At 55.5% G+C, this 115,343-nt stretch carries 81 protein-coding genes and 1 tRNA gene (1 of these 82 running past the window's edge); 42 read left to right on the top strand and 40 right to left on the bottom strand.

Annotated features, from left to right (window positions below; genetic code table 11):
• The 3 genes in view from fruA to fruB are tightly spaced (at most 17 nt apart) and all read right to left on the bottom strand, a layout consistent with a single transcriptional unit that may run on beyond the window.
• A protein-coding gene (gene fruA, locus JWF83_RS18845; RefSeq protein ID WP_413651942.1) for a PTS fructose transporter subunit IIBC crosses the window boundary here: on the bottom strand, positions 1–682 show its start. The gene continues 1,016 nt to the left of window position 1, outside the view; the window shows 682 of its 1,698 coding nt (coding positions 1–682); it begins with the start codon at positions 680–682; the stop codon falls past the left edge of the window.
• Positions 683–699: 17 nt separating this feature from the next.
• Positions 700–1,638, bottom strand: coding sequence for a 1-phosphofructokinase (gene fruK / locus JWF83_RS18840; protein ID WP_413651941.1), 939 nt, complete (start codon positions 1,636–1,638; stop codon positions 700–702).
• A complete protein-coding gene (gene fruB / locus JWF83_RS18835; RefSeq protein ID WP_413651940.1) occupies positions 1,635–2,768 on the bottom strand; it encodes a fused PTS fructose transporter subunit IIA/HPr protein in 1,134 nt (377 codons plus the stop codon). Before fruB ends, fruK begins: the two co-directional genes overlap by 4 nt.
• Before the next feature lie 384 nt (positions 2,769–3,152).
• Here fruB and JWF83_RS18830 point away from each other — a divergent pair, with 384 nt between their 5' ends.
• Positions 3,153–4,331: a sugar efflux transporter gene (locus JWF83_RS18830; RefSeq protein ID WP_413651939.1), complete on the top strand. Its 1,179-nt coding sequence runs from the start codon at positions 3,153–3,155 to the stop codon at positions 4,329–4,331.
• 6 nt (positions 4,332–4,337) lie between these two features.
• Here JWF83_RS18830 and JWF83_RS18825 read toward each other — a convergent pair whose 3' ends face one another.
• A complete protein-coding gene (locus JWF83_RS18825; protein ID WP_413651938.1) occupies positions 4,338–4,592 on the bottom strand; it encodes a YkgJ family cysteine cluster protein in 255 nt (84 codons plus the stop codon).
• A 213-nt stretch (positions 4,593–4,805) separates the two neighbouring features.
• Here JWF83_RS18825 and yeiP point away from each other — a divergent pair, with 213 nt between their 5' ends.
• Positions 4,806–5,378: an elongation factor P-like protein YeiP gene (yeiP, locus tag JWF83_RS18820; RefSeq protein ID WP_413651937.1), complete on the top strand. Its 573-nt coding sequence runs from the start codon at positions 4,806–4,808 to the stop codon at positions 5,376–5,378.
• A gap of 91 nt (positions 5,379–5,469) precedes the next feature.
• Here the strand turns inward: yeiP and JWF83_RS18815 are convergent, their stop codons facing one another.
• Entirely contained in the window at positions 5,470–5,790 is a 321-nt protein-coding gene (locus JWF83_RS18815) for a hypothetical protein (RefSeq protein WP_413651936.1), read from the bottom strand.
• Positions 5,791–5,918: 128 nt separating this feature from the next.
• Between JWF83_RS18815 and JWF83_RS18810 the strand changes: the two genes are divergently transcribed.
• The 8 genes from JWF83_RS18810 to yejF all read left to right on the top strand — a co-directional run bounded on the left by JWF83_RS18810 (position 5,919) and on the right by yejF (position 16,226).
• On the top strand, positions 5,919–6,902 hold the full coding sequence (locus JWF83_RS18810) for a CobW family GTP-binding protein (protein ID WP_413651935.1): 984 nt from the start codon (positions 5,919–5,921) through the stop codon (positions 6,900–6,902).
• 35 nt (positions 6,903–6,937) lie between these two features.
• Complete coding sequence (locus tag JWF83_RS18805; RefSeq protein ID WP_413651934.1) at positions 6,938–7,639, top strand: phosphatase PAP2 family protein; 702 nt, start codon at positions 6,938–6,940, stop codon at positions 7,637–7,639.
• A 512-nt stretch (positions 7,640–8,151) separates the two neighbouring features.
• On the top strand, positions 8,152–8,724 hold the full coding sequence (gene mepS, locus JWF83_RS18800) for a bifunctional murein DD-endopeptidase/murein LD-carboxypeptidase (RefSeq protein ID WP_413651933.1): 573 nt from the start codon (positions 8,152–8,154) through the stop codon (positions 8,722–8,724).
• 265 nt (positions 8,725–8,989) lie between these two features.
• Positions 8,990–10,561, top strand: coding sequence for a cyclic di-GMP phosphodiesterase (locus tag JWF83_RS18795; RefSeq protein WP_413651932.1), 1,572 nt, complete (start codon positions 8,990–8,992; stop codon positions 10,559–10,561).
• 127 nt (positions 10,562–10,688) lie between these two features.
• Positions 10,689–12,503, top strand: a complete 1,815-nt coding sequence (locus JWF83_RS18790; RefSeq protein ID WP_413651931.1) for an extracellular solute-binding protein — start codon at positions 10,689–10,691, stop codon at positions 12,501–12,503.
• 9 nt (positions 12,504–12,512) lie between these two features.
• On the top strand, positions 12,513–13,607 hold the full coding sequence (locus tag JWF83_RS18785; protein ID WP_413651930.1) for a microcin C ABC transporter permease YejB: 1,095 nt from the start codon (positions 12,513–12,515) through the stop codon (positions 13,605–13,607).
• Positions 13,604–14,629, top strand: coding sequence for a microcin C ABC transporter permease (locus JWF83_RS18780; RefSeq protein WP_413651929.1), 1,026 nt, complete (start codon positions 13,604–13,606; stop codon positions 14,627–14,629). Before JWF83_RS18785 ends, JWF83_RS18780 begins: the two co-directional genes overlap by 4 nt.
• Before the next feature lies 1 nt (position 14,630).
• Positions 14,631–16,226, top strand: a complete 1,596-nt coding sequence (gene yejF, locus JWF83_RS18775; RefSeq protein ID WP_413651928.1) for a microcin C ABC transporter ATP-binding protein YejF — start codon at positions 14,631–14,633, stop codon at positions 16,224–16,226.
• A 7-nt stretch (positions 16,227–16,233) separates the two neighbouring features.
• Here yejF and JWF83_RS18770 read toward each other — a convergent pair whose 3' ends face one another.
• The 3 genes from JWF83_RS18770 to rsuA form a co-directional block, all read right to left on the bottom strand.
• Positions 16,234–16,578 carry a YejG family protein gene (locus tag JWF83_RS18770; protein ID WP_413651927.1) on the bottom strand — a complete coding sequence of 115 codons (345 nt, stop codon included), beginning with the start codon at positions 16,576–16,578 and terminating at the stop codon, positions 16,234–16,236.
• A 344-nt stretch (positions 16,579–16,922) separates the two neighbouring features.
• Positions 16,923–18,116 (bottom strand): Bcr/CflA family multidrug efflux MFS transporter, encoded by a 1,194-nt coding sequence (locus JWF83_RS18765; RefSeq protein WP_413651926.1) that lies wholly within the window; start codon positions 18,114–18,116, stop codon positions 16,923–16,925.
• An 86-nt stretch (positions 18,117–18,202) separates the two neighbouring features.
• Positions 18,203–18,907 (bottom strand): 16S rRNA pseudouridine(516) synthase RsuA, encoded by a 705-nt coding sequence (rsuA, locus tag JWF83_RS18760; protein ID WP_413651925.1) that lies wholly within the window; start codon positions 18,905–18,907, stop codon positions 18,203–18,205.
• 200 nt (positions 18,908–19,107) lie between these two features.
• Between rsuA and JWF83_RS18755 the strand changes: the two genes are divergently transcribed.
• The gene (locus tag JWF83_RS18755) at positions 19,108–20,862 is read left to right on the top strand and encodes a DEAD/DEAH box helicase (protein ID WP_413651924.1); all 1,755 of its coding nucleotides are present in this window, start codon (positions 19,108–19,110) and stop codon (positions 20,860–20,862) included.
• Between the two features lie 130 nt (positions 20,863–20,992).
• Positions 20,993–21,277, top strand: a complete 285-nt coding sequence (gene rplY / locus JWF83_RS18750; RefSeq protein ID WP_413651923.1) for a 50S ribosomal protein L25 — start codon at positions 20,993–20,995, stop codon at positions 21,275–21,277.
• Between the two features lie 66 nt (positions 21,278–21,343).
• Here the strand turns inward: rplY and yejK are convergent, their stop codons facing one another.
• Positions 21,344–22,348 (bottom strand): nucleoid-associated protein YejK, encoded by a 1,005-nt coding sequence (yejK, locus tag JWF83_RS18745; protein WP_413651922.1) that lies wholly within the window; start codon positions 22,346–22,348, stop codon positions 21,344–21,346.
• A 159-nt stretch (positions 22,349–22,507) separates the two neighbouring features.
• On the opposite strand from yejK, the gene JWF83_RS18740 reads away from it, so the two are divergent.
• The 11 genes from JWF83_RS18740 to JWF83_RS18690 all read left to right on the top strand — a co-directional run bounded on the left by JWF83_RS18740 (position 22,508) and on the right by JWF83_RS18690 (position 33,331).
• A complete protein-coding gene (locus JWF83_RS18740; RefSeq protein WP_413651921.1) occupies positions 22,508–22,735 on the top strand; it encodes a YejL family protein in 228 nt (75 codons plus the stop codon).
• A gap of 21 nt (positions 22,736–22,756) precedes the next feature.
• Positions 22,757–24,511 carry an LPS biosynthesis-modulating metalloenzyme YejM gene (gene yejM / locus JWF83_RS18735; RefSeq protein ID WP_413651920.1) on the top strand — a complete coding sequence of 585 codons (1,755 nt, stop codon included), beginning with the start codon at positions 22,757–22,759 and terminating at the stop codon, positions 24,509–24,511.
• A gap of 72 nt (positions 24,512–24,583) precedes the next feature.
• A tRNA-Pro gene (locus JWF83_RS18730) sits at positions 24,584–24,660 on the top strand.
• Between the two features lie 808 nt (positions 24,661–25,468).
• Positions 25,469–26,899, top strand: a complete 1,431-nt coding sequence (locus JWF83_RS18725; protein WP_413651919.1) for an amidase — start codon at positions 25,469–25,471, stop codon at positions 26,897–26,899.
• 45 nt (positions 26,900–26,944) lie between these two features.
• A complete protein-coding gene (locus JWF83_RS18720; protein ID WP_413651918.1) occupies positions 26,945–27,727 on the top strand; it encodes a DeoR/GlpR family DNA-binding transcription regulator in 783 nt (260 codons plus the stop codon).
• Positions 27,681–28,985: a M20 family metallo-hydrolase gene (locus JWF83_RS18715; RefSeq protein ID WP_413651917.1), complete on the top strand. Its 1,305-nt coding sequence runs from the start codon at positions 27,681–27,683 to the stop codon at positions 28,983–28,985. The genes JWF83_RS18720 and JWF83_RS18715 overlap by 47 nt, the downstream gene beginning before the upstream one ends.
• A complete protein-coding gene (locus JWF83_RS18710; RefSeq protein ID WP_413651916.1) occupies positions 28,979–29,914 on the top strand; it encodes a phosphotransferase in 936 nt (311 codons plus the stop codon). The genes JWF83_RS18715 and JWF83_RS18710 overlap by 7 nt, the downstream gene beginning before the upstream one ends.
• A complete protein-coding gene (locus tag JWF83_RS18705; RefSeq protein WP_413651915.1) occupies positions 29,911–30,849 on the top strand; it encodes a phosphotransferase in 939 nt (312 codons plus the stop codon). Before JWF83_RS18710 ends, JWF83_RS18705 begins: the two co-directional genes overlap by 4 nt.
• A 171-nt stretch (positions 30,850–31,020) precedes the next feature.
• On the top strand, positions 31,021–31,290 hold the full coding sequence (locus tag JWF83_RS18700) for a hypothetical protein (RefSeq protein WP_413651914.1): 270 nt from the start codon (positions 31,021–31,023) through the stop codon (positions 31,288–31,290).
• Entirely contained in the window at positions 31,287–32,813 is a 1,527-nt protein-coding gene (locus JWF83_RS18695; protein WP_413651913.1) for a sodium:solute symporter family protein, read from the top strand. Before JWF83_RS18700 ends, JWF83_RS18695 begins: the two co-directional genes overlap by 4 nt.
• Before the next feature lie 182 nt (positions 32,814–32,995).
• Entirely contained in the window at positions 32,996–33,331 is a 336-nt protein-coding gene (locus tag JWF83_RS18690) for a hypothetical protein (protein ID WP_413651912.1), read from the top strand.
• A gap of 101 nt (positions 33,332–33,432) precedes the next feature.
• Here the strand turns inward: JWF83_RS18690 and JWF83_RS18685 are convergent, their stop codons facing one another.
• The 5 genes from JWF83_RS18685 to JWF83_RS18665 form a co-directional block, all read right to left on the bottom strand.
• Positions 33,433–34,269 (bottom strand): urea carboxylase-associated family protein, encoded by an 837-nt coding sequence (locus JWF83_RS18685; protein ID WP_413651911.1) that lies wholly within the window; start codon positions 34,267–34,269, stop codon positions 33,433–33,435.
• Complete coding sequence (locus tag JWF83_RS18680) at positions 34,269–34,991, bottom strand: GntR family transcriptional regulator (RefSeq protein WP_413651910.1); 723 nt, start codon at positions 34,989–34,991, stop codon at positions 34,269–34,271. The genes JWF83_RS18685 and JWF83_RS18680 overlap by 1 nt, the downstream gene beginning before the upstream one ends.
• A 9-nt stretch (positions 34,992–35,000) precedes the next feature.
• Positions 35,001–36,509, bottom strand: a complete 1,509-nt coding sequence (locus tag JWF83_RS18675; protein WP_413652138.1) for an amino acid ABC transporter permease/ATP-binding protein — start codon at positions 36,507–36,509, stop codon at positions 35,001–35,003.
• A 21-nt stretch (positions 36,510–36,530) separates the two neighbouring features.
• Entirely contained in the window at positions 36,531–37,346 is an 816-nt protein-coding gene (locus JWF83_RS18670) for a transporter substrate-binding domain-containing protein (RefSeq protein WP_413651909.1), read from the bottom strand.
• A gap of 204 nt (positions 37,347–37,550) precedes the next feature.
• Positions 37,551–38,021, bottom strand: a complete 471-nt coding sequence (locus JWF83_RS18665) for an Lrp/AsnC family transcriptional regulator (protein WP_413651908.1) — start codon at positions 38,019–38,021, stop codon at positions 37,551–37,553.
• A gap of 131 nt (positions 38,022–38,152) precedes the next feature.
• On the opposite strand from JWF83_RS18665, the gene JWF83_RS18660 reads away from it, so the two are divergent.
• Complete coding sequence (locus JWF83_RS18660; protein WP_413651907.1) at positions 38,153–38,566, top strand: DUF2000 domain-containing protein; 414 nt, start codon at positions 38,153–38,155, stop codon at positions 38,564–38,566.
• Positions 38,567–38,726: 160 nt separating this feature from the next.
• Positions 38,727–38,933 (top strand): hypothetical protein, encoded by a 207-nt coding sequence (locus JWF83_RS18655; RefSeq protein WP_413651906.1) that lies wholly within the window; start codon positions 38,727–38,729, stop codon positions 38,931–38,933.
• Positions 38,934–39,002: 69 nt separating this feature from the next.
• On the opposite strand, the gene JWF83_RS18650 is transcribed toward JWF83_RS18655, so the two are convergent.
• Entirely contained in the window at positions 39,003–40,901 is a 1,899-nt protein-coding gene (locus JWF83_RS18650) for a hypothetical protein (RefSeq protein WP_413651905.1), read from the bottom strand.
• A 463-nt stretch (positions 40,902–41,364) separates the two neighbouring features.
• Here JWF83_RS18650 and JWF83_RS18645 point away from each other — a divergent pair, with 463 nt between their 5' ends.
• Complete coding sequence (locus tag JWF83_RS18645) at positions 41,365–42,045, top strand: 4'-phosphopantetheinyl transferase family protein (RefSeq protein ID WP_413651904.1); 681 nt, start codon at positions 41,365–41,367, stop codon at positions 42,043–42,045.
• Positions 42,046–42,072: 27 nt separating this feature from the next.
• Here JWF83_RS18645 and JWF83_RS18640 read toward each other — a convergent pair whose 3' ends face one another.
• The gene (locus JWF83_RS18640; RefSeq protein WP_413651903.1) at positions 42,073–42,237 is read right to left on the bottom strand and encodes a hypothetical protein; all 165 of its coding nucleotides are present in this window, start codon (positions 42,235–42,237) and stop codon (positions 42,073–42,075) included.
• Positions 42,238–42,440: 203 nt separating this feature from the next.
• Here JWF83_RS18640 and JWF83_RS18635 point away from each other — a divergent pair, with 203 nt between their 5' ends.
• From JWF83_RS18635 to JWF83_RS18615, 5 genes are all read left to right on the top strand, one after another.
• The gene (locus tag JWF83_RS18635; protein ID WP_413651902.1) at positions 42,441–43,439 is read left to right on the top strand and encodes an LLM class flavin-dependent oxidoreductase; all 999 of its coding nucleotides are present in this window, start codon (positions 42,441–42,443) and stop codon (positions 43,437–43,439) included.
• 330 nt (positions 43,440–43,769) lie between these two features.
• Positions 43,770–44,711 (top strand): ABC transporter substrate-binding protein, encoded by a 942-nt coding sequence (locus JWF83_RS18630; protein ID WP_413651901.1) that lies wholly within the window; start codon positions 43,770–43,772, stop codon positions 44,709–44,711.
• A gap of 10 nt (positions 44,712–44,721) precedes the next feature.
• A complete protein-coding gene (locus JWF83_RS18625; protein ID WP_413651900.1) occupies positions 44,722–45,234 on the top strand; it encodes a GNAT family N-acetyltransferase in 513 nt (170 codons plus the stop codon).
• Positions 45,235–45,244: 10 nt separating this feature from the next.
• On the top strand, positions 45,245–46,171 hold the full coding sequence (locus JWF83_RS18620) for an amino acid ABC transporter permease (RefSeq protein ID WP_413651899.1): 927 nt from the start codon (positions 45,245–45,247) through the stop codon (positions 46,169–46,171).
• Positions 46,155–46,949 carry an amino acid ABC transporter ATP-binding protein gene (locus JWF83_RS18615; RefSeq protein WP_413651898.1) on the top strand — a complete coding sequence of 265 codons (795 nt, stop codon included), beginning with the start codon at positions 46,155–46,157 and terminating at the stop codon, positions 46,947–46,949. The genes JWF83_RS18620 and JWF83_RS18615 overlap by 17 nt, the downstream gene beginning before the upstream one ends.
• A gap of 19 nt (positions 46,950–46,968) precedes the next feature.
• Here JWF83_RS18615 and JWF83_RS18610 read toward each other — a convergent pair whose 3' ends face one another.
• A complete protein-coding gene (locus tag JWF83_RS18610) occupies positions 46,969–47,475 on the bottom strand; it encodes a phenolic acid decarboxylase (RefSeq protein ID WP_413651897.1) in 507 nt (168 codons plus the stop codon).
• A gap of 99 nt (positions 47,476–47,574) precedes the next feature.
• On the opposite strand from JWF83_RS18610, the gene JWF83_RS18605 reads away from it, so the two are divergent.
• On the top strand, positions 47,575–48,456 hold the full coding sequence (locus tag JWF83_RS18605) for a LysR family transcriptional regulator (RefSeq protein WP_413651896.1): 882 nt from the start codon (positions 47,575–47,577) through the stop codon (positions 48,454–48,456).
• A gap of 190 nt (positions 48,457–48,646) precedes the next feature.
• On the opposite strand, the gene JWF83_RS18600 is transcribed toward JWF83_RS18605, so the two are convergent.
• From JWF83_RS18600 to apbE, 4 genes are all read right to left on the bottom strand, one after another.
• Positions 48,647–49,456 (bottom strand): hypothetical protein, encoded by an 810-nt coding sequence (locus tag JWF83_RS18600; protein ID WP_413651895.1) that lies wholly within the window; start codon positions 49,454–49,456, stop codon positions 48,647–48,649.
• 60 nt (positions 49,457–49,516) lie between these two features.
• Positions 49,517–51,169 (bottom strand): multidrug ABC transporter permease/ATP-binding protein, encoded by a 1,653-nt coding sequence (locus JWF83_RS18595; protein WP_413651894.1) that lies wholly within the window; start codon positions 51,167–51,169, stop codon positions 49,517–49,519.
• Positions 51,170–51,325: 156 nt separating this feature from the next.
• Entirely contained in the window at positions 51,326–51,967 is a 642-nt protein-coding gene (alkB, locus tag JWF83_RS18590; protein ID WP_413651893.1) for a DNA oxidative demethylase AlkB, read from the bottom strand.
• Positions 51,968–52,004: 37 nt separating this feature from the next.
• Positions 52,005–53,042 carry an FAD:protein FMN transferase ApbE gene (gene apbE, locus JWF83_RS18585; RefSeq protein ID WP_413651892.1) on the bottom strand — a complete coding sequence of 346 codons (1,038 nt, stop codon included), beginning with the start codon at positions 53,040–53,042 and terminating at the stop codon, positions 52,005–52,007.
• 494 nt (positions 53,043–53,536) lie between these two features.
• Here apbE and JWF83_RS18580 point away from each other — a divergent pair, with 494 nt between their 5' ends.
• Positions 53,537–53,734, top strand: coding sequence for a hypothetical protein (locus tag JWF83_RS18580; RefSeq protein WP_413651891.1), 198 nt, complete (start codon positions 53,537–53,539; stop codon positions 53,732–53,734).
• Between the two features lie 211 nt (positions 53,735–53,945).
• Here JWF83_RS18580 and ompC read toward each other — a convergent pair whose 3' ends face one another.
• The 5 genes from ompC to JWF83_RS18555 form a co-directional block, all read right to left on the bottom strand.
• Entirely contained in the window at positions 53,946–55,049 is a 1,104-nt protein-coding gene (gene ompC / locus JWF83_RS18575; protein ID WP_413651890.1) for a porin OmpC, read from the bottom strand.
• Between the two features lie 596 nt (positions 55,050–55,645).
• Positions 55,646–56,815, bottom strand: a complete 1,170-nt coding sequence (locus JWF83_RS18570; protein ID WP_413651889.1) for an HlyD family efflux transporter periplasmic adaptor subunit — start codon at positions 56,813–56,815, stop codon at positions 55,646–55,648.
• Positions 56,812–58,962: a type I secretion system permease/ATPase gene (locus tag JWF83_RS18565; protein WP_413651888.1), complete on the bottom strand. Its 2,151-nt coding sequence runs from the start codon at positions 58,960–58,962 to the stop codon at positions 56,812–56,814. Before JWF83_RS18565 ends, JWF83_RS18570 begins: the two co-directional genes overlap by 4 nt.
• 36 nt (positions 58,963–58,998) lie before the next feature.
• Complete coding sequence (locus JWF83_RS18560) at positions 58,999–60,351, bottom strand: TolC family outer membrane protein (RefSeq protein ID WP_413651887.1); 1,353 nt, start codon at positions 60,349–60,351, stop codon at positions 58,999–59,001.
• A gap of 153 nt (positions 60,352–60,504) precedes the next feature.
• Positions 60,505–76,209 carry an Ig-like domain-containing protein gene (locus JWF83_RS18555; protein ID WP_413651886.1) on the bottom strand — a complete coding sequence of 5,235 codons (15,705 nt, stop codon included), beginning with the start codon at positions 76,207–76,209 and terminating at the stop codon, positions 60,505–60,507.
• 744 nt (positions 76,210–76,953) lie between these two features.
• On the opposite strand from JWF83_RS18555, the gene JWF83_RS18550 reads away from it, so the two are divergent.
• The 3 genes from JWF83_RS18550 to rcsB are packed head-to-tail and all read left to right on the top strand — an operon-like array spanning position 76,954 to position 81,445.
• Positions 76,954–78,108 carry an MFS transporter gene (locus tag JWF83_RS18550; RefSeq protein WP_413651885.1) on the top strand — a complete coding sequence of 385 codons (1,155 nt, stop codon included), beginning with the start codon at positions 76,954–76,956 and terminating at the stop codon, positions 78,106–78,108.
• A 21-nt stretch (positions 78,109–78,129) separates the two neighbouring features.
• On the top strand, positions 78,130–80,793 hold the full coding sequence (gene rcsD / locus JWF83_RS18545; RefSeq protein ID WP_413652137.1) for a phosphotransferase RcsD: 2,664 nt from the start codon (positions 78,130–78,132) through the stop codon (positions 80,791–80,793).
• Between the two features lies 1 nt (position 80,794).
• Positions 80,795–81,445, top strand: coding sequence for a response regulator transcription factor RcsB (gene rcsB / locus JWF83_RS18540; protein WP_052897352.1), 651 nt, complete (start codon positions 80,795–80,797; stop codon positions 81,443–81,445).
• 85 nt (positions 81,446–81,530) lie between these two features.
• On the opposite strand, the gene rcsC is transcribed toward rcsB, so the two are convergent.
• Both rcsC and JWF83_RS18530 read right to left on the bottom strand, forming a co-directional pair.
• Positions 81,531–84,380, bottom strand: coding sequence for a two-component system sensor histidine kinase RcsC (gene rcsC, locus JWF83_RS18535; RefSeq protein ID WP_413651884.1), 2,850 nt, complete (start codon positions 84,378–84,380; stop codon positions 81,531–81,533).
• A 116-nt stretch (positions 84,381–84,496) separates the two neighbouring features.
• The gene (locus JWF83_RS18530) at positions 84,497–85,588 is read right to left on the bottom strand and encodes a helix-turn-helix domain-containing protein (RefSeq protein ID WP_413651883.1); all 1,092 of its coding nucleotides are present in this window, start codon (positions 85,586–85,588) and stop codon (positions 84,497–84,499) included.
• Here JWF83_RS18530 and JWF83_RS18525 point away from each other — a divergent pair.
• Positions 85,563–86,564 (top strand): alpha/beta hydrolase family protein, encoded by a 1,002-nt coding sequence (locus tag JWF83_RS18525; protein WP_413651882.1) that lies wholly within the window; start codon positions 85,563–85,565, stop codon positions 86,562–86,564. The genes JWF83_RS18530 and JWF83_RS18525 overlap by 26 nt on opposite strands.
• A 57-nt stretch (positions 86,565–86,621) precedes the next feature.
• Here JWF83_RS18525 and gyrA read toward each other — a convergent pair whose 3' ends face one another.
• Entirely contained in the window at positions 86,622–89,258 is a 2,637-nt protein-coding gene (gene gyrA, locus JWF83_RS18520; protein WP_413651881.1) for a DNA topoisomerase (ATP-hydrolyzing) subunit A, read from the bottom strand.
• 220 nt (positions 89,259–89,478) lie between these two features.
• Between gyrA and ubiG the strand changes: the two genes are divergently transcribed.
• Positions 89,479–90,204 carry a bifunctional 2-polyprenyl-6-hydroxyphenol methylase/3-demethylubiquinol 3-O-methyltransferase UbiG gene (ubiG, locus tag JWF83_RS18515; RefSeq protein WP_413651880.1) on the top strand — a complete coding sequence of 242 codons (726 nt, stop codon included), beginning with the start codon at positions 89,479–89,481 and terminating at the stop codon, positions 90,202–90,204.
• Positions 90,205–90,296: 92 nt separating this feature from the next.
• On the opposite strand, the gene JWF83_RS18510 is transcribed toward ubiG, so the two are convergent.
• Positions 90,297–90,614, bottom strand: a complete 318-nt coding sequence (locus JWF83_RS18510) for a hypothetical protein (RefSeq protein ID WP_413651879.1) — start codon at positions 90,612–90,614, stop codon at positions 90,297–90,299.
• Between the two features lie 114 nt (positions 90,615–90,728).
• Here JWF83_RS18510 and nrdA point away from each other — a divergent pair, with 114 nt between their 5' ends.
• The 3 genes from nrdA to yfaE all read left to right on the top strand — a co-directional run bounded on the left by nrdA (position 90,729) and on the right by yfaE (position 94,487).
• The gene (gene nrdA / locus JWF83_RS18505) at positions 90,729–93,014 is read left to right on the top strand and encodes a class 1a ribonucleoside-diphosphate reductase subunit alpha (protein ID WP_413651878.1); all 2,286 of its coding nucleotides are present in this window, start codon (positions 90,729–90,731) and stop codon (positions 93,012–93,014) included.
• Between the two features lie 78 nt (positions 93,015–93,092).
• The gene (nrdB, locus tag JWF83_RS18500) at positions 93,093–94,223 is read left to right on the top strand and encodes a class Ia ribonucleoside-diphosphate reductase subunit beta (RefSeq protein ID WP_413651877.1); all 1,131 of its coding nucleotides are present in this window, start codon (positions 93,093–93,095) and stop codon (positions 94,221–94,223) included.
• Positions 94,224–94,226: 3 nt separating this feature from the next.
• A complete protein-coding gene (gene yfaE, locus JWF83_RS18495; RefSeq protein ID WP_413651876.1) occupies positions 94,227–94,487 on the top strand; it encodes a class I ribonucleotide reductase maintenance protein YfaE in 261 nt (86 codons plus the stop codon).
• 37 nt (positions 94,488–94,524) lie between these two features.
• Here yfaE and JWF83_RS18490 read toward each other — a convergent pair whose 3' ends face one another.
• From JWF83_RS18490 to JWF83_RS18455, 8 genes are all read right to left on the bottom strand, one after another.
• Complete coding sequence (locus tag JWF83_RS18490; RefSeq protein ID WP_413651875.1) at positions 94,525–95,721, bottom strand: nicotinamide mononucleotide deamidase-related protein YfaY; 1,197 nt, start codon at positions 95,719–95,721, stop codon at positions 94,525–94,527.
• A gap of 80 nt (positions 95,722–95,801) precedes the next feature.
• Entirely contained in the window at positions 95,802–97,286 is a 1,485-nt protein-coding gene (locus JWF83_RS18485) for an FGGY family carbohydrate kinase (protein WP_413651874.1), read from the bottom strand.
• 2 nt (positions 97,287–97,288) lie between these two features.
• Entirely contained in the window at positions 97,289–98,233 is a 945-nt protein-coding gene (locus JWF83_RS18480) for a transketolase family protein (RefSeq protein WP_413651873.1), read from the bottom strand.
• Complete coding sequence (locus tag JWF83_RS18475) at positions 98,226–99,056, bottom strand: transketolase (protein WP_413651872.1); 831 nt, start codon at positions 99,054–99,056, stop codon at positions 98,226–98,228. Before JWF83_RS18475 ends, JWF83_RS18480 begins: the two co-directional genes overlap by 8 nt.
• 80 nt (positions 99,057–99,136) lie before the next feature.
• Positions 99,137–100,243, bottom strand: coding sequence for an ABC transporter permease (locus tag JWF83_RS18470; protein WP_413651871.1), 1,107 nt, complete (start codon positions 100,241–100,243; stop codon positions 99,137–99,139).
• A 2-nt stretch (positions 100,244–100,245) separates the two neighbouring features.
• Positions 100,246–101,781, bottom strand: a complete 1,536-nt coding sequence (locus JWF83_RS18465) for a sugar ABC transporter ATP-binding protein (protein ID WP_413651870.1) — start codon at positions 101,779–101,781, stop codon at positions 100,246–100,248.
• Positions 101,778–102,389 carry a DUF2291 family protein gene (locus JWF83_RS18460; RefSeq protein WP_413651869.1) on the bottom strand — a complete coding sequence of 204 codons (612 nt, stop codon included), beginning with the start codon at positions 102,387–102,389 and terminating at the stop codon, positions 101,778–101,780. The genes JWF83_RS18465 and JWF83_RS18460 overlap by 4 nt, the downstream gene beginning before the upstream one ends.
• A 16-nt stretch (positions 102,390–102,405) precedes the next feature.
• Entirely contained in the window at positions 102,406–103,347 is a 942-nt protein-coding gene (locus tag JWF83_RS18455; RefSeq protein WP_413651868.1) for a D-ribose ABC transporter substrate-binding protein, read from the bottom strand.
• 222 nt (positions 103,348–103,569) lie between these two features.
• Between JWF83_RS18455 and JWF83_RS18450 the strand changes: the two genes are divergently transcribed.
• The gene (locus JWF83_RS18450) at positions 103,570–104,514 is read left to right on the top strand and encodes a sugar-binding transcriptional regulator (protein ID WP_413651867.1); all 945 of its coding nucleotides are present in this window, start codon (positions 103,570–103,572) and stop codon (positions 104,512–104,514) included.
• Positions 104,515–104,569: 55 nt separating this feature from the next.
• Here the strand turns inward: JWF83_RS18450 and JWF83_RS18445 are convergent, their stop codons facing one another.
• Both JWF83_RS18445 and JWF83_RS18440 read right to left on the bottom strand, forming a co-directional pair.
• Entirely contained in the window at positions 104,570–109,795 is a 5,226-nt protein-coding gene (locus JWF83_RS18445) for a hypothetical protein (protein ID WP_413651866.1), read from the bottom strand.
• 157 nt (positions 109,796–109,952) lie between these two features.
• Positions 109,953–115,163 (bottom strand): hypothetical protein, encoded by a 5,211-nt coding sequence (locus tag JWF83_RS18440; protein ID WP_413651865.1) that lies wholly within the window; start codon positions 115,161–115,163, stop codon positions 109,953–109,955.
• Positions 115,164–115,343: the final 180 nt, after the last annotated feature.

Below are 115,343 nucleotides of genomic sequence, written 5' to 3'. Positions count from 1 at the left end.
CGCCTGCGCTCTCTTGTTTCTGCTCACCCTGTGAAGCCTGTTGTCCGCCCTGCGGTTGATAAACTTTGGCTTCAGCAACAGCTTTATCCAGTTCCTGCGCCGTTTTCTTCAGCGCCAGACCGGTTGAGGTACGATACATCGGCTTACCGGCAAACTTCGCCAGGTCCACTTCAATATCCGCCGCCACAATCACCAGATCCGCAGCTGCCACTTCTTCAGCAGTAATCGCATTACCGGCGCCCACAGAGCCACGCGTTTCAACTTTTACCCACCAGCCACGTTTGGTCGCTTCGGTCTGGATAGCTTCCGCGGCCATAAAGGTGTGCGCCACACCAGTAGGACAGGCGGTGATCGCCACCACGCGTTTTGGTCCATTGCTCACCGCGGCCGGCGCTGCGGCAACGGCTGCCGGCGCCTGGTACGGTTTAGCCTGTGACTGTGCGTTGGCCAGGAAAGCTTCCGGCTGACGCAGTGCCTGTTCGATATCACCCAGATAAACCGCTTTGCCATTCAGCGCGCCGTCTGCGGGTATTGATTTACCTGCCACCGCCACCAGATCTGCTTCTGCCGGATTTTCCGTCAGGGTCAGACCGGCTTTAGCTGCAGCTGCCGTGATTAAATTTTTTGCCAGATAGCTGGTTGCCAGGCCCAGCGAGGTATCGATTATCAGCAGCGTTTTCATTTTGCCTTCTCCTGCTGTTAGTTAAAGGGTTTGAGGTCGACGCGCGCCATCATTGCGGCCAACTGGGTACGATCGGTAACACCAACATTACTCTGACTTACTGCCATTGCCGCTACTGCGGTCGCCAGGCGGAGCGTATGCTCACTTGACTCACGCATTAGCAGGCCATAAATCAGGCCACCTACCATAGAATCGCCGGCACCAACGGTACTGACCACTTCACAGGCGGGTGGTTTAGCAATCCATTCACCGGAAGCATTCACCCACAGCGCACCTTCCGCGCCGAGTGAGATAACCACATGCGCAATACCTTGCTCACGTAACGCATGGGCAGCTTCAATGACATCCTGCAGCGTCGGCAACTTACGGCCGGCCCAGATTTCCAGTTCACGACGGTTCGGCTTCACCAGCCATGGCGCCGCTTTCAGGCCCGCCACCAGCGCTTCGCGGCTGCTGTCGAAAATAATACATGGGCAATGGGTACGCAGCGCGGTCATCCATTCGGTAAAGGCTTCCGGTTCAACACCCGCCGGTAAGCTACCGCTAACGCAAACCATATCGAACTGGCCGAGCCAGCTTAACGAATCGGCACTGAAGCGTTCCCAGTCCTGGGCGCTGACATCAAAACCCGAAAAGTTCAGGTCGGTGACATCGCCGCCTTTCTCGGTCAATTTCACATTGATACGGGTACGACCCGGTACCACCTGGAAACGGTTAGCAATGCCTAACTCGCTGAACAGATGCTGGAAGCCATCCTGATTATCTTTGCCGAGAAAGCCGCCCACGGTGACGTCAATACCTAAATCTTTCAGCACTTTCGCAACGTTAATCCCTTTACCTGCAGCATGCAGGCCGGTGGTTTTCACCAGGTTAACTTCGCCACGCTCAACTTCTTCGCAATACCCTACTAAATCATAGGCCGGATTCAGGGTAATTGTTGCGACGCGTCTGCTCATGCTGCCCCCTCGCCCAGACCCGCAGCGATAGCTTCTTCAATCGCGTGCAGCGCCTGCTGAGCATCATCACCACTGGCGGTAAAGCGCAGGCGATGGCCTTTTTTCACCCCTAACGCCACCACTTTCATCAGGCTGCGTCCGTTCGCCGGTTTTCCGCTGCCATCAAGGTTGGTGACAGTGATATCGCTGTTGTACTGCTTAATCACGCTGACCAGCGCCGTGCCCGGACGGGCATGCAAACCATGCTCGTTGCGGACAGTAAACTCAGCGGTCAGCACATTAGCCTGCTCGTCGACTTCGCTGGTTAACAGCGCCAGCACCCCGGTAGCATCCGCATTCAGCAGACGTTCAGCCTTCTGGCTAATCAGTAGATCGCTTAAATAGTTCAGTACCTTCAGCGGCTGATCGTCAGTAACCGCGACCGTGATCAGCATCGCGGCTTTTTCACCGGCGACGTCAAAGGCGTTCGCGACCCGGCTTACCGCCACGGCGCTGCACAGATTGCCGACAGTGCTGTCGTTCAGCCAGATGCCCTGCCCGAGGTTCAGGGGCTGGCCGGAGATCACACTGCTGACAAAGCTGGCATCAACCGCGCCGGCCTGTTGCAGACGTCCGGCATTCAGCGCCTGCAGCGTCATCAGATCGCCTGCCGCGACATCGAGGGCAATTAAGCTATTATCAAATTTAAATTCTGCATCCAGCTTTTCACCCATCAGAATGCTGCGTAATACTTCGGCAGAGGTGGTGGATTTCAGCTGTTCGGCCACGCTGTCGTCGCTGAGGACGTGAGTCAGCTGACGCAACAGGGCCAGATGCTCATCGGAGCGGGCAGCAATACCAATGGCAACATAAGCCGTCTGGTCTTCACCCCAGGCGATCCCCTGCGGGAACTGGAACACCTGAACACCGGTCTCCAGCACCAGGTCGCGGGTGTCGGTGGTGCCATGCGGGATGGCGATACCGTTACCGAGATAGGTAGAGGTCTGGGTTTCACGCACCAGCATGCCGTCAACATAGGCAGCGCTGACGTTACCCGCAGCGGTAAGCGCGGCAGCAACCTGACGAATGGCGTCTTCTTTATTAGTGGCGCTGGCGCCAGTATGGATGGCTTTTAGATCTAGCTGGAACATAGGTCTCCTCCCCGGCCGAAATTGAATCGTTTCAGCTATAATGAGAAAAAAAGCGTCATCTCCTGACTGATAACCTGATGAGACAACGCTGAAACGTTTCAATTAGTTTGGTACACGGAGGCAGCTGCTGGCAAGATTTACCGTAAACGGCGTAGCAGATTTTTGACGCCACGCACATTTTGCCACCGTTTTTCAGAAAAATGCTGAAGCCGGTATCGCTGGATGCCGCAGACACGTCATGCTGTCAGCTGACGTCAGCTCCGCTGCCGTGGTGCAGGAAATGCGAAATATCACTGAAGGCGTTTTTATTATTTGAAACAGCTTTTTAAAAATAGCGCAGCGGCGTAGAATTTGCCGTCCATTTCTGCCGGTTAATCCTCGCTTATGCAAACATCTGGTGCTACCCTCCGCCGCCTGCCCGACCTGCGTTCAGCGGCCTTTCTGCTGGTCGCTTTTTTCTCCGGCATCGCCGGGGCGTTACAGACCCCCACTCTCAGCCTGTTTTTATCCACGGAAGTGCATGCGCGCCCGTTTATGGTGGGGCTGTTTTTTACCGGCAGTGCGGTAATTGGTATCGTAGTAAGCCAGTTGCTGGCGACACGCTCCGATCGTCAGGGCGATCGCAAGGCGCTAATCTTTCAGTGCTGCCTGCTGGGGGCGCTGGGCTGCATTTTGTTTGCCTGGAATCGTAACTACTTTATCTTATTACTGGTCGGCGTCCTGCTCTCCAGCTTTGGTTCGACAGCCAACCCGCAAATGTTTGCTCTGGCGCGCGAACATGCCGACAAAACCGGGCGTGAAGCGGTAATGTTCAGCACCATTATGCGTACTCAGGTTTCGCTGGCATGGGTGATTGGCCCGCCGGTCGCCTTCGCTCTGGCGCTGGGTTTTGGCTTTCAGGTGATGTACGCCTGTGCGGCGATCGCTTTTGTTTGTTGCGCCATTATTGTGCGCTATCTGCTGCCATCGATGCACAAAACGGCGGTGCAAACCAGCGTCACCCTGCAGGCGCCGCGGCGCAACCGGCGCGATACGCTGTTACTGTTTATCGGCTGTACTCTGATGTGGGCCTGCAACAATATCTATCTGATTAATATGCCGCTGTATGTGGTGCAGGAGCTGCATCTGCCGGAGAGACTGGCGGGGCAACTAATGGGGCTGGCGGCCGGACTGGAAATTCCGGTAATGCTGATTGCCGGCTACTACGCCAGACGCTTCAGCAAGCGTACGCTGATGCGCTGCGCCGCAGCCTGCGGGCTGCTGTTCTACGCCGGTTTACTGCTGATTGACAGCGCCATCCCGCTGTTGCTGTTGCAGGGGCTGAACGCCATTTTTATCGGCATTCTTGCCGGTATCGGGATGCTCTATTTTCAGGATTTGATGCCGGGTCAGGCGGGCGCGGCCACTACCCTGTTCAGCAATTCGACTCGCGTTGGCTGGATCCTTGCCGGGTCGCTGGCTGGGGTGGTGGCGGAATTGTGGAGTTATCATGCGGTATTTTACTGCGCGCTGCTGCTGAACCTCGGTACGCTCTACTGCATGTGGCGGGTTAAAAACGCCTGACGCGCTTCAGGGGGCGGTATCCGCCTCCAGTTTTATCAGCCAGCTGAGCGCCTGCTGACGGTTGCTGCCGCACATTTCAGCGTCAGGTTGTAACCCCGCACAGACTTTTGGCCGCAGCGGCGAGGCGAAAATTTTGCAGCGCTGCCGCTCATCCAGCTGTACGCACGGCGTATTCGCCGGTTTACCCTGCGGCATACCGGGGATCGGGGATGAGATGGAAGGCGCCGTACAACAGGCACCGCAATCAGGACGACATTGCATCAGTACACTCACAGCGCGATAAACCGCGACAATAGCAGCCGTCAGATCTGAAAGCTATAGCCGCGATGGTTTCGGCCAGATGCCCCGCGTGACCGGTTACCTTTCGTGGCGGCAGACAAATTTCACTTTCTGAGACGTGCAGATCTTGCCTGAATGCGTCGCCGCGAGTAACTTGTCGCGATTCATTCAGCACAGGCTTATTGAGAACCTACTATGGCAAGAGCAAACGAGATTAAGCGCGGCACCGCCGTTAGCTACAACGGCAAATTACTGCTGGTTAAAGATATTGATATTCAGAGCCCCAGCGCCCGTGGCGCCTCAACTTTGTATAAGATGCGTTTTACCGATATCCGTACCGGTATGAAGGTTGAAGAACGTTTTAAAGGTGACGATATTATCGACACCATCTCCCTGAGCCGTCGTCAGGTCACCTTCTCTTATATCGATGGTGATGAGTATGTGTTTATGGATGACGAAGATTACACCCCCTACAACTTCAAGCAGGAACAGATTGCCGAAGAGCTGCTGTTTATTCCTGAAGGCGGTATGCCAGGTATCCAGGTGTTAACTATGGATGGCCAGATTCTGGCGCTGGAACTGCCGCAAACGGTAGATATGGAAATTGTTGAAACCACGCCAGGCATCAAAGGCGGTTCCGCCAGTGCGCGTACCAAGCCAGCCACCATGGCCACCGGGTTGGTGATTCAGGTACCGGAATATCTGAGTAATGGCGATAAAATCCGCATTCATATTGCTGAGCGCCGTTATATGGGCCGCAGCGAATAACGGCTTGTGGCGCTTTCGGCGATGACATCGTGCATCGCCGCTATTGTTATGTTATAACAACCCACAAACTAACCAGCAACATACTGGTTTGTCAGAAATAACTGATATTGAGTAGCGCCAGCGATTTACTGCGATCGATCCAGCTGAAACGGGTAGTCCCCTGATTCAGTGGAAGTTTTTGCGGCCGTGCGATATTCAGCTGAGTGGTTTTGCTGGTAAAGCGACCGTTCTGAAAACAGGACATTTTCAGCTGATACTTGGCGTCAGGGCTGATGTTGCAACCGCCGTCGACAATAGTGCCAGAGAAATGTATCTCGCCTGAGCGGGCAGATGCTGCACCACCCCCGGCCATTGCGCTGCTCGTCCATGAGGCAAAAAGCATTATCAGTACCGCTGATTTAATGCTGTTCATAGTAACCTCACTCACTGACCAACTATAGGTTTAAAGGTAGCTGGTTTCTTATCCTGATGAGTTAAATCGGCGCGAACGGGCCCGAACTTTAATTTAATGATGTCAATACCCCGATTAAGGAGAACCTGGTGACTAAGGTCAATCTGATTACTGGCTTTCTGGGCAGCGGAAAAACCACCACGTTGCTCCACCTGCTGGCACAGAAACCACAGCATGAAAACTGGGCAATACTGGTCAACGAATTTGGCGAGATCGGGATTGACGGCGCGCTGCTGAAAGATCGCGGGGCGGTACTGAAAGAGATCCCCGGCGGCTGCATGTGTTGCGTCAACGGGCTGCCGATGCAGGTTGGCCTGAATATGCTGTTAAAGCAGACTAAACCGGATCGATTGCTGATTGAGCCCACCGGCCTCGGTCATCCGAAGCAAATTATCGCGATGTTAACCGATGCGGTGTATCAACCCTGGCTGACGCTGAATGCCACCTTATCGCTGCTGGATCCGCGCCAGCTTAGCGACAGTAAAATCACCGCCAATGAAAACTTCCGCGATCAGCTGGCAGCGGCGGATATTATTGTCGCCAATAAGCAGGATCGCTGGCAACAGAGCGACCGTCTGGCGCTGGCCAGCTGGTTACAGCAGCACCTTGCCGATCGCCAGTGTGTCCAGGCTGAGTTTGGCAATATCGATCCGGCGTTACTGGATACCCCACGTCTTAATCTGCGTCCGCTGCCGGATGCCCGCCATCATGCGCACAGCAGCGCTGCGTCCGGTCTGGCCGCCCTGCGCCTCGACAGCAACGCCCGCTGGCGCCGCGCGCTTAATCATGGTCAGGGTTACTATGCCTGCGGCTGGATCTTCGATGCGGACACGGTATTTGACACCATCGGGCTGCTGGAATGGGCAAGGCTGGCCCCGGTGACCCGGGTAAAAGGCGTATTGCGCATTGCCGAGGGGCTGCTGAGTATCAACCGCCAGGGCCAGGATCTGCAGATCGAAACCCGCAACGCCGCGCCGCCGGATAGCCGGATCGAATTGATTAATGAGCAGGATGTGGCATGGAATACCTTACAGAGCCACTTGTTGAAGCTTCGTTTAGAAAACCTGGCATAGGCTACACCGTTATTTTTAAACTGATTGATTTTATTATGAATGCTAAACGCTTACTGGCAATTCTTGCCCTGAACATCGCAGGTATCGCTCTGTTTTTATCCTGGTACCTGCCTGCCAACCACGGTTTCTGGTTTCCGATCGATAAGTCGATCTTCTTCTGGTTTAATCATCATATGGCCAGCAACAAAATGCTGATGTGGCTGATTGCCATCACCAACTTCCGCGGTTTTGACATGGTCTCCTTGCTGACGATGGGGTTGCTGTACCTCAAATTCTGGCTGCACGAAACCCCGCCGGGCCGCCGCCGGCTGATCACTATTGGCGTCACCATGCTGATTAGCGCGGTGGTGCTGAACCAGCTGGGGCATTTGCTGCCGGTAAAACATGTCAGCCCCAGTCTGTTTTTTGACCATGCATACCGCGTGAGTGAACTAAGCGGGATTCCGGCGAAAGATGCCTCACGCGACAGCTTTCCCGGGGATCACGGGATGATGCTGATCATCTTCGCCTGCTTTATGTTGCGCTATTTTGGCAAAGGCGCTTTTCTCAGCGCCGTGCTGATTGTTGTGGTGTTCAGTCTGCCGCGGGTGATGGCGGGGGCGCACTGGTTTAGCGATATCGCGGTGGGCTCGCTGTCGGTGGTGCTGGTTGGGCTGAGCTGGTGGCTAATGACGCCAGCCAGTGATTATTTAGTACGCTGGCTCAACCGGACATTACCCGGAAAATATAAGCCCTAAACCCTATTCCGCGCCGAAAGCCAAATTGTATTAATTCTAAGCGGCACAAGGCGCGGAAAGATTGATAATTAGCACGCTAATTTGTTGCCGGTAAAAAGAAATTATTATGGCAACGGAACGGGAAAATGCCTTTTCCAGCCGCTTATCTGGCGGGAAATTCTTATTTCGACGGCAATCCGTTGAAATAGCCGCAGGAATTTAGCTTAATCCGGCGATTACTGACTGCTAATTGCTGATAATTTGAACTGAATGTTACTTAATTGTTTCTCATCAAAAAAACCTATACGAAAGTCGTTAAAACCCCTCGCCACGGGGCTTTTAATCGGGTAACCTCAGGTCAGATTAGGCAAAAGAAGTGTTTTTTTTTCCTTTTTTACAAATAAAATGTGCTCGTTAACACATTTTAGTGATTAAGGAATTGTCTTACTCGGTTGCTCTAATTAATCTCATTTTCGTTTCGCAACTTAACTAACGACCTCTGTCGTTAAGGACTTCAAGGGATAACAAACATAATGGTCAAGTCTCAACCTATCCTGAGATATATTTTGCGGGTCATCCCCGCGGTCGCACTCGCGACACTGCTTTCGGCATGTACGACCAGCAACGGTCACAACGCACAAACTGAGACTCATGCAGTTAAAGGCCAGAACGGTTTTTTACTTCAAGCGTCTCAGGATGAATTCGAACAGATGGTTCAGAACGTGGATATCAAATCACGTATTATGGACCAATATGCTGACTGGAAAGGCGTTCGTTATCGTCTTGGTGGCACCAACAAAGGGGGCATTGACTGCTCAGGTTTTGTTCAGGTGACCTTCCGCGAACAGTTTGGCCTGGATCTGCCACGCTCCACCTCAGAGCAGCAGGACAGTGGTAAAAGTATTCAGCGTAGTAAATTGCGCCCCGGTGATCTCGTGCTGTTTCACGCCGGTTCGACAGGACGACACGTTGGCATCTACCTTGGTAATGACAGCTTCGTTCATGCATCGACCAGCAGCGGCGTTATGATCTCCAGTATGAATGATTCCTACTGGAAAAACCGATACCGCGAGGCACGACGTGTTCTGACCCGAACGCATAGCTGATTTACCCCTGAAGTCCGCGAAATGAGAATGACAGAAGCGCTGCCCCGGCAGCGTTTTTTTTATGTCCGAAACTGACCTGATTAAGCGCTAATCAGATGCAGAGATTCAGAATAATCTGTCTACTGCCAATGCAAAATAGTTTTGCTAATCATAATAATATCGAGACAGAACCCCCGGCATCGTTATATTCTCCTGTACTTATTCCCGGAAAATGGCAGTGCGTAATTCCAACCCAAAAACAGGCTAAAGCGGGAGATAAAACGCGATGCCACTATCGAGTCTGGTTAAACATCCGCTGACAAATGCGCGACGGGTCGCGTGGCTCAGTGCCGTTGTTGGTTTGATCTTTTTTTTGCTTTTTACTGCCATCACCATCAGTATCACCTGGAAAAAACGTGCAGAGGACAATGACCGGCTGGTCGACTATACCCGGGACTATATTGTCAACGCGTTAAACTCACTGGGAAAGACCCTCACCCCGTTGCTGGTGCTGACAACGCGCCCCTGCATCCATATTAATAACGAACTCACCTCCCGGGCAGCATTCACCACCGGTATTCGTGCGATTCTGTTAGTCCGCGATGGTATTGCCTACTGCTCTTCCGCCACCGGCGCATTCAACTTACCGGTAAGCCATTTTTTACCGCAGACCGATCTGACGAAAGAGCGCGACCTGTCGATTGTAGCCGGCACGCCGATGATGCCAAAGCAACCGGCAATGGTGATGTGGATGAAACAACCTGACAGCCGACAAAGCGGCGTGCTGACGACGCTGAATATGGATATGACCCCTTATTTGCTAATGGCATCGCGACAACAGGATATTTCCGGGATGGCGCTGGCCGTCGGCGATAATGCGGTCACCAGCTGGAATCATGATGTTATTCGTATCAGCCAGCTTCCCGCCACCCCCCTGCGTATCCTGAATATTGCCGGTTATCCCATCACCTTTTATCTGTTTGGCCCTGAACTGCCGCAACGCGACGTGAATATTATTTTGCTGACCGGCCTGTTGCTGGCAGTGCTGGTGACCAGCAGTTGTTTCCTGTTACTGACGCTGCGTCTGCGCCCGGGAAAAGAGATTATGCTGGGGATTAAGCGCAATGAGTTTCATGTTGAATATCAGCCGCTGATCGAAGCCTCGACCGGCAATGTTTACGGACTGGAAGCGCTGCTGCGCTGGACGCATCCGACTGAAGGACGGATTCCGCCGGATGCATTTATCAGTTATGCCGAGGGCCAGAATTTAATTATCCCTCTGACCTGCCACCTGTTTGAACTGGTGGCGCGCGATGCGCATAAGATGCGTCAGGTGGTGCCGGCGGGTATTCAGATGGGGATCAATCTGTCACCCAACCATCTCTCATCAGACTCCTTTCGTCAGGATGTGAATACCTGGATTAAAGCGATGCCGGAAGGACATTTTAATTATGTGTTCGAAATTACCGAGCGCACCATGGTGTCGGAACGGCATGCGATTGAGGTGTTCGACTGGTTTCATCATCAGGGATTTAAGATCGCCATTGATGATTTTGGTACCGGACACAGTGCGCTGATCTATCTTGAAAAATTCAAGTTCGACTACCTTAAAATCGATCGCGGATTTGTGCAGAGCATCGGCATGGAAACGGTAACATCACCGGTGCTTGATGCCGTACTGAATCTGGCGAAGAAACTCAATCTCAGTACCGTTGCCGAAGGTGTGGAAACCGAAGAGCAGGCTACATGGCTGCTCAACCGGGGCGTCACCCATATGCAGGGCTTTTTATTTGCCCGGCCAATGACCGTTGCACAACTGATTACATATTTTCAAACGCGCCAGACCGCTTTATCCTGAGGGTAGCGGAATGTTTCCTGCCCGGGCGACAGTTATGCCGCCCGGGCAGGCTGACGACGAATCGGCTAATACTGTTACGCTGAATAACATCTTTTTTGTTTTTTTAATGCGGGAGCCAACCCTAACGATGCTATTGCGCCTGGTTACACTCATGCTGCTCAGTGCTGTCGGCTTAACGGCCCAGGCAGAAAACATCAATGAAAGCTACGCATTCTCAAAACTGGGCGAACCGAAATACGCCACCAATTTTACCCATTACGATTACGTCAATCCTGCCGCCCCCAAAGGGGGGAAAATAACCTATGCGGTGATTGGTACTTACGACAACTTTAACCGCTATGCCTCCCGGGGTTATCCCGGTATCGGCACCGAAGGCGTATATGACTCGCTGTTTACCACTTCCGACGATGAAATTGGCAGTTACTATCCGCTGATCGCCGAATCAGCGCGCTATCCTGCTGACTTTCGCTGGGCGGAAGTCAGAATTAATCCTCACGCCCGCTTTCAGGACGGCTCACCGATTACCGCCGCCGATGTCGCCTTTACCTTCAATAAATTTATGACTGAAGGGGTACCGCAATTTCGCGTCGCCTATAAAGGCGCCAGCGTGAAGGCAATAGCGCCGCTGACCGTACGTATTGAACTGCCGGCGCCGGATAAGGACCAGATCCTCGGCATATTTTCCCTGCCGGTACTGTCAGAGAAATTCTGGCAGAGCCGCAAGTTTAATGAGCCGCTGGGCTATCCTCCGCTTGGCAGCAGTGTTTACCGCATCAGCGCCTATAAAGTTGGCCAGTACATCACCTATACGCGGGTAAAAGACTACTGGGCGGCTAATTTGCCGGTGAACCGCGGGCGGCACAATTTTGATACCCTACGCTACGACTATTATCTCGACGATAATGTCGCCTTTGAGGCGTTTAAAGCCGGTGCCTTTGATTTCCGCGCCGAAGGCTCAGCCAAAAAATGGGCTACGCAGTATCGCGGCAAGAATTTCGCTAATCACCAGATTATTAAAGAGGCCAGAGCAAACACTGTCGCCACCAATACCTCGTGGCTGGCGTTTAATACTGAGAAAGCGATTTTTGCCGATCGGCGGGTACGCGAAGCGATTGGGCTGGCATTTGATTTTCAGTGGATGAATAAGACACTGTTCTACAATGCGTGGAAGCGCACTTCCAGTTACTTCCAGAATACTGAATATGCCGCCAGCGGTTATCCGGATGCAAAACAGCTGGAAATCCTGGCGCCATTTAAAGGCCAGCTGCCGGATGAAGTATTTACCTCTGACTATCAGCCGCCGCAATCCGACGGCAGCGGCTATGACCGCCAGCACCTGCTGAAGGCGCTGGACCTGCTGAAACAGGCAGGCTGGGAGCTCAAAAATAAGCAGTTGGTGAATGTCGCCAGCGGTAAGCCGTTTAGCTTTGAACTGCTGCTGAACAGCAGTAGCAGCAGTAGCATCCAGTGGGTGCTGCCATTCCAGCATAATCTGCAACGGCTGGGGATTAATATCGATATCCGCCAGGTGGACAGCTCGCAATACCTGCGCCGCCTGCGTAAGGGGGATTACGATATGATCCCGACCAACTACTACGCACAGGCATCGCCGGATCCCTCGTTGCGCATTATCTGGGCATCGCAATATATTGAATCCAGCTGGAATACCCCACGGGTCAAAAATCCGGTGGTTGACAGTCTGGTTGAAAAAATTTTCCAGCATCAGGGCGATAAAGACGCGTTGTTGCCCCTTGGTCGCGCCCTCGACCGGGTGTTGCTATGGAACTACTACATGATTCCAATGTGGTATAGCGCGGAAGATCGTTATGCTTACTGGAATAAATTCTCCATGCCGGGGATCGCACCAACCTATTCCCTTGGCACTGACACCTGGTGGTACGATGTTAATAAAGCCGCACAGTTGCCGGCCCAACGTCGCTAAGGAGTAGATTTGGGCGCTTACCTTATTCGTCGACTTTTGCTGGTGATCCCTACCCTGTGGGCGATCATTACGATTAACTTTTTTATTGTGCAGATTGCACCGGGTGGCCCGGTCGATCAGGCGATTGCCAATATCCAGTTTGAGCGCAACAGCGGGATACCCGGTACCGAAGGCGGGACCGCCAGCAGTCGCGGTTCATTAAACAACACCAATCCCGGCGACAGCCAGTATCGCGGTGCGCGCGGGCTTGATCCTGAAGTGATTGCTGAAATCACCAAACGCTATGGTTTTGATAAGCCGCTGCATGAACGCTATTTCAAAATGTTGTGGGATTACGCCCGCTTTGATTTTGGCGACAGTCTGTTCCGCAGCGCCTCGGTGCTGCAACTGATTAAAGAGAGTCTGCCGGTATCGATCACCCTCGGCCTGTGGAGTACGCTGATTATCTATCTGGTATCGATTCCGCTGGGGATCAGAAAAGCGGTGCATAACGGCAGTGCTTTTGATGTCTGGAGCAGCGCCATTATCATTGTCGGCTATGCCATTCCTTCGTTCCTGTTCGGGGTCGCGCTGATCGTACTGTTTGCCGGCGGCAGTTATCTCGACTGGTTTCCGCTGCGCGGGCTGACGTCGCCGCAGTTTGACAGTATGCCGTGGTACGGCAAAGTGACGGACTACCTCTGGCATATCACCCTGCCGGTGCTGGCGACGGTGATTGGCGGTTTTGCCACCCTGACGATGCTGACGAAAAACTCCTTTATGGATGAGATCCGTAAACAATATGTCGTCACTGCGCGCGCCAAGGGGCTGGATGAGAAAAAAATCCTCTATCGCCATGTGTTCCGTAACGCCATGTTGCTGGTTATCGCCGGGTTTCCGGCCACCTTTATCAGTATGTTTTTCACCGGCTCGCTGCTGATTGAAGTGATGTTCTCACTTAATGGCCTCGGTCTGCTGGGCTATGAAACCACCATTCAGCGTGACTATCCGGTGATGTTTGGCACCCTGTATATTTTCACGCTGATTGGCCTGCTGCTGAATATTCTCAGTGATATCACCTATACGCTGGTTGACCCACGCATTGATTTTGAGGGACGCCAATGAGCCGCTTAAGCCCGATTAATCAGGCTCGCTGGGGCCGTTTCCGTCACAATCGTCGCGGTTACTGGTCGCTGTGGATCTTTGCCGTGCTGTTTGTACTCTGTCTGTTTGCTGAGCTGCTGGCCAATGATAAACCGCTGCTGGTGCATTATCAGGATCGCTGGTATGCGCCGGTGCTGTTTGATTATACCGAAGCCGATTTCGGTGGCCCGCTGGCCACCAGCGCCGATTATCAGGATCCCTGGCTCAGGCAGCGCCTGGATAATACCGGCTGGGCTGTCTGGGCGCCGATTCGCTTTGGCGACAGCACCATTAACTTTGCCAGCGATGCGCCCTTCCCTTCACCGCCCTCCGGCAAAAACTGGTTGGGTACCGATGCCAATGGTGGCGATGTGCTGGCGCGCATCCTCTACGGCACGCGTATCTCTCTGTTGTTTGGCCTGATGCTGACCATCGTCTCCAGCCTGATTGGCGTTGGGGTTGGCGCCGCGCAGGGCTATTTCGGCGGTAAGGTCGATCTGATTGGTCAGCGCTTTATCGAAATCTGGTCCGGAATGCCGACGCTATTTCTGATTATTCTGCTCTCCAGCGTCGTACAGCCGGATTTCTGGTGGCTGCTGGCAATCACCGTATTATTTGGCTGGATGAGTCTGGTGGGGGTGGTGCGCGCCGAGTTTCTGCGCGCGCGTAATTATGACTACATTCGTGCCGCGCAGGCGATGGGCGTCAGCGACAGCCGCATTATGCTGCGCCATATGTTGCCCAATGCCATGGTCGCCACCCTGACCTTTTTGCCTTTTATACTGTGTGGTTCGATCACCACCCTGACATCGCTGGATTTCCTCGGCTTTGGCCTGCCGCTCGGTTCGCCTTCATTAGGTGAGCTGCTGTTACAGGGCAAAAATAACCTGCAGGCCCCGTGGCTGGGGCTGGCCGGCTTCTTCTCGCTGGCGATTTTACTGTCGCTGCTGATTTTTATTGGCGAAGCCGTGCGTGACGCCTTCGATCCGAGCAAGGTGCATTGATATGAGTACGCCACTTCTAACCATCAACGATCTCAGTATCGCCTTTCGCCAGGGCGCAGTGCAGCAGCAGGTGGTTAACCGGTTGTCACTGTCGCTGGAGGCCGGAGAAACGCTGGCGCTGGTCGGTGAATCCGGCTCGGGGAAAAGCGTTACCGCGCTGTCAATCATGCGCTTATTGCCGGCCCCACCCGCCATTTACACCGGCGGCGAAATTTATTTTTCCGGACAGAATATCCTGCAGGCCGATGAACGCACCTTGCGCAGCCTGCGCGGCAACCGCATGGCGATGATTTTTCAGGAGCCAATGGTGTCGCTGAATCCGCTGCACAGTATCGAAAAGCAGCTGTACGAAGTGCTGTCATTGCATCGCGGCATGCGGCGTGAAGCGGCACGCGGTGAAATGCTTAACTGCCTTGATCGGGTCGGTATTCGCCAGGCCAAAAGCCGCCTGAATGATTTTCCTCATCAGTTATCCGGTGGTGAACGTCAGCGCGTGATGATCGCCATGGCCTTGCTGACCCAGCCAGAGCTGCTGATTGCCGATGAGCCGACCACCGCCCTTGACGTGACGGTACAGGCGCAGATTCTCACGCTGCTGAAAGAGCTGAAGCAAGAGCTGAATATGGCGCTGCTGTTTATTACCCATAACCTGCGGATCGTACGGCAGCTGGCCGATCAGGTCACGGTGATGCAAAACGGCGCGGTCGTGGAGCACAGTACCACCCGGCAACTGTTCAGCGCCCCACAGCATGCCTGGACGCGCAAACTGCTGGACGCCGAGCCGGAAGGTCACCCTGCGCCAGCGGACAGCGCTAAGCCCCCGCTGCTGCGCGTGGATAAGCTGCAGGTCTCTTTTCCCATTAAGCGTGGCTTGTTGCGGCGGGTAGTCGATCATCATCATGCATTAAAAGCGCTCAGCTTTGAGCTGCGACCGGGCGAAAGCCTCGGGCTGGTCGGTGAGTCAGGATCGGGTAAAAGCACCACCGGGCTGGCGCTACTGCGTCTGATCCAGTCGCAGGGGGAGATCTGGTTTGATGACCAGCCCATTCACAGCTGGAACCGCAAGCAGATGCTGGCCGTGCGTCCACGCATCCAGGTGGTGTTTCAGGATCCTAACTCGTCACTGAACCCGCGGCTTAACATCACGCAGATTATTGCCGAAGGATTACAGGTGCATCGTCCGCAGTTAACGGAGCAGCAGCGTGATCAGCAGGTGATAGTGGCGATGCAGGAAGTTGGACTCGATCCGGCGACCCGCCATCGCTATCCGGCTGAGTTTTCTGGCGGTCAGCGTCAGCGTATTGCGATTGCGCGCGCGCTAATCCTGCAGCCGCAGCTGATTATTCTGGATGAACCGACCTCTTCGCTCGATCGCTCGGTACAAAAACAGATCCTGACATTGCTGAAAAACCTTCAGCAGCAGCACCGGCTGGCCTATGTATTTATCAGCCACGATCTGCAGGTGGTACGCGCTTTATGTCATCAGGTAGTGGTACTGCGCCAGGGAGAGGTGGTGGAACAGGGTGACTGCGAACAGATTTTCGCCGCGCCACAACAGGAATATACCCGCCAGTTGCTATCGCTGGCCATGGCCTGAGCGGGATTCAGAAAGGATTGCTGGCGGAGAAGGTTTCCGCAATGGCGACGCCCTGATTTTTCAGACGACAGTTGGTGGCGCTCTCGTCATTGCGATGCACAAACAGGCAAGGCTCGCCTTGCCACTCCACCACCGCACATTCAACCTGAATGTCGTTCAGAGCGGATTTCAGCACCTGCATAATATCCCACGCCGACTCGCCATCATGGCTTAATAACTTAAGGCCAATCAGATCGTTATCATTGGTTAAACCACTGATCTCCAGTGGCTCGACGGTGCTGCCGGTCAGTCCGGCAGACCAGCGATAACTTTGCGGCAGGCGATGTACGACCGAAAGCTGTAATGTGTTCAAATCAAATCCCCAGAGCGGTAAGCAAAAACACGACTATTTTCTGGCTGCAGATAAACCGCGACCGGTTATTGCTGGTCAGGTACTGCCATAAGCGTCAATGCAAGCCGTCGCGTTTTTAAACATTTCATATTTACGACGTTGTTTTTGAGCGCCAGCTCTCATTTTATCGTTATATGTACCGCGTTCATAAAGTGATCACAACCATTTTTGCTGCGAGATTGTTATTTTTTATGCGCCAAATTTCACAATAAAGCAACAATAGTTGCATAAATTAGGGGATTAAAGCAGGAATACGGCGGTTGCGGGGCAGCATCGCAGGCGGCATTAATACCGCCCGCGAACCATTATGCGGGTTTACGTGGACGACTGGCATACAGATAAAACAGCAGCGACACCGTGGCGCAGAGCGCAATGGCCCAGACCATCGGCCAGGCGCTGGTAAAGGTGGCATTCGACAGTAGCATCCCCACCAGCGCGCCAACGCCAAAACGCAGGGTGCCAGCCAGTGACGACGCGGTACCGGCCATATGCGGAAACTCATCAAGGATCACCGCCATCGCGTTGGATGACACCATCGATACGCAGCCGATAAACATCGCCACGCCAAACACCAGCGGCAGAAAACCGAGGTTCAGCGCACTTACCACCAGCAACCAGATGCCCATGGCAAACTGGATCAGCAGGCCGCAACGGAACATCGCCAGCGGACCAAAACGGCGTACCGAACGGCTGTTAATCAGCGTAATCACAAACAGGAACACTACGTTCAGCCCAAAGTAGTAGCCGAAATGCTGCGGTGAAATATGGTTGATTTCAATATAAACAAAAGGCCCGGCATTCAGAAACGAGAACAGACCGGCAAAAGAGAAGCCGCTGGCCAGCATATAGCTGAATGCCCGCTTATGACGCAACAACGAGAGAAAGTTAACCAGCATGGTGCGTAAATGAAACTTCTGGCGCTTTTCCGGCGGCAGCGTCTCTTTGATTTGCGTCACTACCAGCACGGTAGTGACCACGGCGGCAGCGGAAATCACCCAGAAAATCGCGTGCCAGCTCCAGAAGATCAGCAGCCAGCCGCCGACCAGCGGCGCCAGCAACGGCGCGATGGTGGTCACCAGCATCACAAATGACATCATGCGCGAAAACTCCTCTTTTGAGTAGCTGTCGCGCATCAGGGCGCTGATCACCACACTGCCCGCCGCCGCTGACAGGCCATGCAGCAGGCGCATATTAATCAATTGCTCAATGGTCTGCGACAGGGCGCAGGCGGCGGCGGCAATCGCAAACACCAGGGTGCCGAAGGTGATCACCGGCTTACGGCCAAAGCTATCCGCCATCGGCCCGTAGAACAGCTGGCCGAGGGCAAAACCCATAATGTAGATATTCAGCGTCATCTGCACGCTACCCGCCGGTACGCCAAACTCTTTGGCGATTTGCGGCAGCGCCGGCAGATACATATCAATTGATAACGGCATTAACATGGCCAGCAGGCCGAGAATAACCACTAATCCCAGTGAAGAGTTCTTATCCTTCCGCACCCATTACTCCTCGTCATGCATCGTTATTATCGGCTTCAATCCTGGATTTCCAGGCTATCAGGCAAAAGTATCGTTTATCACGCCGGTTAACGCGGTATGACCACGCTGGCGATCTCTTCTGCGCGCAGCGCACGATATTCACCCGGCGCCAGCGCTGGATCGAGGGTTATCTCGCCGATACGCTCGCGATGTAACGCCACCACATGATTCCCCACCGCAGCAAACATACGTTTTACCTGATGGTAACGCCCTTCACCGATCGTCAGACGCACCTGGTACTCGCTGATAACATCCAGGGTCGCGGGTTTGGTCAGCGTTTTCTCATTATGCAGCTGAACACCGTCAGCAAACTGCTGTACGGTGCTGTCTGCCAGCGGCGATTCGAGCGTCACCAGATAGGTTTTCTCACAGTGATGGCGCGGCGAGGTAATACGATGCGACCACTGACCATCATCAGTCATCAGCACCAGGCCGGTGGTATCAATATCCAGCCGCCCGGCGGCATGCAGTTTGTAAGCGGTTGGCTCTTCGAGGAAAAACAGCACCGTAGGATGGTCGGGATCGTCCGTCGAGCAGACATAGCCTTCTGGCTTATTCAGCATAAAATAACGCGGCCCGAGCTGCTGCTGCAGTGGATTACCGTCATATTCGACCTGGTGCTCAGGTTCCAGTTTAAACGACGTGTCACGCACGATTTCGCCATCAATGGTGACGCGTTTAGCACGAATTTCGCGTGTAGCGATTGCCCGGCTGATTTCCAGTTGCTGAGATAAAAATTTATCGAGTCGCATTAAATCTGCTTTGCCTGTTTTCTTGAAATGAAATCCGACGCCATCTTCCGACTGACGTTTGGAAAGCGCCTGCGTGGCGCCCTGAAAGGGTGTCAGAGACCAGTATAGCGAGAGTTAAGCGCGGCTAACAGAGGCGATCGCGCCGTTCAGCGGCTTTCATGGCATAATGCGACTCTGTTTCCGCAATCGTTGTCTTGTTCATGTCGTTTACTCTTCGTCCTTATCAGCAGGAAGCGGTGGATGCCACGCTCAGCTACTTCCGCCGCTCTCAGCAACCGGCAGTGATCGTGCTGCCCACCGGCGCGGGCAAAAGCCTGGTGATTGCCGAACTGGCAAGAGTCGCGCGCGGGCGGGTAATGGTGCTGGCGCATGTGAAAGAACTGGTGGCGCAGAATCACAGCAAGTATCAGGCCTGGGGGCTGGACGCCGATATTTTTGCCGCCGGATTGCAGCGTAAAGAGAGTCACAGCAAAGTGGTTTTTGGCAGCGTGCAATCCGTGGCGCGCAATCTGGCGCAATTCGACAGCGCGTTTTCACTGCTGATCGTCGATGAATGCCATCGCATCAGCGACGACGATGACAGCCAGTACCGCCAAATCCTTCATCATCTGCGCCAGCATAATCCGCAGTTGCGTTTGCTCGGGCTAACCGCAACGCCATACCGGCTGGGTAAAGGCTGGATCTATCAATACCACTATCATGGCATGGTGCGCGGTGATGAGAAGGCGCTGTTTCGCGACTGTATTTATGAGTTGCCGCTGCGTTATATGATTAAGCATGGCTTTCTGGTGCCGCCGGAACGTCTGGATATGCCGGTGGTGCAATACGATTTCAGCCGCCTGAGCGCGCAAGACAATGGCCTGTTTAGCGAAGCCGATCTTAACCGCGAACTGAAACAGCAGCAGCGGGTCACCCCGCTGATTATTCAGCAGATCGTTGAGTTTGCCGTCGACCGTAAAGGTGTGATGATCTTCGCCGCGACCGTGGAACATGCAAAAGAGATCCTCGGCTTATTGCCAGACGGCAAAGCATTAATCAGTGCTGACACGCCGGCAGCCCAGCGCGATGCCGCCATCCGCGCGTTTAAACAGCAACAGCTGCGCTATATGGTCAACGTGGCGGTACTGACTACCGGTTTTGATGCTCCCCATGTCGACCTGATTGCCATTTTACGCCCTACCGAATCGGTCAGCCTGTACCAGCAAATTGTCGGTCGCGGTTTACGCCTGTGCGCAGGAAAAAGCGACTGTCTGATCCTCGACTATGCCGGCAATCCACATGATCTTTACACCCCGGAAGTCGGCGCGCCAAAAGGCAAAAGCGATAACCAGCCGGTGCAGGTATTCTGCCCCGCCTGCGGCTTTGCCAACACCTTCTGGGGCAAGGCCACTGCCGACGGCACCATTATTGAACACTTTGGCCGTCGTTGTCAGGGCGTGCTGGAAGATGACGACGGCGAACGCCAGCAGTGCGACTACCGTTTTCGCTTTAAAAACTGCCCACACTGTAATGCGGAAAACGATATCGCCGCGCGCCGCTGCAATCAGTGCGACGCCGTACTGGTCGATCCTGACGATATGCTGAAAGCGGCGCTGAAACTGAAAGATGCGCTGGTATTGCGCTGCGGCGGCATGGCGTTAAGCCACGGCAGCGATGAGAAAGGCGAATGGCTGAAAGCCAGTTATTTTGATGAAGATGGCACCAGCGTCAGCGAGCGCTTCCGTTTAAAAAGCCCGGCGCAGCGTAAAGCCTTTGAGCAGCTGTTTATGCGCCCGCATCAGCGTGCCCCTGGTGTGCCGCTGGGCTGGCAAACCGCCGCCGATGTGGTGGCGCTGCAACCCTTGTTACGCCACCCCGACTTTGTGGTTGCCCGCCAGCAGCGCCATTTCTGGCAGGTACGCGAAAAGATATTCGATTATCAGGGACGCTTCCGCCGCGCCAATCAGATGAATTAACGCGGGTATTATTTGCTGATATCGCGAAACATCGCTATAATGCCGCCCGCTTTTGTGAAAGCAGAAGCTGAACAATTCAACCTGCTACTGGGTCGCCTGTTGCAGGAACATTTATTGAAGAGAAACAACAATGTTCACTATCAATGCAGAAGTACGTAAAGAGCAGGGTAAGGGTGCGAGCCGCCGCCTGCGCACAGCTAACAAATTCCCGGCAATCATTTATGGTGGCGCGGAAGCAGCTGTAGCTATCGAACTGGATCACGACTCCGTAATGAATACCCAGACTAAACCGGGTTTCTACGACGAAGTTCTGACCCTGGTTGTTGATGGCAAAGAAGTTAAGGTTAAAGTTCAGGCTGTACAGCGTCACCCGTTCAAGCCAAAACTGCACCACATCGACTTCGTTCGTGCTTAATCGCTGAACCTGTTGAAGAAAGAACGCCGCATTAGCGGCGTTTTTTTTTGCCGGCAATAACCGGACTCAGTTACCGCCAGTACGGCGTTGTAGCTGATCGCGCAGATTCGGCGGCGTACCTTTAATGGTTAGCGTATCGGTGGCCGGATCCCAGAAAATTCGCTCGCCCAGCAGCATGGCGTCAAAATTCAGGGTTAAACCACCGCCGCTGCCGGCAAATTTGGTCAACTGACGCAAGGTACTGCGGTCTGCCGGAAAGCTCTCTTCCAGCTCATAGCCCTGCTCCTGGGTAAAAGCCTGAAAACTTTTCTCCCCCAGCGGCGGCAATTCATTAGAAAGATCTTCCAGCGCAATCTCCTCACCGGCCTGCAGTTGCTCGTTACAGTAGCTGTAAACCTGCTGACGATAGTTCTGGCGCTCGCCTTTATCCAGTTCGGACTCCGCACAGTAGTCATCTACCGCCTGCAACAACCCACGGTTCTGCGCCTTGGTATCCAGACCAACGCTGGCGCCAAGGAAATCCATAAAGAAATCGGCAACTTTCCGCCCTACCCGCCCGCGCAAAAACGTCAGATAGCGCGTGGACTCCGGGTTAGTTTCCCACTCGGTCAGATCAATACGTGCGACAATATCAGCATGGTTAATATCGAGATAATGGGTGCTGCTGATATCCAGCTCCTCATTAACACGCATACTGTTCTGGCTGTTTAACACCGCAATCAGCAAATATTCCACCGCCAGATAACGGTAGTGACCGAACAGCACCACCCCGCCTTCAGCAAACGGATATTTGGCCAGTTCATCACGCAAACGTCCGGTCGCTGCACGGCTAAACGCGAGGAAATCATCCTCTCCCTTGCGGCAGTTGCGCAGTGCATCGGCCAGCTCGCTCTCTTCGTTGAACAGGCCGTAGGCTTTGCTTTTGGCGCTATAGACGCGGTGTAACTCTTCCATCATCGCCTCAACCGTGGCGTTAACGGGCAGCAGCGAGGCACGTAAAACCAGCTCCAGCGTCTGTTCATCGCGTTTAATTAGCTGGTGAAGGGCAATCTGGTCGATATCCAGACTCATGGTAAACTCTCCTTAATAACTCAGGCGCGTATTCAATCACTGCGCGCCGCCACGATCAACCAGGGGATTGCATTAACGTGCTGCTTACGATAAAAGTGCGGAAAAAATCGCGCTGATACGGTAAGATACCGCCCTTTAATACCTGAATAATTCGACTTTATGCCACAATCATCCCGTTATAGTGACGAACGCGTGGAGAAGCTCCTCGCCGAACTGGTCCAGGTTCTGGAAAAAAACCAGACGCCAACCGATCTTTCCCTGATGGTACTGGGAAATATGGTGACCAATTTAATTAACACCAGCGTGGCACCCGCCCAGCGCCGCGTGCTGGCACGTTCCTTCGCTGATGCACTGCAGGCTTCGGTTCGCGAAGATAAAGCCCATTAATGTGATGATCCAGACCCCATTATGGTAACCAACCGGCAGCGCTACCGTGAAAAAGTCTCCCAGATGATTAGCTGGGGGCACTGGTTCGCTCTGTTTAATATCATTTTTGCCTTTATCTTAGGTAGCCGCTTTCTGCTGTTGGCGGACTGGCCCTCATCGCTGCCAGGCCGTATCTACGCCTTTACCAGCTGGATTGGTCATTTCAGCTTTGTGGTGTTTGCCGCCTATCTGCTGATTATCTTCCCGCTGACCTTTATTGTGATGTCGCAACGGCTGATGCGGTTCCTTTCCGCCATTGTCGCCACCACCGGCATGACGCTGCTGCTGGTTGACGGTGCGGTGTTTAGCCGCTTCCACCTGCACCTGAATCCGGTGGTGTGGGAGCTGGTGGTCAACCCCGATCAAAGTGAAATGGCGCGCGACTGGCAACTGATGTTTATCAGCCTGCCGCTGATTTTCCTGGTCGAGATGCTGTTTGCCACCTGGAGCTGGCAGAAACTGCGCAGCCTTAATCGCCGCAGTTTCGGCAAGCCGCTGGCCGCGCTATTTATTACCGCCTTCTTTACCAGCCACCTGATGTATATCTGGGCTGATGCCAACTTTTATCGTCCGATAACCATGCAGCGCGCCAACCTGCCGCTCTCCTATCCTATGACGGCACGCCGTTTTCTGGAGAAGTACGGTCTGCTTGATGCGCAGGCCTATCAGCGTCGACTGGTGCAGCAAGGGAATCCGGAAGCACTGTCGGTGGCCTATCCGCTCAGCGATATTAGCTTCCGCGACGGCGGCACGCGCAATAATCTGCTGGTGATTACCGTCGATGGTCTGAATCAGGCGACCATGGCGAAGGCGCTGCCAAATCTTAATCAGTTTGCCCAGCAAAACGTGCGCTTCAACCAGCATTTCAGCGCCGGTAGCTCTGATGACGCCGGGTTGTTCGGGCTGTTTTACGGTATTTCGCCAAGCTATATGGATGGGGTGTTGTCATCACGTATTCCGTCCGCACTGATCAATGCGCTGAGCCATCAGGGCTACCAGTTTGGTCTGTTCGCCTCGGATGGTTTTACTTCTCCGTTGTATCGTCAGGCGCTGCTGTCAGACTTTTCCCTGCCCTCTTCTGAAAGCCAGCCGAACACGCAAACCACGGCGCAGTGGCAGAGCTGGCTGGAGGGGCAGAAGCCGAATGGCGCGCCATGGTTCTCTTATATCTCCTACACCGGTCTGAGCGATCTGGCGGACAGTAGTCAGGATATCAACCGGCGTTATCTGCGCGGTGCCGCCCGTGTCGACCAGCAGATTCAACAGGTGCTGGAGCGCTTAAAAGAGAAAGATCTGCTAAAAAATACCGTGGTAGTGATTACCGCCCAACGCGGGGTGCCACTGGATAGCAGTAATGAGAGCAACGGTAATCGCGCTCTGCTCCAGGTGCCGTTGGTGGTGCACTGGCCGAATACACCGGCACAGCAGGTGAACAAACTCACCGACCATCAGGATGTGATGACCACCCTGATGCGCCGACTGCTGCATGTCAGTACGGCGCCAGGGGAATACTCGCAGGGTGAAGATCTGTTTGCTGCTCAGCGCCGCCATAACTGGGTAGCCGGTACGGAAGACCGCCATCTGGTGATCACCACGCCGCAAACCACGCTGATCCTCGATAATAACGGCGGCTACCGGGCATTTGATCAGGATGGTAAACCGCTGAAAGACCATAAACCACAGCTGTCGCTGTTACTTCAGGTGCTGACAGAAGAGAAAAGATTTATTGCTAACTGATTATTTATAAAGCAATTAGCTCATCAGTCGCTTGCAATCAAAAACGGAAAAGGTACTATTATTGTACTGTGTCGGCACGTAGCGCAGCCTGGTAGCGCACTGTCATGGGGTGTCAGGGGTCGGAGGTTCAAATCCTCTCGTGCCGACCAAATTATTGCCAGAAAAAACCGTATACTCCCGGAGTTTGCGGTTTTTTTTTGCCTGCGAAGCACGGTTCCCGATGGGGTTGAGGCCAGGGTAACCCCGGTTTATGGCAGATGATATTGTCAGCCAGATGGCGCGCTGTCCGTAGCCGTTACTCACAGCGCTGAACAGCAGACTGAGGTCTGCCTGCGGGAAATTGCGTTGCGCAGCAGAACCCTTGGTGGCGGTTAAAAAATCCTGATCTACAATAATGACCGGATTAACCATAACGGGATGATAGCTATGAGCAAAATCGTTGTTTCCGTGAACATAATGGCAATCAGCGCGCTGATCCTTTTAATGAACTTTAAGTTTGGCTGGTGGTAATCCTCAGCGTTTCAATCGCCTAATCTGCAACCAGCCCCCGAGATATCCCGCAGGCTCATAAGCGAATGGCCCGCAGGATATCTCCGGCACTCAACCCCCCGGCTGTTGCCAGGTGATAATATCGCCGACTCATTTTCATCCAGACAATTTTATTATCACCGAGGCAGGCAATAGCTTATCGCCGACCATTTTCCCTGTTGCCACCCATTCTATTCCTGTGAACGGTTTATAAGATAAGCTCCCCCTGCCGGCGACCAAACCCAGCATGGAACACCATGTTGCGGCAAAAACCCGCGATTTTTCCCGCAGTACGCACATAACCAATTCTTATTACGCCCCGACAAAATACCACATAAACAACATTAACCACATAAATCGGTCTTGCGAAAAACCGGCGCAATCGTCACTATCAAAACCATGTAATCAGGATTAACAGCAGGTAACCTCATGCAACCATGCGATCAAAAACCGGAACATATGCCGGATTTACTGACGGCAGCACGAGAAATCCGTCAGGGGGAGCGCAGCAGTTTTGCCCTGGTCAGCGAATGCCTGCAACGCATAAAAACCCACAACCCCACATTAAATGCATTTGGTGATCTGTATGAAGAAGCCGCGCTGGGTGATGCTGAAGCCTGCGATCGAGAGGCCGCGGCCGGCAAGTTACGCGGACCACTGCATGGTGTCCCCTTCGGCATTAAAGATCTGTTTTCCACTGCCGGACTACGAACTACCAAAGGTTCGCTTACGGCACTGGATAATCTGCCCGACAGCGACGCTCCAATTATTGCGCGGCTGAAAGCAGCGGGGGCGATCATTATCGGTAAGACTGCGACCACCGAGTTCGGCTGGACTGGCTCAAGTTACTCACGGCTGTTTGGCCACGGGCGTAACCCCTGGAATACTGAACTAACCAGCGGCGGTTCCAGCTCAGGATCAGCGATCAGCGTGGCAGCCCGACTGGTACCTGCGGCACTGGGCTCCGATGGTGGCGGGTCGGTGCGTATTCCCGGATCCTTCTGCGGCATCTTTGCGCTGAAAGGATCGCTTGGCCGTATTCCCACCTGGCCCTGGTCGGCCACTGAGATGCTCAGTCATGCCGGGCCGATGACGCGTACGGTGCGCGATAGCGCCCTGCTTTTTGATATTCTTTCCGGTCCGGATGCGCGCGATCATCAGGCGCTACCGGAGAAAGGCGAAGCCTGGCTGGCTGGCTGCGACCGCCCACTGCCGCCGCTGCGCGTCTGCTATAGCCCGACCCTGTTTAATACCCCGGTCGATCCACTGATTAGCTCGCGGGTGGAGCAGGCGGTAGAGCAGATGGCGCATATGCTGCCCGTTACGCTAATCACCCGAGTCCAGCCCTGGACGAGTCCATTTGCCGCCTTTGACACATTGTGGACCGGCGGACGCGGAGTGGCTTATGGCGAAGCGCTGCGCGATCGTCTGGACCAACTCGATCCCGGCTTTGCCGCACTGATAGAGAAATCACAGCAGATTAACCTGGCTGGTTATCTGCATGCACAGAAGCAGCGGGCGTTTTTTGCCAGCCAGGTACATGCGCTGTTCGATGAAGTGGACCTGCTGATTACCCCCACCCTGCCGGTATTGCCATTTGCCGCAGACCGTCATACTCCGCCAGATCAGCCAGTGGGCGACAGCGGCGTGGAATGGGCGCGCTGGACCCCTTTCACCTGGCCTTTCAACCTGAGCGGCAATCCGGCCGCCACAGTACCCTGCGGCTTCACGCCAGCAGGTTTGCCGGTCGGGCTGCAGGTTATCGGACGGCGTTATGCTGATGGCGAGGTATTACAGTTTTGTGCTGCGCTGGAAGCGTTGATGCCCTGGGATCAGCATCAGCCACCGCAGGAACGGTGAGCAAAGGTATACTGCGGTTTTCTTCTCAGGAACAGAAGGGTAGCCATGATCAATCAGCCGCGACTGGATGAAATTAAACGAGTATTAAGCAGCGAAAAGCGCATTCGGGTCACCGAGCTGGCGCTGCGCTTTGTGGTATCGGAAGAAACCATTCGCCGCGATTTGAAATATCTCGAAGAGCGGGGGGTACTAAGAAGGGTGCACGGCGGCGCCATCCTGCCGGTACCAAGTGAAGAGCAACCGCTGCAAATACGCAGCCGCATTAAACCACGCGCCAAAGTGCGGATGGGGCAGCTGGCGAGTGATCTGGTGGAAGAGGGAATGGCGTTGTTTCTCGATACCGGCACCTCCACCATGGCGTTGGCGCATCAACTTACGCGCTTTTCGCGGTTAAAGGTGGTGACTAATTCGCTGGATATCGCCGCGCTGCTTACCCAGCAGAGTGAGAATGCGGTCACCCTTACACCGGGTCGCGTACGGCGCAATGATAACGCTCTGACAGGTCCACATACGCTGGCGTTTGCCCGCGAATTCCATTACGACATTGCCTTTATGGGCATCGGTGCGGTGGATCTGGAAAATGGATTTATGGATTACGAAGAACCGGAAGCTTTACTGCGTCGGGTGCTAAGTGCGCACTGCCGTCACAGTGTAATTCTGGCAGATGAGGGCAAATTTGGTCTGCGCACCTACGTTAACACCCTGCCATTTAGCGCAGTGGATACGCTGGTGACCAACGCTCCGCCACCGACAGGTTTTGTAGCAAGTCTGGAGAAAGCACATGTCAATATCCTCCATCCCGGCAGCGCCGCGGATGATGCAACATGACTATGAGGCCTTTGATGCGCTGTTTGCGCTGATCAGCGCTATTGGCGTCACCCCAACTGGCGGGTTGCACCGTCTGGCGGCCAGTGCTGACGATGGCGCCGTACGTGACGCCTTTTGCCACTGGCTGGGCAGTGAGGGATTTCAGGTTCAAATTGATGAGATCGGCAATGTTTTTGGCCTATTGGAGTTATCTCCCGGCGCACCGTGGCTGCTGTGCGGATCGCACCTTGACAGCCAGCCAGACGGCGGCCGCTTCGACGGCGCCTATGGTGTTACCGCTGCAGCAGTGACCCTGGCCAGTCTGGCGCGTCAGCTACGGCAACAACCGGCAGCGGCGCGCCGCAATCTGGCGGTAGTTAACTGGACAAATGAGGAAGGCGCACGCTTTCAGCCCAGCCTGATTGGCAGCGCGGTATTCACTGGCGCCCTCCCCCTCGCTACAGCGCTTGCCTGCCGCGATGCGCAGGGCATCACGCTGGGCGAGGCGCTGGCAACTATCGGTTATCGCGGTACAGCGCTGCCATCTCTGCCACTGGCGGCTTATGTGGAACTACATATCGAACAAGGCCCCCATCTGGAGCAGCAGCAACAACAAATTGGCGTGGTCACCGAGACCTGGGCCGCGCTGAAGTGGCAGGTGACATTTCGCGGTGAACAGAATCATACCGGTCCGTCACTGATGAGCAGCCGCCGCGATGCACTCCTCGCCGCGGCAAAAACCATTGTTGCGGTGCGCGCAGAGGCCGATACACAGGGAGAGGTACTGCATACCTCCGTCGGCCGCCTCGAAACGCAGCCTAACTCGCCGAATGTGGTTACCCGCGAGGCCACGTTATTTATCGAGTTTCGCTCCGCCGATGAAGCATTGCTGAAAACCACCGGCGAGCGATTTGCCCGCTTGTTACAGACCATTGCGCAGGATACCGCCACCGATGTCAGTCTGGTGTCATCGCAGTTTCGTCCGCGCCAGCAGCTGCATGCCGGACTGGTACAGCGCGCGCTGGCACAGGCCGGGCATCTGGAGCTGGCGGCGATGCCAATGCGCACAGTCGCTGGCCACGACGCCATCAGCCTGAGCTATCACTGCCCCAGTTGTCTGTTATTTGTGCCAAGTCACCAGGGACTTTCACATAATGAGCGCGAGTTTACCGCGCCGGATGATTTACACCGTGGGCTGGACCTGCTGCTGGCGTTGCTGGCCGATCTCAGCTTGCATCCTGTGGGCGAATTATCCCTGGCGGAGGCAAAAAAATGTTGAACCGCTTACAGCAGGCTCTGCTGGGCTGGGACCCGCTCACCTGCTGGACTATTCAGTCAGGTACCGCCGGCGTCGCCTCGCCGCATCGCCTGGCGACAGAGTGGGCAGGATTTGTATTAACCGCAGGAACGCAACGTCTGTACGCCAAGGTACTGTTTGACGATCAGCGTCCACTAATTGATGTCGCACGTAGCGCCGATATCAGTCGCCAGGTCGGCGAACTGGGAATCGCTCCACGGCTAAAATATGCCGATACGCTGCACGGAGTACTGATCTTTGAAGCACTGGATAACAGCTGGCACTGGGCCAGGCTTGATCAACTGGCCTCCCCGGCCCATTTTCAGGCGTTGACGCGAATACTCGACAGGCTGCATCAGTCCGGCCTGCCGCTACCGCCACAAACCCGCCAGACAGATATGCTACAGCTGCGTCAGCGCTGTGCCCTGGATGGCGTGGCGCTGCCCGCTGAACTGACGTGGCTGGGTGAATGTGTCGACCTGGCCTGGCGCAGTCTGAACGCCAGCCCGGTGCAGCCGGTGATGATTCATGGCGACAACATCGCCAGTAACTGGATGGTGAATGATCATGGCGAATGGTGTTTGCTTGACTTCGATTATGCCGCCCGGGGTGATGCCTGGTATGACATCGCCACCCTGCTGAACGAGCAACTCCTTTTTGATCATCAGTGGCGTGAAGCCATAAGCGCCTGGCGCGGTCACTGCAGCGAGGCGGATTATGCACGTTGCCGTCTTTACGCGTTAGCAGATGACTACTACTGGACATTGTGGGGGTTCTGGAACGGTCACTGCAACAGCCGTGGCCTGGAGTTTGCCAAAGTGGGACAGTGGACGCTGCTGCGCTGTCGTCAGAGCGCCCGCGATCCGCGTCTTGAACGTTGGTTAACCCTTGTGGGGGGAAATGCGGCATGAAGAAGCGAAGCGGAGAAGCAAGCAACTGGCAGGAGCAGCGTCTGGAACAGGCGATTGCCGCAGTTGCTGCGTGGCAGGCGCGCGACATTAGTTATCGGCCGGTAAGCGGCGGAATTTCTAATGCCAACTGGCGCGTAGACGTTGCCGGGGCACCCTGCGCCTACTTTGTGAAGATCCCCGGTGAAGGCACTGAGCGATTTATCAACCGTGACACCGCTCATGAAGCCAGCCTGAAAGCGGCACAAACTGGCTATGGCGCCCCGGTGGTCAGCTATCTGCGCGAACTGGGCGTGGAGATTTTTGAGTTTATGGAGGGGTGGCGCAGTTCATCCAACCAGGATTTCCAGCAGCGCACCGTACGTCACCGTGCGCTGCAGGCGCTGAAAAGCTTTAACGACCAACCTCGTCTGACAGAGACTAAAACCGTTTTCGATATGCTGGATGAACATATTGACCAGGTGCGCGCGCTAAAGGCCGCCTTTTCCGGCGATGCGATTTGGCTACACAGGCAGTGTCAACGCGCACGCGAAGCGCTCTATGCCGCCGGAATCGATTATGTCCCCTGCATGAACGATACGCTGGCCGGTAATTTTATGCTGAACGGCAACAACGATATCCGGCTGGTCGACTTTGAATATGCCTCCAATAACGATCGTTGCTATGAGCTCGCATTATGGTTTGGTGAAATGTTTTTTACACCGGAAATAGAACGAGAATTACTGGAGGATTATTTTGGCCGGGTGGATACAGCCTGTTTTGCCCGGGTGCAGATTCACAAGTTTCTGGCGGATATGAAATGGTCAACCTGGGCGATTATTCAGCATCAGGTAGCTGATATTGATTTTGATTTTTCGAAGTATGGCGCCTGGAAAACCATGCGTGCCCGTAGCGTACTGAATCATCCCGACTGGGAAAATTGGTTACGCGCCCTGTAATTACCGGCAAGAGCAATATAACTTTCTATTTAAAAAGGTTTTTTCGGTATCCACATATTGACTGAGGAGTCATCGTTGTATGCTGTTTATAGCCGTACACCAGAGGAGAGATGCTGTTAATCAGCAGGTAAAGGAGTGCGAACGCAATAATTTCCATGTCAGGAGGTGGTTATGAGTTCCATAATTATGGCGCAACATTTGCGCGCACGTATCAGTTTAAAAAACAAAATCTTTGCCGTGTATATGCTGGCGCTATTACTGCTGGCGCTCTGTCCCCCCTTATATTTAAGTGTTAGCGGCAGTACAACGGTGCTGATGGGAATACCGTTACCTATCCTCTACTGGCTGGCGATCGCCTTATTTCTTGGCATCGGCCTTTGGGTCATGTATCTCGCTGAATGTGCATTCGGGGAAATACCCGAGGATGAGGAACTGTCATGAATATCACCGCTGCTGAACCGCACTATTTTATTACCTTTGGTATGATCGGCTTATTTCTGGCGATCATGATCGGGGTGCTCTACGCCACCAATCGTAAAAGCACTTCGTTCTCCGATTACGCAGTCGGAGGCCGATCCTATGGCCCCTGGTATATCGCCATGAGCTATACCAATTCATGGTGGCCTGGCGCAACCTTCACCGCCTTTTTCGCCCTGTCGGTCAGTGGTGTGATCGGCTTCTATGGCGCCGTGTATTCTACTCTCGGCGTAACGGCGATGTATCTGATGGCGCGACGTGCCTGGACATGGGGGCAGCGCTTTAATCTAACCACTCAGCCTGATCTGCTCGGTATGCGTTATAACAGCCAGGCGGTAAAACGTGTGGCTTCGATTATTGGCATTATCTGCGTATTCCCCTGGGTAGTCATGGGCATCCAGGCGCTGGCGCTATTGGTAGAGTTTGCCAGCTTCGGCCGCTGGAGCGTTACCACCTGCCTGGTGGCGGGCGTACTGCTGATTCTGCTACGTCAGTACTGGACCGTCAGTATGGGGATGCGCGGTCTGATCATGACGGATATGTATCAGGGGTTGATCGCTTACGGTCTGGGTGCAGTGATGTGCGTGATCCTGCTATTTACCGGTGAACACGGCTACAGTCAGCTCTCCAGTTTGCCACCTGAGATGCTAAAGGTACCGGGGTCAGAAGGCAGTCATTATGGTGACTGGTATATGTTTAGTTTGATTTTCACTGGTGTCGTCGGTTCCATGTGCTGGCCGATGAGTTTCCAGCGAATCTACACCGCCAGCGGCATCAAAGCAGTAAAAAAAGGCACGCTGCTGACCATCCTGCTGGTCGGGGGCTTTTACGCCATCCTGATGCTGTTCGCTACCGCCGTTAGCCAGGATGCTAACGTACAGGCTAATCCGCAGAATGGCTTTTTCACTGCGCTGTTTGATCATGGCGGTCCCTGGATGCTGGCGCTGGCGCTGGTGATTGTGCTGGCGGCAAGTATCGGTCATGTGGATGGCTGCGTGCAGGTGTGTGGCACCCAGTTTGCTAATGACCTGGCAACCTGGAACAAGCCGCGTAGCGATCGTCAACTGACGGTACTGGCTAAATCAGGCATGGTGGTGTTTATTGTCGCCGCAGCACTGCTTGCTTACCTGACGTTTAACTATTCACGTTTGCAACTGCTGGCGCAGATCTCCTATCAGGGGATTATCCAGCTGGCGGTACCTTTGTTCTTCGGCATCTTTAGCCGCTTCGGCAATAAGCAAGGCGCACTGGCGGGTATGCTGACCGGGATTGTGATTGCTATTGTGCTGACGGTATTCTTCCCGGACGATATTCCGCAACTGGGATCGCTTACCAGCGGTATTGTCGGCCTGGCAGGTAACCTGCTGGTATTTGTTGCCTGTGGCGTGCTGATCCACGTTGATGCGGCAGAGAAGACCAGAGTGGAGGAACTGTTTGCGCTGGCTGACAGACCACCGCAGACCGTCAGAAAACCGCTCATCAACTGAATCAATCTGCCTGCGAAACCGAAAACCAGCTATTACAGCTGGTTTTTCTCACTCTGTTTTGCAACTGGCTGCCACCTCACCATTTTATTTTGCGTGGTACCTTCCGCAGACGTAATTTGTTGCTTTTTTAACCGCCTTAATTCGCATAAAATCCGGCGGACAACCACAAGGAGCACTTTGCGATGATGGATACAGATAATGCGGTGGTTAACTTAATGCTTAACCAGCAGGTATCTCAACCAGATGGGCGCCCCGCCATCGCTGACAGATACTGCCGATATGGCAAGAGTCACAAAGGAGGTGAAAACATGCTGCAAAGAGTAAAAGAGCTGGAAGGGCGAATGCTAACTCTAATAACCGATGTCGCGATCCTGAAAGATAAAGTTGCGACCCGGGAAGATATGCAGTCAAACAAAGCGGACCTGCACAAACAGCTTAATGCACAAACCTGGAAGATCATCGGATCTCTGGCTGGCGCGATGCTGGTCGCGGTGTTATCAAAATATCTCTTCAGCTAAACCCGCTACGCGCCATCTGCTGAAATAGCGCAATAACCGCACTGCTGAAATTCGCTTCAACAGCAGTGCGGTCGGCTTTTATCCCACAGCCGCCAGCATCATTACCAGCTAACCGGTTTTAGTTGCATACCATGGTTGCCACGGTAATCCGGGGAAACCGGTGGTTTCCAGTTAGCTAACAACTGCGCCTGCGGCTGGTAAATTTCCACGCCCAACGGACGGCATACTTTCAGGGTATCTTCCGCTTCGTCTCCCCACATCGGCAACGACAGGTCGCCTCCCGGGCAGGTCGACAGCGCGCACAGCAGATCGATTTCGGCGAAAAACTCCAGATAGTCGCCCTTTTTCGCCGGACAGGCTTTCATAAAATACTGGTCATTATCATTCAGGCCGGTGCACTGAAAGACGTTCATCACATCGTGAACGTCAAATTCAGTCAGGCCATACGGCTGCACCGCGCGCACCAGATTTGAGTGGCAATGAAAATCGAAGTCTTCCCCGGTCAGCAGCTTGTTGACATAAGGATCGCAGCGCGTACCCAGCAGGTCGTGCACGCGACCGCCATCGCTGTCGACACCGTAATCCGCTAAGGAGTCGGCGGTGATGGTGGCAATCGGGCGGATAAACGGCAAATTGGACCACAGGCGATCGAAAGTGGAGAGGTGCGCACGCTGTAACTGTCGGGTACGGGCGACCCACATTCTTTCGCGCGGATCGTGGCGGTTCCAGATATTTAAATCCCCCACCTGCGGTCCCTGCGGGGTGGTAATCCGGAACAGATGGCCAGCCGGGACTTCCCAGGCGAAGCCGGTGCGGATCGGGATCAGATGTGAGGCGGTAAGTTCACGCGGTCCTTGCGCCAGTGCCTGATAGAACTGGCGATCAACATCTAACGCCGAGCCGGAGGTGCTCTGGTAAGCCGCAGGATAATTCGACATCAGTAAGATTCTCCATGTGAAAAGGGATAGCTAAAAGTAGCCGTTAGCTGGCGTTCAGAGTGGTCGAGGTAGTCAGTCAACGCACCGCATGCCGCTACGCTTTGTTGCTGGCACAGCAACGTCCAGATCTGGCGATCGCGGGCAATCCACGGCAGCTGAAAGTCGCGCTCACCGGCGCCGCTGGCAAACAGCAGACGTAGCTGCGCCAGCAATACACTAAAAAAATCGTTAAAACGGGCACAACCCAGCATCTGCACAATCGCCTGGTGAAAACGCAGGCTATGGGTACCGACGCTGCGCCACTGCCCTTCAGCCGCCGCCTGGCTGGCCTTATCCAGGTGCTGCTGCATACGCGCCAGATGGAAATCGCTGATCGGGCTGTTTACCGTCAACGCCAGGACTTCCAGATGGCGACGCGCCTTGAAAATATCGCGTACATCGCGTTTATCGAGCTGACGCACAAATACCCCGCGATTCTGGTGATAATTCACCAGCCCTTCGCCATGTAAAAAACGCAGGGCTTCACGCAGGGTATTGCGCGAACTGTCGCAGAGCGCCGCCAGTTCGATCTCTGCCAGGGCCTGACCGGCGACCAGATTGCCGCTGATAATATTCTCCCGCAGCAGGATTGAGATGCGCTCAAAGGCGGGTAAACCGGCTAAATCCAGGTGCTCGGGTATCTCAATACTTAAGCTGCGTGCTTCGCCCGCTGAACCTTTCATGCTTCTCCCTCAGGCCATTGCCATATCATCAATAAAGCGGAAAATCCGGTGATCGCGCATCTGGCGGATCTCCGCCGGCGGCGCATCAATTTCAATACGTCCCTGCTCCATAAACACCACCCGATCGGAGATGGCAAAAGCAAACTTCATCTCATGGGTAACGATCAGCATAGTGATCCCCTCCTGCGCCAGCTTCTCTATCACCGTCAGCACTTCGCTGACCCGCTCAGGATCCAGGGCGGAGGTGGGCTCATCAAACAGCACCACCGCCGGTTTCATCACCAGCGTGCGCGCAATCGCCACGCGTTGCTGCTGGCCGCCGGATAACTGATGCGGATATTTGGTGGCATGTTCCAGCATGCCGACTTTATCCAGCATCGCGAGGCTGCGTTGCCGCAGATCCTCATGACGATCAAGATTATGCAGACGTGGCGCCAGCAGCAGATTTTCCAGTACTGTTTTGTGCGGGAACAAATTAAAGCCCTGAAACACCATGCCCAGGCGGGTAATCTGCGCCCGATAAGGCAACGCATTCTCACGCTGCCCGGCGTGAATAAACGGCTGCCCCAGTAGCTCAACGCTACCCTGGTCAAGGCTTTCCAGGCCATTAATGGTGCGGATTAAGGTGGTTTTCCCCGAACCGGAAGGGCCAATAATTGAGATAACCTCACCCGGTTTTACGCTAAGACTAATATCATGCAGCACCGTTTTGCCGTTAAACGCCTTGCTGATACCGGCTAATTGCAGAATCGGTTTGGCTGACGGGCTGTGACTGTGGCGTACCTGCACTGGCGCCGGCGGCAATCCAGCCCGCGCCTGCACCGCATCAAAGGCGGCCGGCGTTCTGTTTTGTACATCCCAGCGTCGCTCCAGCCAGCCGAATAAGCGCTCAAAGAGAGTGACAATCAGTACATAGTAGCAAGCCACCGCCAGTAGCGTTTCCAGCACCTTAAAGTTGTCGGTATACAGTCGTTCCCCCACCATCAGGATCTCGGATAAGGAGATCACCGAGACCAGAGAGGTCATCTTTACAATGGTAATAAACTCATTGACCAGCGTGGGCAGAGAAATACGCAGAGCCTGCGGAATAATGATACTGAGACGAATTTGCGTGCTGCTTAACCCCAGCGCGCGTCCGGCTTCAAACTGTCCCTGCTGAACCGACAGCAATCCGCCACGGTGGATTTCTGCAATATACGCGGTTTCACTGACGATCAGCGCCAGCAGTCCGGCAGCAAACGGGTCGGAAAGCAGCGCGCTGGTGGCCGGAATCATCTGTGGCAGGTTAAAAATAAAGATCAGCAGTACCAGCAGAGGCAAACTGCGGAACAGCCAGATATAGCAGGCGGCAATATTACGCAGTAGCGCATTGCGCGACTGTTTGGCAATCGCCACCCCTAAGCCGAGTATGATTCCCGCTAACCAGGTCAGTACGCTCAGTTGCACCACCAGCCAGCTGGCCCGCCAGAAGTCAGCATAGCGAAATAAACTTATCAGGTAAGGCCAGTCAAATTGCATCATTCCTCCCGGGGCTGCGGATTACAGTGTGCCTGCCAGCGCTTTTGCCGTTTCATCCGCGTCAGGCATCTGCAGGTTATATTTCTGCAATAACGCGTGATAACTGCCGTCACTGACCTTCTGCGCAAATGAGGCTTTCAGCTCACTCAGCAGTTGCGGATTACTCTTGTTTACCGCCAGTCCAACCACTACCGGATAGATCATCTGTGTCGAAGAGATCTTCAGACGTTGCCCGGTTTTCTCAACCGTCGCCTTTGCCACCGCCGCATCTTCATACTGGGTATCCACCGCCGCAGACAGCAGTGCCTGAGTGGCTTCAGGAGACGTCGGGAATTCGCGAACGGCAATGGCGCCGAGACCTTTTGGCTGGCAGTAGTCCGTCGAGACTTTATTCAGGCGCGCAATCCAGGCGCCGCCTTTGATTGACGCCACCCGCTTACCACAAAGATCTTCCGGTTTTTGCGGGGCAAAGGCTGAACTGGCGCTGACCAGCAATGAGCCGCCGGTTTTCATATACGGCAGGAAATCCACCTGGGTCGCCCGTTCCGGCGTGACATAGAGCGTTGAGGCGATGACATCGAACTTATTGGTTTTCACCCCAAGGATCAGGCTGGCAAAACGCGTGTCTTTTACCACCGGTTTCAGCTTCAGTGGCGCACTGATTAACGCCATAAACTCGGCATCAAAGCCCGCAGCTTTATCCTGTATTAAGAAGTTATAAGGCGGATAAGTCAGGTCAGAGCCAATGGTCAGGCTGCCGGGAACAAGGGTGGCAGCCTGTGCCACGCTGAAAAACACAGGTGCAACAAAACATGCAATGCGTAACATCGTTTTCATGGTGGAGCCCTCTGGTGTTGTTTGTTGAACAATCATAAAGCAGTAATCATGCCAATATTTTAAACAGTGAATTAACGGGCGATAAGCCAGTGACGGATAACGATGAACCGGGGATAACTGAACCAGAATGGGGCATAAAAACCGCCCGATGCACCAATAAAGGGAGCTTGCGACGCCAGACAAGTTGCCCGACGCCGGGGGAGACTAACGCAGCATCTCAACCGGTAATCCGGCCGGAGGTTTTATTTCGCGCAGGACAAAGGTGGTTTCCATCTCTTTAATACCGGGCAGGCGCCGGATCACCGTCATGGCGAAATCGGAATAGTGGTCAAGGTCGCGCTCGACTACCTGCAAGAGAAAATCAGAGCTGCCGGCGGTGGCGTAACAGGCAATCACCTGTGGCAACTGCCGCACATCGCTTTCAAAGCGCATCGCCTGCCGGGCATCATGGCTGTCAATCTTAATGCGAATAAACGCCAGAATGCCAAAACCCAGCTTCTGCCGGTCGAGGGTTGCCTGATAGCCCTGAATTACCCCCTGCTGTTCAAATTGCCTGACGCGTCGCCAGCAAGGCGATGCCGCCATACCAGACTTATCGGCCAGCTGCTGGTTGGTAATCCGGCCATCGTCCTGCAATGCAGATAACAGAGTGATCTCTTTATTGTCCAGCGCCATGGTAAATCCTTCCGGTTAACAGGTTAATAGCGGATATTATTACCTGATAAAGCTAATTAAACGCAGAGAAAGAAAAAATATACCGGCCGGAAGCGATAAAATAAGCTTTTCCTGTCTGCCGGAGTATTAAATTGAACGATTATCGCGTAGCTATTGTGGTGAACCCTGATCTGTCTGCTGGTTATAGCGCCAATACTGTCGCCACCCTTTCTGCCGGGCTGGGGGCACGTTTTCCGCTGCTGCTGGGGGGCAAACTAAACGATGCGGCGGGGCTGGAAATTGACGTCAGTTCAAAACTGCCGATTGCCGTCCTGCAAGCCAGTAGCGAAACCCTGCAGCAGCTACTGGCAAAATCGGCGGGCTCCAGCGGCATGCAGTCGGTGGTGGTATTTCCGGCTTTTGCGCGCCAGATGCACGATTTCAATGGCTATGCGCAGCAATTTAGCCAGCGCCAGCTGGCGCAGGAACCCCTTGACGGCATCGCACTGTGCGGCCCGGCGCAATGGGTGAAATCGCTGACCGGCGCCCTGAAACTGCTGCGTTAATCCGTGCAACCCGCCAGCGCCACAATCGCCGTGATGCGCTGGCGCGGCGCTCAGTAGCAAATCATGCTGGCGATTATCCTAATTCACCCGGTTGAAATAAAAATGTCATATATATTTCTTATTCTATTGGCTCAAAATTGCCAACACGGAACCATCAACCATGGTTGTTATGAAAGCAAAAAACGCCAGAGACGCCGAAGAGTTATTACATTCAGGGGTTAAAAAAGTCGAACTGGCTTATGATATCGGTAGCGACGACTTCTTTCGCCTCGTCAGCCGCTGGTGTGAAAAAGGGGCCAAAATCAGCAAAGGAAATGATCATTTTATTGTGTCGCTAAAAGGCTTCGCAATTCCGCCGAATGACTAAATGCAAGGTGCCCCTTTTTTCCCGGACATGCCATCTACGATACAGCCTGATCCGGGAAATCCCATATGGTTAAATATCATAGTACGCACCAGCACGTGTCAGATTTACCGTTCCCATGAAGTTACTGATAGTTAACTGTATTTCAGCACCTGATGCGCCAGCAGGAACCCAATAACCAGTCTGAGTTATCGCGATACTCCTATCGTTCCCCTTATCGAAATTTGGTACCTTGCTGTCAGCAAAAACATTGTTGAAATTATATTGTTTACTTTGGCTACCAATGCCGCTCAGTTGCACTCCCTGATAATCGAAAAAGAAAAATTCTAGCGTACAGGTTATTGGACCAGTTGCCTGCAATGCCTGGAGTGCGGCAAAAGCACCGAGTATTTCCCCCGGACGCACTGGCAATTTTTCTTTAGATCGCAAGACATAATAGGCACCACTACTTGCTGTTGAGGTTAATTCAACAGCATGAGTATTAGTGCTGTCAGGTATCGATACTGCAACAACCTTGGCTGTAATCGCATTAACACTCATACGAGCCCACCATAGAGAAGGTATTTCGTTCGTGAAATTAACCCCAAGATCATCATAAGAGAAATTATAATCATGATTAATTTTTGTCACGATATGTGGAAATGGGTCTTTAACATAATCAGATACCCTAAGTCCGCCTTTCGATCCAATCGTTCTCATCATAAGATCATCATTATAAGGTCTGACTTCATGCCTTATCTCAAAATCCTGTATATTTACAACAATCCCAGCAGCTAAGTTAAATAGCGGACGCGAAGGAGAATTGGCAACATCTCGACGCTGACAGCGCGGTAGAAAAATTGAGCACGATATATAAACCGAAGTATTCCCTCCTGCTATTGAGTCATATGGTGAATTTATAAAATACCCCTCCCATTCTTCAAAGTGGCAAGAGAGAAAGTCAAGTTTTAAATAACCATGCCTGTTCCCCATTTTGATTACATCGCCAAAAGAAAAATCGAAAGAACAATTAAAAAAATTAAGATCGAAACCCGGAGCATCAATATATACACTGGCCTCATCAGCAGGCACATTAGTACCAGAATGAATACCTGACCCCGAAAAAACACAATTATCGAATGAAATACGCTCTCCAGAATCAATTGTTTTGGGGGGGCAAATACGAATATTTATACGATTACCTTCAAAACGACAATCCCGAAAATTGGTTAAATAAGTATTTATGCCACGAAAATTAAATGCACAACCAAAGCCTGTTACCGTTACACCATCTATGCGTGCATTACGACATGGTGAATGTCCCTCTTCGTTGTTACCGAAATCAATAGCGAAATCGGTACTGCTGCTTAATTTATCTTTCCCTGGTCCCTGGATAAATATTGGCCCATCTAAAAAAGACGTCTGATTGGCAAACATCTTGCCAATATCGTCATCAAATTTTGTGCCATTTTTTACCCTAAACCCCATATTCCCCTCTCCTGTTTTGCAATGGCTAAAATCAAGCCACACCGGCCCGAGGGCATTTAATTTAATATACGGAGTTGCATTAATCTGCTTGTTTAAAATAATTCTTTTCCCTGCTGGCATGATTATCTGTGGTAGCCCGCTAGCTGATTTATTATCAATTGCAATTTTTTCAACTAAGTCGATAGTTTTTTGCAAAGCACCTGAACTGTCACTTTTCTCACTAATCCCTGACCAATATAAATTAATTTGTCCATGCACTTCACGTTTCCAGCGACTACCTCCACTGGATACAATCACAGTAATACCATTATCATCTGTACTTTTATCATGACTATCATAATAAAAATCACCACCACCATCAATAAACCCTACACCATACTGTATCACGCTCACTTTTTGACCAGAAAACATGCCATCAAGTTTCCTTAATGAATTTACATCAGTGCAAGTCAAAGTTGCTGCCATTAATTCCAATAGTTTTTTTTCATCTTCTGACGCTGCCATATGCTCCTCCAGTCTCTGACCATTGACTCATATATTCATCACCACAATAACACTTGGCTATTTAAATATAGGAAGCATTGCAAGACCATCCAAAAGAAAATACAAACATCCATAATTATAAGAATCTCATTTTGATATAATAAAAAAAACACCATTGGCTAATAAAAAATTGTTGATAAAAAACAATTTACCTTAAAACGTAATTTAGAAAAAAATAAATAAAATTTATAATGGCCATGTTTTTAAGATTTTATTGTAGATACATCTGCTAAAAAATCATCATTTATGGTATTTTACTCTAATAACCATATAATCCGCTTTCGCTACCGCAGATATTTTCCATATCGCATTGAAGTTATTCAAAATTACTGCTGTAATTTATCTACCATTTTCTAACTTTCACCAAGTTATGTTAAATCAACGACGAGATCTATCATCTCCCCCGACGCCGTTTATTTGCTCGTTGCAAGAGATCAGCCTTCAAGGCTTCCCTTGGCTGCATCTGACCGAAATTCGTTTTGATCTGCACCATTTTGACGATACGCTGTTCGCCCTCTGCGATATCGATCCCCCCACGCATCTCAATAAAGCGGTAAAAAAACGGCGGGCGGAATACCTTGCCAGTCGTTATGCCGCACGTCGTGCGCTGGCAACTTTTGGTATTAAAGATTTCCTGCTGCAGAATGATCAGCAGCGTGCGCCAGTCTGGCCGGCGGGGATTTGCGGCTCGCTGTCTCACACCGCTGAGCGAGCGGTGATTATTACCGCCGCGGCACGACCGCAGCGCTGGATCGGGGTTGATGCCGAACGCGTTATCCCGACGGAAAGCGCAGGTGAATTGTGTGACATCATCGCTTCCGCCAGTGAGCAGCAGGTATTAAAGCAGTGTGGGTTATCGCTGGCGCAGGCGCTAACACTGACTTTCTCGTTAAAAGAGAGTCTGTATAAAGCGTTGTTTCCCTTGTTACGGCAATTTATGGATTTGCACAGTGCGGAGATTGTGGCGCTGGATGGACGAACTGGTCGCGCGCAGCTCAGGCTAACCCGCGACTTTAATCAGCAACTGCAGGCCGGACGCCTGTTTAACGGTTATTTCCAACAACAGCAGGATGAGATCACCACATGGGTTATTGATGATCTCTGACCTGCCGTCGCCTGAAACACACCACAACTAACGTGGTTCAATATCCTTACGCTGCGAAGGCAGTCCGTGAATATCGACGCCATACAGTTCTACCATCGGCATCATTGCTTCAATAATGCGACAACTATCCAGTGTTGCCATTCCAGAGGGTACATGGAACATACGGGTAAAATGCAGCCATAAACCTTTCATTGTTACTCTCCCGGGCAAGTGAAGGTTCATTAAAACCTGCCCGCCGGCCGCCGACAAATGCCAATTTGTGCCAACGAAATTCGTCAGCAGGCAATAGCACTAATCCCGTTAAATCACTTCATAAAGCAAAATTTGTTGTTTTACATGAAATGTCAGCGACTCCAATAATTGCCGACACTCATGCTAATTAAGGAATCCTTATTATGGCCTATCGACTGAGCCTGCTGGACAAAAGCCCGGTTGCTGATGGCGAGTCGCCGTCGCAGGCGTTAGCTGGTACGCTGGAACTGGCCAGGCGCGCCGAACAGTGGGGGTTTCATCGTTTCTGGCTGGCGGAACACCACAATACGCCAGCGCTGGCCAGCCCGGCGCCGGAAGTACTGATTGCCTGGATTCTGGCACATACCCACCAGCTGCGCGTTGGCTCCGGCGGGGTAATGCTGCAACATTACAGTCCCTATAAAGTGGCGGAGACCTTTAATCTGCTGGCTTCGCTGGCCCCCGGTCGCGTTGATCTTGGCGTCGGTAAAGCGCCAGGAGGCCTGCCGTTATCCACCCGCGCATTGCAGCAGGGGCTGCATCAGTCAGAGAAAGGGGATTTTGCCGCCCAGCTGGCTCAGCTCGACCACTGGCTGCGCCCCGATGACGCTGCGCCACAACAGGATCGCTTGCAGGCCACGCCGCTGCCCTCACACCCGGCGCAACGTTTTCTGCTCGGCGCCAGCGAAAGCAGCGCGCGCCTGGCGGCGAGTCTCGGCTGGCAGTTTGTGTTTGCCACCCATCTGAATGGCGATATTGATGAACAAACCCGCGCGCTAAATGCCTGGCATCAGGAGAGTGGCGGTCAGCGCGCGATACTGGCAGTGCAGGTGATCACCACCGCCTCTGCGGCTGAAGCTGAACGACTGGCCAGCGATCGGCAGTATTATCGCGTGCATACGCCAGGCGGCCAGAGCGTCACCGTCGCCAGCCTTGAGCAGGCTGAAACCTGGATTCGCCAGTCCGGCGAAGAAAATTGCCGGATTGAACCGCGTAGCGTCTCATTAATTAAAGGCACTGCCGAACAGGTACATGGCCAGCTTGATGCTTTACAGCGGCGATTTAATATCGGGGAATTTATTATTGATACACCTGTCAGCGACGGTAATAGTCGGTTAACCTCTCTGGAATTACTGGCCACTCATCAGTTAGTCAGCGCATAAAAAACACCTCCCCCATTTAAAAACTATCGCCGGCAGTAATTCCGGCGATAGCCATTATTAAAATAATCATAAATAACAATAAGTTAAAATTAAACTCCTTTAGCCATTGCTTTTGATGATTACGGCAGTGAATTGCCAGATTTGTTGTTTTACTAAATCGACAGGCTCGGGAATAGTAATATTTACCGGCCAATAACATCGGGTAAACAATATGGCAACGCAACGACAGCTATTTCACGGCATCGCGAATCCCCGGGAACCCTCCGGCGTGCCAGCCCGGTTCTGGCAACACCTGCCAATCAATTTTCTGCACAATAAGAGCCTGATATCATGAAGATAAAGCCATTTATTACCCTCGCACTGCTTTCCGGATTACTGTTCAGTGGCCTGAGTCAGGCGGAAGAGGTCAGCCTCAACGGCCAGGGCGTTAGTGTGGAAGCCAATAAAGTCCCGGTTAATGTGGAGAAAAACCCACAGGCCATCGCCAGCATCCCGCCCGGCCATCACTTTGCGGTAGCGGGGAAATTTACCGTGGCCATCGCCGGGCTGAACTCACCGCCGCTGACGCTATTCTCTGATGACAATAAAACCCTGCTCGGCAGTGAAGCGGATATCGCCCGGCTGGTCGCTGACAGCCTCGGCCTTGAGCTGAATATCGTGGCGACCTCGTGGGAGGACTGGCCGCTGGGCGTGGCATCAGGCAAATATGATGCGGCCATCACCAATGTCACGGTAACCAAAGAGCGTAAAGAGAAATTCGATTTTGCCACCTACCGCAAAGATTCACTGGGCTTTTATGTCAAATCCACCAGCAACATTCGCGCGATAAATAAAGCGGAAGATATTGCCGGATTACGGATTATTGTCGGCTCCGGCACCAACCAGGAAGCGATATTGCTGGCCTGGGACCAGGCCAATCAGGCCAAAGGGCTGAAAGCCTTTACGCCGATTTATAGCAAAGATGATGCGGCGCAAACCCTGGCGTTGCAGTCAGGACGCGCTGACGCTTACTTTGGTCCGAACGTGATTGGCGCATGGAAAGCGGCGCTGACCGGCAAAACCAGGCTGGTCGGCAGCGTCGACGGCGGCTGGCCCAAAGCGGCGCATATCGCCGTCACGCTGAAAAAAGGCAACGGACTGGTACAGCCGGTAAATATCGCGCTGAATGGCGTGATTAAAAATGGCGCCTACGACAAAGTGCTGAACCGCTGGGGCGAAGGCGTTGAGCGACTTGGGCAGTCAGAAATCAATCCGCCAGGACTTGGCGACTAAGGAGAAAACCATGACGCAGACACAATTTCGTGAACTGTCACCGGATGCAGAGGAACTGCAACCTATTCTTAGCGGATTATTTGACGAATATGCCGCCCGTTACGGGGACTTTTTCTCGCGGCAGAAAGAAGAGGAACTGACCGAATGGTACCTGCCGCCGCAGGGGCTGTTTATTGTGCTGGAGCGCGATGGCGAAATTATCGCGATGGGGGCCTATAAAGCTTTCGATGCGCAAACCGCTGAGCTGAAGCGCATCTGGACGCGCCGGGATCAGCGTCGGCAGGGGCTGGCGCTGGTGATCCTGCAGGAGCTGGAGCGCCGTGCGCTACGCGCCGGTTACCAGCAGGTTTATCTGACCACCGGTTTTCGCCAGCCGGAGGCCGTACGCCTCTACCTGGCCCATGGCTATCAGCCACAGTTTGATATCTATCGCGATCCGGAAAGCTACGCCCTGCCACCTTTTGATGGTCGTCTGCGTTTTACCAAACCGTTAAGCATTACGGCCACTGCTGACGCCAGTTAAGGAGCCGCCAATGAAATCAACCTCAATATTGCGCGTCGTGCCCGCCCGCTACCCGTTGCGGCGGCTGGGCGCGCTGCTGGCCCTGTTTATTCTCGCCGCGGTGATCCAGTCCGTAGCACTGAATCCACGCTGGGAATGGGCGGTATTTGCGCGCTGGTTGTTTGATCCGGTGATCCTGCACGGGCTGGCGCAAACCCTGCTCCTGACGCTGCTCGGCACTCTGTTTAGCATTATTCTCGGCGCCGTACTGGCGCTGGCGCGCCTCTCCCCCTCCTGGCTGCTCTGCGGCCTCGCCTGGAGTTATATCTGGCTGTTTCGTTCACTGCCGCTGATTGTGGTGCTGATCATTCTGTATAACTTCGCTTATCTGTACGACACCCTGTCGCTGGGTATCCCGTTTACGCCGCTGGTATTTGCCAGTTATCAGACCATTGATGTGCTGGGGCAGTTTCCTACGGCGGTGATTGGCCTGACGCTGGTGCAGTCGGCATACACCGCGGAAATAATTCGTGGCGGCATTCTCGGGGTCGACGAAGGGCAGTTTGAAGCCGCGATGGCGCTCGGTTTACCGGCGCACCGCCGCACCCTGCGCATTATTTTACCCCAGGCGCTGCGCGCCATTATTCCTGGCGGTTTTAATGAGGTCATCAGCCTGGCGAAAGGCACGGCGATGGTTTATGTGCTGGCGATGCCGGAGCTGTTTTACACCATTCAGATGGTTTATAACCGCACGCAACAGGTGATCCCGCTGCTGATGGTGGGGGCGGTATGGTACCTGATTGTCACCACGGTCCTGTCGGTTATCCAGCACTACGTTGAACGCTGGCTGGCACGCAGCGCCACCCGTAGTCCGCATCCGCCATTCTGGCGTCAAATCCGTCAACGTTTGCTACGGCACAGCCTGTCGCAGGGAGTCAGCCATGTCAGAAGCCATTGATTACGCAACAACCGCCGTTCGTGGCCAGATTAGCATTACCCAGGTCAGCAAAAGTTTTGGCCGCCATAAAGCGCTGGATCAGGTGTCGCTGGAGCTGGAGCCAGGCTCGGTTACGGTGATCCTCGGCCCCTCGGGGTCGGGAAAATCGACGCTGCTGCGCGCCATTAATCATCTTGAGCGGGTGGATGAAGGTTTTATTCAGATCGACGGCGATTATATTGGCTACCAGCGCAAAGGCGACCGCCTGCATGAGCTGAAAGAGAACGCCATTTTGCGCCAGCGTATTGAGGTCGGCTATGTGTTTCAAAACTTCAATCTGTTCCCCCATCTGACGGTACTGGAGAATATTATCGAAGCGCCGATTGCGCATAAAAAACAGCGCCGGGCGCAGGCGATCGCGCTGGCATATCAGCTGCTGGAGACCGTTGGCCTGCGTGATAAAGCCGATGCCTGGCCGCGTCAACTCTCCGGCGGCCAGCAGCAGCGCATTGCTATCGCCCGGGCACTGGCGCTCAATCCACGGGTGATGCTGTTTGATGAACCCACTTCCGCGCTGGATCCGGAACTGGTTGGCGAAGTGCTGGATGTGATTAAACAGCTGGCGCGATCCGGCACCACCATGGTGGTAGTGACCCATGAGATTGGCTTTGCCCGGGAAGTAGCCGACCGGGTGGTGTTTATGGTCGATGGTAAAATAGTGGAACAGGGACAGGCGCAGCAGGTATTAACTCAGCCGCAGCATCCGCGCACCCGGCGTTTCCTCGCCAGCGTACTCTGAACCGCGGCCGCCCGCTTTATTACAACAGATTAGCCGGGAAATTCGCCGGTAACTCGCTGGCGGCGCAGTTAATCACGGCATCATCATTTTCACCACAATCACGCACCAGGGTAATGGTGGCGAACTCATCGATCACTTCGGTCGGGTAAGTCGGACCGGCGCTACGATATGCCGCCATCTCCTGCAGATGGTCATTCTGGAAACAGACGGTTTTTTCCGGGTGGTTGATCACCCAGCGCGGGAAGAAAATAGTGCCGTGGAAAATCTTATCTTCCAGGTTAACAATCAGGCTGACATCGGTGCCGGTAGGCTCAGTCCAGGAAATTTTATACACCTGGCTGGCCACGCGGACGATATAAACCTGCTGGTCTTTTACCCAACGGTTACCGACGATGCCGCTGTGAATACGGTAATCCAGCGTGCTGGCATTCTTCACATAGATCTCATAATTCCAGCCATTATCATAGGTATACACCAGGTGTTTACCGGTAAACCCGCTCAAATCATTTTTATCAAACTGACTCATGACTGTTTTCTCCTGTTTCGATAACGTCAGCTTAACGCTTTATTTATTCGATAAATAACGCTACTTTTAGCGCTAACTTATCTAAAAATTCGATAATTTATGTTACCTAAAAGTACGCTGGAGCAGTGGGCGCTGCTGCAACAGGTGGTGGATCTCGGCAGTTTTGCGCTGGCCGCGCAGGCGGTCCATCGTAGCCAGTCTTCCGTTAGCTACAATATTGCGCTGTTGCAGGAGCGGCTGGGGATCCCTCTGCTGCGCCCCGAGGGGCGGCGTGCAGTACTGACTCCGGCCGGAGAGTTGCTGCTGGCGCAGGTGCGCCCGTTACTCCATGACTTTTATCAGATTGAGCAACGCGCCGGCGGCCTGAAAGCCGGGCAGCGTGCACGCATTGATCTGGTGGTGGACAGTATTTTCCCCCGGCCACGCCTGTTCGATATTTTGCGGCGCTTCCAGTTGCAGCATCCATTAACCCAGGTGCATCTTACCGAGGTGCTGAACAGCGAGAGCCCGGCCAGAGTGGCCGAACGTCCGGCCGACCTGCTGGTACTGACGCGTAATCAGGATGCACAGGGTCACGGCCAGTGGCTGATGAATATTGATTTCGTCGCGGTGGCGCATCCACAGCATGCCCTGCACGCTCAGCCGGCGCCGTTAAGCAGCGCCCAGCTGACCGGTTATCCGCTGATTAAAATTACCGATCGCCAGCAGCAGGATCAGCAGACAGAGCCGGCGCTGGCGGAGAGCTGGAGCTTTACCACCGTTGAAGCGGCGATAGAAGCGGTGGTGCATCAGGTGGGCTACGGCTGGCTACCGGAAGAGAGGATTGCCTCGTTGCTGGCGCAGGGTGAATTAAAAATATTGCCCTTGCGTCATGGCGCCAGACGGGCAACCGCGCTGCATCTGATTATCCGCCAGCATAACCTGCCGTGGGATAGCGAGATTGCCACCCTGTTCGATCTGTTTAACCAGCCGGCCCGCTGATAGCCGGTGACAGACAATAAAAAAGCCGGCTTATCAAGGTGATAAGCCGGCAGTAACCATTTGGCAAGACGACGGGAAAGTTAACGAGACGCAGGCGCTGCCGCCCGGGTCTGACTACAGCTTAATCGCCTGCTATACCATTGACTAATAACAATATCATCAGAATATATGCGTTAAACGCATCAGTCATTCACGAAGGGCGCAGCATAATGCGTAATAGCGCTGCCGACTGCGCAGCAGGCAGCGCCATTACGCGCTGGTAGAGGTCGCTGACAATGCGGCACACCTGCTGATGGTCAACATCACTGCGCTGCGGCGGGGTGAGCATTTTCAGGTCATCACCATACTTTCTGGCCAGTTGCAGCGCGATATGCTGCATCTGCGCGCTGGCCTGCTGCAAATCCTGTTCACTATTCGTCTGCGGCTGTTGATACGATGCCGCAACCAGCCGATTGTCGGTTTCAAGGCGCTGCATCAGCACGGAGGCGGAATTATATTTTGTCGCATCAATTGCGCCAGCGCTGTGAGGAAACAGAAACTGAAAGCACAGTTTTCCGCCTTTGTCCTGCAACTCGTTAAGCTGCAACAGCGTCACCGCCATATACTGATTGATCTGTGCATCCGGCGCAAAAGGCAGACGTTTGCCGATCGCTTCGGCGATCTCTGGCTGCACCAGCTCCAGCGCCTGGTACTTACTCATCCCTTGCGCCATCGCAGCCAGCACCGCGTTTTCCAGCCGCTGGCGCGTTGCCGGATCTTTTTCCTTCAGGGTAACCATTACCGGCAGCCGATCGAGACTCGCGCCGATCTGCTGCTGCAGGGTGAGCGGGCCGGCGCTGAGGTAATCACTGTGCGCCACCTGGTTCCCCACCAGTTGCAACGCGATAAACATACTTATCGCCAGCCATTTATCGATCTTTTTACTTTTATGCAGCCAGTAAAGCAGTGCGGCTGAAAGGGCAGCAGTCAATATTAACAACATCATCTGTTGTATATTCATCACGCATCCTCAGCTGAGAAAAAAGCGACAAAGCGGACGGTTATTGACGCACGCGGCCTGCTAACCGGCAGTATCGGTGCGTTTTACCGCATCCAGCGTCGCCTGCTCACGCTCCTGCCCGCTCAGTTCACTAAGCTGGCCGTCGCGCATCTCCAGCAGGCGATCGGCATGAATAAAGTAGTGATCATCATGGCTGATGGCAAAAACTGTTTTGCCCATCCCCTGCAACCACGGCAGCAATTCACGGTAGAAAATACGCCGGAAATGGGGATCCTGATCGGCCGCCCACTCATCCAGCAGCAGAATATCACGCTGCTCAGCGGTAGCCAGCAACAGCGCCAGGCGCTTGCTCTGCCCTTTCGACAACTGCAGATTCAGGACCTTATTGCCTTCCAGCTGCAGTTTATCCTGCATTTTCAGCCGTACCAGCCACTGTTGTACCAGCGCCGGATCGGCTGGCAGCCCTTCGCGCCCGATCAGGCGATCAAACAGATGGACATCGGTAAACACCGCGGAAAACAGTTTGCGGAACTCGTCGAGACGGTCGGCGCCAATCTCTTCGCCATCGAGCAGCAGCGCACCGGAAACCGGCTGATATAATCCGGTCAGCAACATCGCCAGCGTTGATTTACCACTGCCATTGCCACCGATCAGAAACACCAGTTCGCCGCGTTTCAGCGTCAGATTGATCGGCCCCACGGCAAAGCCGCTGTCGCCATAATGGAACACCACATCGCGTAATTCCAGCGTTTGCCAGTTTTTTGACGCGGGCAGCGCGCTGAACGCTTCATGATACTCAGCCAGCTGGAAGGTCTTCAGTTTATTAAACGCCACCTGCGCACTCAGCAGCGTCGGTAATGCCCCCACCGCCTGTAACAGCGGCGTTCGCAGAAACAGCAAAGTCAGTGAATAGGTCGCGGCTACCGCAGTGTTTGCCCAGCCAAGGCTGTTGGCCATAAAGAAAGCCAGCCCGATGGCGCCGAGCATCATAATATTCGACCAGTTCACCGCGCTGAGATGGAAAGTATCGGCACGCACAATATGGTGACGGTAGGTTTTCGCATCTTCCTGATAGACCTGATAATAGATCTGTTGCGCGCGCTCGCGATTCAGCGCCAGTTCTTTACGACCGTCGATCACCGTCTGGTAATCTTTATACAGACGATCTTCGGTTTCCCGCAGCGTTGCCAGATGACGGTAAACACGTGATACCAGCAGCCAGCCGCCAGTCACCGTCACCGCCACCCAAACGGTGGTAACCAGCATCATTTTCGGTGACAGCCACGCCAGATAAGCGGCGCAGCCAACCGTAATGATAATCCCCTGGATCAGTTCAGGCAGGCGAACAAACGCCAGGGTGATATTGCGCACATCACTGGTTAAACCGGCCAGTAACTGGGCATTACCAATCTGTTCAATCCGTTCAACGCGGGTATCCAGAATGCGTTTGATAAATTCGCCACGCAGACGATAGATAAAGTGGTGCCCCAGTTGCGTCAGCGCCAGCTGAGCGCCGAAGGTGACCGCCATTAACAGCAGCAGTAAAGCTAAAAACTGCGGCAATACCAGCAGCGACGAGTTAACGGTAACAATTAACTCGCGGTTAATAAAAGCAATCAGCCCAATTCCCAGCACGGCGCTGAGCAGGCTAAGTACCATCACCATAATAAAGGGCCAGCGGTACTGCTTATAAACAACGTAAAGCAACTCCATAACAACTTCCCGATCAATAAAAGCTGTCTGCAGTTTAATGAGAAGCGAATCGATAGCAATAATAATTCTCATTCCTGAGACTATTGCACCGACCAATCATGGGCCGGGCGGGATGACTGCCGCGCCGGGATAGCGTTTCAGGATGCGATACGGCGATTAATGCGCACGGCGAAAAGTAATGTTGTAGCGATAAGCTCCGGCCAGCGGATGCACACCCGCTTTTAATGGCAGGATGCCATGAAAGCGCAGGCGCGACGGACCACCCCACACCACCACATCACCATGTTCCAGCAGTACGCGCTGCGTGGCATCGCCGCGCTCAAACCCACCGAACTGGAATACTGCCGGTAAGCCCAGCGATACCGAGACAATCGGCTGTCGCAGATCTTTTTCATCTTTATCCTGATGTAGCGTCAGCTTAGCGCCGGGTTCATAGCGGTTAATCAGACAGGCGTCAGGATGAAAATTAGCAAAGCCAGCGCTGGCGGCGGCGGCAGTCGCCAGCTGGCGAAAACGCGCCGGCATCGGCGGCCAGGGTTGTCCGCTGGCCGGATCGCCGGCGGTATATTGATAGCCGCGCGCATCCGTCGACCAGCCCAGGTCGCCACAGTTGGTCATGGCGACAGACATACGGTGCCCGCCGGGGGTAATACGGTGATGAAAGGGATTCTGCGCCGCCACCGCCAGGACTAATGCCAGCAGCTCAGCCCCTTCGTCACGCACCAGCCGGCGCAAAATAACCGCCCCCTCGGCCAGCGGCTCGGACCAGGGCGCATCATCGGCAAATAAATCCAGCATTGTCCCCTCCTGTAGCGGTCAGATGGTGACCGGTGACTTATTGTTTCTGCAGAAATGCCGCAAACTGCGGCGACATCCAGCTGGTAAAATCATCATTCTGTTTGGTGATCAGATACACCGCCAGTTTCTCCCGGATCGCCAGCTGTTTCGCTTTCTCCGTGCCCAGCACCATTAGCCCGGTATCCCAGCCATCCGCTTCCAGCGCGGTGGTGGCGATCACCGTCGCCGATACCAGCTTATGCTCAATTGGCCGCCCGCTTGCCGGGTCAATTACATGGGAGATGCGTTTACCATCCAGTTCATAATAGTTGCGATAGCTGCCCGAGGTACTGATGCCATGGCCCTGTAAATCAACCACCGCCTGTACCGCACTCTCTTTATCGGTAGGTTTCTGGATGGCAACACGCCAGGCTTTGCCTTCCGCATTTTTACCGCGCGTCAGCACCGCGCCGCCGACCGAGACCAGATAGTTATTGATTCCTTCCTTTTCCATCAGACGGGCCAGATGGTCGGTAGCGAAGCCCTCCCCCATAGTAGAGAGATCGACATACAGTCCGGGCAGGTCTTTTTGCAGCCACTGCCCCTCCCCGCTCTGGATCACTTTCAGGTGCTGTAAACCGGTCAGCGCGCGCGCAGCGTCAATCTCGGCCTGCGATGGCGTACGGATGGGCTGCTTATCCGGCCCAAAACCCCACAGATTGACCAGTGGCCCCACGGTGATATCCATCGCCCCTGCGGTCCGTCTGCCAATACGCAGCGCCACACTGACGATCTGCGCCATATTTTCACTAATCGGCTGCGGCTCAGCGCCACGATACTGATTGAAGCCGGACAGCACGGAATCTTTCTTCCACGTCGACAGCTGATGATCGTCCTCATCAAGCTGCTGCTGAATGAATTGTTGTAGCGCCACGACCCGTGAACTATCGACGCCGGCCAGGCTGACGCGCCAGTATGTCCCCATGGTTTTCCCTTCCAGCACCAGCGGAGAATCCGTCAGCGCCTGAGGTTTATCGCAAGCTGAAACAGTTAAACATGCCAATAAAAATGAAAATCGCAGCACATAACCCTTCATACAGTTTCCCTTTTGTTTCTCTTTGTTAACATAAATTTCAGCAACTTAAGTATTTGTAAAGTGGCAGCAACCGCCTTGACCCCTGGGCTGTGCCTGACCAGAATAGTGCCCAGGACAACGATCTCACTGCCAGTTATCTGTGCATAACGACAAGCTACAAAGGAGACTTATATGCAAAATATCGTGCTCCTCGTGATCCTCGCAGGCCTGGTGATTTACTCCGGCTACAAACACCATAAAGAGACCCGCGCTAAAGTGCTTACCCGCCAGCGCAATCGCTAGTCTCCAGCCAGTCCCCGGCTTCCCGGGGCTTTTTATCTCACTGCTAAAGCACCATCGCGGAACAGCCTGCACCAAATCGATGCCAGCAATCTTAACCCGCTGCTTTCAATCCCTTTGTACCCTGCCGTTCATCAACCTGGCACAACTTCTGCTTAATGTTTTTTGTCTTGTAGACAACTGCGCGCAGCAGATTAACCAGCCGGGAGCAGACCATGAGCGAAGATAAAAAAGCGGTAACCAGTCATCTACTGCATCGCCAGCTGATGAAGTACTCCGCCCTTACCCTCGGTGGACTGGCGTTCGAAGGTATGACCGGCAGTCAGCTGGCCGCACCGCCGACGAACGCGGACGGTTTAACATCATCGGCTACAACCCTGCCAGTGAAAAAATGGCGCTGGATGAATTTTTAGTACCAGTGAATAGTCCGGTACAAAGTATCGTCGATTTGCAGGAAAAGAAAATTGCCGGTGTTCCTGGAATGCAAAACACCATAATCATTTGGCGCTGGCGGTTAGTGTAAAGTCAATAACCCGAGTCGCGGAGGGTGAGGGGAAAGGGAAAAGGGAAAAGGCGTGATGCGGGCAGAAAAAAACGGGGGCGCCATGGCGCCCCCGTTGGCTGTCAGAACTGGTAAACCAGACCCAGTGCGACGGTATCATCAGTATTGATACCGGTATCCTGGGTAAATTGGTTGTCATCCAGCAAGTTGATCTGGTAATCAACATAGGTAGACAGGTTTTTGTTGAAGTAGTAGGTGGTGCCGACGTCGATATATTTTTTCAGGTTCTGTTTGCCATAATTTTCAACATCGGTGCCGCGTGAAGTCACGTAAGCCAGTGACGGACGCAGACCAAAGTCAAACTGGTACTGAGCAACCAGTTCCCAGTTATCCGCTTTATCAGCATAGCCGTAAGCGGTACCGCTGCTGCTGCCGAAACGGGTGGCGTTTAATGAGCGGGTGTACATCGCCGCCAGATAGACGTTGTTGGCGTCATATTTCAAAGCACCGGTGTAAGCCGTGGCTTTATCACCGTCACCCAGCACTGCCGCGCTGTTCTGGTCGTTAGTACGGTCAGAAGAGAAGGTTGCCGCACCGGCGCTAAAGCCGCCACCGATATCATAAGTGGTCGCCAGACCCCAGCCATCGCCATTCTGCCCCAGCACATCACGGCCATTTGGCGATTCAGTCGAGTTGCCGTTTTTGCCCTGGTACTGCACGGCAAAGTTCAGGCCATCCACCAGACCGAAGAAGTTGGTATTACGGTAGGTGGCCATGCCATTACCGCGCTGGAACAGAAAGTTGTCAGAGCCATAGGTATCGCCGCCGAACTCTGGCAGTACGTCAGTCCATGAACTGACATCGTAAATCACGCCGTAGTTACGACCATAGTCGAAAGAACCGGCATCGCCGAATTTCACACCGGCAAAACCGACACGGGTAAAGCTGTTGGCCGTCCCTTCAGACTCAGCGGTGTTCAGAGCGGCCTGGTATTCCCACTGACCATAACCGGTCACCTGGTCATTTACCTGAGTTTCGCCTTTGAAACCAAAGCGCACATAGGACTGATCACCGTCGTTACTGTTGTTATCAGAAAAGTAGTGTAAGCCATCGACTTTACCGAAGAGATCTAATTTGTTGCCGTCTTTATTATAGATCTCTGCTGCACCCGCTGAACCGGCGATCAGCATCGCTGGGACCATCAGGGAAAGAACTCGAAGTTTCATTTTATTACCCTCTAGTTATGTGCCTTATTTACCACTGCGTGCTGAACGTTTTTAAAATTCAGCCGGCAATTCATTGTCAATTTGAGGGAAGTAATATGCTATAAAGAAAATGCTACTAAATTTCCGAAACTGTTTCAAAGTGAAAGATACATATTTCTAAATGTTAATATAGCGGAACTTTCACACAGCACTCATAGCTAAAAAATATAGCACTTAATGACATAAATAAATTTAACTTTTATATTTCATATAGTTACACAGGTTTACTCTTTTGAGCACTGAATGATAAAACCAATCACTCATCAGGTTATAGAATGTATCCGCTATCATCATTTTTATTTGATCATTACCTTCATTCACCCCGAATGAGATGTTTTACCGTTATTTCCCGCCGAACATTTTTGTTCGGCTTTTTTTTGTCTTTTTTTACCAATTGTCATTAAGAGTAAACTTCATTTCCGCTTTAAAATTAACCGAGCTTTCCATGAGCACTATTTGCTTATTTTAGCACATTATGTTCAGTTATAAGCGGCGGATATTTGCGCTTATTTAGCCGCTAAAATAATCATAAACCTAAATTTCACTGGTCGTATTTTCTACCGTTCGCGCAGAGATTCTTTAATTTTATTCAGTGGCTTAATCAGATAATCCAACACCGATTTCTGACCGGTTTTAATTTCAACACTGGCCACCATGCCGGGCATAATCGGGAATGTCCGGCCCGCACGGTTGGTCAGTTCCGCTTTTTGCGTCCGGACATAGACCCGATAGTAATATTGATCGCGCTTCACCTCATCCTGCAGCGTGTCCGGCGAGACGCTTTCCACCTCGCCTTCCAGGTTGCCATAGATCGACGAGTCATAGGCGGTAACCTTTACCGTGGCAGCCAGGCCCGGACGGATGTAGGCGATATCGCGCGGGTTAATACGCGTCTCAATTAACAGCTGATCCTCCAGCGGCACGATTTCCATCAGCTTGTCGCCCGGCTGTAACACGCCGCCAACGGTGGTTACCTGAATATCCTTCACGATGCCGCGCACCGGCGAATAGAGAATGGCGTGCTTCAGCTGATCCTGCTTACCGGCCAGCACCTGCAACTGCGCATCGAGATCGGCGTTATTCTTTACCTGTTCTTCGCGTGCACGCACCGCATAGTCATTGGTCGCCTCATCGATTTTACCGCGTAGCTCGGCAACCTGGCGCTGCAAACGAATCACCTCTACCTGTCCGGCCGCCCCTTTTGCCACCAGCGGCTGGGTCATGCGCAACTCATCCTGCACCAGCGTCATCGACCGTTGCAGGTTGCTGACGGTTTCCGTCAGATTACGCCGCCGTGACTGATACAGCTGGGTTTCACGCGCCACCAGTTCCGGCTCCTGCCAGGTTTCGGCGCTGAACTGGAGCGGCGCGCCGGTGAGTTCCGAGCGCAGCCGTTCCGCCGACGCGCGCAGGGTGCGCGCTTTGGACTGCGCTTCGCCAAAGTTCGACTGAAAACGCGTCGGGTCCAGACGGGCGAGAATCTGACCTTTGCCGACGATATCTCCTTCATGCACATTCAGCTGCTCGACAATCCCGCCATCGAGGCTTTCAATCACCTGCGCATGCGTGGAAGGGGTGACCTTACCGCTGCCGACCGTCACCTCATCCAGAATGGCGAAATGCGCCCAGAGCAGAAACAGCGCCAGTGCAGCGCCAGAGGTCCAGATAATCGCCGAGGTGCGTTTTTCATTACGCTTTAAATCGCGATCGATCAGAATCAGGCTCATGCCGCATCCCCCGCTCTGGCCGCCGTCGCTTTCGCCGGTATCACCGCCGGCAGAATCTCATCGCGCGCGCCATCGGCAATAATCCGGCCGTTATCCATCACCACAATACGCTCCACCAGCTTCAGCAGCGCCGGACGGTGCGTCACCAGCACCAGCGTGCGCCCGGAGAGCCAGCCATGCATCTGCTGCAGGACATGCTCTTCCAGCTGCTCATCCATGGAGGCGGTCGGCTCATCCATCAGTACCACCTGCGGCTGACGCAGGATCATCCGGCTGAGCATCACCATCTGCCGCTGGCCGCCAGACAACCCGCGCCCGCCCTCATTAATAATCCGATCGAGACTGGCGGCGTCCTGCTGCACCAGGCTCAATGCGCCGCTGACGCGCAGCGCCTGCAGCATCTCCTGCTCGCTGGCATGGGGATTGCCCAGCATCAGGTTCTGCCGCAGGGTGCCAAAGAACAGGCGCGAGTCCTGGGATAACCAGCCCAGCTGGCGGCGTAAATCCACCGGATCGATACGGCTGATATCCACGCCATCCACCACCACTTTGCCCTGGCTGGCGCTGGCCTGCCCGGCCAGCAGCTTTAGCAGGGTCGACTTGCCAGCGCCGACTTTACCGAGGATGGCGATACGCTCGCCGGGTTTAATCTGCAGCTTCGCCACGCTAAGGACATTTTTCGCCTTCTCTTCATCATAGCTATACTGCACATTGCGCAGGTCGTAGTGTCCGGTCAGCGTCGGGCAGTGCGCTATTTCGCCCTCTTCCGGCTGGTCAAGTGGCCGTTTTAACAGTTCATCCAGACCGTTCATCGCACTTTTCGCATGCTGCCAGCGCGAAAACACCATCGTCAGCTGCATCAGGGGCGCGATAGTGCGTGATGACAACAGACTGCTGGCTACCAGCGTGCCGGTCGTAATCTCGCCGCCCAGTACCAGATAGGTGCCGAACACCAGCATCCCGGCGTAGGTCAGCTGTTGCACCGTCGATGCCCAGCCGGTCAGGCGCGCGCCCCACAAACGCTGTTTCATCCCAATCGTCGCGCTCACCTCATGGGTTTGCTCCCACTGGCGCTGGAAATAGGGTTCTGCCTGTAGCGCTTTGATATCTTCGATACCTTCAATGGTTTCCACCAGCACCGCATTACGCAGCGCCCCTTCCCGCATTCCCTCTTTTGCCAGCTTCGCCATCGGGATTTGCAGCAACAGACCCGGAATAACAATCAGCGGAATCGCCAGCAGCGGAATAATCACCAGCGGGCCGCCAATAAACGCCATAATAAACAGGAACAGGATGACAAACGGCATATCGGCCGCCGCCCCGACGGTGGTGGAAGTGAGCAGCTCGCGCACCTGGTCGATTTCACGCAACTGCGAGATAAAGGAGCCGGTGGATTTCGGCCGCGCCTCGTTGCGAATATTCATCGCGCGCGCAAACAGCATTGATGACAGCTGCAGATCGATACGCTTGCCCATCACATCCGACACCTGGGTACGCATCAGACGGATCAGGTATTCGATCGCCGCCGCCAGCAGCACGCCGACAAACAACACCCACAGCGTCGATTCTGACTGTGCCGGGATCACCCGGTCATAGATCTGCATCGAAAACAGGATCCCGGCCAGCGCCAGCACATTACCTACGATCGACGCCAGCGAGATCTCAGCGATGCGGCGCCCCATGCCGCGAAAATTGTGCCAGAACCAGTGCTTTTTATACGGCTGCACAAACTCGTCAATCCGCGCGTCGCGCCCGCGTGCCGCAACACCAATAATCGCTACCTGATCCTGACTTTGCGCCAGCAGCAGCGCCAGCTCGGTTTCGCGCACCACATCGCCGCCGTCACTGATCCAGTAACGCACATTGCTTTGGGCATCAATGGCTTCGACCACCGCCACGCTGCCGTTCTCCAGCATCAGCACCAGCGGCGTCACCTCCTGTCGCCAGCGAATGCTATCGCGCGCCATCATGGTGAGATGCAGCCCGAGCAGTCCGGCCAGACGTTCCAGCTGCTGGCTGCTGCTGAGATGCTCAAACCAGCGCATCTGCTGGCGAAGTGTGTGGCCTTCGGCCGGTTTGCCGAAGCGTGCCGCGACACGCAGCATGGCATTAATCCAGTTTTCCGTGCTTGCGGTTTGTGTCGTCATGATTACGGCCTTTTATTGGTGGTAGCGGAGTGACCCTTACAGCGCAGGCAGGCTTTGCCCGCGGCTGGCTTCACGATCGATCCCCATCATATCGAGCAGGTTGTCCACCGCAGCGGCATAGCGCACGGTGGCATCCCAGCCGTCATACAGCGCCACCATACGCATGCTGTCGGCCTGGAACACGTCCTGCTCCACACTGAGAAGGTCGTTCAGGCTGCGCTTATTCAGTTGGTATTCATCGGCATACACCGAGCGGGTATGGTCGGCGCTGGCCAGTTGTTCTTCCCCCGCCTGCTGGCGCTGCCGGGCGCCAATCATGTCGGCCCAGGCGGTGGCGGCGCGCTGATTGATGTCCAGTTTGGACTGTTCAATCGCCGCCACCGCCGCTTCACGTTCGCCCTGCGCCGAACGCGTGCGCGCATTGACCAGGCCGCCCTGGTAAAGCGGCGCCTCAACCCGTAATTGCAGCTGATCGTCCCAGTAAGCGCGGTCGTCGTTTTTATAGCGGCTGCGGCCAGCTTCTACTTTGATCGTCGGCCAGTGGCTGGATTGCGCCTGACGCACACGTTCGCTGGCCGCTTCCTGTTTGGCCTGCGCGCTGCGTACCGCGGCACTTTTTTCGTAGGTAATGTTGTCCGGCATCACCTGCTGTTGCAGCAGGCTCTGCGGCAGCTCCGGCAGATTATCCGCCATCACCCCGGTCAGCACCCGCAGCTGCGCCTGCGCTGAACGGTGTTGCGCGCGATACTGTTCCAGCGTGGCGTGCATTCCGGCAATGCGGGTTTGCGCCTGCAACACATCAGACTGTGAACTGAGTCCGGCATCGGCGCGCATCTGCGCAATATCGCGCACATGTTCCAGCGAAGCGATATTGCGGCGTGAGGCGAGGGTCAATGCCTGATAGCGTTTCACCTGCAGATAGGCCTGCAGGGTGTCCTGCCCGACGCTGGTCATGGTGTCGTACAGACCAAAGCGATAAGCATCAGATAACGCATGCTGTTCATCAATGGCGCCGCCGGTACGGCCAAAGTCATATAACAACTGGCTTAAGGTCAGGCCGCCGGCGGCATTATTACTCAGGCTGCCGGCGCCGTCTGGCTGGCTGGCGCGGCCGCCACTGGCCTGTAACGAAATTTGCGGATACCAGCCGCTTTTCGCCGCATCCAGGTCGGCCTCGCCAACATGGATCTGCGCGGCAGCCGCGGCGATTTTCGGATTACGCGCAAAAGCGCGCAAAATCGCTTCGCGTAACGTCAGTGTGGCCATTTGCTGCTCGCTGGGCGCCGCCCGCCAGTTAAATTCTGCTGCGGGTTCTGCCGCCGCCACGGCATCAAGTGCCGGCACACTGCAAACAGCGCCCAGACACCAGCTCACCAACAGTTTATTCATGATTAACACCACAGTTTTAGCGCCGGTCGCCCGCGACTCTCAGCGTAATAGCCAGCAGGGCGACAGGCGCAGGGGATAACGCAACTATCGTCAGGAGCGGAACCATAAATGGCTCCGCTCCGGCGGTGCGGCACGGAGCAGATGTTTAATTGATCAAACCACATGCACCTGCAGATTATGTTGCACCAACACATCCCCGAGACTGTTATCGCTGGTCAGCGATGAATTATGGTAAATATCAAACACCTGTCCATCTACCGTGCGCTGCCCCACGCTGGCCCAGACGCCACCGTCGCTGTTGCTTAATGTCACCTGGCTACCATCCGCCCCTTTGATCAGCAGATCGTCATTCGGCGTATCCGTCAGTTTCAGCGCTTCATGCAGATCCAGCCTGATGCTGTTGGTACCCGATTTGCCGAGATCCAGCACTTCAATGTGCCCGACTTTCAGCCCCAGCGCGGTGAGATCGAGCGCCATATGTTCGCCGCCCAGCACCAGGGTATCGCTACCCTGGCCGCCCTCGATATATTCAAAATTGAGGTTGTTGACCGTTATCATGTCATCACCACTGCCGCCGGCGACGACCGGCCCTTCCTGCGTCGAGCCATCCGCCCGGGTGATCACTACTCCGCCGATGGTGTAACTGTGGTTTTCCGCCAGCATCGCGGTGCTTTCGCTGGCGGCCTCAGCTGGAGTGCTGTTTGGCATGCTGGCGGCGTGGGTAAGGTTGTCCGCCGCGGCGCTATGCGCCGGCTCAGCGGCGGCGGCGGTCGCGGTTTCACTACTGCTCTGTTTGCCGCCCTGCTGATGGCTGGCCGTCACTGTCGCCGCGGTGCTGGCATCATGCGCAGTGACATCATCGCTGGTCAGCGAGAACTGCGCGCCAGAGCTGGTTGCCAGCGGCAGCAACGAGCCGAGTAATAGCGTGGTGGTGGTAGATGCCGGATTGCCGGCCACATCCAGCGCGCTGACCGTGACGATCGAACTGGTGGTCAGCGCAGCCAGCAGACCACCGGCGAATTTCACGCTATAGCGTCCCAGCGCATCGGTGGTGGCCTGCATGGTCGAACCGTTCAGGGTGACATTCAGACGCGTACCCTGCGCCAGATTGAGCGTGCCGCCGGAGACCGTCAGCCCGTTAATCAGCGCGCCCAGCACACTGAGTATCGGGTCAACCCCAATCAGCGGCAGAGCATGGGTTTTGGCGGTAAAGCTGTTGCCGGCGACCGTGGTATTACCCACCGGATCGGTCAGCGTGACCATAATAATGTGGCTACCGTCAGAAATAGCGCGCAGCGTTGAAGCCGGGACATTTACGCTCCAGCTGCCATTCGCCGTGACGACGGTGGTATATACCGTACCGGCCACATCGACCGAGATGCGGCTGCCTGCCGCATTGGTTGAAGTCCCGCTGATAGCTTCAGTGGTAGAGGCTTCCGCCAGATTAAGATAGCCGTCGCCGCCAAAAATCGTGCCGATCGCCACCGCCGGTAAGTTATGGGTGATCACTGTCGCGCTGGCGCTGGCGCTGCCGCTATTGCCCGCGGCGTTGGTGACGCTGGCAGTCACGGTTTGCGTGCCGTCCGCCAGCGCCAGCAGGCTGGCGGAGGGTACCGACACACTCCAGCTGCCATTCGCCGCCACCGTCGCGCTCAGGGTCAGCGTGCCGATGTTAACCGTCACCGTGGAACCTTCAGCATTGGTTGCGCTGCCGGTAATGGTCTGCGCACTCTGTGCGTCGGTGGCATTCAGTAAGCCATCATCAAAGACGGTACTGACACTCACCGTCGGCCGCGTATTGGTAATGACGCTGACGGAGCCACTGTTAACGGCCACATTACCGTACACATCGGTGGCCGATGCGCTGACCGGCAGGGTGCCGTTCGCCAGCAGAGCAAGATCGGCTTTTGACACGCTGACGGACCAGCCGCCGCCGTTCACCACCAGCGCGCTGTAGCTTTTACCGCCAAGGGTCACGCTCACCGTTGACCCGGTCGCCAGGTAAGTACTGCTACCGCTAATGGTTTGCGTTGCATTCAGGTCGGCGGCGCTCAGCACGCCATCACCAAATACCGTATTCAGCGTCAGGGTCGGTGGATTGTTGATCCCCACCTGCACGCCAGTCGTGACGCTGGTGCTATTACCCAGGGTATCAGTTACCGCCACCCCCACCGTCAGATTACCGTTCAGTAAAGTACTCAGCAGAGCAGGCAATAGCTGCACGCTAAACTGGCCATTACTGTCCACCACTGCCGCCAGCGTTTGCCCGGCCAGCGTCACCTGCACCGTGGATCCGGCGGCCGCGTTAGCCACCGTACCGGAAATGGTTTGGGTCACCAGCGACTCAACAAAACTTAGCGCGCCATCACCAAACAGCGGATTGAGGGTAATCGCCGGCAGATTATGAATGCCCACCAGCGCACCGGCAGTGGCGCTGCCGGTATTGCCTGCGCTGTCGGTTACCGCCACCCCAACCGTCAGATTGCCATCGACTAATCCCTGCAGGATGGCTGGCGACAGGGCCAGACTAAAGCTGTTACCGCTGGTGGTGGTGACAAACTGTTGTCCGCCAATGGTCACTACCACCCGCGAACCGGACTCCGCTCCGCTAACCGTACCGCTAATGGTCTGGGTTAGCAGCGCATCCGCCGCATTCAGCAGGCCATCGCCAAACAGCGTCGCCAGGCTTACCGTCGGCCTGATAACGTCCACCACCAGCCCCTGGGAAGCAGAGGCGGTATTTCCCGCCGCGTCGGTGACGCTGGCGGAGACGGTTAAATTGCCGCTGACCAGCGTACTAAGAATATCGGGCGCGACGGTGGCGCTGAACGCGCCATTTTCGCCTACCGTCGCCGTCACGCTACTGTTGCCAATGCGCAGGGTAATGATGCTGCCCGCCGCCAGATTGTTCGCCACGCCGCTGATCACTTGCCCGCTGGCGAGATCGGCAATATTCAGAATGCCGTCGCCAAAGATCGGACTCAGCGTGATCGTCGGCTGCGCGGTAAAGATACCGATATTTGCCGAACCGGAAGCGCTGTTACCGGCCGGATCCACCACGTTTACCCCCAGCGCCAGGGTACCGGCTTGCAACGCGGCAAGATCAGGCGGTGGAATTTTGACGCTCCACTCACCCAGCGCATTGAGGGTGGTCTGGTAAGATTTGCTGCCGAGCGTGACGGTGACCAGCGAGCCGTTCGCCGCGTTAATCACCCCATTTACCGTCTGCTCAACGCTGGCCTCGGCAATATTCAGCAGATTATCGCCGCCAAACAGACCGGTCAGATTGCTAATTGACGGCAGATTATCGACAATCGCGGTAAAGGTTTTCTCAACAATACTGGTGTTGCCGGCGGCATCGGTCAGGGTCAGCGTTAGCGCGATATTGCCGTCGTTAAACAGATCCAGCAGCGACGGCGGGACAATGATCGCCCATTTACCATCCTGCCCCACGGCAGCCGTGAGTTGCGTACCGCCAATGGTGACCGATACTGTCGCGCCCACGCCAGCGGAGGTGGTTATCCCGCTGATGGTCTGCGCCACCGCACTGTCGGCGGCATTCAGGAAGCCATCGCCAAACAGCGTATCCACCACCAGATTCAGCGCGCTGTTAACCACTTTATTGACGGTCAGGGTGGCCTCAGTCTGATTACCGGCCGCATCGCTGACCCGAACGCCAAATACCAGCGGCCCTTCAGCCAGGCTGGCCAGTACCTGAGGCGTCAGCGCAATGTCAAAGCTGCCATTGGCATTAACTATCGCCGTCGCAATCGGCGCGCCATCACCGAGATAGAGACCAATCGTCTGCCCTTCGGCACCTGATGCGTTGCCGGTTAACAGCTGGGTGGTGGTAATATCCAGCGCATTGAGAATATTGTCGCCGAGCAACGCATTCACCTGTAACAGCGGCGCGCGGGTATCAATATCAATCGTCTGACTGGCCAACGTGCTGTTGCCCGCCGCATCGCTCAGGGTAGCGGAAATGGTCTGCGGCCCCTGATCCAGCGCCTGCAGATCCGCCGCAGGCACTGAGGTTGACCAGCTGCCGCCAGCCTGGACTACGGCGCTGTAGGTTTTGCCGTTCAGTGAGACATTCACCGTACGTCCGGCTTCGCCAGCAGATGCCGTGCCGCTGATAATCTGGCTGCTGGTCGCTTCGGCGCCATTCAGCACATTATCACCGGCGAAGTTGCCAATGGTCAGCGTCGGCGGCACACGATCGACCAGCACCGTGGTACTGCCGGATGCCGTGCCGTCCGCGCCGCTGGCGGTGACCACCACGCTGGCATTGCCCTCCGTAAAGCGGTTATTGGGCACCGTAATGCTCCAGTCGCCATCATCAGTCGACACCAGCGTGCTACCGACAGCAACACCGTTAATGGTTACGCTGACACTGCCGCCGGCGGCGCCGATATTGCCGTAGCTACCGCTTAACGTCACATTACCGCTGCCGTCAGCCAGATTAATAATATTGTCGCCGCCGACCGGCGTCAGGGTCACCAGCGGTGCCGGCGGCGGCGTCAGGTCGACGCTGACCGTCAGGCTATTGCTGCCGGCGTTACCGGCAGCATCAGTTACCGTGGCGCTAATCGTGCCGCTGCTACTGCCCAGTTGCTGCATGGCGTCTGGGGTCACGTTTACCGTCCAGTTGCCATTCGCCTGCACTATACCGCTCAGCGTCGCATTACCGATGGTCACGGTCACTATCGCGCCGGTACTGGCGCCGCTGCTGCTGCCGCTCAGGGTTTGGGTGGTTAAACTTTCCAGATAAGTCAGCGCGTTATCGCCGGTAAACGGCGCAATGGTCAGGGTTGGCAGCTGGGTATCGACGACAAAACTGCCAGTCGTGGCCCCGGGATTACCGGCACTGTCGGTCGCCTGTACCGCTATGCTGGTCGTACCTTGCGCCAGCGCGGACAAGACGCCGCTGCCGAGGTTTAATGTCCAGTTGCCGTCACTGTCGACCGTGGCGCCGTTATAAGAGATCCCGGCAATGGTAACCACCACTTGCTGACCGCTGCCGCTGACGCCGGTTTTACCGCTTAATATCCCACCCGCCTGGGCTTCCGCGGCATTGACGAAACCATCGGCAAACGGCAGATCAAGCGTCGGTTGCGGCGCGGTCAGTAGCGCCGTAAAGTTCAGGCTTTCGCTATTGGTATTACCGGCGCTGTCGATTACCGTCACATTGATACTGTGGCTGCCGTTAGTTAAGCCGCTTAGCGCCCCGGCTGGAATATTCACCGTCCAGTTGCCATTGAGATCGACGTTGCCGTTGTAGCTAAGGCCATCGATATCAATTTGCAGCCGCACCCCCTGATTCAGCCCCGCCACGCCGGTCGTACCGGTCAGGGTAACCGCCGCGCCGGCTTCGGCGATATTCAGTACGCCATCGGTAAATGGCGGGTTAATCAGCGGATCCGGCAGCGTCTGGGCGCTGGTAACATTCAGCGTCGCCTGATCGCTGTTGCCTGCCGCATCGCGGGCGTTCACCGTAATGCTATGGCCGCCATCCGCCAGCGTTGCCAGCTGCGCTGGCGTCAGGTTCAGCGACCAGTTGCCATTGGCATCCACCGTCGCCGCCAGCGCATTGCCATTGTTGAAACCGGAGATCAGCACGCTGACGCTTTGCCCGTCACCCGTCACGCCGGTTTTACCGCTAATTAACTGGTCGACAGCGGCTTCGCTAATATTCAGCGCGCCATCGCCAAACGGCAGATTAATCGTCACATCCGGCAGGGCATTGACCGCCACCAGCAACGAACCACTGGTGCTGCCGACATTCCCCACGGCGTCAGTGACTGACACGCCGATCGGCAAGTTACCGTCCTGCAGGCTTTGCAGCAGCTCACTGGCAAGCGGTAATCGCCAGATGCCGGTGCCGGTATCGACCTCAGCCTGATAAACAGTGCCATTCAGGGTGACGCTGACGGTTTGTGCTCCGCTAATGCCGGTGACGCCATTCAGCGATCCGCCCTGCGCCGCTTCGGCCGCATTAAGCAAACCGTCAACAAACGGTGTCGCCAGCGTCGGCTGTGGCAGGCCGCTAATAATCGCGTTGAAATCCAGCGTGGCGTTAGCGCTGTTACCCGCGCGATCGGTCACCGTGACATCAATGGTATGAGTACCGTTGCCCAGCTGCGCCAGTTGGGTCGGCGTCAGCGTGGCGCTCCAGTTGCCATTTTGATCGACGCCAGCGCTAAAGGTGGCGCCATCAATTTTCAGCGCCACGCTCTGGCCGCTGCCGGTAATACCGCTGCTGCCGCCGATCGGCTGATTGACGCCCGCCTCGGCGGCATTCAGCGCGCCATCGCTAAATGGCGGCAGAATGCTGGCGTCTGGCAGGCTATGGATCAGCACCTCGACGTTGCTGGTGACGACCGCCGGGTTACCGGCGCTATCGACCGCGCTGACTTCAACCGGCAACTGGCCGTCAGCCAGAGCCGTCAGATCCCCCGCCGCTATCCTGACGCTCCAGCTGTTGTTGCCATCTACCGTACCGTTAAAACTCAGTGCGCCAATGGTGACCACCACTACGGTGCCTGGCGCCAGGTTGCTGGCGGTACCGCTAATAATCTGCTCTGCCCCCGCCTCTGCGGCATTTAACCGGCCATCGATAAACGACGTGCTAATGGTCAGCAAGGGCAGCGCATTAATCAGCACCTCAACATCGACCACCTCCGTGCTGCTATTACCGGCACGGTCAGTCACCGAAACCGCCACTTGCGTCGGACCATCATTCAGCAGCAGCAGATCCGCTGCCGGAACCGTCAGACGCCAGTCGCCATTCGCCTCGGCGGTGGCGCTGTACTGTTGATTATTCAGCGTGATGGTAACGGTTAATCCCGCTTCGGTTTTGCCGCTGACCAGCAAACCGCTCAGCGCTTCCGCCAGGTTGAGAATGCCGTCAGGGCCGGCGTCCAGCGTCACATTCAGCAGCGGCTGCTGCGTATCAACCGTAAAGTTATGGCTGGCGCTGGCCGGGTTACCGGCCAGATCGGCGGCACTGGCATTGACGGTATTACTGCCCTGATTCAGCGCCTGTACATCCGCCGCGGGGACGGTGGTGCTCCAGTTACCTTCGGCATCCACCGTGGCGTTGTAGCTTTTACCATTTAATGTCACCAGCACGCTGGCGCCCGCCGCTACGCGCTGGCTGGTACCGCTGATGATCAGATTACTGCTATTTTCCTGCGCATTGATGATGTCATCGCCGCTGACCGGATTGAAGTTCAGGGTTGGTTGATCCGCCGGCGCCGCAATGACCGTCAGGTTTTGCGTCGTGCTCGCCGGGTTGCCCGCGCTATCGGTTGCGGTCACGCTAAGGGTTTGCGCCCCATCGGCCAGCGCGCCCACATCGGCGGCAGGAACGGTTAGCGTCCAGCTACCATCCGCGGCCACCGTCGCGGTATAACTTTTACCGTTCAGCGCCAGCGTTACCGTACGCCCCGCTTCCAGATAGCTACTGCCGCCGCCGATCGTCAGCGGCTGAGCAGCCTCCTGCTGATTAATATAATTATCGCCGGACACCACATTAATACTGAGGGTCGGCAGCGTTGCCGCGTCGGCATCGATGGTAATGGTCTGTTCACTGATAGTGGTATTACCGGCCTTATCACTCAGCTCGGCGCTGACCTGATAGTCACCGTCGGCCAGTCCCTGCAGCGCATCCGCTGGCAGGTTAACGCTCCAGCTGCCATCACTTTGTACCAGGGTTTGATAAGTGATGCCGTTAAATGTCACGCTTACCGGCTGCCCCGCCTCGCTCAGCGAGGCGCTGCCAGCGATCGCCACCCCCTGCTGGTACTCTGCGGCATTGATCATGTTATCCCCGGCAATGGCGGCAATCGCCAGCGTCGGCGGCGTGAAGTCAACGCTGGCGGTCAACTCAGCCATGCCCTGATTAGCGGAAGCGTCGGTCACGGTGACCACCACCGGCAAATTGCCACTGCTCAGATTCTGCAGCGTTTCCGGCGGCAGCAGCAGTGACCAGTTGCCATTCACATCCACCTGCGCGTTGTAATCGCTACCGCCGAGCGTCACCACCACCGTTTGTCCGGCGCCGCCAGTGCCAGTAGTGCCGGTCAGCGTCTGCGCACCCCCGGCTTCATCGCGATTCAGATAGCCATCGCCAAAGGGGGTGTTAATGGTGGGCACCAGCGCGCTGTTTTCGACGATCAGTGTGCTGCTGCTGGTCGACGGGTTACCCGCCGCATCACTGACCGTCGCGATCAGGGGGTAGCTGCCATTATTGATCCCGGCAAGGGCGCCGGCAGGCAGATCCAGCGACCAGTCACCGTTGCTGGCGACGCTGGCGTTATAGGTTTGACCGTTAAGCGTCACGGTAACAATCTGCCCGGGCTGTGCCGAGGTGGAGCCTGAAACCGTGATAACGCCTGCTGATTCCAGCGCATTGACCCGGCCATCACCGGCAATCGTATCGATAACTAAGGCTGGCGGCGTGCGATCAACGCTAAATGGCACACTGATCTGATCGCGGTTACCGGCGGCATCGGTTACCGTCACCGTCACGCTGCCATTGCCTTCGGCCAGCCCCTGCAACACCGTCGGCGGCAGATCCAGCGTCCAGTTACCGTCGCTATCGACCAGGCCGCGATAGTCAGTACCGCCGATATTGACGCTGACCGCTTGTCCGTCGCCCGCCACGCCGGTACTGCCCTGCAACCGCTGTCCGCTGTCCGCCTCCGCCGCATTCAGAATACTGTCGCCAAACGGCGGCAATATCCTGGCATCCGGCAGCGTATTGACCAGTACATTCAGGGTGGCGCTGCTGCTGAGCGCATTGCCTGCCGCATCGGTAGCCGTAACGCTGACCGTCGCCGGGCCGTCGGCCAGACCCGCCAGTACTGCCGGAGAGACCGCCACACTCCAGACGCCATTTGCCCCGACCTCAGCGCTAAAGGTCTGGTTATTAAACACGATGGTTACCGTGCCGCCTGGCGGCACGTTTTGCGAAGTGCCGCTGATCAGCAGATCCTGGCTGGCTTCGCTGGCATTAAGATAGCCATCGCCGCTAAGCGGATCCAGCGCCAGCCCGGATGCGGCGTTATTCACATTAAATGGCAGGCTGTTGCTGACGCTGTTGCCAGCGACATCACTGACCGCCGCGCTAAAGCTGGCGCTGCCGTTAGCCAGTGCCTGTAAGGCGGATGACGGAATCAACAGGCTCCACGCTCCGCTGGGCTGAACCCCGGCGCTATAGATTTGCCCGTTTAGCGTCACGGTGACTGTCTGACCCGCTTCAACGTTGCGGGTCACCCCGGAGAGGATCTGCGCCGTTTGCTGCTCGGCGCCATCGACCACATTGTTAGCGGCAAAAGGATTAAAACTGATGGCCGGCAGCGTTGCCGCATCGGCTTTCAGGGCGAAAGGCGCCGTTTGCTGGCTGCTGTTGCCGGCGCCATCGCTGGCGGTTACCGTCAGGCTGTAGTTGCCGTCGGCCAGATCGGCCAGCGCCGCCGCCGGGATATTCAGCGACCAGCTACCGTTCGCGCCAGCGCTGGTGGCGTAGTCGTTACCATTAAAGCTGACGACAATTTCCGCCCCACTCTCCGCATTGCCACTCACCGCCAGCGGCTGGCCTTTTTCTGTCGCATTGACCACCCCATCACCGGCGAGGATATCCACCGCCAGATCTGGCGCCAGCGTATCCACCAGCACACTGCCGCTCCCCAGCGCGCGGTTACCTGCCACATCGCCGACGGTGACAGTAAATGTCGCGTTCCCCTGTGGCAGGGATTGCAAGATTTCTGCCGGAATGGTCACGCTCCAGCTGCCATCGGCCGCCACGCTACCAGAGTAAGTATTGCCGCCCAAACTGACGCTCACCGTCTGGCCATCGCCAGTAATGCCGGTGTTGCCGCTTAGGATACCGCTGTTGTTGATCTCAATGGCATTCAGCGTACCGTCGCCAAACGGCGGATCAATCGTGACCGTCGGCAGCCTGTCCGCCAGCACATTCAGCGTAGTGCTGCTGCTCAGCGGATTACCGGCGCTGTCATTAACCGTTGCGCTAATCGTTAACGGCCCATCCGCCACCGCACTCAGCGCACCGGCCGGCAGCGTTGCCGTCCAGCTGCCGTCGGCACTAACCGTGGCGCTATAGCTGGCGCCATTCACCGTCACCGCCACTATGCTGCCCGGATTGACGTTAGTGCTTTGGCCGCTGATACTCAGCGCCTGTCCCTGCTCAGCGGCATTCAGGTAACCATCGCCACTCACCGGCGCCATCGCCAGACTACTGCCGCTGGTGTTAATGGTGTAGCTGTCGTTAACCGTAACGCTGTTACCGGCGGCATTGCTGACGCTAACCGCCAGCGTCTGGCTGCCATCATTTAATCCGGCCAGCGCGCCGGCCGGGATAATCACACTCCAGGCGCCGCTCGCCTGCACCAGACCGGTATAATTGACGCCATTCAGCGTCACCGTCACCCGTTGCCCGGCTTCCGCACTACTGGTTCCGGTCAGCGTCTGGTCCAGCAGCAGTTCAGCGCCATCGACAATGCCGTTACCGGCAAAGGTAGCTATCGCCACCGTCAGGGTCGGCGCGGTCGTGTCCAGGGTCAGGCTGCTCTGGAGTGTGGTCACGTTGCCCGCCGCATCGCGCGCGGTGACGCTAAGCGGATTCGCCCCTTCGGTTAACGCCGCCAGATCGACCGCTGGCACCTCCAGCGACCACTGACCATTGACGCCGACTGTCGCCTGGTAGGTTTTCCCGTTCAGGCTGACGGTCACCAGGTCAGCGGATTCGCCGCTGCCGTTTAATATCAGCGCCTGCCCCTGCTCGGTACGGCTGAGAATGCCATCACCGGAAGGCGGATCCAGCGTCAGGGCCGGGGCGGCGATCGCTACCGGCAGACTAACCTGTTGCGTGGTGCTGTTCCCTGCCGCATCACTTACCGTAACGCTGACCGCATAATTACCGTCGCGGAGGGCCGCCAGCTCGTCAGCCGGGATACTGACCGTCCACTGGCCGTCCGGCCCGACGCTGGTGGTGTAGCTGTTGCCATTCAGCGTCAGGTTAACGCGGTCACCGGCAGTACCACTGCCGCTAATAGCCAGAGGCTGCTGCTGCTCGCTGGCGTTCAGCGTGCCATCACCGGCAATCACGCCGATGGTAAAAGCGGGCGCGGCGGTATCCAGCGTTACCGGCGTGAGCTGCGTGGCACGGTTGCCGCTGGCATCGGTGGCGGTTACGCTGATATCGTATTTACCGTCGCTCAGCGCCTGCAAGGCGCTGGCCGGGATGCTGACGCTCCAGTCGCCGTTTGCCGCCACCGTCGCCGGCCAGCCGACGCCGTCGAGGGTCACCACCAGCGCGCAGCCAGGCTCTGCGCTACCGCTGACCGTCAGAGGTAACCCCTGTTCACTGGCATTGATTACCCCATCGCCGGCGATCGGGTTAATCACCATTTGCGGTGGCGTGCTGTCCACCAACACCGGCGTGGTGATACTGCTGTTGTTGCCGGCGGCATCGCTGACGCTAACCACCAGCGCATTGCCGCCATCCGGCAGGTTTTGCAGCGCAGCGGCGGGAATATTCACCGTCCAGTTACCCGCGCTATCCACCTGCGCCGGATAGTCGCTGCCGGCGATACTGACCGTCACCTTCTGACCGGCGCCAGTGATACCGGTGCTACCGCTCAGCGTCTGTTGCTGACTGGCTTCGTCGCCATTAAGTACGCCGTCGCCAAACGGCGTAGCCAGCGTCGGCTGCGGCAGATTATTGATCAGCACATTCAGCGTATTTTCGCTGGTTAGCGGGTTGCCATTGAGATCGCTGGCGGTTGCCGTCACCGTAAGCGGACCATCAGCCAGCGCCTGCAATGCGGAAGACGGCACCGTGGTGCTCCATTTGCCGCTGGCATCAACTATCGCGCTGTACTGATTGCCATTAAAATTAATCGTGACGGTGCTGCCCGCCGCCACATTGTTAGTACTACCGCTAATGCTAAGCGCGGATGCCGCCTCAGCGGCGTTCAGGTAATCATCACCGCTGATAATGCCAATCGCCAGCGCGCTGAAGCGGTTATCCACGGTAAAGCTGTCACTGGTGGTCGCCGGGTTGCCGGCAACATCGGCGACGCTGATCGCCAGGTTCTGCGTGCCGTTCGGCAGACCGGCAAATGCGCTGGCCGGCAGGATGACACTCCAGCCGCCGCCGACCTGTACCACCCCGTTATACTCCAGCCCGTTAAGCGTGACGGTAACGATTTGTCCGGCCTGCACATTGCCGGTGCTACCGCGCAGAATCTGGCTCTCGCCCTGTTCAGCGCCATCCAGTACGCCGTCGCCGCTCAGCGGTTCAACGGTAATCGTCGGCTGATTCGCCGGATCGGCCAGCACGGTTAACGGACGGGTTAGCGTATTGCTGTTGCCCGCGGCGTCCACTACCGTCACGCTGACGGTATAAGGCCCATCCGCCAGCCCGCTCAGCACCGCGGCGGGGATTTGCACCGACCACTGTCCGTTACTGTCCACCAGCGCCGGGTAGCCGACGTTGTTCAGGGTTACCGTCAGGCTGTCGCCCGCGTCACCGCTGCCGCCGATCGTTAGCGTTTCATCGCGCTCGGCGTTATTCAGATAGCCATCACCGGCAACCGGCAACAGGGTTAACGTCGGCGTCGCGGTCGCAAAGTTCAGGTTACTGTCGCTACTGCTGCTGTTACCGCTGGCATTGGTGGCGCTAACGGTTAGCGGGTAGCTGCCATCCTCAATGGCGCCGAGCGCGGAAGCCGGAATAGTCAGGCTCCATTCGCCGTTGCCGGCGACGACGGTGCTGTACGTTTCCCCAGCCAGGGTGACGATAATTTTGTCGCCGGCCGTCGCGCTGCCGCTGACCAGCAGCGGTTGTTGTTGTTCGCTGCCATTAACCGTACCGTCGACGGCGATCGGATTAATACTGAGTGGCGGCGCGGCGGTATCCACCAGCAGGGTGCTGCTCTGGCTGCTGATATTGCCTGCCGCATCACGGGCATCAACCGTTAGCGGATAATTGCCATCCGCCAGCGCGGCTGGCGGAACCGTCACCGCCCACAGGCCGTTCTGACCGACCACCACCTGATAGGCGATCTCATTCAGGGTGACGGTAATCGCATCGCCTGGCGTTCCGCTGCCGCTGATAATTAACGGTTGGCGCTGTTCGCTGGCATTCAGCACCCCATCGCCGGCAACGCTATTTAGCGTGACCAGCGGCGGGGTGGTATCGATCAGTAGCGGACTTTGCTGCACGGCGGTATTGCCTGCGGCATCGCTTACCGTCACCGCCACGGTGTAGCTGCTGCCGCTGTTTAGCGCCGCCAGGTCGCTGACCGGTACATTCACTGACCAGTCGCCATTCGCATCGACCGTGGCGTTATAGTTTTTGCCATTCAGCGTCACACTGACGCTGTCACCCGGTGTCCCGCTGCCGTTCAGCGCCAGCGGTTGCCCCTGCTCGGTGCGATTAAGCATGCCATCCCCGGCCGGGGTGGCGAGGCTAAACTCCGGAGTACCGGTGCTGAGCACGAGGTTACTGGTCTGTGTTGCGCGATTGCCGGCGCTGTCGCTGGCGGTTACCGCGATTGGATAGTTGCCGTCATCCAGACCCTGCAATACCGCCGGCGGGATAGTCACTGCCCAGTAGCCATTGTTATCGACCGCCGCCGGATAATCGACGCCGTTTAGCGTCACCGTCACCGTGCCGCCGCCTTCGGCATGGCCTTCGATTAACAGCGGCTGGTTCTGTTCGCTGGCGTTAATTCGCCCATCACCGGAAATCGGTTCAATATCGAGCGGCGGCGGCAGGGTATCGACCGTTACCGTGGTGGCGGAACTGTTGCTGTTACCGGCGGCGTCACTGACGGTCACCCCGACCGTCTGCGGGCCTTGCGGCAGCGCCTGCAACGCCGCTGACGGGATCACAATGCTCCAGCTGCCGTCGCCAGCCACGGCGGCCGGGTAATCAATACCGCCAATGGTCACGGTGACCGTCTGCCCGCCGCCGGTCACGCCGGTGTTGCCACTCAGGGTCTGGTCGCTACTGGCCTCATCGCCATTGAGCGTGCCGTCGCCGCCAAATGGCGCATCGATAGTGGCCTGCGGCGGGTTATTGATCAGTACATTCAGCTGACCGCTGTTGGTTACCGCGGCGCCGCTGCTGTCCGTGACACTGGCGCTAACGGTAAGCGGCCCGTCCGCCAGCCCGCTCAGCGCACTGGCAGGAATAGTGGCGCTCCAGCGGCCATCGGCCGCCACGCTGGCGCTATAGTCAGTGCCGTTAAAACTCACGGTAACGCTGCTGCCTGCCGTCACGCCGGTGGTGGTGCCGCTAATGGTTAATGCCGATCCGGCTTCGCCGATGCTGAGATAACCGTCGTCGCTGATCGGCGCCAGCGCGATGCTCCCCGCGCTATCCGGCTGCACCGTCAGTGAACCGCTGACGCTGACGCTGTCGCCTGCCGCATTGCTGACGCTGGCGTTAATGGTGGCGGTTCCGGTCGCCAGCGCCTGTAGCGCCGCTGCGGGTACCGCTACGCTCCAGCTACCATCCGCCTGCACCAGCGCGCTGTAACTGACGCCACCCAGCGTAATGGTTACGCTTCTGCCTGGCTCAATATTGGCGCTGCCGCCACTCAGCCGCTGATCGATTTGCTTCTCAGCGCCATCGAGTACGTTGTCGCCGACAAACGGGTCGAGGGTGATGGCGGGCACTTCCGCTGCCGGGCCGTTAACCGTAATCTGCCGGGTGTCGCTGGCCACCACCCCCGCCGCATCGCTCACCGTGGCGGCAATCGTGCTGCTGCCGCTGGCCAGCGCCTGCAGCGCCGCCGGTGGTACCAGCACACTCCAACTGCCATCGGCCGCCACGCTGGCGCTGTAAGTCACGCCGCCGAGGGTAATGGTCACGCTGCGCCCCGCTTCAACGTTACTGGTAGTGCCGGAAATGGTCTGGCTGCTCTCCTTTTCGGCGGCATCGAGAATATTGTCAGCGGCGAAGGTGCCAATGGTAATCGTCGGCAGATCGTTTAGCGGCGCGCTAACGGTGAAATCGTGGCTGGCGCTGGCGCTATTGCCGGCACTGTTGCTGACCGTCGCCGTGATAGTCGCCGTGCCGTTAGCCAGCGCCAGTAGCGCAGATGACGGCACGCTGACGCTCCAGCTGCCGTCGGCAGCCACCGTGGCGCTCCAGCTCTGCCCGTTAAGGGTCACCGTGACAATCTGCCCCTGCTCTACCTGACTGGTGTTGCCGGAAATGATCTGGCTGCTCTGCTGCTCCGCACTATCCAGTACGTCATCACCGGCAAACGTGTTGATCGTGATGCCGGGCTGGGCTGGGGGAGTGGTGGCACCGCCCCCGCCCCCGCCCCCGCCACCACCGCCGCCGGCAATCGCGCCGATCGCCAGCCCCGCCAGCCCCAGCGCCCCGATACCGGCAGCGGTGATGATGCCATCCGGAATCTGGTTATCAGCCAGCAACAGCGGATCAATACTCCCCAACGACTCGTACTGCGGCGTGATCGCCATCGCGGTCGTCGCATCAGTGGCTTCGGTGGTCAGCGGGAACAGTGCGTGTTCTGGCGGGTTAACGCCATCATCGAATACCAGTTCACTGTGCATGCCATTTGCGTCGTCAAAAAAGAATTGCTGGTAGCGCACCACGCTGCCATCGCGCATATGCAGGATCAGATCGTTACCCTGACGCTCAAACTCGGTCACCATCGCCCGGGTGCCATTGATCTTCACCACGCTGGGCTCGGTAAGCATCACCGTATCGGCCGAGCCGGCAGTGGCCTGAGAGATAAGCGTTCCGTTATCGCGTGAGATAATATCGACGCGGCCTTCATTGAGCTGTGCCATCTATGTAACCCCTTACACACCAGTTGGGTAAAATGCCACGCGAAAAACTACAGAAATTCTGCAGAATAACGATGGTGACTAAATGAGAAAATTTCGCTTACGCGAAGGTTTATCAGCCTGGTGTTTATCAGCAAACAAAAAATACAACAGTCACAAATCCGGCTTATAGCCGGCGATCGGCGGTTAATTATTCTCTTTTACACCCTCCAGATATAAGCAATAAAGCGGCAGGTGGTCGTGATTAATACTTATCATATCGATTAATTAAATTAATCATATTGTTTAGAAAAAATGATATGGTAGCGCCAGTTGTTTCTGAATAAAAACGCCATCGCCGCACTAATAATTTGCTTTAATCAAGGTGAAAATCGGCTTACTGAGGTCAGTTACGCTGCAAAACAAGCGTGAAAACCGCTTAAAAGGAGTGAGTTATCCGGGTAAGCATTGAGGTATCCTGCCACTCATCGCTGACGCGCAGCGGCGCTGGCGGTGAAGGACGTGCGCCAGCAGGCGGCAGACATCGAAACGCGCGGCAGCGGAAACTCACCAGGATACATCTGGAAAGCGGCTTCGATGATAATTTTTCAGTTAACATCGCTGTTTTTATCGGTTATTAACTCACTGACGTTAAAAGCTTGTAGTAACCGGTCAGTTTAGCGCCGACCTGGTTCCAGCTTTACATTCAAAGCGGCGGGGAACTGTGGTAAAAGGATCAGCTAAATTGCGCGGGAAGAAAGCATATAAATGAATACAGTGGATGCGCTACAACCTGGGGAACACACGACGGCCACGCAACTCGCCACGCGCGTGATATTTTTTATTGCCGGGTTGGGCATGTCCGCCTGGGCGCCGCTGGTCCCGTATGCCAAAAACCGTATCGGCCTGAGTGATGCTTCCCTCGGCGCGCTGCTGCTGTCGCTGGGGGTCGGTTCGCTGGTTGCCATGCCGCTGACCGGCAAACTGGCGGCTAAGTATGGCTGTAAGGCGCTGATTATCACCGCCAGCCTGGGGATTATGCTGATGCTGCCTCTGCTGGCCACCCTGTCGACCCCGGTCAGCCTGGCGCTCTGTCTGATGCTGTTCGGCGCAGCGATCGGCGTAGTGGATGTGGCGATGAATATCCAGGCGGTTGAGGTGGAAAAAGCCGCCGGGCGCGCCATGATGTCCGGTTTTCATGGCTTCTTCAGTATCGGCGGTATCGCCGGCGCCGGACTGGTCAGCGCGCTGCTGTGGCTCGGCTTAATCCCGCTGCAGGCAGTGCTGGTCATAGCGGCAGTGATTATTATGCTGCTGCTGTGCAGCCAGAAACACCTGCTCAGCCAGCGTCTGCACCAGCCTGATACCCCACTGCTAGTGCTGCCGCGCGGCTGGGTACTGTTTCTCGGCATCCTGTGCTTTATTCTGTTTCTCAGCGAAGGCGCGATCCTCGACTGGAGCGCGCTGTTCCTGACCAACAACCGCGGCCTGCCCACCTCGCAGGCCGGTCTGGGCTATGCGGTGTTCTCCGTCGCCATGACCATTGGCCGGCTGACCGGCGATCGCACCGTCAGCCGCTTTGGCAGCACCACCATCCTGTTCTGCGGCAGTTTATGCGCCGCCGCCGGGATTTTTCTGGCGGTGAGCGTAAACGATGTCACGGTGACGTTACTGGCTTTCTTACTGGTCGGTCTCGGCGCGTCAAATACCGTGCCGATCCTGTTCACTGCCGCCGGAAAACAAGATGCCATGCCGGTCAACCTGGCAATTTCGGCCATGACAACCATTGGATATGCAGGTATTCTGGCAGGTCCGGCACTGGTCGGGTTTGTTTCCCAGTGGTTTAGCCTGACGACGGCCTTTACGGCCATCGCGCTACTGCTTTTGGCTGTTGCTGCCAGCGCCCGGCTGGTTACACGATAATTTTGGGTGTCACGTTACGCTATGGTGCCATATAAGTTTCCCCTCACCTCTGGCAATGTCACACGCTTCTTTGTGATGTTTATTTTGGTGTTACTGCTGGCGTTAGGATTTATGATCCATAACGCGGTTAATTCGTGGCTGACAGAAAAACGCTACGCGATGTCCGATATCACCCACGCGATGCAAAAACGGATCGACACCTATCGTTTCGCCACCTGGCAAATCTATGAAAACCTTGCGGCCAGCGCTACCGGCACGCCGCCAAACAGTTTGCAGGAAACGCGTTTACGCCAGGATGTCTACTATCTGGAAAAAAACCGGCGGAAAACCGAAGCGTTGATTTTCGGCTCCCATGACAGCAGCACGCTGGATATGACGCTGCGCATGTCTAACTATCTCGATACCCTGTGGGGGGCGGAAAACAGCACCTGGTCGATGTATTTTCTGAATGGTCAGGACAACAGTCTGATCCTGATCTCTACCCTGCCGTTAAAAGATATGGCGACGCGCTATAAAGAGAGCGCCATCAATAGCATTGTTGATGCGCGCCGCTCGGAGATGCTGCAGCAGGCCAATGCCCTTGATGAGCGCGAAAGCTTCTCGCCGCTGCGGCGTTTTACCTGGCAGAACGATCACTACTTTACCGTGCGCACCACCTTCAATCAGCCGGGTCATCTGGCAACGGTGGTGGCATTTGATTTGCCGATCAATGATCTGATCCCACGCAATATGCCGCTGGAGAACTTCCAGCTGAAGCAGGACAACACCGCCACCAGTGAAGGCACGCCTAATAGCGAAGAGGAAGCGCAGAACACCAGCATCTCACTGGTCAATCCTAACGTGGAGATTGCCTCCTCACTGACCAGCACTCCGCTGCAATTGGTGTATCGCGTACCGCTTACCAGCCTGGTGTTCGATACCTTGCGCAATCTGATGTGGCCACTGCTGGCTAATCTGCTGCTGCTGATTATGTCACTGGCCGGGCTGTTTCTGCTGCGTCATCAGTCTTTGCGCCCCAGTGAGAATCAGAGCGCGGAACTTGATGCGCTGCGGGTATTAAACGAAGAGATTGTCGCCAGTCTGCCGGTCGGCCTGCTGGTGTATGACTTTGCCAGCAACCGCACCATTATCAGCAACAAGATTGCCGAACATCTGCTGCCGCATCTGAACCTGCAAAAAATCATCAATATGTCTGATCAACATCAGGGTGTGTTGCAGGCCACGGTCAATAATGAAGTGTATGAAATCCGCCATGCGCGCAGCGTGGTCTCCCCGCATACTCAGCTGTTTATGATGCGTGACCAGGATCGCGAGTTGCTGGTGAATAAGAAACTGCAAAAAGCGCAGCAGGTACTGGATAAGAATCACCAGATGCGGCAACAGCTGTTGCAGAATCTGGGCCATGCACTTGATCGACCGCTGGGTAATGTGGTGACGCATTTACAGCAGCTCAGCGCCAGCAGTGATGATGAAGCGCGCCAGGACGTACTGGAGGAAACTCAGGCGCTGCACCGGCTGGTGGATGATATTGTGCTGCTGAACCGGCTGGAAACCCACGACTGGACGCCGGATTCCGCCTCCTTCAACCTGCAATTGCTGCTGGATGAGGTGGCGTTAGAGATGTTGCCGCTGACGCGGCGCAAAGGGCTGACGCTGCTGGTGCGCAACCGCCTGGACAGCGACGAAATGCGCTTTGGCGATCAGCGCGCCATTCGTAAGGTGCTGTCGACCCTGTTGCACTATTCGCTGACCACCACCAATTGGGGCAAAATCACGCTGGATGTCGATTCTCCGGCAGAGCGCCCGGATCGGCTGACTATCCATATCGTCGATACCGGCGCGGGTTTAACCGTCGATGAACTGGGTAATACCGACTTCCCGTTCCTTGGTGAAACCTCGCGGGATCGCTTTGGTCAGGCTTCCGGCCTCGCCTTCTTCCTCTGTAAGCAGCTGTGTAAACAGCTCGGCGGTCATTTAGAGGTCCATGCCAAACCGGATATCGGCACCCGTTACAGTATTAACCTGCATGTGCCGCTGGAAAATCAGCAGCCGCAGGAAGAGAAGCTGCTGGAAGGCCTGACGGCATTAATTGAGATTACCGTTGATGACGTACGCAAGATTGTCTGTCATCAGCTGGAAAATTGGGGGGCGAACTGCATTACACCAGATGAACGCTTCTCCGGCCAGGATCATGATGTTCTGGTGACTGACGATCCGGCGCGTTTAACGCCGTGGTCATTGCTGCTCACGGATGACGAGATGGGCTTCAGGGCAATTAGCGATAATCAGTTCCGGGTGAACTTCAATATCAGTAGCGCAATGCAAGATGCCTTGTTGCAACTGATTGAACAACAGCTGGCGCAGGAAGTGCCGGGTGAAGAGCTGGCTGAAGAACAGGACGACGCGCCGCTGCTTAATAGCGGCTACTACCAGCTATTTGTCGACACAGTACCGGATGATGTAAAGAGATTGTATACTGAGTCGGCGAACCAGGATTACAGTTCGCTTGCTCAGACAGCGCATCGCCTGAAAGGCGTGTTTGCCATGCTCAATCTGGTACCTGGCAAGCAGCTTTGTGAAACGTTAGAACAGCACATTAAAGAGTGTGACGATTCAAACATTAAAAATACCACCAGTAACATTGACGCTTACGTCAATGAACTGCTGCAGCAAGGTAACCAATAAGATGAATAATTTGAATGTAATTATTGCCGATGACCATCCGATTGTCCTGTTTGGCATTCGTAAGTCACTCGAACAGATTGAATGGGTAAACGTTGTTGGTGAGTTCGAAGACTCCACAGCATTGATTAACAGCCTGTCGAAATTAGATGCAAACGTATTGATAACCGATCTGTCGATGCCAGGTGAGAAATATGGCGACGGCATTACGCTGATCAAATACATCAAACGTCACTACCCGGATCTGTCGATTATCGTCCTGACGATGAACAATAACCCGGCGATCCTCAGCGCAGTACTGGATCTGGATATTGAAGGGATCGTGCTGAAACAGGGCGCGCCAACCGACTTGCCTAAAGCGCTGGCCGCCCTACAGAAAGGCAAGAAATATACGCCAGACAGCGTGGCAAAACTGCTGGAGAAAATCAGTGCCGGTGGTTATGGCGACAAGCGTCTGTCGCCAAAAGAGAGTGAAGTGCTGCGTCTGTTTGCCGAAGGTTTTCTGGTGACGGAGATCGCCAAGAAGCTGAACCGTAGTATTAAAACCATCAGTAGCCAGAAAAAATCAGCGATGATGAAACTGGGCGTGGATAACGATATCGCGCTGCTGAACTACCTGTCATCGGTCAGTTCAATGCCGGTCGAGAAAGACTAAATGGCCCGGGCGGCATAATGCCGCCCCCTGGCGCCGTTAGGGTCGCATGACTGCGGCCCGTTCCGATATTTCCCCACCGACACCCTTAGCCTTCCCGGCCCTTTCTCACCCGCTCAGCATAAAACGACAGGGTTTTCTGCAGCGTATCCAGCGTTACCGGCTTCGACAGACAGTTATCCATTCCGGCTTCCATACAGCGCTGTTTCTCTTCCGCCAGCGCATTCGCCGTTACGCCAATCACCGGGAAGGTTTGTCCCAGCTGACGCAGACGTTGCGTCAGGCGATAGCCATCCATATTTGGCATATTAACGTCGCTCAGCACGATATCAACCTCGCTGCGGCTGATAACATTCAGCGCATCCACCCCGTCCTGGGCGGTTTTCACCCGGAAGCCGAGCGAGCCTAACTGATCGGACAGCAGCATGCGGTTAATCGGATGATCGTCGACCACCAGGATCAAAATATCCTCGTTATTGACACTCTCTGCCACCGCCGGCAGCAGCGCCAGACCTTCCGGCACATCGACCGGTACGCGGTAGATACGCCCCAGTAACGCCGGCAACTCGTGTGGCATCGCGGTACTGTATACCCAGCGCCCGGCACTGACCTCCTGCGGCATATCAATATGTTTACCGTCAAACTCGATTACCGCCCGCACCTGACGCTGCACGGTAAAATCATAATCGGTGATAATCACGTCATCGACGCCATAACGGTTTTCATCATAGCGATGTACCTGAATGCCGTGCTCATTAAGCAGATTTTCGAGGAAACAGGCCAGATACTCATTCCGCAGTTCCAGCCACACCTGCTTATCCTGCAAACCTTCATGCAGCGGCGGGGCAACCACCTGACTGTTATACAACGGAATGCGGATAATAAACTGGCTGCCCATCCCCGGTTCCGAATCTACTTCAATATCGCCGTCCATCATATTGATCAGCTTTTCGCAGATCGCCAGTCCCAGGCCGGTGCCCTGGAAATTACGCTGCACGCCGGTGCCGACCTGGAAGAAAGGGTCAAACAGGCGGGTGATCTCTTTCGCCGGAATACCGACGCCGGTATCGCGGACCCGGAACGCCAGATATCCCTCTTTGATATAGGCGTGCAGAATAATACAGCCGGTGTGGGTAAATTTAATGGCGTTATTGAGCAGGTTAGAGATCACCTGCTGCAAACGTAGCGGGTCGCCATCCAGCGAAACCGGCACTTTACTGTCAATAAAGCAGTAGAGCGTCAGGCGTTTTTTCACCACCAGCGATAAATAGTTTGAGGCGATATGAGTAATGATCTCACGCGGCGAAAACTCGCGCGGTTCAATACGCAGCTGTTCGGATTCAATTTTCGAAAAATCGAGAATATCGCTAATAATCTTCAGCAACAGACTGGAGGAGTTATTCATCGCCGTCACCAGCGACTCAACCCCCTTCGGCAGCGCTTTGGTCTGCAGCAGGTCAAGGTTACCGATGATGCCGTACAGCGGCGTGCGCAGTTCATGGCTGACGGTGGCAAGGAACATCGATTTTGACTGACTGGCCTGCTCGGCGGCCTGTGCCATCTCCTGCAGCGACTCTTCCATTTTTACGCGTGCGCTGACATCCACCAGCACGCAAATTGCGACATTTTCATTACGGTAACGTGAATGCACAAAGCTGATTTGCAGGTTGGTATTACTGCCGGTAAGCACATCAACAAAGTTCACCTGCTGGCCACAGATAATCTCCGTCAGACGCTGACGATCTTCCTGGGTCAGCAAATTAAGATAGTTATGCGCCAGCTCATTACTGAGAATATTGGTGCCGTCGCTGGTGCGTAAAATACAGATCCCCACCGGCGCCGAGGCAACAATTTTGCGGTTAAACTGCTCGTGCTCCTCCAGCCGGTGAGCGTTATCTTCCGCCGGCAGGAACATGCGGCGTTCAAACAGCCACGCCAGGGAAAACAGCACGATACCGCTGAGGAAATTGAGCAATAACGCATTGATGATCAGCATTTTCAGCTGCGTCACCAGCACCTCGGTGGAAATCGAATAAACGACGCTCAGTGAGGAGGGCAGCAGTGTCTTTTTCAGCACCAGCTGCTTGTAACCATCGACATAGCCAAACCATGCCTTCGCCTCCGGCAGATCGTCCATCGAAAAACTGGCGCCGTTGCGCGCGGAAGAGAGCACCGGCTGGTTATTCTGGTCAATAATGGTGGCCACCACCGGCAGGCTGCCCGGGGTAATAAAGTCATCCAGCCGGATATTCTGTTCAATACCCAGCAGCGCCTCCAGCTTATTGGCCACATACACCGGGGTGATCATATAGAAGTAGCCGACACCCGGCTGGCTGGCGGAGGCGATCCAGTAGAGGCTGTTTTTGCGCTCCACATTGCTGCCGTTGCGGTAGCGCAGGATGCGCTCATTCAGCGCCTTCAGCGTTTTTTCGCGATCGACCGAAGCGCTACCGATAGCAAAATCGGCCAGGCACAGGCTTTCCCCGCCAATAAAGAACACGCGGTTCAGTTCATAGGCAGAGGAGAAGTTGGGTTTCCAGTAATTGAGAAAATAGCTGAGTGACTCCAGCGAACTGCGCCAGCTGGTGCTCATTGACGAGCAGTCGGAATCGGCATACAACGGGTAAAACTGCGGCAGAGTGACTTTACCGGAGGAGGCGCCGTTCAGCATATCAGTGCCGTTCGCCGAAGAGCTAAGGCGGTTTTCCGCAATATACTTCAGCTCGCGCGTCACGTCGGTGGAGTGGTGAACATACCACTGCGCCTGATCATAGTTAGTGCTGAACTCCTGACGCACCTGGGACTCTTTCTCGTGTAACACGTTAATAATAAAAAAGGCGGTGAGCAGCGCCCCGAGGGTCCACAGCATTAGCGCCAGGGCCCGGAACAGGTAGCGGGAAATCCTTAACGTGGTACGAAACGAGACAAGATATTTCAAGAGAAACCTATGGTGGCAGAGTGTCGGCGATGCATTTGACGATGCCGATACAGTAGCGGTACTGGTAATAAAAAGCCAGAACTGGCGCAGCTGACCGCGCCAGCTTTCGCATCAACTTAGCTCCGCCCGGCGTCCGCCCGCCACCGGGAGGGGGTTTTGCCGGTAATACGTAAAAACTCGCGGTTGAAATTTGATTTGGTGATAAATCCTGCCGCTTCCATAATTTCGATAATCGGCAGTGAGCTCTGACTGAGCTGCTGGCAGGCTTCCTCAATACGCCATTGGTTGACATATTGCGACACGCTTTGCTGTCGCAATAGATTAATCGCGGCTGACAACTTACGCGCCGGAATACCGCTTTTACGCGCCATTTTCGCCAGATTCAACCCGGCCTCACGGTATAGCGCAGTTTCACGCATCAGCCGATCGATAATGGCGAGTACCCGCTCATCACTGGCATCGGCACTGCGGGCTGGTGGCTCAGGCTCCGCTGGCGGGCTGGCCGGGGTAATCGCCAGCGCCAGACCGATCGCCAACCCGAGCCCCACCTGACCGGTCAGCAGTAAACCCCGCAGCCATGCCCCGCCGTACCACGAAATATTGACGGTGATCGCCAGGTCCAGCAGCGCGCAACCCATCAGCATCAGCGCCATTAACCGCCAGCTGGTCAGCGTCAGCCCCACCCGCGACAATAACTGTGCGGCAAAAACACTATCCCCGCCGGCCAGCCGGAACAGCATCGCCGCGCCACACGCCAGCCAGGTCAGCAGCAGCAGAGCATCAATCCCCTGCGGCCACAGCCAGACACACAGCGCCATCAGAGCAGACGGCGCCAGCAGCCAGAGGAGTGACGAACGGTGTGCGCAGGCCTCGCGTAATGACAGCCAGCACAGCAGCGGTAGCGCCATCGCCGTCACCGGCAGCAACCGTGCGCAGAGAGTATGCGGATAGAGTTCGCGCCATCCGGCCAGCTGATAGTGCAGCAGGCCGAGGGCCAGCAGGGCGATAAAAAATCGCGCGCGGCGATGACCTGCCAGCATGCGCAGCAGCAGTAACAGAAAGCAGAAACTCAGCACAAAATTAACAGGAATCAGCATATTTACCGGGTGCAGATCGTGATCGAGGACGAGAATAATACCGATAAACAGGATGATAGCGCTTTCCACCACAGGAGTTAACGCTATGCGTATTTTTTGTCTTCTCTTCACTCTATTGTTCAGTCACTACGGCTGGAGCTACAGCACCGGTAATAGTACGCAGACCCTCGCTACCGCCGATCCACAGCGTCCGCTGACCCTGCGGCTGTTCTGGCCCAGCACCTCCACCGCCGCGGCGCAAACTCAGGCGGCGAACGCGGTATTCGAAGGCTTTACGGCGATAGCGGACGCCCCGCTGGCCGCCGGTAAGTTTCCGCTGGTGATACTGACGCACGGCAGCGGCGGGAATAACAGTAATCTCGCCTGGCTGGCGACGCAGCTCGCCGCGCGCGGCATGATTGTGGTAGCGGCAAACCACCCCGGCAGCACCACCGGCGACTCACACCCCGATAGTGATATCACCCGGCAAACGCGCGATATCAGTAATCTGCTGGATGTATTTCTCAGCAGTAAACAGTGGAGCAACGCCATCGACCGCCAGAAAATCGGCGTTATCGGCCACTCGAAAGGGGGGTATAGCGCACTGGCGCTGGCCGGGGGCAAAATAACCCGCCAGCGTTATGTCGCCTATTGCGCCGCGATGCCGCAGATGCCGGACTGTCAGTTTTTGCAGCGCGGCAAGGTTGATCTGCAGCAGCTGGACAGCCGCCGTCTGGAGGCCAGCTATCGCGACCCGCGGGTAAAATTTGTTATTGCGCTGGATCCGGCAATGGCGTACGTATTGACGCCACAGAGTCTGGCGACGATTAAGATACCGGTGCTGGTCGTGGCCGCGGGATACTATATTCGCGCTGCGCAGCCGCTGCATTTGGGGGTGGAACAGCTGCCGCTGCCGCAGCAAAAATTGCCCGGGGCGGGACATTATGATTTCCTGCCGCTCTGTCAGCCACGGGGGGAGCAGATTCTGGCGGAAGAAGGCGAAGCCTTTATCTGTGAAACGCCAGCGGCGCAACGCCGGGCAATCCATCAGCAGGTTAGCGCTATGGTGCTCGGTTTTTTACAGCAGCACGCCATTATCACTGACTGACCGGCGTAAAAAAGGCCAGCTATGCTGGCCTTTTCCTTTTCCGATCGCGTTTAACGATTACTCGTCATCGCCTTCAACGATATCGTCATCGCTATCCACTTCTGGTGCGATCTCGTCATCCCCTTCCGCCACGCTGCCGTCGATAGCATCGAGTTCTTCTTCGGCTACCGGCTCGGCCACGCGCTGCAGGCCAACGACATTTTCACCTTCAGAAGTACGAATCAGGATCACACCCTGGGTGTTACGACCGACGACGCTAACCTCAGAGACGCGGGTACGCACCAGGGTACCGGCATCGGTGATCATCATAATCTGATCGCTGTCGACCACCTGTACCGCACCGATGACCGGTCCGTTACGTTCGGTGACTTTGATCGAGATAACCCCCTGAGTGGCACGCGACTTGGTTGGGTATTCGCTGTTTTCGGTACGTTTACCGTAACCGTTCTGCGTCACCGTCATGATCGCGCCCTCTTCACGAGGAATGATCAGCGACACCACGCGATCGCCTTCCGCCAGTTTGATACCGCGTACCCCTGAAGCGGTACGGCCCATGGCACGCACTGCCTTCTCGGCGAAGCGCACCACTTTACCGGCCGCGGAGAACAGCATCGCTTCGTCGTTGCCGTCGGTCAGCGATACCCCGATCAGTTCATCGTCATCACGCAGGTTGACGGCAATAATACCGGCGCTGCGTGGACGGCTGAACTCGGTCAGGGCGGTCTTCTTCACGGTACCGCTGGCGGTAGCCATAAAGATATTCAGCCCTTCCGCATACTCGCGCACCGGCAGAATAGCGGTAATACGCTCGTTCGGCTCCAGCGGCAGCAGGTTGACGATTGGACGCCCACGCGCGCCACGGCTGGCTTCCGGCAGTTGATAGACCTTCATCCAGTAGAGACGGCCACGGCTCGAGAAGCAGAGAATGGTGTCATGGGTGTTCGCCACCAGCAGACGGTCGATAAAGTCTTCTTCTTTAATACGCGCCGCTGATTTCCCTTTGCCGCCACGACGCTGCGCTTCGTAATCAGTCAGTGGCTGATACTTAACGTAGCCCTGGTGCGACAGGGTAACCACCACATCTTCCTGATTAATCAGGTCTTCGATATTGATATCGGCACTGTTGGCGGTGATCTCGGTGCGACGCTCATCGCCAAACTGATCGCGGATCAGTTCCAGCTCTTCGCGAATCACTTCCATCAAACGCTCGGCGCTTTCCAGAATACGCAGCAATTCAGCAATCTGCTCCAGCAGACCTTTGTACTCGTCCAGCAGTTTCTCATGCTCAAGGCCGGTCAGTTTCTGCAGACGCAGATCCAGAATCGCCTGAGCCTGCTGCTCGGTCAGGTAGTACTGACCGTCACGAATACCATACTGCTCTTCCAGCCATTCAGGGCGCGCGGCATTATCACCGGCACGTTCCAGCATGACCGAGACATTACCCAGATCCCACGGACGGGCAATCAGCCCGGCTTTCGCTTCGGCCGGCGTCGGCGCATGGCGGATCAATTCGATAATCGGATCGATATTCGCCAGCGCAATGGCCAGCGCTTCGAGGATATGGGCACGATCGCGCGCTTTACGCAGTTCGAAAATGGTACGGCGCGTCACCACTTCACGACGATGGCGGATAAAGGCTTCGATAATGTCCTTCAGCGGCATAATCTTCGGCTGGCCCTGGTGCAGCGCCACCATATTGATGCCGAATGAGGTCTGCAGCTGCGTCAGCGAGTAGAGGTTATTCAGCACCACTTCGCCAACTGCATCGCGTTTAATCTCAATCACGATGCGCATACCGTCTTTATCGGATTCATCACGCAGCGCGCTGATGCCTTCCAGACGTTTTTCTTTCACCAGTTCAGCAATCTTCTCGATCAGGCGCGCTTTGTTCACCTGATACGGAATTTCATTGATGATGATGGTTTCGCGACCGGTTTTGGCATCGGTTTCCACTTCACCACGGGCGCGGATATAGATCTTGCCGCGACCGGTGCGATAGGCTTCCTCGATACCGCGACGGCCATTAATAAAGGCCGCCGTCGGGAAGTCTGGTCCGGTGATGTGTTCCATCAGCCCTTCGACGCTGATGTTTTCATCCTCAATATAGGCCAGACAACCGTTGATCACTTCGGTCAGGTTGTGCGGAGGTATATTGGTGGCCATACCCACGGCAATACCGGACGAGCCGTTAATCAGCAGGTTCGGGATCTTGGTCGGCATAACTTCCGGGATCTGTTCGGTGCCGTCATAGTTCGGCACAAAATCAACCGTCTCTTTTTCCAGATCCGCCAGAAGCTCATGGGCGATCTTTGACATGCGCACTTCGGTGTAACGCATCGCTGCCGCAGAGTCGCCGTCAATCGAACCAAAGTTCCCCTGACCATCAACCAACATATAACGCAGTGAGAATGGCTGAGCCATACGCACGATGGTGTCGTAAACTGCTGTATCACCGTGTGGGTGATATTTACCGATTACGTCGCCGACCACACGGGCAGACTTTTTATAAGGTTTATTCCAGTCGTTACCGAGAACGTTCATGGCGAACAGCACACGACGGTGGACAGGTTTCAGTCCGTCCCGAACATCTGGTAATGCACGGCCAACGATGACCGACATGGCGTAATCAAGGTAAGAGTTCTTTAACTCTTCCTCGATATTGACCGGTGTTATTTCTCTCGCAAGGTCGCTCATGGAGCCGCTATCCCTCTACATTAGTCCCGGATTCAAAGGTGCGAAAGTATATCACATTGCACCGTTGCGGTGAATGGAAAGCGTCGTAAAGCACGCTTTAATTGCGGGACGGGAGGCTTTCCCGGCTGGCCCGCGATCTCTCTGCGCGGGGGTGGCATTTGTACCGCCGGCGCGAAGGTATATACTCTGGGCAACCCTTTGTTGCAGGAGCACTAATTTAATGAATGCAAACCCCACCCCGTCCACAGCTAACGTCGATCACGCTGAAATTGCTAAATTTGAAGCGGTCGCCTCGCGCTGGTGGGATCTGGAAGGTGAATTCAAACCGCTGCACCGCATAAATCCGCTGCGTCTCGGTTATATTGCGCAACACGCCGATGGCCTGTTTGGCAAAAAAGTACTGGATGTCGGCTGCGGCGGCGGCATTCTGGCGGAAAGTATGGCGCGCGAAGGGGCGGTGGTCACCGGTCTGGATATGGGCGCCGAGCCGCTGGAAGTGGCGCGTCTGCATGCGCTGGAGAGCGGCGTTCAGGTGGAGTATCGGCAGCAAACCGTGGAAGAACACGCGCAGCAGTTCGCCGGTCAGTACGACGTGGTGACCTGTATGGAGATGCTGGAGCATGTGCCGGATCCGCGCTCGGTGGTCCACGCCTGCGCCCGTCTGGTTAAACCTGGCGGCGAAGTATTTTTCTCTACCCTGAATCGCAACAGCAAAGCCTGGCTGATGGCGATTTTCGGCGCTGAGTATCTGCTGCGGATGGTGCCGCGCGGCACCCACGATATTAAGAAGTTTATCCGTCCTGCCGAACTGCTGGGCTGGGTCGATGAAACCCCGCTGCGCGAGCGTCATATTATTGGTCTGCACTACAACCCGTTGCGCAATAAATTCCGTTTAGGCCACGGGGTTGATGTTAATTATATGTTGCATACCCATAGCGCCTTGTGACGGAAGCCATTAATCTGACCGGGGCCATCCATGGCCCCGCTGGCGTATTTCGCGAGATCGCCGCCGGTGTCAGGAATTTGCCCCAGCCGTAATCACGGCATGATGCGCCCCTTCGGAAATTTCTGAAAGATTCCACAAAAAAACCGCCCGACAGCGCTGCGCAGATCATCGGTTTTTCTTAGTTTACCACCGCCAGCCAGATCATTTTCTTGCGCGGAAAAAAACCCGACAAGCCGCGCAGGGCAGAAAAACAGCATTTGAACATATTTATCATTTTTTTCTAACAAGGATTGACAGGCCGACGAGCCTTGCGAAACCTGGTCTTCAGAAAAAAGCCAGAGTACAAAACCGAAAAACAATCGGAAATCAACTCTTGTTATACGCAGATAAGTTACTAGAATACTCACCATCTAGTAACATAATCACCCCCTACCCCCTATATGTAGTGTTTATCCACAGAGTTACTCACAATGAGATTTCTGTGCATAAACCGGGGGTAATTTCCCGGACAGGTAAAACGCGACATGAATCAGAGTCTGCTCGTCACTAAACGCGATGGCCGCACAGAACGTATTAATCTTGATAAAATCCACCGGGTTCTCGACTGGGCGGCTGAAGGTCTGCAAAACGTTTCCGTGTCTCAGGTTGAACTGCGTTCGCACATCCAGTTCTATGACGGCATCAGAACATCCGACATCCATGAAACGGTGATCAAGGCCGCGGCCGACCTGATCTCGCGCGATGCGCCTGATTATCAATATATGGCTGCGCGTCTGGCCATTTTCCACCTGCGTAAAAAAGCCTACGGCCAGTTCGAGCCGCCAAAACTGCTCGATCAGGTCACGCGCATGATCGACCTCGGCAAATACGATAAACATCTGCTGGAAGACTATTCCAGCGAAGAATTCGAACAGATGGACGGTTTTATCGACCACTGGCGTGATATGAACTTCTCTTATGCCGCCGTTAAGCAGCTGGAAGGCAAATATCTGGTGCAGAACCGCGTAAGCGGCGAAATCTATGAGAGCGCGCAGTTCCTCTACATTCTGGTCGCCGCCTGTCTGTTCTCCGGCTACCCGCGTGAGACGCGTCTTGATTATATCAAACGTTTCTACGATGCGATTTCCACCTTTAAAATCTCGCTGCCAACGCCAATTATGTCCGGCGTGCGTACCCCAACCCGTCAGTTCAGCTCCTGCGTACTGATTGAGTGCGGCGACAGCCTCGACTCGATCAACGCCACCTCCAGTGCGATTGTGAAATACGTTTCTCAGCGCGCCGGTATCGGTATCAACGCCGGTCGCATCCGCGCGCTGGGCAGCCCGATCCGTGGCGGTGAAGCGTTCCATACCGGTTGTATTCCGTTCTACAAACATTTCCAGACCGCGGTGAAATCCTGTTCACAGGGCGGCGTGCGCGGCGGCGCGGCGACGCTGTTCTATCCAATGTGGCATCTGGAAGTAGAAAGCCTGCTGGTATTGAAAAACAACCGCGGCGTGGAAGGCAACCGCGTACGTCATATGGACTACGGCGTGCAGATCAACAAGCTGATGTATACCCGTCTGCTGAAAGGTGAAGATATCACCCTGTTCAGCCCGTCAGACGTGCCGGGACTGTACGATGCGTTCTTCGCCGATCAGGATGAGTTTGAGCGCCTGTACTGCAAATATGAGCAAGACGACAGCATCCGTAAACAGCGCGTGAAAGCGGTCGACCTGTTCTCGCTGATGATGCAGGAACGCGCCTCTACCGGCCGTATCTACATTCAGAACGTCGATCACTGCAACACCCACAGCCCGTTCGATCCGGCTATCGCGCCAGTACGCCAGTCCAACCTGTGTCTGGAAATCGCGCTGCCGACCAAACCGCTGCTGGATGTGAACGACGAAAACGGCGAGATTGCCCTTTGTACCCTGTCGGCATTCAACCTCGGCGCCATCAACAGCCTCGACGATTTGGATGAACTGGCGACGCTGGCGGTCCGCGCCCTTGATGCGCTGCTGGATTATCAGGACTACCCGATCCCGGCAGCGCAGCGTGGCGCCATGGGTCGTCGTACCCTCGGTATCGGCGTGATCAACTACGCTTACTATCTGGCGAAAAACGGCGTACGTTACTCCGATGGCAGCGCCAATAACCTGACGCACAAAACCTTCGAAGCGATTCAGTATTACCTGCTGAAAGCCTCAAACGAGCTGGCGAAAGAGCAAGGCGCCTGCCCGTGGTTCAATGAAACCACCTATGCGCAGGGCATCCTGCCAATCGACACCTATAAGAAAGATCTGGACGCGATCTGCAACGAACCGCTGCATCTGGACTGGGAAACGCTGCGTGAGGAGATTAAAACTCACGGCCTGCGTAACTCAACGCTCTCGGCCCTGATGCCGTCAGAGACCTCTTCGCAGATCTCCAACGCTACCAACGGCATCGAGCCGCCGCGCGGCCATATCAGTATCAAAGCGTCGAAAGACGGTATCCTGCGTCAGGTGGTGCCGGAGTATGAGCGTCTGAAAGATAACTATGAGTTGCTGTGGGATATGCCGAACAACGACGGTTATCTGCAACTGGTGGGGGTGATGCAGAAGTTTATCGACCAGGCGATTTCGTCTAACACCAACTACGATCCTACGCGCTTTGCCAACGGTCGTGTGCCGATGAAACAGCTGCTGAAAGACCTGCTGACCGCGTATAAGTTTGGCGTAAAAACCCTCTACTACCAGAACACCCGTGATGGCGCAGAAGATGCGCAGGACGATCTGGCGCCGTCAATTCAGGATGATGGCTGCGAAAGCGGCGCCTGTAAGATTTAATTCGCGACGGCTTGCTGTTCCGTAATCCCTGATGGCCGGGCACCACCCGGCCATCACCTGAATAACTGGATTTACACCATGGCTTATACCACCTTTTCTCAGAATAAAAACAATCAGCTGAATGAACCGATGTTCTTTGGCCAGCCGGTTAACGTTGCGCGTTTTGACCAGCAGAAATATGACATCTTTGAAAAGCTGATTGAGAAACAACTCTCCTTCTTCTGGCGTCCGGAAGAAGTCGACGTCTCCCGCGATCGCATCGACTATCAGGCGCTGCCGGAGCATGAGAAGCATATCTTTATCAGCAATCTGAAGTATCAGACGCTGCTCGACTCGATTCAGGGCCGTAGCCCTAACGTCGCGCTGCTGCCGCTGATCTCGATTCCGGAGCTGGAAACCTGGGTGGAAACCTGGGCATTCTCCGAGACCATCCACTCGCGCTCCTACACCCATATTATCCGCAATATCGTCAACGATCCGGCGCTGGTATTTGACGATATCGTCACCAACGAACAGATCCTGTCGCGCGCCAAAGATATCTCCGGTTATTACGATGATCTGATTGAGATGACCAGCTACTGGCATCTGCTGGGTGAAGGCAGCCATCAGGTGAATGGCAAAACCGTCACCATCAGCCTGCGTGCGCTGAAAAAACAGCTGTATATCTGTCTGATGAGCGTTAATGCGCTGGAAGCGATTCGCTTCTATGTCAGCTTCGCCTGCTCGTTCGCTTTTGCCGAGCGCGAACTGATGGAAGGTAATGCCAAGATCATCAAACTGATTGCGCGTGACGAAGCGCTGCACCTGACCGGCACCCAGCATATGCTAAACCTGCTGCGCAGCGGCGAAGACGACGCGGAAATGGCCGAAATTGCCCGCGAGTGTCGTCAGGAGTGTTACGACCTGTTTGTGCTGGCGGCGCAGCAGGAGAAAGAGTGGGCGGAATACCTGTTCCGTGACGGCTCGATGATCGGCCTCAACAAAGATATTCTCTGGCAGTACATTGAGTACATCACCAATATCCGTATGAATGCGGTCGGTCTCGATCTGCCGTTCCAGACCCGTTCCAATCCGATTCCGTGGATTAACTCCTGGCTGGTGTCGGATAACGTGCAGGTGGCGCCACAGGAAGTGGAAGTCAGCTCTTATCTCGTCGGCCAGATTGACTCCGAAGTCAACGGCGACGATTTCAGCGATTTCCAGCTGTAAGCAATGGCGGCGTCAATTATTACGCTACGTCCATCCGGTGCGCAGCTGCAATGCGATGACGACTATCCGTCGCTGCTGGCGCAACTGGAAGCCCATAAAACCTACATTGAATATCAGTGTCGGGAAGGGTTTTGCGGCGCCTGCCGTATACGCCTGCTGAAAGGCGAGGTGTGTTACGTTGAGAAACCGTTAGCCTTTGTGCAGGAGGGTGAGATCCTGCCCTGCTGCTGCAAGGCCAGCGGCGATATCGAACTAGAGTTATGATGCAGGCGGCATTGATGCCGCCCGCATACCAGCAGATTTACAGCTTAATCGTCTCCAGCACATCAATCCAGCCATGGCCGGTGCTAACCGCATCCCCCTTCAGCCAGCGACGCAGCATATTCATCGCCATCATCGCCACCACGTCCTGCCGGGTTTTCAGGCTGTAACGACTGACATTAAACTTCACCAGTTGGGCAAAGGTGCCTTGCGGCGTATGCAGCGCAAAGCCGAGCCGATCCTCGTGGTAACCCCCAACGGTCAGCGCCAGCGCCGAACCATTAGCTTCAGCTAATGCCTTGCTGCGCGCCGCCAGCGCCGCCAGCGACTCCGGCTGCGACGGCAGGACATTGCCCGCCGCCAGTGGCGCCGCGGCCGATGCCAGCTGCCACTGCAGTAAACCGGCGGTAAATTGTTCGCTGACGCTCAGCGTCAGCTGTTTCTCATGCAGCCGCCGCGCCAGCAGCGCCGGTAACCCCTCCGTCCCCTCGAAAATGGTACATTCGGCCACTCGCTGTCGTACCTGCTGCCAGGCCTGCTCCATCGCCGCCCGCTGCGCGGCCGGGCCGGTCAGTTTCAGTTCGATAATCGGCATTGAGGAGCGATAACCGAGCACCGCCCCTTCCGGCATGCTGAGCGAATCCAGTTCGGCGGCCAGATCGCTTTCGCCACGGCCAAAGGTGGTCAGGCGTAAACAGATTGGCGGCTCAGGCAGGGTATAACGCTGCTTCAGCCGCGGCAGGATCTGCTGTTCCACCATCACTTTAAATTCCGATGGCACCCCCGGGGTAAAGAACATCCAGCAGCGATTCAGCTGAATGGCAAAACCACAGGCGGTCCCCACCGGGTTATCCACCAGCTCGGCGCCCTGCGGAATTTCCGCCTGCTTACGGTTGCTCGCCGCCATCGGCCGGCCACGGCTGGCAAAGAAGGCTTCCATCTTCTCCAGCCATTGCGGCTGAATCTCCAGTTCCACGCCCAGCGCCATTGCCGCCGCCTGCGCGCTCAGATCATCGCTGGTTGGCCCGAGGCCGCCATTCACAATCAGTACGTCGGCGATATGGCTGCGTTCGCTTAGCGCCGCCACCAGCGCCTGCAGGCTGTCACCCACTGTCGATCGTCCGGTCATCGGCAAACTATGCTGGAACAGCATATCCGCCAGCCAGGCGGCGTTAGTATCAACAATTTGTCCGTGTAGCACTTCATCGCCGGTCGAGAGCATTTCCACTCTTATCACTGTTTTCTCCTGTCGGGTTCACACGCTGTGATTTAGCCTGGCCGGATCTGTCAGTGGCGTCAACCGTTAAAAACCATCGCTCAGGGTTGAAAACGACAGCGCGCCACCGCCGCCAGCCAGCCCTGATAGTTTTCCCGCATTGCCGGCGCCGCGGACTCGCGCGGATAAATGGTCGTGCCGCCACGTAAGGCACTCAGTTCAGCGCTGTCGCGCCACCAGCCAAGCTCACGTCCGGCCAGTAGCGCCGCGCCGAGCGCGGAAACTTCCGCCGTCGGCGCTTTGATTAACGGTCGCTGCAGCAAATCGGCCTGAAACTGCATCAGCCAGCGATTCTCCGTGGCGCTGCCATCGACACAAAGCTGTGCCAGCCGCTGCCCGCCGGTCTGCTCCATGGCAAAAAACACATCGGCAATCTGGAACGCCACCGACTCCAGCGCCACCCGCGCCAGCACCTCCGACGTCGCGGCGTCGGTCAGACCGCAAATCAGTCCGCGCGCCTGCAGGTCCCACCAGGGGGCGCCGAGCCCCGATAACGCCGGAACAAAGTAGATCCCCTGATTGCCGGCGCTACTCTGCGCCATGTCCGTCAGTTTTTTCGGGTCATGAACGCCGAGCATACGTGACAGCCAGGCGGCGCCGGAACCGGTATGGGTAATATTGCCCTCAAAGGCATAGCGCAGCTGACCATCATGCCAGGCCAGCGTGGTACTTAAGCCGCGATCGCTGATTACCGCCTCTGGCAGGGACATCATCAGCGATGAGCCGGTACCGTAGGTGGCTTTGATCACTTCGCCGCCGGCGGCGCGCTGGGCATAGAGTGCGGCATGGGAGTCGCCAATCAGCGCCAGAATCGGCGTACCGGCCGGCAGACCGGCGATATCCTGCCGCTGCACCGTACCGTGACAGGCGGCGGAAGCTTGTACCTCTGGCAACGCCTGGCGCGGTACCTGAAACAGCGCCAGCAGCCGTTCATCCCACTCGGCCTGATGGATATTAAACAGCTGGGTGCGCGCCGCGTTGGCGTAATCAGTGACAAATTGTTCTCCGGCGGTCAGCTGCCAGCACAGCCAGCTGTCGACCGTACCAATACACAGCTCCCCCGCCGCCGCACGCTGATAGCCATCGGGAATCGCCGCCAGCATGCCGGTAACCTTGGCCGCCGGGAACATCGGGTCCACCGCCAGCCCGGTCAGGGCGGTGATCAGCGCTTGCTGACCGCTTTGCTGTAATTCACGGCACAGCGCTTCCGAGCGCCGATCCTGCCAGCTGACCAGCGGCGTCAGGGGCTGACCGTCACTGCGCTGCCAGATCATAATCGACTCACGCTGATTGCTGATGGCCACCGCCGCTACCGGCGCGCCCTGACACCGGGCGAGACAGTCAGTTATCGCCTGAGATACCGCCTGCCAGATCGCCAGCGGATCCTGCTGCGCCAGACCTGGCTGTGGATGAAAAATTTGCAGTGGCTGGCTGGCGCGCGCCACCACCCTGCCATCACCATCGACGGCAATCGCCTTGGCATTAGTGGTGCCTTCATCGATCGCCAGAATAAGTGGGCCTGACATGGTTATTCCCCCCGGCACATCTGCACGGCGCTGTTCACCACACCGGCAGCGTCGATGCCGTGACGTGCGCGCGTCGAAGCGCGGTCACCCGCAATGGCGTATTCACCGTCGGCAATACCCAGCCGTTTCAGTCTGGTGGCACAGCCGCCTTCGGCCAGCACTTCCGCTACCAGACTACCCACACCGCCGTTGATATTGTGTTCTTCAACGGTGATGACACTGGCGTATTGATTTAGCAGCTTGTACAGCGTCTGGGTATCACAAGGTCTGATCGATGCGATGCTGATCACAGCCGCCGAGATCCCCTGCTCCGCCAGCGTCGCGGCGGCGTCGACAATCTCATGTACTGTCGAGCCCATCGCCACCAGCGCGATATCCTCGCCCGCACGCAGCTGGTCAATCTGGCCGGGAATGAACTTGTAGCTGGCATCGTGCAGTTCCGGCAACGCTTTACCATCAAGGCGGATATAGACCGGCCCCTGGTGATCGAGCGCATAATCAATTATCTGACGGCACTCCACCGGACAGGAAGGCGCGTAAATTTCGATATTGCCAAAACCACGCATCACCGAGATATCATCAATGCTGTGATGGGTACTGGCCAGAGGGCCATAGCTGGCGCCGGCATTCAGCCCGAACAGCTTGACGTTGGTGTTGTTGTAGCAGATATCGACTTTGACCTGTTCGTTGGCGCGTGAAATCAGGAAAGGGGCGGCATTACAGGTTACCGCGACTTTACCGCCAATCGCCAGCCCGGCAGCCGCGCCCACCAGCGTTTGCTCGGCAATGCCGACATTCACCAGCCGGCCAGGGAACTGTTTCACAAACGGCGAAATTTTCGCGGTTGAGGTCGAATCGGCCACCACCGGCACCAAATCGATACCGCGTTCTACCGCGTCGATAAAGGCTTTTACCATCACGTCGGCCAAATGTGCTGAATTACTCATCTTTCAACTCCTCCATCGCCTGCTCAATCTCGTCGCCCTTCGGCACCCGGTGATGCCACTCGGGCCTGCTCTGAATAAAGGAGATGCCGAAGCCTTTCTCGGTATTGGCAATCACCACGTTGGGTTTGCCGTTAGCGGGCAGATTTTCCAGAGTCTCCACGACCGACTGCATATTGTTGCCGGCGCACTCGGTGACATTCATGCCGAATGCCAGCCATTTCTCTGCCAGCGGATCGGTATTGAGGATGTCGCGGGTCGCCCCGGCCAGCTGCAGTTTGTTTTTGTCATTAATAATTGTCAGATTATCGAGGCCGTAATGGGACGCCACTAACGCCGCCTCCCAGTTACTGCCTTCCGCCAGCTCACCATCGCCGGTCACCACAAATACCCGGCGGTTGCTGTGATCTTTCTTCGCCGCCAGCGCAATCCCCACCGCCACCGGCAGGCCATGTCCCAGCGCCCCGGTATTCAGCTCGATACCCGGGGTTTTATGTTTCACCGGATGGCCGGGCAAATGCGAGTCGGCATGCTGATAGGTCGGCAGCCAGCTTTCCGGGAAATAGCCCGCTTCCGCCAGTACGCAGTAGTAGCCGCCGACCGCATGACCTTTCGACTGAATATAGATATCGCGCGTCGGATCCCCGGTGCGGTCCGGCGCGCAATTGAGCAGACGGAAATAGAGCGCGGTGAGGATCTCAACCTGCGACAGATCGGCGCCGGTATGCCCGCCTGCCGGGCTGTTGGCATTCAGCGTGATAATGCGACGGCGAATCGCCCGCGCTTTTTTTTCCAGCTGTTCCACAGAGAGTTTGAACGGATTCATAGCAACCTCTTTGAATTTAAAATCATTCATGAATAATTATTCATGACGGGTAAAAAAAGATACAAAACTAAGTCAGCCCGCTACTGGCGGCTCGCTTCTCCCTGCTGGATCACCGCTTTCTGCGCCACCACCGCCGCTTTTTGCTGCATACGGTTTTGCATCTGATCGATAATCACAGCGACAATAATCACAATGCCTTTAATCACCATCTGCCAGAATTCACTGACGCCCATCATAATCAGACCATCGGCGAGAAAACCGATGACAAACGCCCCGATTAGCGTACCGATAATGGTGCCGCGCCCGCCGGCCAGTGAAGTACCGCCTAATACCACTGCGGCAATAGCATTCATTTCAAATGCCGTACCGTTAGCCGGATGACTGGCGACCAGCTGTGATGACACCACGATACCGGCGATGGCGGCACAGAAGCCGGACAGGGTATACACCAGAATTTTGATCTGCTTAACCCGCACGCCGGAGAGTTCTGCGGCCTTTTCGTTATCGCCGATGGCATACACCTGCCGACCAAACGGCAGTCGTTTGGCGATATAACCAATTACCAGCGCCAGCACAATCATCATCCAGATGGCATAGGGCAAACCAAACAGCGTACCGGCGCCAATCGCATCGAAACCGGTATTTCCCAGTTGCGGATTACCCGCCAGCCCGGGAAAGGTTTCGCCGCCGGAGGTGAGCATCGCCGCCCCGCGCAGGATATACATGGTGCCCAGCGTGCAGATAAAAGGGGCCACGTTGTAGCGGGTAATAATCCAGCCATTACCGGCGCCAATCAGCGCACCAATCAGCAATACCACCGGTACGATCACCCAGACGCTGGGGAAAATCGCGATGCCGAACATCGGCAATACAATGCCTTTGGTAATCAGCCAGCCGGCGATCATGCCGCACAGCCCGAGGGTGGCGCCGATCGACAGATCGATCCCGGCGGTGATAATCACAAAAGTGATCCCCAGCGCGAGAAAAGCGTTAATGGCGATATGTTTAATCATGATCACCAGACTGCCGATGGCGAGGAAGTCCGGGACAGTGAAGGCAAAGAAACCGACAATCAGAAACAGCGCAATAAAAGTACGCATCTTCAACAACAGTAAAATCAGGCTTTCGCGTGAGTTAAACGCCTTGGCCGGCTGCGCTGCCACGGCAACGCTGGTGCTATTTTTCATTGTCAAAACCCCTGGGCGCTTGCTTTAACCAGTGCCGACTCTTCTGCGCTGTCGCGCGGAATATCAGCCGTAAGCTTCCCACCCGACATCACCAGGATCCGGTCGGAAACCGCCATAATCTCTTTCAAATCGGAGGTGGAAAAAATCACCGCAATCCCCCGGTCTGACAGCTCAACCATCATGCGAAATACATCAGCCTTCGCGCCGACATCAATGCCGCGACTCGGCTCATCCAGCAGCAGTAACTTTGGATTGGTCAGCAGGGAGCGGCCAATAACCACTTTCTGCTGATTGCCGCCGCTCAGCGCCTGTATCGAGACCTCCGGCGACGATACCTTAATCGACAGATTGCCGACGGTACTGGCCACCACCGCATGCTCCTGCTGCTGCGCAATGGCAAAGCGCCAGGAGAGACGACGCCACAGGCTGGCGATGGTGAGATTACTGGCAACCGATGACACCGGAAAAATCCCGGCGCGTTTACGATCTTCCGGCACCAGACTCATCCCCATACGGATGCGGTCGGCAGTCGATAACCGATTCGGCACCGGTTTGCTGTCGAGCCACAGTTTGCCGAGGTAGTGACGCTGGGTGCCGAGCAGGCACTCAAACAACTCGGTACGCCCTGCGCCCATCAGGCCGTAAATGCCGACAATCTCCCCGGCACGCACGTTAAACGACACATCGTTGACCAGCGTATTACCGGCGGCGTTAACGCAGGTAATATGCTCCGCTTCCAGTACCGGCGCGCCGAACTGACGACCCGGTTTGAGAAAGTTGCTCACCGGTTCGCTGCCGAGCATTTCCCGCACAATCCAGGGGACATCGATCTCACCCACCTGCGCCTCGGCCTGAAACTTGCCGTCACGCAGAATGGTGATCACATCGCCAATCGCCATCAGCTCTTCCAGCCGGTGCGAAATATAGATAATGGTTACCCCCTGACGGGTCAGCTCGCGGATCACGCGGAACAGAATCGCCACTTCGGTTTTACTCAATGCGGAGGTCGGCTCGTCGAGAATCAAAATATCGGCGTCTTCCGCCAGCGCTTTGGCAATCTCGACCAGTTGCTGTTGCCCGACCTTCAGGTTGGCTACCAGCTCACGTGGCGAAATCGGCTGATCCAGCCGCTGCAATAGCTCTGCGGTACGCTGCTCCTGCGACGCCTGATCAATCGGCATCAGGCCGCGCTGGATTTCCCGCCCGAGAAAAATATTTTCCGCCACGCTCAGGTTTTCAAACAGATTCAGCTCCTGATGCACCATGCCGATACCGAGCCGCGCCGCTTCACGGGTATTCGCCAGATGTACCTGCTTACCGTTCAGCCAAATCTCGCCGCTGCTGGGCTGCTGCACCCCGGCGAGGATCTTCATCAGCGTTGATTTACCGGCGCCGTTTTCACCGATAATCACGTTAACTTTGCCGCGCCAGACGTGATAATCGATACGATCCAGCGCCAGAGTGCCGGGAAACAGCATCGATACGCCGCGCGTTTCGAGGATCAGATCGCCCGGCTGGCCCTTATTTTCAGAGATCATGGCGCCTCCGGTGTCAGCGTCAGCGCCACGGCATCCTGCACGCCATCCTGACTAAAGGTGACGGCGACCACCGTGTCGACGGTTTTACCCTGCCAGCTGGCATCGACCGGCGGTAACTGTTTCACCGCCTGGCGGTTTAGTGCTTTAGTCAGCTGGGCGAACTGTACCTGGTTAGTAAAATCCGCAAAATTAAAGCCGGCGGCATCACGAATCGCATTACTGCGGATCACCGGCCCGAGTTGTACCGTCACCGGCATACCGTTAAAGCTGATCGCCAGATTACGTTCGCGGTCACTGACGCTGTTAAATGCCGTTACCTGACCACGCGCTTTGACAAACACGCTCTCACTGCTGCCCGCTTTCAGCATATGGCTGCGTTGCTGCAACGCTGGCCAGTCAAGGGCATGGGTTTTCGCTGTGGACATCACTTTGCTGTCCCAGGTCTCCTGCACCACCTGCTGCGGGGTTTGATTGCTGTAGCTGGCTTTGGCGTTCGGATCGGGCGGGATGATCGGTTTGCCATCCGCATCCAGATCCACCACGGTGCAAGCTGTCAGCAACAAAGAGGCACCAGACAGCACACTTATGCCCCATTGTTTTTTCGACATAATCAGCCTCTTAGCGCTATTCAGACAGGTTGAACACTTTCAGCTTGCTGGCGTTGGTTTCGTCGATCAGCACACAGTCCATCAGTTGCTTCTCTTCTTTCTGCGCTTTACCGTTTTTCAGATAGTAATCGGCCTGTTCAATCGCCATCTGCGCCTGGGCCCAACCCGGTTGCAGCACCGTGGCTTTAATATTGCTTTTCTTCAGAATGGAATCGCGGACGTAATCACTGCCGTCAAAACCGACCACGATGACATTGGTTTTACCCGCTGACTTCAGCGCCGCTTCCGCACCCAGCGCCATAGTGTCATTACCGGAAATCACGCCAACGATGTTCGGATGTTTTTGCAGAATGGTTTCCATGCGGCTAAAAGCTTCGGTCTGGCTCCAGTTCGCACTCTGTTGCGCCACCATTTTCAGGTCCGCAAAGTCGTCCAGCACATCGTGATACCCCTGCGAACGCACGCCGGAGTTGGTATCGGACTCTTTACCCAGCAGTTCCACATACTCACCTTTGCCGTTCAGCAATTTGGCGAACTTGGTCGCGCCGAGCTGGGCTCCCTGATAGTTATTGGAAACGATTTGCGCTACCGCGATACCGGTTTTGTTCACTTCACGGTCGATAAGAAAAGTCGGAATGCCCGCCGCTTTGGCCTTCTCCAGCGGACCGACGGTGGCATCCGCCCCGGCGTTATCCAGCACAATGGCTTTGGCTTTGCGCGCGATGGCGGTTTCGATTAACTGGTTTTGTTTGTTAACGTCATCATCATGCGACGCCACCAGCGTGGTGTAGCCGAGCTCCAGCGCTTTAGCTTTTGCGCCCTCCGCTTCAGCTTTGAAAAACGGGTTATCGTGTGACGGGGTAATAATGGCAATCATCCCTTTATCTGCCGCCAGCAGAGAAGAGGAAACAACCATTGCCGATGCAATCAGTGACACTTTCAGTAGGGTACTTTTCATTATTATCTCCACGTTGAATATATATTCACTCATGACTTATTATTCAATATACTATGTGTCAGCCCCGCAGGTTTGTCGAATGACAAAACCAGGAAAAGCGAAAAGGATCACAGTTTGTTGCTTTATTCAGCAATCCGACAGCCACCTGCGGCTCCGCCAGATGCCGCTATACAGCTGTGGTGATTTGCACGACAATGTTGCAGTCGTCAGGAAGGAGGTACTATGTCAAAGCAGGATGAGCAGCGGCTGATGGTGAAAATCGCCACGCTCTACTACATGGAAAACAAGAAGCAGTCGGATATCGCCCGCTCGCTCAATTTGTCGCAATCCTTTGTGTCGCGCATTTTGAATCGCTGCCTGAAAGAGGGACTGGTGAAAATTAGCGTGGTACAACCCAGCAATATTTTCCCGGCGCTGGAAAAATGCATCGAAGAAAAATATGGCATTCAGCAGGCCATCGTGGTCGACGTGGCGGAAGAAGCCAGCGCGCATCAGGTTAAGCAGGCGATTGGCTCGGCGGCGGCGCACTATATGGAAACCCGTGTTGGCGCTGAAGACCTGGTCGGCCTCTCTTCCTGGAGCAGCACCATCCGCGCGATGGTCGATGAACTGCATCCGCAAAGCGTAAAAGCGCGCGGCGTGATCCAGTTGCTTGGCGGCGTCGGCGCCAACGGCAATGTGCAGGCGACCATTCTGACGCAGACCCTGGCGGCCCATCTGAGCTGTCCGGCATGGCTGTTACCGGCGCAAAGCATTGAGCGGGCAGTAGACGAACGCGCGCGAATGGTGTCCAACGCCGATGTGGCGGAAGTGGTCAGCAAATTCTCCGAAGTGGATGTGGCGGTGGTCGGCATCGGCGACCTGGAACCGTCGCAGCTGTTGCGCAATTCAGGCAACTACTATGATCAGGCCATGCTGAAAACCCTGGCGGAACGCGGCGCGGTAGGCGACCTGTGCCTGCACTACTTCGACGCCGACGGACGCGCGGTATTAAGCAAAGAGGAAGATCCGGTGATTGGTATGGAGCTGGAACAGCTGCGTGACTGTCCGCAGGTGGTGGCGCTGGCCGGCGGCAAAGAGAAAGCCAATGCCATTCGCGGTGCGTTAAATGGCCACTATATTAACGTGATTGTTGTCGATTACCCGACAGCGCGTTTGCTGATATAGCCCGGACGACGGGAGCCATTGACGGCTCCCCTGCAGTATTTCAGTTATCCCGCCCTCACAAGGGTTCAGCTTTAATTTCCCCCTGCTGCTCCTTTTCGTACTCCGCCGCGACGGTAGCTTTCATTGCCTGAATTTTTTCTTCAATCATATCGCGCCCGGCCAGCGGATTCATGGCCTTAGCCAGCGCGTGATACAGATTATTTTCGTCATTTTTACTCAGGGCGAATTTTTTACCGCTTTTATTACTTATCGCGTCATATCTGATCATACCGCGCTTATCCAGCCGCTCTTGCAAAATATAGCTGTGCGTATTTTCAGGTAAGCTATCAACTTCGCCATCGGGGCCGTAAATATGCGCTACATCGCCAAAGATACCTTTTACGCGAAAATAGCACTGCTGTTCGCGGGCAATCAGACGAATCACATCATTGTTGATGGCGGTTTGCAGTAAATAGTTTGGCTGATAGTAATCTCCGTATGAGATCATCAGCTGTTCGCCTTTCTCTATCGGCTGCGTGGTGTAATAAAACGGCAGTTTATCGTTAATATAACCGACCGCCAGATTATTTTTCCCCTGTGAGGGATGTCCGATCAATTCAGCGGTATTAATTAACGCCAGTTTATTGGCATTCTGATAACCGCTGACCGATTCATCGCCCTTATAGGTGGACCACAGATAAGAGAGTACCGACTGCGAGCCCATTTTTTTAAATTCATTGCGCAGTGAAAGTGCATCCTTATGAAAAACGCCGCTATAGATACCGAGAAATTCATATCGCTCAAACGCCTCGCGGGCGATGATCTGCCATCCCAGTTGCGGCGTTTGCTCGTTATAGTGGATCTCCAGCTTCTGGCTTAATAATCCGGGCTGTTTGTCGCCTTTGGCATCGAAAAAAAAGTCCTGCTGGCTACCATCGCTCTCCACCAGTTGCTGTGCCTGACTGGCAAAACGGTGCGCCACTTCTTCACGCTGTTCTTTTGGCAGCCTTCTGACAATCTTCTGAATATCGGAAATAAATACCGGCCCGCTAATGACCTCTTTGGTGATACTGCGCTGTGGATCCAGCGGATCGGTCAGCAACGGCGGGTTTTGTTTCAGCTGCAGGTGCAGTAATCCATGGGTCGGCTCCAGCAATTCAGTTTCCAGTGGCGAGACCGGGCGCGGAGCACTGCCGGCAAATGCCGGATCCAGCGCCTGGCGGAACGACGCCCTTGTCACCCCGGCCTCAGTGATAATATGTTTATCACTAATCAGCCAGCCCATATCATCCTGCGCGCGCCTGAGATCGAGCCGTCGGGCATATAACTGATTTTTATACTGAATAATCAGTTCACTCTCCTCTTCCGCCCCCACTTCAGCCGATTCCCGCAGTATGCCGCTAAACCAGGCAACCCGCGCCTCTTGCAGCCAGGTTTTCAGTTTCCGCTCCGGCACCCAGGCATGCCCGGCAATCTCGCTATTTCTCACCACTGCCGATTTCTTCTGCTGATTACGCAGCTTAATCAGGCGTAATGCATACTGCTGGTTCTTGTGCGCGCTGACAGCAAAACTGTCGCCGGCCGCCGGCAGCTCCTGCTCCAGACGGGAGTGATTATTCAGCCACTGTTGTGAATTGCGGGTTCTGATAAAGCTCATCGAAAGGAACTGCGGCGTCAGCCGGCAGTAGAGCGCAATAGTATTATTTTTAATCAGTTTTTTCGCCAGACTGCCCACTACCACCGCTTCGTCACGCAACTTAATCAGACGCAGGGCATACTCAATATTGCTCTCCCGCGGATTACGCGGGTGAGCGGCGAACCACTGTTTCTCCTCCTCTGATGCCAGTTTATCCAGCTGCGACTGGCCTAAGCGCTCTAACAGCAGCGATTCATCGACCCCGGCGCGCGTGGCGATTATCGCCGTGGTGACCTTCTCATGCGGCGTCTGGTAGAGGCGCAATGCGTAGGCCATGGCATCCTCCTCTTCCCCCTGCGGATACAGGTTCATCCATTGCAGAACCTCCGCCGGCACCCGCTGCAAGCGCGATCGCAGGCTCCTTTCATTCACCTTCGCATGCAAGGCGATGGCGCTCAGGGTAACGCTTTTATCGGACAGCCAGGCGAGACGCAGGGCATAGTCCATATCGGTTTCCGTTTTATATTGCGGATGGCTCTCCAGCCATTGCTGTCCCTGTGGCGTTAACTTTCTTAAACTGCTGCGCAGGATGTTTTCACTCACCCCGGCATGTTGCGCGATGGCCCCGATACTGGCGCCATCCTCCGGTAACCGACATAAGCGCAGGGCATATTCCATATTACTTTCCTGCGGCTGGCGCGGGTAGCTGGCAAACCACTGCACCTCATCGCTCGGGAAGCGGAGTAACCACATGCGGATGCTGACCTCCTTCACCCCGGTATGTCTGGCAATGGCGGTCAGCGAAACGCCTTCATCTTTCATCCGCGCCAGACGTACGGCATAGCTCATATTATTTTCCCCCGGCCGTTGCGGATGGCTGACAAACCAGCGCTGAACCGCCGGCGTAGTTTTGCTTAACCAGGAGCGCAACCGGCGCACGTCCACCCCGGCATGAGCGGCAATGGTATTCACCGTGACATTTAGCGGCGATGAGATACTCAGCCGCAGCGCATAGGCAAGGTTCTTTTTGCCACGTTCAATAACATTATCAAACTGAGTGAAGGTTTCCGACGGCTGACGTGGATGCTGATTAAGCCACGTCTGTGTCGCGGGGTCCGGATCCTTGCTGCCGCGCGTTTTTTTGTCCACTGGCTGATCACTGTCGCTGTCATGCTGTCCACTGAGCCCGGATGGGCCGGCCACGCATTCGTCGCCGTTCGCACGTCGGCCACGTGGCTGGCATAAACGTGTTTCTTCCAGCACAAACTCATCATCCTCATCATAGCGAAACACCCACAGGCTATCCGGCCCGTGCGGATTCGCCACGCGGAGACTGAACAGATCGCCATCAACCGCATCCTGCTGTACGCGGATATACTCCGCCACCCCATGGCGATCGGCGCCGGTATGGATCCAGATATCATCGCCGCTGAGGTAAACATTGCGATATTCCGGCAGCGCGTAATCGGCGGAGAACGGAATAGTCGGTTGCACTTTGACCTGTGGCGGCAGCCCGGCAAACGCCTGATGGGTGAACGGCAGAAACTGCCACTGCGCGCGTTTTTCGTCATAGCGGAAATAAACTTCGCCCCCGGCGGCTGGCTGCGGGGTGCGGTATTCATCGCTCCTTTCGCCAGGGATCACCTCCAGATAGCGCGCCACGCCGTCGGCAGTGCTTTCCCAGCGCAGAAAATGGTCCCGGCCAATGCGATACAACCCCGGGCGCTGATGCAGCGCGATCAGATCAGCCGCTGGATTGAGGATCGACTGTAGCCATGTCCGGTCAATATTGCCTTCGGCACTCTTTAGCAGACTAAACGGAGAGCCTGCGCTATCCCATTTTTGCAGCTTCGGTTGCCACTTCAGCACGGTCTGGCGATAAACCGGCTGGCTCTCCGCCAGCTGGAGGCTAAAAAACGCGCCCTCCATACGCCCCGCGACATAGCCAATCGTGACATGGCTGGCGCCAGCGCCCTGCGATCGCACCTCCAGATACTGTTTACCGCTACTGGCCACCGACCATACCCGGCACTCCTCCGGTCCGACGCCGGACAGCACCTGCTGCTGACCCGGTTCCGACTGGATTACGCTCTCAGGCAGCACGGACAGGGCCCGGGCATGCAGATGTTTATTGCCGGCGTAAAACAGTTGCCATTGCTGGCTGGTCTCGCTGAAATAAATCTTCTCGCCCCCCGCCAGGATGCAGGTGCCATCCTCAGGCGAAAATGTCGCTGGCTGGTAGTGCTCGCCCCATTTAATCAACAGCTCCGGCGGCTGGCCGTGGCTAAAGCGGTGCTCGCCGCTGAGCTTATCGATGCGCCACAGATTGCTCTGCGGATTACGCGTCGCCGGACGGCTAATCACCGACGTGGCGTCTGACTGCACGGCGACCCCGCTGTTCTCCCCGTGCGGGATCAGCTGCCAGCGCTGGCCGTTAATCTCTTTTTGCAGCACCGAGTGCAGGGTGATGCCGGTTGGCGGATGCGAAATCAGCGTACCCGGCAGTTGCGTGCCCGGCTTTAACCCGCTGCTGCTGACCGGCCTGGTCAGCCGGAGAGTAAATACTTTGTTGCCCGGCTTTTCCGGCATCACCACATTCATCGACAGCCGGAGCAGCCGGTCGACTTCTCTTTCTCCCGGTTCCCGATCGAGCAGCGTGCCGCTAAACAGCTCGCCGGTGACGCGGGCAAAATACCCCAGAATCGCTTCTCCTCCCGAGGCGAGAAAATGCAGCGGGTTATAACTTTGCGTACCCTGCTTAAACAGCATCACACTGTTTTCGCTCTGTTCATCGCCCCAGGCAATGATTCGGCCGCCGATACTCTCCGCCGCCACGGTTTTATCTTTAAGCGACATCTCATACTGGATGGTGCGCCCTCTCATCACCTCCTCATGAGCACGCTCCGGACGGTTGACGTCGGGGAGGCCGGGATAGAGAAAAATAATGTCACGCCCCAGCAGAGTGGTCATCAGTTGCTGCCGCTGTTGCGCATCGATCGCCCAGCCCATGCGCTCAAGGAACTCATCAATCTGCTGCCGGAACCGGCTGCTGTTATCGCCGCGATAATGGATACGGTAAGCCGGCAGGCTTTGCCCTGCGCCGGTGGCTGCACTGCCGACAGCGGAAGCCTGGGTGGAAGTGGTGGTCGCGGCGCTCTGATCCCACGGCAGCAACTGATTAATCAGGCGGCTAAATGTCCGATCTACAGCATGTATCGCCTGCATAGCGTAGTGGCTGGCGGTGACCAGGGCAGTATTTGTCGCTGCGGTTGCGGGCGGTGGTAAGGCGGAACCGGCATACAGCGGCCAGTCAGCGCGGGTAAGCAGTCCCGCTGCGGCTTTAATGGCTTCCGCAGCGGGCGTGGACAGCGGGGAAAATAGTGGTTCTGCAGCCAGTATGCCCTGAGCGGGCAGTACCCGCACCCCGGTCAGCAGCGATTGCCATGTTGCGCCTGACTCACGCACCAGCTCTGCCCGCGCCCGCTCTCTTCGCTCAACCCGCTGGCGACGCGTCAGTTTTGTATAACGGAAGTCGCCCTGCGCGATCGTTTTTTCGCTATTAGCGACGGCGATACAGGGAATAGCCGATGACGCGGCAAGCGGCGTTCCGCAGCCGGGATCATTAATATAGTGCAGAAACCGCGTGATATTTCCTGATTCTGGCATCTCTGTTCACCATTATTTATTCAGCCACCGCTGCGAAAATAATTTAATAATGGAATACAACCCCATCACGACCGGTGCTAATTTTCAGCACGGGCGGCATTAATGCCGTCATTACGACCGGTGCTAATTTTCAGCACGGGCGGCATTAATGCCGCCCCTACATATTCAGGGGTTCCAGTTTAACTACCCCTTCCTCTGCGGCATAGTGCGCCGCTACCGCCTCTTTCATCGCTTTAATTTTTTCTTCGATAATATCGCGTCCGGCCAGCGGGTTTATCGCTTTCGCCAGCGCATGATAGAGATTATTTTCATCATCTTTACTGATGGCGATTCTTTTAGCGGTTTTTTTACTGATGGCGTCGTAGCGGACAATGCCACGATTATCCAGTCGCTCTTTTAGCATGCTTTTATCCACACCGGCAGGTAATACATCCACTTCACCAGCCGGGCCATAAATATGCGCGGTCTTTCCTGCCATATCTTTAATGATAAAATAGCGTTTTTCCTCGCCAGCAATAATGCGGATCACATCGTTATTGATGGCGGTCTGGATCAGATAGTCCGGCTGGTAATAGTTGCCATAAGAGATCAGCAGCTTATCGCCTTTTTCAATGTTCCGGGTGGTGTAATAAAATGGGATCTTATCATTAATATAACCCACCGCCAGATTATTCTCTCCTTGTGAGGCGTGCCCGGCCAGCGCGGCAGTGTTAATCAGCGCCAGTTTGTTGGCATTCTGATAACCGCTGACCGCGCCTTCGCCCTTATAGACGCCCCAGAGATAAGTCAGTACCGACTGGGAACCCATTTTTTTATACTCTTCCCGCAGCGAAACCGCATCCCGATGAAAGATGCCGCTATAGGCGCCGACAAATTCATACGCCTTAAAGGCTTCTCTGGCGATAATTTGCCAGCCGAGGTCCGGTGTTTGCTCGTTATAGTGGATTTCCAGTTTCTGGCTTAACAACCCCGGTTGCCGCTCATCTTTTTCATCGATAAAAAAGTCCTGCCGGCCGCCATCGCTCTCCACCAGCAGCTGCGCCTCGCTGGCAAAGCGGTGCGCCACCTCTTCGCGTTGCTCTTTTGGCAGCCCTTTGACGATATTCTGGATATCGGAAATAAATACCGGCCCGCTAATCACTTCACTGGTGATACTGCGCGCCGGCTGCCGCGGGTCGGCCAGCAGCGGCGGATTCTGTTTCAGTTGCAGATGCAGTAAGCCATGGGTCGGTTCCAGCATTTCCGCGTCATAGCTGCGGACAGGTTGCGGCCTGGGGTGGTCAAATTCAGGTTTCAGCGCCAGTCTGAACGAGCTCATGGTGACCCCGGCCTGGGTGGCAATATTTTTATCGGTAATCAGCCAGCCCATATGTTGCTCTGCGCGTCTGAAATCAAGCCGGCGGGCATAGAGCTGATTCTTGTGCAGAATAGTAAATTCACTCTCGTCTTCCGTCACCAGTTCTGCCGATTCGCGCGGCACGCTGCTAAACCAGTCGGTTTTCTCACCCTGTAGCCACTCTTTCAGTTTCCGCTCAGGAACCCAGCTATGCCCGGCAATGTCGCTGTTGCGGATCATTAGCGTTTTCTGCTGCTGGTTGCGCAGTTTAACCAGCCGTAATGCATACTGGCGGTTCTTATCCGCCACGGTAAGAAAACTGTCGCCGTCCGTCAGCAGCTCCGACAGCAGACGCGGGTGATTATTCAGCCACTGCTGAGCATTTCTCATTCTGACGATATTCATCGACAGGAATTGCGGCGTGATCCGGGCATGCAGAGCGATAGTGTTATTTTTGATCAGCTTCTTCGTCAGGGTTCCGGCCATCACCTGTCCGTCGCGCAGCCGGGTCAGACGCAGCGCATAGTCGATATTACTCTCGCGCAGATTGCGCGGATGGCTGTTAAGCCATTGCTTCTCGCGCTGTGACGCCAGCTTATCGACCCGGGACTGGCCTAAACGCTCTAACAGCAGCGACTCATCCACACCGGCGCGGGTGGCGATCATCGTGGTAGTGACTTTGTCATGCGGCGTCTGGTACAGGCGGATGGCATAGGCCATATCCTCTTCCTTCTCAGCACGCGGATAACTGTTCAGCCATTGATGAACTTCCGCCGGCAGACGGTGTAAGCGCGATCGCAGGCTCTTTTCGTTTACCCGCGCATGCATAGCGATGGCGCTGTAGGGAACCCCTTCATGGGGCAACCAACTGAGGCGCAGGGCATAATCCATATCCGTTTCGGTTTGGCGCTGCGGATGGCTGTCCAGCCATTGCTGCCCCTGGGAAGAGAGTGTTTTTAAACTGGTTCGCAGGTTCTTCTCATAAACCCCGGCATGCTCAGCGATCGCCGCTAAACTGGCGCCGCTTTCCGGCAACTGGGACAGGCGCAGGGCGTACTCCATACTGCTTTCCTGTTCACGCCGGGGATTAAGGATAAACCATTGTATTTCATCCGACGGGAAGCGTTTTAACCACATGCGGATAACGTTCTCTTTCACCCCGGTATGTCTGGCAATCGCGGTCAGGGTGATCCCTTGCGCCGACAACCGGCACAGGCGCAGGGCATAATTAATATCACTTTCCGCCGCCTGCTGCGGATAGCTGACAAACCAGCGATGTATCTCCGGCGTGGTTCTGCTTAACCACGCGCGCAGGCGACGCACTTCCACTCCGCTATGGGCGGCGATGGCGTTCACCGAAATATCCAGTGGCGATGCCAGACTGAGACGCAGCGCATAAGCGAGGTTCTTTTTGCCGCGCACGCTAGCGTCGTCTTCTGCTACCAGGGTTTCCTGCAACAGGCGCGGATGCTGCTCAAGCCATGTCAGCTCATATGCCTCGCCCGGCGGCTCGGTGCGTACTTTTTTCACTGGCGGCTGGATGCCGGATGGACCGGCAACGCATTCATCATCGTTACCGCGCCTGCCACGCGGCTGACACAGACGTTGTTCTTCCAGCACAAACTCATCGTCTTCATCATAGCGGAACACCCACAGGCTATCCGGGCCGCGCTCATTCGGCACCCGAAGAGAGAACAGATCGCCGTCAACCGCATCCTGCTGCACATGGATATACTCCGCCACCCCATGCCGATCGGCGCCGGTATGGATCCAGATATCACTGCCGCTGAGATAGGTATTGCGGTATTCCGGCAGCGCGTAGTCGGCGGAGAATGGAAAGGTCGGCTGCACTTTGACCCGTGGCGGCAGCGCGGCAAAGGCGTCATGGGTGAATGACAAAAACTGCCACTGCGCATGATGTTCGTCATAGCGAAAATAGACTTCACCCTCTGCGGCAGGCTGCGGGGTGCGGTATTCATTGTTCTTTTCGCCTGGGAGTACCTCCAGATAGCGCGCCACGCCATCGGCGCTGTTCTCCCAGCGCAAAAAATAGTCCCGGCCAACACGGTACAGTCCCGGACGCTGATGCACCGCGATCAGATCCCGCGCTGGATTAAGGATGCGCTGCAGCCATGTCAGGTCGATATGGCCGTCGGCGTTTTTCAGCAGGTGAAACGGCGAGGTAGCAGTACTGTCCCATTTCTGACTGGTCGGCTGCCATTTCAGCACCGTCTGACGGTATACCGGCTGGCTTTCGCTGGCGCTGATGGTGAAAAATTCACCCTCCAAACGGCCTTCGACATAGCCGATATCGACGTTGCTGGCGACAGCGCCCTGCGCGCGCACCTCCAGATACTGCTTACCGCTGCTGGCCACCGACCACACCCGGCCTTCCTGCGGGCCGATGCCGGCCAGCACCCCCTGCTGCCCCGGTCCGGGCTGAATTAAGTTTTCGCCAATCACCGACAGCGCGCGCGCATGCAGGTGACTGTTGCCGGGATAGAACAGAGTCCATTGCTGGCTGATACTGTGGAAATAAATTTTCTCGCCGTCCGGCAGGATGCAGCAGCCATCCTCAGGGGAGAACTTCACCGGCTGGTAGCGATCGCCGAATTTTATTAACAGCTCCGGCTGCTGGCTGTGGCTGAAGCGGTGCTCCCCCTCCACCCGATTGATACGCCATAAGCGGGATTGCGGATTGCGCGTCGCCGGCACGCTGGCAGCAGGCTCCGATCCTGCCGGTATCGCCATCCCCTGGTTTTCCCCCTGCGGAATAAGCAGCCAGCGTTGGCCGTTAATCTCTTTTTGCAGCAGCGAGTGTACGGTGATACCGGTTGGCGGATGGCTGATCAGCGTGCCTGGCAACTGCGCCAGCGGCTTGCCGCTGCCTGGTCTGAGCGGTCTGAAGTTAAATGCCTTGCTGCCCAGTTGCTCCGGGATCACAATATTCATCGATAGCCGCAGTAACCTGTCGACTTCTCTTTCTCCCGGTTCCCGATCCAGCAGCGTTCCGCTGAATAATTCACCGGTGATGCGGGCAAAATAACCCAGCACCGCTTCGCCTCCTGAGGCGAGAAAATAGAACGGGTTATAATTTCTCGTCCCCTCGATAAACAGCATAACGCTGTTTTCGTTCTGCTTATCTCCCCAGGCGATAATCCGCGCGCCGAGGCTGTCAGCCGCCACGGTTTTATCTTTTAACGCCATCTCATACTGGATGCTGCGCATCCGCATATGCTCTTCATGCACCCGCGGCGGGCGATTGCCGTCCGGTGATGACGGGTAGATAAAAATGATATCCGTAGCCGACAGATGATTTATCAGCTGTTGCTGCTGATTGCCATCCAGCGTCCAGCCCATCTGATCGATAAACTCATCAATCTGCTGGCGAAACAGGGTGTGGTTATCACCCTGTTTATGAATCCGGTAACAGGAGTGTTTCGGCCGTAAACCGCCCGCTTCGGCCACCGCCGTTGGCGCAGTGGTGCTCTGGCCGCCGACCCCTCGCCAGGGAAGCAACTGAGTAAACAGGCCGCCCAGCGCCCGGTCCACCGCCTGCAGCGCCTGCATGCCATAGTGGCTGGCGGCGGTCAGCGCGCTATTGAGCGGCATTAGCGCATCAGGACTGCGCTCTGTGGCGGCCTGCGGCGGCGCAGAGCCGGCACAAACCCGCCAGCCGGAGCGGGTAACCAGCTCCGCTGCGGCCTTAATCGCCGCCGCGCCGGGAGTGGAGATCGGAGGAAATAAAGGTTCTGCCGGCAGGCCGCCCTGAGCGGGCAGTAGCCGCACTCCGGTCAGCAACGTCTGCCAGAGTGCGGCAGACTCATGCCGCTGTTCTGCCCGCGCCTGCTCTCTCAGCTCAACGCGCTGACGTCGTGTCAGTTTGCGATAGCGGAAGTCGCCCTGCGCGATTGATTTCTCGCTATTACCGATCGCGATACAGGGAAACATAGGTTGCGCTGCCGGTGGTGCGCCGACGCCCAGACGATTGATACTCTGCAGAAACTGCGTGATATTTCCTGATTCTGTCATGCGCATCCACCATTATTTATTCAGCCGCAATAAAGAAGGTCATTTAATAAAAAGATAACGCGTTTATGCTGTGGGGATATTTTCTGCCGGGGGTTCCGGTTTAACTACCCCCTCTTCTGCGGCATACTCCGCCGCCACCGCATCTTTCATCGCTTTAATTTTTTCTTCGATAATATCGCG

The sequence above is a fragment of the Pantoea sp. B65 genome (genome assembly GCF_047308185.1).
In the GTDB taxonomy this organism is placed as follows: domain Bacteria; phylum Pseudomonadota; class Gammaproteobacteria; order Enterobacterales; family Enterobacteriaceae; genus Erwinia.
Note: the sequence above shows the minus strand (reverse complement) of the source record. Positions and strands in the feature narration are given on the sequence as shown.

What these genes read in the sequence shown, in the direction of transcription:
- fruK (WP_413651941.1), bottom strand. Translation starts at nt 1,638, where the DNA reads ATGAGCAGACGCGTCGCAACAATTACCCTGAATCCGGCCTATGATTTA.
- fruB (WP_413651940.1), bottom strand. Translation starts at nt 2,768, where the DNA reads ATGTTCCAGCTAGATCTAAAAGCCATCCATACTGGCGCCAGCGCCACT.
- JWF83_RS18830 (WP_413651939.1), top strand. Translation starts at nt 3,153, where the DNA reads ATGCAAACATCTGGTGCTACCCTCCGCCGCCTGCCCGACCTGCGTTCA.
- JWF83_RS18825 (WP_413651938.1), bottom strand. Translation starts at nt 4,592, where the DNA reads ATGCAATGTCGTCCTGATTGCGGTGCCTGTTGTACGGCGCCTTCCATC.
- yeiP (WP_413651937.1), top strand. Translation starts at nt 4,806, where the DNA reads ATGGCAAGAGCAAACGAGATTAAGCGCGGCACCGCCGTTAGCTACAAC.
- JWF83_RS18815 (WP_413651936.1), bottom strand. Translation starts at nt 5,790, where the DNA reads ATGAACAGCATTAAATCAGCGGTACTGATAATGCTTTTTGCCTCATGG.
- JWF83_RS18805 (WP_413651934.1), top strand. Translation starts at nt 6,938, where the DNA reads ATGAATGCTAAACGCTTACTGGCAATTCTTGCCCTGAACATCGCAGGT.
- mepS (WP_413651933.1), top strand. Translation starts at nt 8,152, where the DNA reads ATGGTCAAGTCTCAACCTATCCTGAGATATATTTTGCGGGTCATCCCC.
- JWF83_RS18795 (WP_413651932.1), top strand. Translation starts at nt 8,990, where the DNA reads ATGCCACTATCGAGTCTGGTTAAACATCCGCTGACAAATGCGCGACGG.
- JWF83_RS18790 (WP_413651931.1), top strand. Translation starts at nt 10,689, where the DNA reads ATGCTATTGCGCCTGGTTACACTCATGCTGCTCAGTGCTGTCGGCTTA.
- JWF83_RS18780 (WP_413651929.1), top strand. Translation starts at nt 13,604, where the DNA reads ATGAGCCGCTTAAGCCCGATTAATCAGGCTCGCTGGGGCCGTTTCCGT.
- yejF (WP_413651928.1), top strand. Translation starts at nt 14,631, where the DNA reads ATGAGTACGCCACTTCTAACCATCAACGATCTCAGTATCGCCTTTCGC.
- rsuA (WP_413651925.1), bottom strand. Translation starts at nt 18,907, where the DNA reads ATGCGACTCGATAAATTTTTATCTCAGCAACTGGAAATCAGCCGGGCA.
- JWF83_RS18755 (WP_413651924.1), top strand. Translation starts at nt 19,108, where the DNA reads ATGTCGTTTACTCTTCGTCCTTATCAGCAGGAAGCGGTGGATGCCACG.
- rplY (WP_413651923.1), top strand. Translation starts at nt 20,993, where the DNA reads ATGTTCACTATCAATGCAGAAGTACGTAAAGAGCAGGGTAAGGGTGCG.
- yejK (WP_413651922.1), bottom strand. Translation starts at nt 22,348, where the DNA reads ATGAGTCTGGATATCGACCAGATTGCCCTTCACCAGCTAATTAAACGC.
- JWF83_RS18740 (WP_413651921.1), top strand. Translation starts at nt 22,508, where the DNA reads ATGCCACAATCATCCCGTTATAGTGACGAACGCGTGGAGAAGCTCCTC.
- yejM (WP_413651920.1), top strand. Translation starts at nt 22,757, where the DNA reads ATGGTAACCAACCGGCAGCGCTACCGTGAAAAAGTCTCCCAGATGATT.
- JWF83_RS18725 (WP_413651919.1), top strand. Translation starts at nt 25,469, where the DNA reads ATGCAACCATGCGATCAAAAACCGGAACATATGCCGGATTTACTGACG.
- JWF83_RS18720 (WP_413651918.1), top strand. Translation starts at nt 26,945, where the DNA reads ATGATCAATCAGCCGCGACTGGATGAAATTAAACGAGTATTAAGCAGC.
- JWF83_RS18715 (WP_413651917.1), top strand. Translation starts at nt 27,681, where the DNA reads ATGTCAATATCCTCCATCCCGGCAGCGCCGCGGATGATGCAACATGAC.
- JWF83_RS18710 (WP_413651916.1), top strand. Translation starts at nt 28,979, where the DNA reads ATGTTGAACCGCTTACAGCAGGCTCTGCTGGGCTGGGACCCGCTCACC.
- JWF83_RS18705 (WP_413651915.1), top strand. Translation starts at nt 29,911, where the DNA reads ATGAAGAAGCGAAGCGGAGAAGCAAGCAACTGGCAGGAGCAGCGTCTG.
- JWF83_RS18700 (WP_413651914.1), top strand. Translation starts at nt 31,021, where the DNA reads ATGAGTTCCATAATTATGGCGCAACATTTGCGCGCACGTATCAGTTTA.
- JWF83_RS18695 (WP_413651913.1), top strand. Translation starts at nt 31,287, where the DNA reads ATGAATATCACCGCTGCTGAACCGCACTATTTTATTACCTTTGGTATG.
- JWF83_RS18690 (WP_413651912.1), top strand. Translation starts at nt 32,996, where the DNA reads ATGATGGATACAGATAATGCGGTGGTTAACTTAATGCTTAACCAGCAG.
- JWF83_RS18685 (WP_413651911.1), bottom strand. Translation starts at nt 34,269, where the DNA reads ATGTCGAATTATCCTGCGGCTTACCAGAGCACCTCCGGCTCGGCGTTA.
- JWF83_RS18680 (WP_413651910.1), bottom strand. Translation starts at nt 34,991, where the DNA reads ATGAAAGGTTCAGCGGGCGAAGCACGCAGCTTAAGTATTGAGATACCC.
- JWF83_RS18675 (WP_413652138.1), bottom strand. Translation starts at nt 36,509, where the DNA reads ATGCAATTTGACTGGCCTTACCTGATAAGTTTATTTCGCTATGCTGAC.
- JWF83_RS18670 (WP_413651909.1), bottom strand. Translation starts at nt 37,346, where the DNA reads ATGAAAACGATGTTACGCATTGCATGTTTTGTTGCACCTGTGTTTTTC.
- JWF83_RS18665 (WP_413651908.1), bottom strand. Translation starts at nt 38,021, where the DNA reads ATGGCGCTGGACAATAAAGAGATCACTCTGTTATCTGCATTGCAGGAC.
- JWF83_RS18655 (WP_413651906.1), top strand. Translation starts at nt 38,727, where the DNA reads ATGGTTGTTATGAAAGCAAAAAACGCCAGAGACGCCGAAGAGTTATTA.
- JWF83_RS18650 (WP_413651905.1), bottom strand. Translation starts at nt 40,901, where the DNA reads ATGGCAGCGTCAGAAGATGAAAAAAAACTATTGGAATTAATGGCAGCA.
- JWF83_RS18640 (WP_413651903.1), bottom strand. Translation starts at nt 42,237, where the DNA reads ATGAAAGGTTTATGGCTGCATTTTACCCGTATGTTCCATGTACCCTCT.
- JWF83_RS18635 (WP_413651902.1), top strand. Translation starts at nt 42,441, where the DNA reads ATGGCCTATCGACTGAGCCTGCTGGACAAAAGCCCGGTTGCTGATGGC.
- JWF83_RS18630 (WP_413651901.1), top strand. Translation starts at nt 43,770, where the DNA reads ATGAAGATAAAGCCATTTATTACCCTCGCACTGCTTTCCGGATTACTG.
- JWF83_RS18625 (WP_413651900.1), top strand. Translation starts at nt 44,722, where the DNA reads ATGACGCAGACACAATTTCGTGAACTGTCACCGGATGCAGAGGAACTG.
- JWF83_RS18620 (WP_413651899.1), top strand. Translation starts at nt 45,245, where the DNA reads ATGAAATCAACCTCAATATTGCGCGTCGTGCCCGCCCGCTACCCGTTG.
- JWF83_RS18615 (WP_413651898.1), top strand. Translation starts at nt 46,155, where the DNA reads ATGTCAGAAGCCATTGATTACGCAACAACCGCCGTTCGTGGCCAGATT.
- JWF83_RS18610 (WP_413651897.1), bottom strand. Translation starts at nt 47,475, where the DNA reads ATGAGTCAGTTTGATAAAAATGATTTGAGCGGGTTTACCGGTAAACAC.
- JWF83_RS18605 (WP_413651896.1), top strand. Translation starts at nt 47,575, where the DNA reads ATGTTACCTAAAAGTACGCTGGAGCAGTGGGCGCTGCTGCAACAGGTG.
- JWF83_RS18600 (WP_413651895.1), bottom strand. Translation starts at nt 49,456, where the DNA reads ATGAATATACAACAGATGATGTTGTTAATATTGACTGCTGCCCTTTCA.
- JWF83_RS18595 (WP_413651894.1), bottom strand. Translation starts at nt 51,169, where the DNA reads ATGGAGTTGCTTTACGTTGTTTATAAGCAGTACCGCTGGCCCTTTATT.
- alkB (WP_413651893.1), bottom strand. Translation starts at nt 51,967, where the DNA reads ATGCTGGATTTATTTGCCGATGATGCGCCCTGGTCCGAGCCGCTGGCC.
- apbE (WP_413651892.1), bottom strand. Translation starts at nt 53,042, where the DNA reads ATGAAGGGTTATGTGCTGCGATTTTCATTTTTATTGGCATGTTTAACT.
- JWF83_RS18580 (WP_413651891.1), top strand. Translation starts at nt 53,537, where the DNA reads ATGAGCGAAGATAAAAAAGCGGTAACCAGTCATCTACTGCATCGCCAG.
- ompC (WP_413651890.1), bottom strand. Translation starts at nt 55,049, where the DNA reads ATGAAACTTCGAGTTCTTTCCCTGATGGTCCCAGCGATGCTGATCGCC.
- JWF83_RS18570 (WP_413651889.1), bottom strand. Translation starts at nt 56,815, where the DNA reads ATGAGCCTGATTCTGATCGATCGCGATTTAAAGCGTAATGAAAAACGC.
- JWF83_RS18565 (WP_413651888.1), bottom strand. Translation starts at nt 58,962, where the DNA reads ATGACGACACAAACCGCAAGCACGGAAAACTGGATTAATGCCATGCTG.
- JWF83_RS18560 (WP_413651887.1), bottom strand. Translation starts at nt 60,351, where the DNA reads ATGAATAAACTGTTGGTGAGCTGGTGTCTGGGCGCTGTTTGCAGTGTG.
- JWF83_RS18555 (WP_413651886.1), bottom strand. Translation starts at nt 76,209, where the DNA reads ATGGCACAGCTCAATGAAGGCCGCGTCGATATTATCTCACGCGATAAC.
- JWF83_RS18550 (WP_413651885.1), top strand. Translation starts at nt 76,954, where the DNA reads ATGAATACAGTGGATGCGCTACAACCTGGGGAACACACGACGGCCACG.
- rcsD (WP_413652137.1), top strand. Translation starts at nt 78,130, where the DNA reads ATGGTGCCATATAAGTTTCCCCTCACCTCTGGCAATGTCACACGCTTC.
- rcsB (WP_052897352.1), top strand. Translation starts at nt 80,795, where the DNA reads ATGAATAATTTGAATGTAATTATTGCCGATGACCATCCGATTGTCCTG.
- JWF83_RS18525 (WP_413651882.1), top strand. Translation starts at nt 85,563, where the DNA reads ATGCGTATTTTTTGTCTTCTCTTCACTCTATTGTTCAGTCACTACGGC.
- gyrA (WP_413651881.1), bottom strand. Translation starts at nt 89,258, where the DNA reads ATGAGCGACCTTGCGAGAGAAATAACACCGGTCAATATCGAGGAAGAG.
- ubiG (WP_413651880.1), top strand. Translation starts at nt 89,479, where the DNA reads ATGAATGCAAACCCCACCCCGTCCACAGCTAACGTCGATCACGCTGAA.
- JWF83_RS18510 (WP_413651879.1), bottom strand. Translation starts at nt 90,614, where the DNA reads ATGGTGAGTATTCTAGTAACTTATCTGCGTATAACAAGAGTTGATTTC.
- nrdA (WP_413651878.1), top strand. Translation starts at nt 90,729, where the DNA reads ATGAATCAGAGTCTGCTCGTCACTAAACGCGATGGCCGCACAGAACGT.
- nrdB (WP_413651877.1), top strand. Translation starts at nt 93,093, where the DNA reads ATGGCTTATACCACCTTTTCTCAGAATAAAAACAATCAGCTGAATGAA.
- yfaE (WP_413651876.1), top strand. Translation starts at nt 94,227, where the DNA reads ATGGCGGCGTCAATTATTACGCTACGTCCATCCGGTGCGCAGCTGCAA.
- JWF83_RS18485 (WP_413651874.1), bottom strand. Translation starts at nt 97,286, where the DNA reads ATGTCAGGCCCACTTATTCTGGCGATCGATGAAGGCACCACTAATGCC.
- JWF83_RS18480 (WP_413651873.1), bottom strand. Translation starts at nt 98,233, where the DNA reads ATGAGTAATTCAGCACATTTGGCCGACGTGATGGTAAAAGCCTTTATC.
- JWF83_RS18475 (WP_413651872.1), bottom strand. Translation starts at nt 99,056, where the DNA reads ATGAATCCGTTCAAACTCTCTGTGGAACAGCTGGAAAAAAAAGCGCGG.
- JWF83_RS18470 (WP_413651871.1), bottom strand. Translation starts at nt 100,243, where the DNA reads ATGAAAAATAGCACCAGCGTTGCCGTGGCAGCGCAGCCGGCCAAGGCG.
- JWF83_RS18465 (WP_413651870.1), bottom strand. Translation starts at nt 101,781, where the DNA reads ATGATCTCTGAAAATAAGGGCCAGCCGGGCGATCTGATCCTCGAAACG.
- JWF83_RS18460 (WP_413651869.1), bottom strand. Translation starts at nt 102,389, where the DNA reads ATGTCGAAAAAACAATGGGGCATAAGTGTGCTGTCTGGTGCCTCTTTG.
- JWF83_RS18455 (WP_413651868.1), bottom strand. Translation starts at nt 103,347, where the DNA reads ATGAAAAGTACCCTACTGAAAGTGTCACTGATTGCATCGGCAATGGTT.
- JWF83_RS18450 (WP_413651867.1), top strand. Translation starts at nt 103,570, where the DNA reads ATGTCAAAGCAGGATGAGCAGCGGCTGATGGTGAAAATCGCCACGCTC.
- JWF83_RS18445 (WP_413651866.1), bottom strand. Translation starts at nt 109,795, where the DNA reads ATGCCAGAATCAGGAAATATCACGCGGTTTCTGCACTATATTAATGAT.
- JWF83_RS18440 (WP_413651865.1), bottom strand. Translation starts at nt 115,163, where the DNA reads ATGACAGAATCAGGAAATATCACGCAGTTTCTGCAGAGTATCAATCGT.